This is a genomic window from Hyalangium versicolor, assembly GCF_020103695.1.
GTDB classification, from domain to species: Bacteria; Myxococcota; Myxococcia; order Myxococcales; family Myxococcaceae; genus Hyalangium; species Hyalangium versicolor.
This window is the reverse complement of sequence record NZ_JAHXBF010000030.1, coordinates 1-115,343: the sequence shown is the minus strand read 5'-3', so window position 1 is coordinate 115,343 and position 115,343 is coordinate 1. Positions and strand designations below refer to the sequence as shown.

The following is a 115,343-nucleotide window of genomic DNA, read 5'->3' as shown; positions in this document are numbered from 1 at the left end:
ATGACGGCCACCGGCAGCCCCAACTACTGGCGCGCGCAGTCCATGACGGAGGACCAGGGCTACGCGTGGAACCGCTTCGACATCTGGCCGGACGCTGTCGGCGAATCGGGCATGTCCCGGCCCGAGCAGCGGACGACGGACAACATCTCGTCCATCTCGGTGGCGGCCAACGGCAGCGTCTGGGTGGGCAGCTTCACTCGCGGGCTGGCGGAGCTGACGCCGGAGGGCACGGTGGTGCGCCGGCTCAGCACCGAGTTGGTGGACCGCAAGGGGTATGTGGCGGGAGTGGCCGTGGATCCGCTCGACAACAGCGTCTGGGCGGGCGCCAACTGGGGCGGCGGCCTGAGCCGGGTGAAGGGCAACACCGTGGCTCACTACAACGCGACGGTGTTCGGCATCGACCTGGCGATGTGCCGCGTCTCCGACATCCAGGTGGACAAGAGTGACAGCCGGCGCCGCGTCCTCGTGGGCTTCCTCGGCTACGAGCGCAGCGACAAGCGGTGGGTGGCCGGATCCATCGGCATCTACACCGGCGATTGATACGTCAGGGTCCCCCACGGCCTGACGTGCACCGCGGCCGCTCTCCTTCCGGGAGGGCGGCCTCGGCCTTTCTGCAGAACGGCCCATCGAAGGGCCGTCACTTGGGAATCACGCGGTACTTCTCGAAGAGGGCCTGCTGGCGGCTGACGAGCGGAACCTGCTTGCCGGCCAGCCACATCCCCAAGACGCGGCTGGAGGACTCCAGCGGATCTCCGTTCCACAGGACCAGGTCCGCCACGGCACCCGGGGCGATGCGCCCGCCTTCGACTCCGAAGGTGTCGGCGACGCTCGAGGTGATGGCCTGGAGCGCCTCGGTGTGCGGCAGCCCCCAGGACACGGCGTTGCCCACCTCTTGAGGCAGCGTGCGCACCTGGTGGGGCTCGCCCAGGGTGGAGAAGAGGACGCGCACGCCGGCGGCGCGCAGGAGCACCGCGCAGTCCGGCCGGCTGCTCAGGGCGTCGAAGTCCTTGGGCAGGTTCTGCGTGGGCTGAAGGATGACGGGCACCTTCGCCGCCGCGAGCTCCTGTGCCACGCGCCAGGCCTCGTCTCCCCCGGCGATGATGAGCTTGAGCCCGTACTCGCGGGCCAGCGCCAGCGCCGCGAGCATGTCCGAGGCTCGGGACGCGTACACCACCACCGGCAGCTTGCCGGACAGCACGTCCTGGAGCGACTCGAGATCCAACCGGCTGGCGGTGACTGGCCGCATGCGGTTCTGCTCGAAGTCCGCCTTGCGCCGGCCGTACTCGCGGGCATCGAAGAGCAGCTCGCGGAGCCGCTCGAGCACCTCGGAGCGAGAGCTGGACAACGCGTTGCGGCCGGCGAGGCCCAGGTTGATGTGGAGCGCGAGGAGCGAACGGCGCACGGTGCCATCCGTCGCCACCCAGGCGCTCTGTCCCGATACGAGTCCACCCGCGGGTACCGCCGCCGACGCGGTGACTCCTCCCTGGCGCGCCACCGGGTAGAGAACCGAGGCCGGGTTGATGCTATCCACCGCCCGCTGTGCCGCACGGATGGGCTCCCGGGCGTCCGCGTCACCGCGAGGTCCGTAGTCGGTGGTGGAGTCCTCCATCAGCACCTCCGTGAGGCCCAACCCCGAGAAGGGCTCCATGAAGCCGGGCGTCAACAGCCGCCCCCTGCCCTCCACCGTGCGGCACCCCGCCGGGAGTGCCCCCTGCGCTCCGGACTGCACGCGCGTCACCTTGCCGCCCTCGACGACGACCGAGGCGTCCTTCATCCAGTCAGTGCCGGTAAAGACCGTCACGCCCTGGAAGGCCGTGCAGGCCTCAGCACCCACGGGGAGGAGCTCGGCGCAGGAGCGATCCTTCAGAGCGTCGCACCGCGCGGTGAGCCCCAGGTCCTGCAGCGAAGGGGCAGCAGCAGGAGGAGCCACCAGCCGTGCCGAGGTCGCCGCGCGCTCGCCCACCTCGAAGTCACTGGCATCCACGGGGCCGGTGGCGGCGTCATAGGTGACGACGCCGTCCGCCCACACGCGCCAGGCGCGCGCGTAGACGCTGAGAGGGTGGCCCTTCCACAGGACGACATCCGCCATCTTCCCCGGCTCGAGCGAGCCCGTCTTGTCATCCACGCCCATGACCCAGGCGGCGTTGACCGTCACCCAGCGCAGGGCCTCCTCTTCGGGGATGGGGATGCCGGACTCGCGAGCCCGCCACATCGCCTTGCCGGCCTCCTGGTTGAGCCGCTGGATGCCGTATGCCGAGTCCGAGTGGATGACGGAGCGTCCACCGGCTTGAGAGATGAGACCGGCATTCTCAGGGATGCCATCCCACGCTTCGAGTTTGAAGCCCCACCAGTCGGCCCAGGTGGCCACGGCGACGTGCTTCTCGGCGAGCAGATCCCTCAGCTTGTAGGCCTCGAGAGCGTGGTGGAAGGCGCGAACGGTGAAGCCGTTCTCCTCGGCCACCTGGAGCATGACGGCCATCTCGTCGGCGCGGTAGCAGTGGTTCTGGACGAGGATGTTGCCGCGCAGCACCTCCGCGAGCGTCTCCAACTTCAGGTCGCGCGCGGGAGGAGGACCGGCTTCATCCGCCTTCTTGGAGTGCTTCCGCTGCCAGTCCTCGAGCTTGTTGAGGTAGTCGCGAGCCTGGGCGAAGGCCTGGCGGTAGCCTGCCACGTTGCCCATGCGCGTGAGGGGGGCGGTCTTGCGCTCGACCCCGTAGGTGCGGCGAGGGTTCTCACCACAAGCCATCTTCAGGGCGTCCTTGGCGCCCGGGAAGCGCATCTCCACTGCCGTGCGGCCAAAGTGCAGCTTCACCGGGAAGCCCCGGCCGCCGATGAGGTTGGAGCTGCCCGGCAGCACGAGCAGGGAGGTGATGCCTCCCGAGGCGGCGCGCCGCAGCCCGGGATCCTGCGGCCAGAAGCCGTGTTCGGCATCCACCTCGGCCGTCACGGGCGAGGTGTACTCGTTGCCATCATCATTGGAGAAGCTGGCCGGGGTCGAATACACGCCCAGGTGGCTGTGCGCATCGATGATGCCTGGGGTGACGAAGAGGCCGGTGCCGTCGATCTCCTCGGCGCCGGGAGGAGTCGCGACCTCAGCGTTCTTGCCCACGGCCAGCAGCTTGCCGTCCACGAACGCCACGGCGCCGTCCTCGATGGAGGGCCCGGAGGCAGGCATCACCGTCGCATGGCGGATGACGACGGCCCGGGCCTGGCTCCAGGTACGAGAGGCCTCGGTCGAAGTGGGGGGCGGCAACGCCACATCAGACTGGGACGTTGGGGTAGAAACGGTGGCGCAGGAGAAGATCAGCGGCAGGAGCCAGAGGTAGCGCATACAGCGCCCCCTCTACCACGTGCGGCCTCACACCACGTCAACCTGAGGGTGAACCCTGGAGGGTACACCGCTCGCCTGCCCTGGGGACGACCCCTCCGTCAAGAGGGCCGGGACATTCTCAGCTTCCGGGAAGTCACCACTCGTCGTAAAGCCCACTACAATCCCCAGCGTTCATGTCTTCCGTCCCTCCAGGTCCCATTCCTCTGCACACCGTCGTCGGCGCACGGGCGCAGGCGGACCGGCTCGCCGCGCAACAATTCCACCTCGTGCTGCTGGATACCGAGCGCGCGGGCACTGTCTACCCGCTCTCCGGTGAGGTGCTCCGCATCGGCAAGGCCCCCGAGAACGACGTCGTCATCGACCACCCCACCGTCAGCCGCAACCACCTGGTCGTCCGCCGCCAGGGAGACCGGTTCCTCGTCCAGGATCTCGACTCCACCAACGGCACCTTCCTCGACGGTGCCCAGGTGCGCGAGGCCTACCTGCGTCCCGGTGCCCTGCTCGAAGTGGGCGATGTGCGCCTGCGCTTCAGCCCCCAGGTCGCCCCCGTCCAGATCGATCCGTCCGCCGAGGACCGCCTGGGAGACCTCGTGGGCCGCAGCGTGCCCATGCGGCAGATCTTCGCCCTGCTGCAGCGCATCTCGTCCACGGACTCCACCATCCTCCTGGTGGGCGAGACAGGCGTGGGCAAGGGTGCCGCCGCCAAGGCCATCCACAAGCTGTCTCCCCGGGCCACGGGCCCCCTCGTCGTCTTCGACTGCGCCTCCGTCTCGGACTCCCTCATCGAGAGCGAGCTGTTCGGCCACGAGAAGGGCGCCTTCACCGGCGCGGTGAGCCAGCGCATCGGCTGCCTGGAGCGCGCCCACGGCGGCACCCTCTTCCTGGACGAGATCGACGACCTGGCGCTGGACCTGCAACCCAAGCTGCTGCGCGCCATCGAGGATCGCGAGTTCCGCCGGCTGGGCGCCTCGAGCCCCGTGTCCTTCGACGCCCGCATCGTCGTGGCCAGCAAGAAGGACCTGTGGGCCGAGACGCAGGCCGGCCGCTTCCGCGAGGACCTGTACTTCCGCCTCTCCGTCTTCACCGTGAGCCTGCCCCCGCTGAGAGACCGCAAGGAGGACATCCCCCTGCTGGTGGACGCCTTCGCGGGCGAGGGGCTCTGGACCCGGCTGCCGGAGAAGCTGCGCGAGCAGTTCCTGGGGCACACCTGGCCGGGCAACGTGCGCGAACTGCGCAACGCCCTGGAGCGCGCCCGGCACATGGCGGACATCCCCGAGCTGGCCGGGGAAGGGCTGCTGCGCGAGTTCACCCGCGAGACCCCCGCCACCGAGGGAGACTCGCTGCCGGTGGAGTTCACCGGCCCATTCAAGGCCTGCAAGGACGAGCTCATCCGCGCCTTCGAGCGCGAGTACCTCACGCGCCTGCTGGGACGCACGAAAGGCAACATTGCGCGCGCCGCGCGCGAGGCCGAGCTGGACCGCAAGCACCTGTATTCCCTTCTGCACAAGTACGGGCTGGTGCAGAGTGAGGGGGACTGACCCGCTGTCCCTTGGAGGGGTATCCCCCATATGAAGCGTGCTTCCCGTCTGCTGGTGGTGCTGTGCCTGGCCTTTTTCTCGGTGCATGCCTCCGGGTGTTTCGGCAAGTTCACCCTCACCCGGGCAATCTGGGACTTCAACAAGAACGTCTCGCCCAACAAGTTCATCCAGTGGTTGGTGTTCCTCGTGCTGGTCATCGTCCCCGTGTACGAGATCGGCTCGCTGGTGGACGCGCTCGTCATCAACAGCATCGAGTTCTGGACCGGCCAGAACCCCGTCTCCAGCACGGATTCGCCGGACGGCAACACGCGCGTGGTGCGGCTGAACTCCGAGGACACGCTGCGCCTGTCGCGCGACCCCGAGTCCGGCGTCATGAAGATGGAGCTGGAGCGCGCGGGCAAGCCGCCAGTGGTGCGCTACTTCGAGCCGCTCGATGACGGCATGGCGGTGCGTGACGACGCCGGCGCGATGCTCATCCAGGCGCGCGAGCAGGCGGACGGCGCGGTGGCGGTGACGGACGCCGCAGGCAACACCATGGCCCTGCACTCGGCCGAGGCGGTGGCCCAGGCGCGGCAGCTGTTCCTCAGCGAGGGCGCCGAGGGACTCGCGCAGTTCGCCCACAACCAGGTCTCGCCGCTCTCGCAGGGGCTGGCCCAGGTCTGCACCGCTGAGCAGTAGCCCCGCCGCGAGCCGATGGACGCACGGCCGCACATCGTCTGCGATCCCAATCCGTTCTGCTATGGGTCCATCTCGGCGCTGCGGGCCGTGGCGCGCGAACTGCCGGAGGCCAGGTTCACAGTCCTGGCCACGGGTCCCACGCGTGAGCAGTGCGATCCGGCCACCTTCTCCCAGGTGCTCGCCTGTGATGTGAAGGCACCAGAGTCGGTGGCCCGGCATGCTCCGGTGCTGGCGAGCGCCGACCTCTACCTCGCCATCTCCAACAACACGAACATCCCCCTGGCGCTCGAGCTGGGCCTGCCCGTGGTCTTCATCGACATCCTCTTCTGGATGAAGCGGCGGCTCACCCCGGCCATGCGCCATGCGCGGAGCTACATCATCGAGAACTTCCCCGGCGTCTCCGAGACCGTGAGGAGGTACGAGCCGGAGATGGTTCGCCCTCGGGTGGTGGGGCCCCTCATCGCGCCCCCGTCCCTGCGCGAGCGAGCGGTGCGCTCCCCTCGGCTCCTGGTGAACTATGGCGGCGCCCAGTCTCCCGACATCCTCCCGGGAAGGAACACCTGCTATCCCTCCTCGATGACCCGGCTGATCCGGGAGCTGCTCCCCAAGGCAGGCTGGGCTCCAGCGGCCGTCATCATCGCCGCGGGCGCACAGGCTGTCTCGAGCATCCACGAGCACGGGGCGGAGGGAGGGCTCCGCGTCGAGACCTTTCCCCAGGAGCAGTACCTGGACCTGCTGGCGGGCGCGAGCCAGTTCCTCACGGCTCCGGGCCTGAATGCTCCCTTCGAGGGCTTCTCCCAGGGCGTGCCCACCAGCTTCCTGCCGCCACAGAACCTGACCCAGGTCTTCCAACTGGAGGTGTACCAGGAGCATGGCCTGGCGCCGCGAGGCCTGAACCTCACGGAGCTCTATCCCGACGTGCCCATCTCCTCGCAGGCCCCCGAGTCAGAGGGGACAGCACGAGTGTTGGAACTCGTCTCCCGCTTCGACGCGGACCCTTCGGCCAGGAGCCTCGTCAGTGAACGGGTGATCGCTCAGCTTCGCCGTGAGCCCTCGGAGCTGAAGCGGCACGTGGAGGCACAGCGGTCCTTCCTGGAGCTGCTCGGTCCGCCCGGTGGCGCCGAGGCTGCCGCGGAGATCCGGCGCGTGATGGCCGACCTTCCTTCCAGGAAGGAGCGACGGGCATGAAGGGCTCGGAGCTCTCGGTCGTCATCCCGACGCGACACCGCCCGGAGCTGCTTCAGCGAGCTCTGGCCAGCGTGGAGGCGCAGACGCGCCACCCGGACGAGGTGCTCGTCATCGACGATGGAGACGAGCCTCTGGAACTCTCTCTGAGAGAAGGAATCTCCCGGGTGCGGAACGAGGCGCCTCATGGTGCCGCGCGTGCCCGGAATCGAGGCGCATCCGTAGCACGCGGGCAGTACCTCGCCTTTCTCGACGACGATGACACGTGGCACCCGGACTATCTGGCCGAGGCAGAGCAGTTGGCGCTCACGGGCGGCCTGGAGCTGGTGCTGACCGCCTTCCTGAAAGTGAAGGAGGGTCCGCACGCAGGCCAGCAGGAGATCATCCCCGAGAAGATCCCACCCGAGCGCCTTCAGCCCGAGGACTTCCTGGTCCGCAATCCAGGCATCCGCGGCTCCAACCTGTTCATCTCCCGAATCACTTTCATGCGCGTGGGCGGCTTCGATCCGGCACTGCCCTCCTTCCATGACATGGATCTCGGCTACCGGCTGGCCTGCCTCGCGGACTTGAAGTACGGGCGCAACGTGCAGCCTCGGGTGCACTTCCACGTCCATCCGGGACTGCGACTGTCCACGGCCGGTTCGCCCACCAACCTGGAGGGACTGCGCGCCTTCCTCGCCAAACACGCGACGGCCATGGGGCCCGCGCGAGTGGATGCCTTCAAGACCCGCGCACGTCAGCTCTTCGGAGTGGACCCTTGAAGCGCCTCCTCTGGTTGATCGGCCCCCCTGCCGCGGGCAAGAGCACCTGGGCGGCGAAACGGCTGGAGCAGCCCGATCCCCCTCGAGTGTTGGAACTCTCGCACCTGCTCCAGCCCTTGATGGATCCCTCACGGCAGCGCAAGGGAATGATGCAGGCGCGAAGTCTGCTCATGAACGCCATCCGGCGGGTGGAGTTGGACCCAGCCAATGATGACCTTCCCCCGCTGCTGGTCATCTCCGCCATCCTTCGAGAGGAGGATCTGTTCCCTCTCCACACGGGTGAGGAGGTGCTCCTCCTGCTCCCTTCATTGGAGCAATGGGAGCGCCAGTTCATCCAGCGTCCGAAAGGACATGCTCCGGGCAGCCGCTCCATGAGCATGGAAGAGGCTCGTGGGTGGTATGATCGGTATAGTGATTGGAAGAACCGGGGGTTGCCCATGACGTGGCTGCCCGGGGGGTAAAGCTTGCCATGGACTCGGGAGAGAGGGCACTCGCGCAGCGCTACCACCCGCTCGTGACAGCGCCCATGCGTTCGCGCCACACGGCATCGCCCCTGCCGATGACGCGAGAGACCCTGGCGGAACTGCTCGCTTTCGACACGAGTCCCGGGAGCCCCGCCCACCCCGCTTGCATCCAATGGCTGTGCGAACGCCTCGAAGCGATTGGCTTTACCTGCAAGGTCCATCAACCGCTTCCTCACGCGCCAGCCGTCATCGAAGCCCATCGGTCCTCGCGAGGACTGGCGGGACATGTCGTGCTCTACAACCACTACGATGTGACGCTCCTGCGCCACGGGGAACTCGGCTGGACCAGTCCGCCGCATGTGCTGACGGAGGAGCAAGGACGCTGGTCCGGGCATGGCGTGGGTGACAACAAGGGCCCTCTGGCCGCGCGCCTCGTGGCGCTGGCATCCTTCGAGCGCACTCCCGCCCTTACCTGGTTCATCCAGGGCGAGGAAGAGACGGGCTCCGTGGCGTCGTCCCTGGTGCTGAGGGAGCGGCTTGCCGGACTCCAGCCGGAACTCTGGTTGGAGGAGACCGGCTACCACGATGCCGAGGATGGCACGCTGCGGCTCATCGCGCGCACCCTCGGGCCAGAGGCCGGCATGAGCAAGCCACCGGACGCGTCCATGCATGAGCTGCTCCAGGCGCTGCGCCTGCTCGCGGGGCGGTGGGGCGTGGGAACCCGGCTGGAGGTGCGTGGGCTGAACAAGGCGGCCGTCGACGGCGGATGCCCCTTCAACAGGAACCTGCCCGTGGGGGCGCGATACCTCGCGCTGGGTGTGAATGATTCCCGCTCGCGCATCCACGGGACGAACGAGTCCGTGCCTCTGTGGACCTTTCCCCTGCATGCCGAGGAGTTGCAGGTGGTGTTCCACTGGGTGGATCGGGTGGCTCGCGGCCAGACATGAACCTGCCCCGGCTCGATAACGCGACGGTGGATGCATACCTCGCGCGCCTGCACCTGTCGGCCATCTCCGTCGACCTGAATGGGCTGGCCTGCCTGCAACGGGCTCACCTCCGCGCGCTGCCGTTCCACAACCTCTCGCTCCTGGCCAGCGAAGGGAACGCTCCCGAACTCCCGCCTATCGAGGCCTCGGTGGAGGGCAACATCGCAGGCGTGGGAGGCGGTCCTCTCCAACTCACGCCTCCCTTTGTGTCACTGCTGCAAGCACTGGGCTTTGAGTCGTGGCTCGCCGCAGCCCGCATGGGTGAGCCGGGGGACCATTGCGTCGGCATCGTCCAGTTGCCTGAAGGACGGTTCCTGGTGGACGTCGGCAGTGGCCTGCCACTCCTGGAACCTCTTCCCCTCCAGGGAGGCCCGCTGACCTTCACCCATCAGGGGCAATCCTTCCGCTTCGAACAGGATGAGCCCGAAAGGTACCGGCTGCTCCGCCTACTCCCTGGAGGACGCGTGGCGACCGTATACCGCGTCGATCCAGCGCCTCGCGCATACGCCACCTTCGAGCGCCTCCTCCGCACGCAGCTTGACCGAAGCGGCGAGAGGCTGACTCGGGTCCACGCCGTCCGGATGACAGAATGGGCCCTGGCTGTGCTCCAAGACGGTCAGTACCGGCGATTCGGAGGCGGGCTCACGAGCACTCGCCCCGTGACGGATTGGCAGCCGATGGCGGAGCTGCTGCGCATCACCTTCGGGCTGCCCGAGAACCTGATCGAGAAGGCCAGGGGGGCGCTCCTGAGAGGCGGCCTGAACGCTCGACAGGAAGCCCGTCCACTCCAGCAGAGGCTCCGCTTCCTCCTGTCCCTGGCAGTCACCGGCCGGGCCGAGAGTGCCAGCGCGCTGCTCCACTCCCTGGACACGTTGCTTGAACGAAGCTCTCGCCCGCGCGACTCGATGGGGCTCCTGCTTCTCGACAACAGCGGCCCTCAGCCAGACGGCAGTTCTCTGGACGCCGTCCTCGCGCAGGCACGGCGGATGGGAATTCGAGCCGTTCGAGTGAGCTCACATGACACACTCGATCGCCTCACCCCCTTCCAACGCCTGAGCCTGCTCCCCTCTGAGCTCTCGATTCCCGTTCCCATCGGGGCGTCCCGCACACTGCAGACTGCGCTCCTGCATGAGCACCTCCGGACGGGCTGCCTCGACCTGCCTCACCCGGGCGACGGAGGAGCCCCTGTCGTCATCTGGATGCTGGACGACGATCTGACGTTCCAGCGGCTCTGCGAGATGCCCGAGGGACTGCGGACGACGCACGGAGAAGATCTCTTCGCCAGGGCTGAGCAGCTCTGGAGCGAGCATCCGGAGGTCTCCGTCGCGCTCGGGACCTTCACGGGAGAGCCGCCCATCCCCGGCTATGCCACCCTCCAGGTCCAGCTCCATGATCTGGCCGGAAATCTCTCGGCCATGGTGGAACTCCCTCCTGACGCGCCCTGGCGCCCAGGCACAGCTCCGCGAGAGCTGAGGGACTACTACTACGACCATGCCCAGGGCTCGGCAGAGCACCTTCACGCGGTGTTCCCCTGGTGGCCTCCCTCCCCTGTTCCCTGGAAAGGCCGCGAGGCATTCCGCTCCCTCTGCGCGGCCTTCTCGCAGGTGCCACATGGGCATCAAGTCACCCGGCCGCTGACCTACCGTCCCCTCGAGACACTGGCACCCAGCCGCGCTCGCGGAGGCAATGCCTTGTTCCTCGATCTGGATGCACTCGTGGCGGCTCCCTACCCGGTGATGCGCGGAGCGGACGGCATCATGACCCGTCGCGCCGATACACTCTGGGCGCACCTCTTCGCACGAGATCCGCTGCTCCACCTCGTTCAGGCAGATCTCGATCTGCTCCACGGCCGCCAGCCCGGAGACGGCAGTTCGCCTCTCGCGGAGAGCAAGGTGGATCTCCCCTCGCTGCGCCGCTTCGTGGAAGGACAGGAGCGAGGAGTGGTGCTCGCGAGACTCCTGGAGCGAGGCGGCTCCCTGGAACCTCTCGACGCCGAGCAACAGATCGCCGTGCGGCGTGGACTGCTCGCCCGAAGCCAGAGCGGCGTGCGCCTCGAACTGGCGGCGGCACGGAGCCTGCTGTCGCGCCCCGAAGCCTGGTGGTGGCACGAGCCGGAGGACGCTGCGAGCGCGCGAAACTGCCTTGCCTCGCTGGAACAGGTGGAGGAACTGGTCGGTGCCCTCTCCGCATTGGAGGCACCTGCTCTCCCCGAGCAACTCTCCCGCTTCGGACGGCACGTGGCGGAGACACTGCCCGCCTGGAGGGCCGCATGGGCCTGAGCTTTCTCGTGACAGGCGGTTACTTCGACGATTCTGGCGAGGGCGTCATCTGGCACGTCGACCTGGAGCGAGAGCGCGCGGAGCCCTTCATCCGTTGGTTCCCGCCTGCGCATCTCCGAGTGCCACGCAAGGGGTTCGCGGGTGGATGCAGGGCGAATGACGGCACCGTGTACGTCGCCGCTCACTGCGCGATCGTCCGTATCGACGCCGTCAGCGCCACGGTGACGGGAGCGCTGCATCAGCCGAGCTTCAATGATCTCCACCACGTCGCGGTCTCGGAGGACCGCCTGTACATCGCGAACACGGGCCTCGGCTCCGTGGACATTCACGAGCTGACAGGGCGCTTCATCGGTTCGCAGACCGTGCTGCCCGCCTGGGCCAACCGCCAGCGGATGAACGGCGAGGACCCTCCCCAGTGGGATGCCGTGCTCGCCCCCGGTTGGGATGGCGCGGAGCCCACTCCCTGGCAGAGCGGACCGGAGGAGGACGGCTACCACGACCTCGGCCAGCGTCGGGGAGACAGCCCCTTTGCCCGGCTGAAGGTACCGGATCACCTCCACCTCGACCATGTCTGCATCACCCCGCTCCAGACGCTGGTGACGTGCCTCTACGACGGCACGGTGCGAGACCTCCGAACGTTCGAGACCCTGCTCAGGCTGGAGGGCAGCCATCCCCATGACGGCTTCATCGCAGCCGGTTCCTTCTGGACCACGAGCATCGATGGCCTCGTTCGCGCGACCCCCCTGAACGATGGCCGTGTCACAGACAAGGCCGAGGTGCGGCGGAGTGTCTTCGACACAGGCCACGCGGGCTGGTGCCGAGGGCTGTGGACGGATGGGAAGCGGCTGGTGGTGGGATTGACGGAGGTCCGTCGGGGCCGCATGCCTCGCCATCGCTGGGCCGATCGGGAGCCGGAAGGAACCGAGACCTCTCTCCTGCTGCTGGATCTCTCGGATGGGAGGCTGCTCGCGCGGGTGGATCTCTCCGATCACGAGCGGCACTCCAAACTCTACAGCCTCCTCCTGCTGGAGGAGGCCTCACGACCACGGAGCCACAGGTGATGCGTCGCAGGCAAATCGCTGTCGTGGGGGGTGCATCCGAAAGCGAGCAGACGCTGAAGCTCGCCGAGGAAGTCGGCCAGTTGCTCGTCGATCACGGTCACCGCGTCGTCACGGGAGGACTCGACGGCGTCATGGCCGCCGCGGCCCGCGGAGCCAAGAGCTCGAAGCGGGCCGGTGATGGAGACACCATCGGCGTGCTCCCCATGTTGGACGCCAGCGCCGCGAACCCGTGGGTGGACATCGTCGTGCCCACGGGGATGAACTTCGCGCGGAACGTCGTACTCGTCGCCATGGCGGACGCCCTGATCGCGATCGGCGGCGGAGCAGGCACCCTGTCCGAGATCGCCCTCGCCTGGCAGCACCGGGTCCCCGTCGTGGCGCTCGATGTCGGCAGTGGTTGGAGCACCCAGCTGGGAGGACAGTTCCTCGATCACCGAGGTGAGCACCCCATCGCCAGGGCCTCGTCCGCTGCGGAGGCCATGGAACAACTCGAGGTGATCCTCGCCTCGGCTCCCGCCCGGAACCCAGGCTTCCTGGCGAGGGCTGCCCGGTGACTCGCGTGTGCATGCTGCACCGGGTGCTCCCCAACCAGCCCACGGCCTTTGGCCGGCCCTCGTGCTACCGGCTGCGCGGAACGTCCCTGACGCCCGCCGAGTTCGAGCGGCTCCTGGACTCCGAGCCGGTGCGCTCACTCGAGGACGTGGTCGAGGCCGTCATGGAGGGAGCACCGCCCCCACCGGGGCAGGTGCTGACCTTCGACGATGGCTACTGCGAGTGGATCCACCATGTGGTGCCAGCGCTCGAGGCCCGGCGTGTCTTCGCGACCTTCCTGGTGTGTCCGGCATTCGTCCAGGAACGGGCGGCACAGCCCCATCCGGTCGACCTGTTCTACTGGCTGCTCGACCACGCGAGGCGCCCACGCTTCGAGCTCCGGCTTTCGGATGGCACCCTGACGCACGGTTCGCTCGAGACCGATGCGGGAAAGCTCGCGCTCATCACGGGAGACCTCAAGCGCCGGATTGCCCACGGTCCTCCCGGAGAGCAGAGAGAGTTCCTCCGATTGCTGGCCCATGCACTGGATGTAGAGCCTCCCGCGGATCTGGTGCGGACGCTCTACCCGACGGAGGCAGAGCTCCGAGCATTGGCTTCGGTCGGACACCGGCTCGGCGCTCATGGGACGAGCCACCGGCACCTCACGAAGATGGAAGCACGGGAAGCCGCCTCCGAGATCTCCGCCTCGCTGAGCTGGATTGCCCGGCTGTCCGACGCGCGCCCAGCACCCTTTGCCTATCCGGACGGAGACTTCGACTCAGCCACCGAACAGCAGGTCCAGGCAGCGGGAGCCACCTGCGCGCTCACCTGCATCCCAGGAACCGTCACGCGCGAGGCTCCCCTCTTCCGGCTGCCCCGAGAGTTCATCACGCCTTCCCATCCCGGAGTCCTGTGACATGCACGTATGGGTGACAGGCGGCGCGGGATTCATCGGCTCCCATGTCGTGGAGGCCCTGCTGGGGGACGGCCACTCGGTGATCGTCCTCGACGACTTGTCGATGGGCCGGACCGCCAATCTCCCCTCCCGTGAACCCCGGCTGGAAGTGCTCATCGGCTCGGTGCTGACTCCCGAGCTGTGCGCCCATGCCGCTCGCCACGCCGATGCGATCGTGCACCTGGCGGCGCGCAACTCGGTCCCGCGCTCACTGGCCGAGCCTCGGGCGGTCATCGACGTCAACGTGGTGGGGATGCTCAACGTGCTGGAGGCTGCACGCGGCGCGGGAGTGTCCCGCGTCATCTACGCGAGCAGCAGCTCCGTCTACGGAGCCAACCCGAGGCTCCCCATGCGCGAGGAGCATCCGGTCGCGGCATGCAGCCCCTATGCGGCGACGAAGGTCGCCATGGAGCAGCTCGCACAAGCCTGGACCCGGAGCTATGGCCTGCAGACGATCGGGCTGCGCTTCTTCAACGTGTTCGGCCCCCGGCAGCGGCCCCAGTCGCCCTACGCGGCGGTCATCCCCCGGTTCGTCGAGGCATGCCTCCGAGGAGGCGACGCCATCATCTATGGAGATGGCGGGCAGACACGAGACTTCACCTACGTGGACAATGTCGTCACCGCGAGCCTGCGCGCGCTCGGGGCGAGCGAGTCCTGCTCGGGCAATGTCTACAACATCGCCATGGGCGGACGGATCAGCGTGCGCGAGGTCTACGCGGCCATCGCCCGAGCCACCCGGTGCGATCGCCTCCCGAAGCACGAGCCACGACGTGCCGGAGAGATCCCTCACAGTCAGGCCGATGCATCGGCCGCCGCGAGGGACCTGAGCTGGCAGGGCCACTGTCCCTTCGAACAAGGGCTCACACGCACCGTGCACTGGTACACGGAGCGTGACGAAGCCTGGTGGACCACGGGTTGAGCCAGACGCTCAGTCCTTCGCGCGGAGGTACTGGACGGGCCACTGCACATCCACGCCCAGTTTGCGCGCGGCGCGCAGCGGCCAGTACGGATCTCTCAGCAACTCCCGGGCGAGCACCACCAGGTCCGCCTGCCCGGTCCGCAGGATGTGCTCGGCCTGGTAGGCGGATCGGATGAACCCCACCGTCGCCGTGGGCACGCCCGCCTCGCGCCGGACCCGCTCCGCCAGGGGCGTCTGATAGCCCGGGCCCGCGGCGATCTTGATCCCCGGAGCGATGCCGCCCGAGGAGCAATCGATGACATCCGCGCCGTCCTGCACCAGCAGCCGAGCCAGGGCCACCGAGTCCTCCGGCGTCCAGCCGCCCTCGGCCCAGTCGGTGGCGGAGATGCGCACGAAGAGAGGCAGTTCCTGAGACCAGCGGCCGCGCACCGCGCGCACCACCTCGCGCACCAGGCGCACCCGTCCCTCGAACGAGCCCCCATACCCATCGTTGCGACGGTTCGTCAGCGGAGACAGGAACTCGTGCAGCAGGTAGCCGTGCGCGGCGTGGATCTCCAACACCCGGAACCCCGCCGCCAGCGCGCGAGCCGTGGAGTCGACAAAGGCCTTCACCACCCGAGCGATACCGGCCTCATCGAGCGCCTCGGGCTCCGGATCTCCCGGATTGAACGGCTGGGGGCTCGGGGCCACGGTCTTCCACCCCACCTGGCCTGGAGGAATCGCCCGCCCTCCCTCCCAGGGGCGCGCGGTCGAGGCCTTGCGCCCGGCATGCGCCAGCTGGATTCCCGGCACGGCCCCGTGCTCCGTGATGAAGCGCGTGATGCGGGCCAGGGGCGCAACGTGCTCGTCCTTCCACAGGCCCAGATCCTGCGGAGAGATGCGGCCTTCGGGCACCACCGCGGTGGCCTCGAAGAGGATGAGCCCCGCCCCACCCACCGCTCGGCTGCCCAGGTGGACGAAGTGCCAGTCCCCCGCGAAGCCGTCCTCGCTGGAGTACTGACACATGGGAGAAACGACGATCCGATTGCGCAGTGTCACGCCCCGCAGGGCATGCGGGGTGAATAGCAGAGAGCTCATAGGCTCCCTCGGCTATCACAGAGGCCCCCCGAAGGGTGCTCGGCTCACGTGGGCTGGTTGGCGGGAAACAGCTCGATGGGCAGCACCGCGGGTCCTCGCATCGCGAGTGCCTTGCTCCAAACCACCTGCTCCGACTCTCCGCCGAGCCCTGCACATTGGGGCAGCAGCACCTCGAGCGCCACCCGCGCCTCGAGCCGCGCCAGGGGCGCCCCCAGGCAGAAGTGAATGCCGTGCCCGAACGCCAACAGACTGTATCCGTCCCGCTCCGGGTCGAACCGCTCCCCGTCCGTCACGTGCTGCTCGTCCCTCAGCGCCGAGGCCACCACGGGCATCACCAGCGCGCCCGCCGGGATGCGCACGCCCGCCAGCTCCACCTCCTGGGTCGCCACCCTCAGCGGCCCCTGCACCGGAGGCTCGTAGCGCAGCACCTCCTCGACGAAGCGAGGCACCCGCCCGGTGTCGGCCCGCAGCCAGGAGAACACCTCGGGGCGCTCGCGCAACAGCCGCATGGCGCTGCCCAGGAGAACCACCGTCGTCTCCATCCCCGCCACCAGCAGCAGGAAGAGGAAGCTGAGCAATTCCTCCTGCGTGAGCGCCTCGCCCTCCACCCGCGCCTGGACCAGCGCGCTCACCGTGTCCTCCCGCGGCTGGTGGCGCCGGGCGTCGATGACCTCCTCCAGGTAGGCCCTCAGCTCCTCCACGGAGGTGCGCACCTGCTCCTGGCGCGCGGTGTCCTGCGGCGACACGGAGCTCATGGCCGCCACCACCTCCGCCCAGCGCTTCACCCGCTTGAAGAGGAAGGTGTCCAGCCCCAGCAGCTGGCCGATGACGCTGGAGGCCAGCGGCATGCAGAACTCCTGGATGAAGTCCACCTGCCGCCGCTCGAGAAGGTTCGTCACCAGCGGCTCCACCACCGAGCGGACAAAGGGCTCCAGCCCCGCCAGCGCCGCCGGGGTGAACGCCTGCTGCACCAACCCGCGCAGCCGCCCGTGCCGGGGAGGATCCGCGAAGGACATGCCGGAGGCGAGAGGATGGGCTCGCCCCAGCCAGCCCACCTCCAGCGCTCGGGACAGGGCCGAGGATGAGAAGAGCTCGGGGTGCTTGAGCGCGAAGGTAACCTCTTCGTGACGGGTGAGCAGCCACATCCCTCGCGGGTCCACCTGGCACACGGGGGCTTCCTGCCGCAGCCGCGCGTAGAGCGGATACGGGTTGGCCCGCACCTCGGGATCCAGCAGATTTGGCCGCTCACCCATGTGACGCCTCCCTGCTCTGAGCTCTGTGCGCCTACGGCAGTGGCTCGGGGCCGAAGCCCGCATCCACCGCGGTGGACGAGAACTTCCCCTCCAGGCTGCGGCCGGCGCCGTATTCCTCGCCCCGCTGGAAGGAGAGCGAGAAGTTGCCTCGCGTGGGCTGGTCGACACCGCCGCCCTCGTCCAGCTGCAAGTCGCCCTTGTCCACGGGAGCGAAGACGCGGGCGGGCTCGCCGGCCGCCAGGTGCACCACCGTGGCACGCGCCACCCCGGAAGGCGTGGTGCCCCCCAGGTTCACCTTCGCCCCGGGCTTCAGATCGACGCCCTCGGTGGCCACCGAGAGGCGCGCCACCAGGTCCACGTCGAGGCCGTTGTTGCGGTAGTAGCTCACCTGGAGCGCCTCCGCGTTGCGCAGCACCTCCACGCGCGACACCTCCAACGAGAAGAGCTCCTCCACGCTGCCCGACAGGGAGTTGGCGCCGCCGCACCCCAGCAGCACCCACCCCACCAGCAGCGCGGAGAACCTCCACACGCTCGACATGCTCAACATCTGGCCCTCCCGCCTCATTTCTCCACCGCGAGCATCAGCACGCCGTTGGAGGGCAGACGGTAGGCGATGACGCGCTGGCTCGAGGACAGGTACCCCATCTTCGGGTACACGCCGCCGTTGGCGTCCACCAACTGCTCGCGCCAGTTACCCTCGATGCGGGTGGTGACGCGCAGCTCGTCATCATTCGCGGGGCAGCTGCTCTCGTTGGCGCCCGGCGAGTTCGAGCAGATGTAGAAGGCGATGGACGGATCATGCGTCTTCGGATCGATGGCCAGCGACGGGTACCAGCCGCCCGAGCCCGACTGGTAGACAGGGTCCGGCGTGGTCCAGTCCCCCTTCCCGGTGCACTGGGTCCCTGTGTTGCCCTTGCAGGAGATGAACATGAGCTTGCTTTCCAAGCGATCCAGCACGGCGATGCCGTAGCCCAGCGTCGCATCCCACGCCAGCGATGCGCCCTTCTGCGTGTTGGGCACCGTCTGCACCGGGAACGGAGGGGATGTCCACGTGCCGTCCGCCTTGCGGCGCTGGAAGAGCACGTTGGAGCCGGTGCCGTCCGGGCTGTTGAAGATCTGATCGTGCACCAGCGCGGGCTGCCCACCGGCCCCCACCACCATGGAGATATGGCCTCCGTAGGCCTGCTTGTCGTCGCCTCCCGCGACCAGCACGCGGTGTGTCCAGCTTCCGATGTTGCCCTCGGCGACTTCGAGATCGCTCGCGTTCCAGTCCTGCTGGGGGAACTGGCCGTTGTGGCAGTCGCGGTAGGTCACCACGGCCTTCGAGCCATCGAAGACGATGGCGGGGTTGATGCCCACCAGGTAGCCCTGGTTGCTCGGCCCACTGGTCGAGACGGCCTCGTTGCTGCTCCTGACGGCGATCTCCTCCGTCCACTGGTTGGCGCCCGAGCGGAAGGACACGGCCATGTCGCTCTGGTGCCAGAAGACGGTGTCGTCATTGTCTCCACCGAGGTACGCCACCGCGGGCTTCCCGGCCGAGTCGAACGCGAGCGACAGCCCGTAGACGAGCTGCACCGTGGCGACCGTCTCGGGCTGAGAAACCTGGCCGTCGACCACCTGGAGGTAGCGGATCTCGTAGTTCTTGTCGCTGACGCGGAAGAAGTAGGCCACGCCGACCACGTCGTTGGGCCCCACGGCGAGCGCCAGCGGCAACTGGTCGTTGGGCGTGGACTCGAGCGTGAGGCGCGTGAAGTTGGAATTGTCGTTCGGATCCGGGATGTCGGTGCCCCCATCGGGTTTCGGGTCACCACCGTCATCTCCCTTGCAAGCTGCAAGGGCGAGCATCAGGCACAGTGCCAGGCCATGGCGTCTCATAACGTCTCCTTCGGTGTTCGGCCCTGAGGCGCCCATCCTATGCCAGCCTCGGGCCGTGGGGGCGGTCGAGCAGGCATCGACTCCGTTTTGCAAGGAGCGGCGCTCGCTCTAGGCTGGGGCCCTATGGCTCGTAAGCGTTCCTCCGGGCGGCTCACCCGGCGATCCTTCATCCAGCGGTTGACCTTCTTCGGCGGTGGGGTGGTGCTGCTCGGCTCCACGGCCTGCAAGCGCCCCGCGGAGGAGACTCCCAAGGCAGAGAAGACGGCGGAGGCGCCCTCGGTGGGAGATTCCCCACATGGCACCTTCACCGGACTGGAATTCTCCACCATGGCCGCCGCGAGTGAGCGCATCGTCCCTCGAGATGAGGATCCCGGCGCCAAGGACGCGAATGTGCCGGCCTACATCGACCGGATCCTGCAGACGCCGGAGATGAAGCAGATGAAGACGGACTTCCTCCAGGGGCTGGCGGCGCTGGAGCGACGTGCGCGGAGCATGTTCAAGAAGGGGTTCGCGGAGGCCACGCCCGAACAGCAGGACGAGCTGCTGACCATCTTCAAGGACAGCGGAGAGGGCTCGGGCGAGGCGCACTTCTACGAGCTGCTGGTGGTGCTGACGCTGGAGGGCTTCCTCGGGGATCCGTCCTATGGAGGCAACAAGGGTCGGGTGGGCTGGCACCTGGTGGGCTTCGACACGGTGGGCACGGTGGCCATGGCACCGCCCGAGGGCTACGACGGGCCCAAGTGCCTGCGTGAGTGCGGAGACCACCGATGACGAAGGCTCCGGTGGATGTGTGCATCATCGGCAGCGGCGCGGGCGGAGCGCCGATGGCGCTGGAGCTGGGCCGTGCGGGTTTCAAGGTGGTGGTGCTGGAAAAAGGAGCGCACTACCACCCGAAGGACTTCGTCCACGACGAGATCCTCAACAGCCGCCGCAACTTCTTCATGCCGTTGCCGTGGGAGGAGCCACACCTGTGGCGCAAGGGTCCCACCGCGCGCTACGAGCGCTCCAACTCCGCGTGGACGGCCAACTGCGTGGGTGGCGGCACGGTGCACATGAGCGGGTACTTCTACCGGCTCAAGCCGGTGGACTTCCGGCTGCGCTCCACCTTGGGAGACGTGAAGGGCGCCAACCTGGCGGACTGGCCCATCTCCTATGAGGAGTTCGCACCGTTCTATGACAAGGCCGAGGCGGAGCTGGGCGTGTCCGGTGAGGCGCGGCCCCATCCGTTCGCCGAGCCTCGCAGCGGTCCCTATCCGCTGCCTCCTCTGGACGTGCACCCGATTGCGAATGAGATCGATCGGGTGTGCGGAGAGATGAAGTGGCACTCGCTGAGCACCGCGCGGGGCATCATCAGCAAGCCGTACAAGGGGCGCTCGGCGTGCGTGTACTGCGCGTTGTGTGGCAGCTACGGCTGCGAGATGGGCGCCAAGAGCGGCACCAACGCCAACGTCATCCCGGCGGCGCTGGCCACGGGCAACGTGGAGCTGCGCCCCAAGTGCATGGCGCGCTCGGTGGAGGTGGACAAGGAGGGGCGGGCCAAGAGCGTCATCTACCTGGACGCGGAGGGCGTGGAGCAGGAGCAGCCGGCGAAGATCATCGTCGTGTCATGCACCTCGGTGGAGAGCGCGCGGCTGTTGCTGAACTCCACCTCCTCGCGCTTCCCGAAGGGGCTTGCGAACGGCAGCGGGCTGGTGGGGAAGAACCTCATGTTCAGCTCGTTCGGCGAGGCACGAGCCACCTTCCGGCTCTCGAAGCAGAAGGCGGCGCGGCCCTGGCTGGCGGAGCCGGCTCCGTTCGTGAACCGGAGCCTTCAAGACTTCTACGTGATGCCGGACGACCGCTTCGGCTTCCGCAAGGGCGGGACGCTGGGCTTCATGTGGACGCACCCGAATCCGATCTTCGCGGCTGTGGGGATGGCGGGCTCGGGCAAGGACGGCGTGTTCGGCAAGGCGCTGAAGGACAAGATGCGGGCGTACCGGGACTCGCGCATCCTGCAGTTCGAGGTGTACGGCGAGTTCCTCGCGACGCCGGGCACATACGTGACGGTGGAGCCGAACGTGAAGGACAAGTACGGCATCCCGGTGGCGGCCATCACGGTGGATCGGCATCCCATGGACTTCGCGGCCACGCGATTCCTGGTGGAGCGCGGCGAAGAGGTGCTGGCGCGGCTGGATCCGGATGAGATGCAGCGAGTGGGCATCGCCGGCGAGACGACGATCCTCCAGCACGGCACGTGCCGTTTCGGGAGCGATCCGGCCACTTCGGTGCTGGACAAGGACTGCCGTGCGCACGAGGTGCCCAACCTCTACGTGGTGGACGGCAGCTTCATGCCGAGCGCGGGCAGCGTGCCCTCCACGCTGACCATCGCCGCGAATAGTTTCCGAGTGGCATCCAACCTCGTGCGCAAGCTGAAGAAGGGCTGAGCGCGCGCCTCATGAATGAGCTGAGTGAACAAGAGCTCGTCCAGCTTGTCCGCCATTACTATCCCACCGGTTCCTTCAAGTCCTCTGACGGGTTCACTCAGGAAGCGCCTCCCTACGCAAGGACGCCCGAGCACCAGCGCTGGATGGCTGCGTGGGAGCGCGCCATGGCGTGGCCGAAGTGGGACTCGCTGCTCGAGGAACTGGACCCTGCGCTCGATGGAGTGGGAGACATCACCCAGCCCTACATGGCTGCCTGCCGTCGCTGCTCCAAGTCCCTAAGGCACGTCCTGCCGAACGGCACACCCCATGTCACTCGCGTGGTGGCGGCCGTGAGCGTCCTGGCTCCGCTCTACGTCACGTACACCGTCACCGAGACCGTGGAGCCTCAGACGGGTTCCATCTCGCAGCGGATCTCCTTCACGCCCGCTCCCGAGGTGGAACTCCACGCCAGGACACTGGCTCGGGGCATCGAGCGCACTCTGGAGTACCGGCCCTTCCCTCTTCGTCTGAGCAACGTCGTTGTCCCTGACGTCTTCGTTCCTCACGCCGAAGGAGCACAGGCCACACTGCTGTCTGCCCTCTTCGATTCGCAGTTACTCAACCTGCCATGAAATCCGGAGGCTCGATGCTTCGCCCACAGGTACTGCTGGGCCTCACTCTGGCGCTCCTCTGGGCGGGATGCAGCCACGGGCCTCCTCCCATCAACCCCGTGACAGGGCGCATCACGCCTAAGCACTTTCGGTTCACGACAACAGTCAAGCCCCCCCGCAAGCAAGAGGAGCCCGGGGGATGGCGCGCTGTCTGCATCCATGCCCAGGTCTCCCAAGGGGATTCTGGCGCTACGACCGTATGCAAGTTCGAGGTCGGCGTGCCGATCAGGACCAGCATTCAGGGAGAAGTGTCCCTCGAGGATGCGCGGGAAGCCTCGGCCGATATGGCCAATCGCGCGGCCTTTCAGGTGCTGTCCACGGCACACCCAGGGTCGATGCTCTCGGAGCTATGCAGCCGCTTCAAAGAAACCTACGAACTCATGCTGAAGGAGAAACTCAAGGGCTCCCGTGTCGGTGAGTGCCGCAGCCTGGGCATCGAAACCGTGCCCTTTGGCGTCGTGCTCAACCCCGCGCCTGCGCACTGATCCTCATGAGAACACCGTGATGGCGCGGCGCCAACCAAGGTCAATGCCCGGAGAACGCCCCTCCATGCGCCCGCAGTGCCATACGCGCTCTCATGCATCAACGGGCGGAGAGGAAACGGCAATGCCAGAAGTTTACGAGCGCTGCACCGATGCGGGGAATGAACCCGGTTTCCGCTACGGGGCGACTCACTGCCAATCCTGCTACGACGAGTGCTGGAAGACGGGCCTCTGGCCCACCGACATTGACGGGCAGCAGTGCCCGGGTGGCCCGCAGTGACTCGCTCCCGGAAAGCGTGGTGGGACGGTATCGCGCAGGAAAGGGATGCTCTCGTTCTCCTGCTGAACTACGCGGAAGCGCCCTTTGATGTGGTCGCGCGCGCTCACAAGGACTTTGAGCGCAAGTGCCTACGGGGTGCGCGAACTCCTGCCGAGCAGCTACACATCCAGCGGCTCTCGACCAAGGACATACTGGTTGAAGCCTACGCCGACGCCCGGCCCTGGAAGGACTTTGGCCCGCACTTGCTGCGCATGAAGCGGCTCGGATTCCCGGACACCCGCACCCATGTCTTGATTGCTTGTCTCTATGTCCAGGCTCTCGCCCTGTTTCCGGAGCATGCGCGGGATGCTTTCGCGCTCCTGGCCGGCGCAGAGCGCCGAGTGCGGCGGATACCAACAACGAGCCGTGGCCGTGAGCAGTTGCTAGACGGAATCACCGACGCGCGACGCGCGGCGGAGATGCAAGGGATCCGCCCGCCGCAAGCTGGGCGCGGCTAGTCCGCGGCCTTTCAGCGATTGCTGGCAGATGCCCGAAGGGATCTGGCCCAGCCTCGACCCGCACCACCCCCCACTTCGATAAAGGACGTGGAATGAACTTCCGAACTTGCAGCGCATTCCGCCAAGCCGTTGCTATTGCCGTCGTCGTAGCTGGGTGCGCCACCTCTCAAGAGGCGCCTGAGACCTACGCTTGGGCCCCTGTGCGCCCACCCGCCGTGCCCGGCACGGGCCTCCCAACCTCCGGGCAGCCAGGGCAGGTTCACCCCGAGCCCCTGCCGCGCAGCCCGCACAAGCGCGTGTTGCCGCCCACCCGGGAGCCGGGCCTTTGGGCCGGAGACGCTCCTCGGGCCTCGCAGGAACCGGAGGCGAACCCCACACCGGACAGGCCCAGAGCGAACAGGAGGGACCCGCCTGCCCCAGTGACGACGGAGCACCGCCGTTCCGAGTGCGAACCCATCCCAGTGCCTCACGCTGGCGAGGATGATCCGCATGACGAGTGCGCTGACAAGTTTCCGCCGAACCGCTATCCCGGAATGGACGTGCGCGTGGGCGGTGTGCGCTTTGATGCGCTGCAAGTCGGCGTGCGCGTGCTGTGGGAGATCAAGACCCATCGATTTGACACATACAATGCCTTCATCCGGCGGATGACGATCCGGGAGCAGGTGCCGTTGCTGAAGGAAGAGCGGGACATCGCGGAGGCATGTGGCTATGGATTCGTCGTTGGGGTGAGCACCCAAGAGCACATGGACGCGTTGCTCGAACAGGAGCCCACCCTCAATATCGTCGTTACGGGGTGCAAGCGATGACCCAGCATAGAACCCTCATCCATATCGTCTTCGCGCCTACGCTTGTGAGCGACGACGGTCGCACGCTCGCAGTCGTCCACGGAATCGAACAGGCGCTCTCAGGTGTGCACTTGGAATGGAAGCTGTCAGCGGCGGGGCGGCTCATCGCGTTGCCGCAACGCGATGGGTGGCTCGCTGAGGCGGCGGGGCGCGGGGAGTTCCCACTGCTGTGCAACGGCGACGAGAGTTACCCGGTGACGGTTTATGGGTTGCGGACATCTGGGCGCCAAGCGCCGGGCGGCCAGCCGTTGCTCGATGTCCATGCAGAGCTACCGCTAGATGCGGCCAGCATCGCGGCGGCGGCGGATATGCTGGAAGGCGTGGCGGAAGGCGCACGCGCGTTCTGGGGGCGCGTGTTGCCGAACGGAGTGGCGCCGGAGGTGGCGAAACAGTTTCGCCACTCGATGGATCAGCCGCATGTTCCGCCCCGGGGGCTCCCAGCGCTCAACCTTCCCAAGCACCTCCGCTCGCCTGAGATCCCCCATTATCTCGGGTGGCTGAACTATTGGTCGGCAGCCACCGCACAGACCCTCGGATTCCCGGACCCTGTTCGCGATGCAGAGATCCTCTCTCGGGCGCGACGCACTGCGACGGGTGGGTGGGTCGTTCGGCTCACGGAGACGCCGCTCGATCTCGACACCCCCTCCCACCTGGAGGCGCTCTTGCGCGCCTATGAGCGCTTCCCGGAGATTGGCGGGCGCGTGCCCCCGCGCTGAGGCACCGTGCCGGATAGGAAAGCGTGGGCCTTATCTCACGCCCCACAGCCCTACGGTGCCGTCCCCTTGTCCCCAGCAATCAGCCGCCCATCCGGCGAGAGCACCGCGTGGCTGGACTGTTCGTCGTTGTCGTCCGTGTGCTCACGGAGAACCCGACCCTCGTGAAAGTCCACCACGGAGAAACCCGTGCCGCCCCCCACCAGCAACCTACCGTCCGGACTGAAGCTCAAGCTTTCCGTTCCCAGGAACTCCAGACGCCGCACCTGCTGCCAGTGGGTCGTGTCCAACACGAGGAGTTCGTAGAGCGGCCCTCCTGCGACCAGCAGCGGCTACGTCGGGTGGAAGGCCACACTCCACACGCAAGGAAGCTGAAGGGTGATTTGCCTCTCGAGGGCTCCTGTGCGCGCGTCCCAGATGTACAAGGCGACGATCTCGTCCGCGTACCACCTGCCCACTCCCGCCACGGCCCACCGCCCATCCGGAGAGAGCGCTCCACAGGTGAAAGACTGGTCACTCGGAGCCAGCTCACGCACCACCTGCCAGCGCTCCACACCCCACAGCCAAGCCCTCCCTCTTCCTCCCAGGAGGAGCAGTGTCTTGCCGTCGGATGCCATCCTCAGCCCGGGCTGCCCGAGGGCAACCTGACGATGCTGCCCCCCCTCCTCGTGGAGCCCCTGCCCTTCAAGAGAGCAGCGGTAGAAAGGGGTGCCCGGTGTCGGCGGACCAGAACCGCGATGGTATGGCTGGCATACCAGTTGGCGCAGACCGCGCCCGACAGGGCTCCTCCTCCATGACCGCAGGCGGGAACCCGGTCTGTAACCTACTGGACCGGATGCCCGGCGCAGGACTTCTCTGGTAGGGTCTGTCGAGGGAGCCGAACCTCCTCCCCAACCAAGAGGACTGCCATGGAGCACCTGGAACCCAGGGAGAACCTCGCGGCTCTACCGCCAGGAACACTTGTAGGACCGTGGAAAGTGCTCAGGTGGCATGCCCGTGGCACCTACGGCACGATCTACGCCGCTCGGAACGCCGGACACCCCGAGTCCGAAATCGTCGCCCTGAAGATGGCCAACTACCCCGAAGATCCCCGCTACCCGCGAGAGGTGGAGCTCCTCTCACGCCTGCGCCACCCGAACATCCCCAAGCTTCATGACCGAGGATGGTGGAAGCACACGGACACCCTCAACTACCCGTACATCGTGATGGATTGGGTGGAGGGAACTCCGCTGTACGAATGGGCCCGCGGCTGCAAGCCCACCTCGCGCGAGGTCATGCGACTGCTGGCGCAGATTGCCCGAGCGTTGGAGGCCCTCGAGGCGGCAGGAGGTGTGCACCGCGACGTCAAAGGGGACAACGTGCTGGTGCGCGCGGTCGACGGCGGGGCATCGCTGATCGACCTCGGGGCCGGGAGCTTTCAAGGTGCGAAACCGGTGACGAACACGGTGTTGCCCCCAGGCACGAGGCCCTACCGCAGCCCCCAGGCGCTGCGCTTCCAATCGAAGCACTGGCGCCAACGTGGAGCACACTACGAGGCGACTGCGGCCGACGACCTGTACGCCCTGGGCGTGACGGCTTACTACCTCGTGACAGGCGTCTACCCGCCACCCGCGACAGACCCCGAGGCAGCCGAGGACGATGTGCTGCCCACATGTCCCGTGCGGGTGCCTCCAGAGGAACTCGTGAAGATGAGCCCGGAGCTTGCGGCGTTCATCGGCCAGCTCCTCTCGGATGATGCTTCGGCACGGGGGCGCCCCGGTGAAGTGGCCGAAGCGCTGGAACGAGCGGTGAAGGAGGCTGGGCCGGATGCGGATGAGCCCATCACGCCGCATCCCTGGCATGCGCCCACGGAGAGCGCCGCGCACCTGGGCCCTGCTTGTGGCGCTCGAGCGTCCCACGAACAAGCCCCCGGAGGGGACTCGCAGCCCAGGGCTCGGGAGCCCAGTGCCGAGCAGGCTCCGCCGAGCCCCTCGGGACAGGTTTCCGCGCATCTACAGAGTTCTGAATCCCCGGAGGCGCCACTTCACGAGGTAGCGTCGTCACAGAGCTGCGCCGTGGCGCTCGAGCAACCCAGCAAGGACCGTCCCATGCCAACGAACGAGAGCACGCAGGCCCGTGATGCATCGCAGCCCCTGCGAGGAGATGAGCGAGGGGAATCGGGAGGTCCGCGCGACAACCGGGCCTCGCACACCAACCGGGTGGGCCCGTATCACCTCGGCAGGTGCATCGAGAGAGGGACCGAGTTGGGAGACCTGTATCTCGCACGCGACACCCGCACGGGGGTTCCTGCGCTCGTGGCGCGGCCCGTCATCGACGAGCAGCAGATCCGCCCCTCCACGCCTCTCGAGGTCATGAACCAGTTCCCCAGTGCCTCGGTGAACGTCACCTGGGCTTCCTCGGGCTCTCCTGCGTACCGTGCCGTGGCCATCCAGGTTCCTCCCTCGGTTTCGCAGGCCAGGCTGAACGAAGAGTTGCTCGCAGTGGCCGCGAACATACCGAAGATGGTGCAGCGCGCACTGGAGCGTCCCGAAGTGCGTGAACACCTCGTGTCTCCACCGGTGACACGCGCCCAGCAACTTCATGGTCGCCTCCGTCAACACGCGAGCCGCGCGCGTCGGGCGGCAGTCCGGTCCTGGAAGGACGTCACGCTTGCCGCTGCGATCTGCGGGCTCGTGGGGAGCCAGGTAGCGCAGCGAGTCCACGAGACAAAGAGCCAGGGGGCAAGCCCCATGGCCGTGGCTTCACACCGTCAGCAACCTGATCCCGCGCTTGCACCAGAAGAAGATGCGGATTTGGAGATGGAGATTGGCCAGCCGGAGCAGGGCTCCATCACAATTGGAGTGGCCAAAAGCGCAGCCACGGATGCCGATCTCGTGCCTCCCGTACCCATGGTGGAGCTAACGGGCACGATGGCGATCGCTCGTGACATGCCTCGCAAGGTGTACAAGGGGCAGAAGCTCCCCCCGTGCAGACAGAGCCAGGAGGAGATCAACGGTGGATGCTGGGTGAGGGTGGCTAAGCTTCCACCCTGTGGCGATGACTTCTACGAACACGAAGGCACCTGCTACACGCCTGTCTTCGTTGTCAGCGATGGAAACGCGACGCCGAAGTCGATCTCGAAGTAGCCGCTCGCCTTACACCGCCCGCTGATCCTCGCACCGGGTGGGATTTTCCCTCGATTTTCCCTCGTCTGCCGGGAATTTCGGGCCCTTTTTTCTCAGCTCTCGCGAGCCAAGTGCCTGAAATCACGGTCTCTTCCATAAAAAAGAAGGAAAATGTAGGCATCAAGCAACCAACCTACCCCCCCTGTACGAGAACAAGGGCGGTGGTTGCATCTTTGCCCCCCTTCAACCACCCCATAACTTTTCGTCCTGGAGAAAAACCATGTCCGTCAACGGCATCAAGTCCTCTGGTGGTTTCTCGGTTGGCTCCTTCCGTCCTGTCGAGGGCACCCAGACCCCCGCGGTCGGCCAGAGCCAGGGCCAGGGCGGCGGACTCAAGGAGCTCCAGGGCGCGCTGAAGGAGCTGAGCCAGAACCCCATCGTTCGCTCGCTCCTCGGTGAGAGCGGCTTCGACGGCGTGAAGGGCAAGCACGGCGGCCACCGCGCCGAGAAGGGCGGCAAGGCGGAGAAGGGCGGCAAGGCGGACGGGGCGGACAAGGCGGGCAAGGCCGAGGACGCCAAGGCCTCCACTCCTGAGGAGGCCATCAAGCAGCTCGTCGACGGCCTGAAGAAGTTCGTGGAGCAGCTCGAGCAACTGCTCGGCAAGAAGAACGAGACCCAGGCCGGCGCCGAGGGCGCGAAGGCCGGTGGTTCCAAGGGCGCCGGTGGTGCCGAGGGCGCCAAGCAGACCGGCGGCTCCGAGGGTGCCAGTGGTGCCGAGGGCGCCGGTGGCTCCGAGGGCGCGCAGCAGGCCGGTGGTGCCGAGGGCGCCGAGGGCGCTGAGGGCGCGCAGCAGGCCGGTGGTGCCGAGGGCGCCGAGGGTGCCGAGGGCGCTCAGCAGGCCGGTGGCGCTGAGGGTGCCGAGGAGTCCAAGGACCCCATCTCCCAGCTGATGGACACCCTCAAGAAGATCGTCGAGCAGCTCCAGCAGCTGCTGACCTCGCTGCAGGGCCAGAAGGGCCAGAACGGCAACACGGGCGTGGTCCCTGAGGCGGCCACCACCGGTGGCGCCGAGGCCCCGGCCACTATCTGAGCCAGACTCGACTGCGCTGTCACCCGGCCCGCCAACCTCCCGGTTGGTGGGCCGTCGTGCATTGGGAGTCCTGCGAAGCCCTCAGCTGCGGATGAAGCTCCGCTTGAGCATCTCCAGCTCCGCGGCGAGCTTCTTCATCTCCGGGCTCTGGTCCACGATCAGCCCCGAGCTCTCGAGCAGCGTCCCCAACTGGTTCTTGAAGAGATCGACGAGCACGGCGGACGCCCCGGCGGCCTCGGGCGGCAGCTGGCTGGCCAGATCCGCGAGCGCCGTCTTCACGGCGGCCGTCAACCGCAGCACCTCCGCCTCGACCTGCTGGCGCGTGAGCTTGCCCGGCGTCTGCGCCGAGCGGTTGAGCTCCTCGAGCGCCTTGAGCAACTTGTTGAGATCCTGCTGTGCCATGGGGATGCCCGGGTAGAGGGGGAGCCAGCGGCTCCAGCCTACCGCGTTCCGGCGGCTCAGCGGTTGCGCAGCGACGCGACTTCCACCTTCAACACGTAGCGCGCCTGCATGTCCGACTCGAACTCCACCAGGTGGTCCCCCACTCCGGTGAGGTCCGCCTCGCGGTTGAACTCGCCCAGCTTCTCGGCCGAGTCCAGCGCCGCGCGCCCGGACACCGTCTCTCGGGTGCGCGAGCGGCAGCCCTCCTCGTGGAACGTCACCACCGTCTCCTCCCCCGCCGCCACCACATCCTCCAGGTAGAAGCGCACCTTCACCGTGGAGGCCTCCTTGAGCTGGACGATGAACTGCCCCTTCCCCGGCAGCCGCCCCTCCATGTAGCTCTCCTGCCCGAGGATGCAGCCTGCCACCTGGCTGCACACCGGCCACTCGGCATCGCACGTGTCCTTGGCACGTCCGCCGATGAAGTCCGCGCGCCCACCTCCACAGCCCACGCCGAGCACCAGCGCCAGCACAGTTCCCATGATCACTTGGGTGCTTCTCGTGAACACTGTTACAAACCCAACCATCTTCTAAACCCTCACCCTGAGGAGAGAACGACGATGAGACTGCGTCACTTGTGGTTCCCCATCATCCTCCTGGCCATGGCCGGATGTGGAGACGATGGTGATGAAGTGCAGCTGGAGAAGGGCCCCTTCCTCTTCGTGGATCGCGAATCCATGGGCTTCGACCAGGAGTTTGGCAGCGGCACCTATGTGGGGGCCTCCACCTTCAACGCCCTCTACATCGAGAACCGGGGCGACGAGCCCCTGGACATCACCGAGGTCGTCAAGGCGGCACCGGCCGAGTTCACCATCCTGCTGCCCGACGAGCTCGCCAAAGGCCAGACGCTGCGGCTCGAGAGCCGCGCGCATGCCTCCATCCAGGTCCAGTTCAAGCCCACCAAGGTGCAGACCTATGACGGCAAGTTCACCATCAAGTCCACCGCCAAGAACGCGCCCGAGAAGGTCGTCCAACTGTCCGGCAAGGGCGTGACGCCTCCGCCCCCGTAGGCCTCGCCAGCCGGAAGAGAGGGCGGGCTCCTTCCGACCCGCCCTCTCGCAGCTCACGGCTGAAGGGTGAACCTGCAGCCCGAAGACCAGCCCGCCCCGCCGTCCGGCAGCGCTCCTCCATCCTGCTGCGGCGCGGGGCACATCTTGGTGCCTCCATCCGACGAGTAGCTCTGCGGGTAGTCCGTGTGGGCGCTGCGGACGGTGTAGTTCACGCGATCATAGGAGTCGCGCTCGACGGCGCTGACGTCCATGCGCAGGGAGCCGCCCTTGATGAAGCGTGGCTCCAGACAGCCGCAGGCGTAGGGCAGCACGGTGAAGGTGGTGGCGCCTCCCGATACCTGCTTCGAGTAGAGCGGCTGCAGTCCTGTGAGCGCGCCGCTGGGCGAGTGCCAGGCCCGCAGCGGGTCCGGCCGGTACGCCAGCGTCAGCGCCCCGCCGCGGCTGCCCGTGTTCACCGGCGTGCAGCCACCATCCGAGCGGCTCCCATCGCAGAAGGTGAGATCCAGCGCCAACCCGTGCGGCAGGCCACCGTCCGCCAGGTTCTGCACCGTCCACTGCAGCTCCCAGGTGCGGTCCAGGGGCTCCGCGCCCGGGGGAGGCAGCTCCAGGGTGACGCTGTCCACGTCCGAGGGGACGGCGTCATAGTCCGTGGGCCCGCGCACGCCACGGCCCTTGGTCCTGTCATCCGCCTGGAGGCGGCCGAAGCCATAGTTGAGCTGGCCGCTCAGCACCACGGCCCCGGAGGGCGGCGCCGGGAAGGTGGTGCTCGAGGAGTCATCCGCGAGCTGCACGGGGCCGCTCGACTCGGTGTCCGAGTCCGCCTGCCAGGACACCTGCAGCGAGTAGTTCCTGTCGTCCGCCCAGTCGGTGCTCTCGTCCTGGACGAGGAAGTAGTAGGTCACCGCGGACGTGTGCGCCGGCACGGGGATGGTGCCCTCGAAGTTGCGCAGGTTGGGGAAGTTCTCCGGCGCCTCCTCGCGCGAGGCTTGGAGGCACAGCGGCTCAGGCTGCGAGTTGTTGCAGTAGGCCTCCACCAGCCCCTTGGCGGAGGGCACCTCCGAGTAGCCCTTGGGGCAGGCCGTCACGTCCGCCTTGCAGTTCTGCCGGCGATCGGCCACCGCCGCGCCCTTCGTCACCTGGGTGAAGACACGCACCTCGCGATCCACCAGGCCGGGCAGCGGAGGGAAGCGGCCCCCTCCCGAGCCCTGCGTCAGCCGGTAGTACAGCACCGTGCCCTGAGTGCTGACGGGCACCGTCACCCCGTACCAGTCCGAGTCCGGCACGTAGCCCAGGCGTCCCGAGAACGACACGGAGCTGGGGGGCGCGGTGCCGAGCGACTGCACCACCGCCTTGGTGAGCGCGTCGTTGTCCCCGTTGCTGTCGTAGGAGTCCTCCTCGTCCATCACCCGCACCTCGACGGTGTATTGCGCCTCCTGCCGCAGATCTCCCTCGATGGGGTTGTTGTCTCCCGCGGGCCGGTACGCCTGGATGACCATCGTCCAGGTGCCGGCGCTGCGAATCTTGCGCGCCGAGGCCAGGTCCGTGGCGATGGTGGCGTTGCTCACGTGCCCCTCCACCTCCGCCGTGCCGTCCGGACGTACCAGCGTGTAGCCGAGCCGGTAGGGGGGAGCCGGCCGCAGCTCCGCCGCGGTCAGCCGCACGTACGCCACCTTGCCGGAGGGCACGGTGAAGGTGAAGCGGTCCACGTCATTCGTGGTGGCCAGGAAGCCGGTGCTGGTGGCCACCTCCACGCCGTTCTGCGGCTGGAGCGTGAGGGCCGTGGCCTGCGCCTGCGTGTCATTGGGCTCGTGGGTGTCCGGGTTGTCCTGCACGGACACCGTCAGCGAGTACGGCGAGCGCGCATCGAACTGGGGCCGGTTGGCGATGGCGGGCTTGTCCTCCACCAGCAGCAGCAGCTTCGCGTTGGGCTCGGTGAAGGGCAGGATGATGTCCACCGGCTTGGGCGCGCCCTGACCGTGGTTGTCCACCTTGAGCGCCAGCGAGCTCTGGCTGCCATCCGCGCGCAGCAGGTTCACCGACAGGTTCACCGCCGTGCTCTGCGCCTTGTAGCCCGCGTTGATGTGCAGCAGCGTGCGCGCGTTGGCGGTGGCGGGGATCTGCACGCTGTACCAATCCTGATCGCCCGCGGAGGAGATGTAGCGCTGCACCTCCTGCCCCAGCGTCAATTGGCAATCGGGTTGAGAGAGCGCCTCGTCCCGGTTGTTGCACAGGTCCGGAGGCAGCTCCTGGCCCGCATCCGGATCAGGGTCTCCTCCATCCCCGGAACAGGCAGCGAGGAGCAGCAGGGACGCGAGCGGGAGCAGGCGAGGAAGTCTGGACATGGTGAGGGTCTCGTGTGCCCCGGACGAAGCCGGGGCCGTGAGGTGCTCCATTCCCGGCAGGCCTCAGGGTGTCTGAAGCAAGTCGGGTCGGCCTGGGCACGTGGTGAGGAAGTCTTCCGGGTTCACGCGGATGAGGCCATCCACCGGCGACTTGATGCCGCCGATGGGGTAGCGCGCCCCCTGGTACCGGTAGAAGCGGGTGATGGTGCGCGCCGTGGGATCGTCCGCGGGGATCATCGACACGGAGAGCCAGAGATCGTTGTAGCCCGCGCCGCGCGTCACCGGCAGGCCGCCGTCCTCCAGCATGGGCACTCCGCCGTCCACGCCCGCATCGGCGTACTCGAGGATCGACGGCGCCAGCAGCACGTTGTCCACGCGGAAGTCGTAGCACTGGCTGCCCTTCTCGTCCGGCGGCCCGATGGCCTCCATGGAGTAGCGGTAGCCGTCCACGGACAGGTGGGAGATGTCCACGTCCACCGGGTTGGTGTGCAGGCGCAGCTCGGCGCGGCTGGAGAGCCCGTCGTTGTCCGGATCCTGCTCCAGATCGTTGCTGGAGCCCTGGGTGCCGCCGCGCCACTCCACCCCGTCCGGCACGCCGTCGCGGTCGCTGTCCACGAGGTTCGCGTTGGTGCCGATGAACTGCTCGTCGCAGTCCAGCAGCCCGTCACAGTCGCTGTCCACGCCGCGCAGCGCCGGAGGGCAGCCTGGATCCAGGCCTCCGCCGTCCGGATCCGCATACCCGATGGGGTTGAAGTCCACGCCCTGGGTCCTGAAGCGCACCTCCACGCCATCGCTGAAGCCGTCGCCGTCCGTGTCCACCATGTTGGGGTTGGTGGGGATCACCTCATTGATGTTGGGGTAGACGCCGCTCAACTCCTGCGCGTCCGTGAGCCCGTCTCCGTCCGTGTCCGCGGCGTCCTCCGGGCTACCCGGCGGCGCGGTGAAGTTGGAGGCGATCATCTCCTTGACGACGAAGGCCCGGCGCACCTGGCCGAAGCTGAAGTCCAGGAAGTTGATGGGCTCGTTGTTGCGGAAGTCCCGGAAGTTGCCGCCGCCCAGCTGGGACATCTTCTCCAGGCGGTCCGCGTCCTGGTTGATGAGGAGCAGCGGGCAGCCACCATCTCCCGACAAATCACACACCGAGCTGACCGGCTGCGCGGGATTGAAGACGTGCACGGTGTTGACGCGCACGTCCTCCACCAGATCCCTGAGCTGGCGGATGCGCACCACCGCGTCTCCCTGGAGCAGCTCGTCGTCCTGGTTGTTGGTGGGGTGGCCGTCCGACAGGAAGATGAGGTTGTAGCGCGCCTGGGCCACCGCCTCGGCACCGCCCGGGGCCGCGCGGCTCTTGGCGATGTCCCCGTTGATGAGCGAGTAGATGTCCGCCAGCGGCTTGACGAAGTCCGTCGAGTCGCGGTTCGGTGAGTTGTCCGGGTTGCGGAAGTTGAGGAGCTGGCGCGTCAGCGTCTGCTTCTGGACCTCCGTGAGCGTGGCCACCTGCGCGAAGCCGTCCATCCCGTTGGCGTCCTTGGTGAGGAACGCCGTGGTGCTGCCCGCGAAGAGCACCACCGCGATGAAGACCTCGGGGTCGGTGGGCAGGTTCTCGATGAGCTCGATGAGCGCGGTGGCCCGGGTGCCGTCCGGATCCGTCACCACCATGGACTGGCTGGCGTCCATGGCCACGACGATCTTGATGGGGCGGATCACCTCATTGGTGCCCACCGTGCAGAAGCTGCCCTGGAAGGCGACGGCGCGATCCACGGGCACCTGCTCGTCCCGCCGCTCGTCGTAGAGGTACGCATCCGAGCAGGCGGCGACGATGGCCACCGTCATCACCACCAGCGCAGCCGCGAGGCCGGCCTTGCGATTCACGGCGTGGCCCCCGGCGCGTCACCGACGCAGTGTTGCATGTACTCACTCATCTCGTTGAGGTCCGGAGGCCGGCGGAAGTCGCCATTCTCCAGGGTCAGGTCAGGCCCCAGCGGCACGCGGAGGCTGGGTGGAGCGTACTGCGCCCACGCGCAGGCCGCGCGCCACACGCCGTAGTCGGTGGACACGCCGCTCTCGGGGGCCTCGGCGAACCACACCTTGAAGAGGTTGTAGCCCTGCTGCATGCCCGAACGGTTGGGCGGCGTCACCATCTGCAGGTTGGACACGCTGAAATCATAGCAGGTGCTGCCATTGCCCAGCTTCTCGGCCACCGTCACCGAGTACTGGTAGCCGTAGCGCTCGAAGAAGTCCTTGTCCCGCCGTGTCGGATCGCTGCCCGCGCGCAGCTCTTGATCATCCGGCAGCCCGTCTCCGTCCGTGTCGATGCCCGACACGTTCGGCTCGCGCGCATCCAGCCCGTAGCGGGCCTCCATCGCGTCCGGTACGCCGTCACCGTCGCTGTCGATGATGCCGGCGCGCGTCTGCAGGTAGTTCTCCGCGTACTGGGACAGGCCATCGCCGTCCGTGTCGCGGCACACGCAGTCCTTCGACAGCGGCGAGTCCGGGTCGCACCCGCGCGCGTCCTTGTCATTGGCCGGCTTGAAGCCCTGGTCCTTGCGGCGCTCCTCGAAGCCGTCGTCCAGGCAGTCCCCATCGCTGTCCTCGATGAAGGAGTTGGTCTGCAGCTTGAAGGTGTTGTCCACCGTGTCCGGCAGCCCGTCTCCGTCCGAGTCCACCTCACGGCCATTCACCCCGGGCACAGAGCTGAGCGACTGCACCATGAGCGTCTTGATGACGTTGCGCGAGGCGAAGGACGAGTAGTCCAGCGCGCCCAGACCCATGTTGTTGATCTCGGCCGTGTCGTTGAACTCCTGGTACACGCCGTTGCCTATCTCCGCGAAGCGCTGCAGCAGCCACGAGGCGATCTTCTTGGCCGCCTGCGGGTACTCGCCCGGCGGCACGCCCGGGTAGGTGCCGTAGAGATCCTGGCAGATGGGGCCGCACAGCCTCACCGCCTGCTGGTTGAAGAGCAGCACGGTGTGCATGCGGATGTCGCCCACGTTGTACTGGTCCTTCAACTCCATCAGCCGGCGCACGTAGCTGAAGAGCTGGTAGTTCTGGTTGCGGTCCGTGCCGACCTCGAAGCCCTCGATGTTGTCGGGCGAGTCCGGATCCAGCAGGTTGCAGAACTCCACCGCGCTGGAGGAGTCCGACCACGTCAAGTCCGGGTTGTTCGGGTCCGCGTAGACGGTGAGGTTGTCGTTGGCCGAGCAGCGCGGGTACGGGGTGCCGTCCGTGAGGAAGACGACCACGTAGCGGGTGCGCGGAAGCACCTCGGGGTTGCTCTGCGACAGCGCGGTGATGTCGCTGGCGATGAGGCTGTAGGCGTAGGAGATGGCGCCTTGGTAGTCGGTGCCCTTGCCCAACTGGGCCTGCAGGCCACCGATGTACGTATCCAGCGTGGTGTCAGGCCGGGCGAAGCGGCTGCCGGTGGCTGCCGGAGGCCACACGTTCTTCACGTTGGTCTCGAAGGGCACCACGGACATCTGCACGTTGGGCTGCTCGCGGAACTGCGCCACCAGCTTGCGCAGCGCTCTCACGCGCGCCGGCTCGGTGACGCCGGGGGGCACGACGACGGCCACCTGCTCGCAGAAGCCGGTGCCCTCCTGCGAGCCGGGCGGATCCGACACGCACATGCTGCCGGACTGGTCGATGACGAGCACCACCTTCACCGGGAAGCCCGAGGGGTTCGCCGGGGCGGTGCAGACACGGCCCTTCAAGGTGAGCCGATCATCCAGCAGCTTCTGCTCCTGGACGAGCGGTTCCACCAGTGTATCGGTACAGGCTGCCAGAGACGCGGCCAGGAGGCCCGCTGCCATCAGCATCCGAGGGTTGGGGTGCATGGAAACGGACCTCCTGTGACGCATCGACGAGATGAGACTCTACTCCGTCCGGCGGCGGCGCAGCAGCATGCTGAGGAGCGCGGCGCCCAGCGCCACGCCACCCGCGGTGCCCGGCATCGCGGAGCAGTTGCTGGCGTTGCCGTCGCCCACCGCCAGCTTCAGGCTGGAGACGGACTCACGCTGCTCCGGGTACGCGCGGTCCGCGAAGGCCAGCTTCGCCTGGACCTGGAGATCATACGCGCCGTCCGCGTCCGCGGTGAACGTCGGCACGTTGCCATCCACGTAGGCGTACTCCCAGTGACGGCTGTTGGTCACCGCGCCCTTGGGGTTCTCCACCACGGCCTTGGAGCCGGAGGGACGACCCTTCACCGTCCAGGTGTACTCGATGGCCGCGCCGTTGCGGTTGGCGAACAGCGGCAGGCGCACCTGATCGCCCTTCTTCAGGCTCAGCTGGCCACCACCGGACACGGTGAAGGGGCCCTTCGGATCCAGGCAGTCGCTCGGGTTCTCCTTGTTCACCACGACGCAGTACTTGGAGTCGCACGCGTCACCCACGCCGTCACCGTCGTCGTCCAGCTGGTCGCGGTTGGCCTTGTCCACGCAGTTGTCCAGCGGCTGGCCATCCGGGCCCTTGTTCAGCACGCCGTCATCGTCGATGTCCGCGTCGCACACGTCGCCGAGCAGATCGTTGTCCGTGTTCTTCTGATCCGGGTTGGCGATGTCCGGGCAGTTGTCGCTGCTGTCGGCGACGTTGTCCCCGTCCTTGTCCACGCGGCACAGCGCGGAATTCTGGGGCATGACCTGATCCGGGTTGGGGATGCGCGGGCAGTTGTCCGAGCCGTCCGGAACGCCGTCGTTGTCATCGTCCAGGTCGCACACGTCACCCTGGGCGTCGCCGTCCACGTTGCTCTGGTCCTTGTTGGGCACCAGGGCGCAGTTGTCCGAGGCGTTGGGGATGGAGTCGTTGTCCGCGTCTCCGTCGCAGTCATCGCCCTGGCCGTCGCCGTCCGCGTCGCGCTGCTGGAAGTTGGAGAGCGCCGAGCAGTTGTCGCAGACATCGCCCACGCCATCGCCGTCGGTGTCCGCCTGGTCGCGGTTGGAGGCGAACGGGCAGTTGTCCTTGTCATCCGCCTTGCCGTCACCGTCCGCGTCATCGGTGTAGGCCAGCGTCACGCCGTCATCGGTGTAGGCCACCCACACGGAGCAGCCGCAGCCGCAGCCGCAGCCACCGCCCTCCTCCTTGGGTCTGCCGCAGCTGCTGCCGAGGCACTCCGGGTTATCGGTTGAGTTGGTCTGCGCCTGGGCAGGCACAGCAGTGAGAAGGAAGAGAGCCCCGAGGGCCGCAACTTGGGCAAAGCGGATACGCGTCATGACAACTCCTTTCGCGCTAGGCCTCATAGCAAGAGCCGATCCGTTCACCGGGCAACGGTCGCTGTCAGGAAATTCAGGGATTTGCACGGAAGCTTCATCGTGGGGGCCGAGGGGTGTGGGGGGCAGACCCCAGCGACAGCGTGGAGTCTACCCCTCACTCGAGGGTGGGATCAGACAGATCAGGTTCCGAGGATGAAGGCGTTCGGATCCAAAGAGCGGGCGCCCGCGGGCTGCTTTCCCTTGTCCTCGGAGTAGCGCAGCTGATCATCGACGTAGAGCGAGCCGACGCCCGCGCCGCGCGGATCATTGTCCCGGCCCACCTGCATGTAGAAGTAGATGTCGTTCTGCCCGGCGGGGATCGTCACGCCTGGGAAGAGCGGATGGGGGTGCTCCAGGGTGGGAACGACGGTGATGTTCTCCGCGCGCACCTTGTAGCAGGCGCGCCCATCCGGAGTGGGCTCGGTGAGCTCGAGCGAATAGCCGTAGCCGCGCTCGGCCTGGAAGGCGATGTCGGCGCTGAGTGGATCCGAGTGGACGATGGCCTCGTCGATGTTGGAGACGCCATCGCGGTCGGTGTCGAGCAGGTCCTCGGGGACGAGTGGGTTGGTGTGGCCGAGCGCCTCCACGAGGTCTGGCAGGCCGTCCGCGTCGGTGTCTCCCATGCACGGGTTGGTGCCGAGCACGCGCTCCTCGCAGGTGTTGAGACGGTCTCCATCGTCATCCAGCGAGACGTTGCAGCCGTTGATGATGTTGACGGTGAGCGGATCCAGGCCCATGCGCAGCTCGATGCCATCCATGAGGCCGTCGCCGTCGGTATCCGCCTGGCGGGGATCCAGGCCCAGCCCCTCCTCGTCCTTGTCGGGCAGGCCGTCGCCGTCGCTGTCGGTGAGAATCTCCCCGTTGCGCACCTGGACGTTGCGGTTGAAGGCCACGAAGCGCTTGAGGATGAGCTGCGTCTGGAGCGAGGAGTAGTTGATGTTAGCGAGCACGTCGCGCAGGCCCTCGGGGTCCGTCTCGATGGGCTTGGTGCCTCCGGCGTTGGCGATGGCGGCCACATGGTTGCGCGTGGCCTCATCCGGCACGGAGCGCACATAGACGGGCTGCACCACCACCTCGCCGGCGTTGAACTGCTGGACGAGGTTCTTCACTTCGCCGGTGACGACCGTCAGCTCGCACTGGCTGCACGACTCGGAGCTGGCGAGCTTGGCGCAGTTCGCGTCGATGCCCACGTTGATGTCGTCCCGGGCACAGCTGAGGTCCGCGTTGGTGATGACGAGGACGACCATGTAGCGGGTGCGACCGACGGCGCCTCGGCAGGACGTCTGCATGTCACCGGCGAGGATGCTCTTGGAGAGCCGGAGCGCGGAGCGGATGCTCATGGGCCCCGTCTCCTGGTAGCTGGCGTATCGGGCCAGGGCGGACTGGAAGGTAGCCGCGTCCACGAAGCTGCCCTGGATGCCGGTGGCCACGGTGTGGAAGGCAATGAGGGAGAAGGTGATGAAGGGGCCGGAGAAGCGGCTGCTGAGCGTGCCGAGCGCGTCCGTGGCGTAGCCCACGACCTCCGAGGGGACACCCTCCCCTCCCGCGAGCGCGAAGACGACCTTCACCGGGAAGGCATCGCCGCCGGCCAGGGGGATGCAGACCTCGCCCGAGTAATCCGCGCGATCCTTTCCACTGGGGCCTCGGCCATCGAGCGCGTAGAGGCCCGCGTCGGAGCACGAGAGAAGCTGGAGGGGAACGAGGAGCCAGATCAACCGGAAGAGGGAGCGCATCAACCGCTCATTGTAGAGCGCAGGCACTGGGAGAGTTTCAAGCTTCTCCAGGGTAGGTGAAGGCGGATCCGCCCCACGGTCTCGCCGGGGAGGAATCTTCCACCTGGGCCTTCGCACCAGCAGAGCGCCGTAACGTGAGGAAGTTGCTCACCGGGAGCGCTTGGGTGGCCCATGCTCGAGTTCCTGGACGATGGCCGCCAGATCATCCTGCTCCTCCTGGATGACGAAGACGCCATCCTCCGCCTGGGACGAGGCAGGGGCCTCGGTGTGAGGAGCATGCCTGGGCTTGGGAGCGGGAACGGGAGCGGGAGTGGCTCGCTCGACGGGCCTGGGCCGCGCTGGCCGCGCACCCTGGAGCTCTGGGGGTGGCGCGGGAGGAGGTGCGGCGATGTCCTCCTCGGCGGCGGTGGGAAGGACCCAATCCGTCTTCCGGTTCAGCCACTCGGCGTAGCGAGAGAAGGTCCAGCAGCCGTCAGCGGCACCGGTCTCGATGGCCGAGGGGAGCTTGAAGAACTGTCCCTGGCGGACGAGGCTCTTCACCGGAGTGCTGCCGGTGAGGATCTCGCACTCGGGCACGCGGATGCCGAGCTCGGAGCGGAAACGGAGGCGCTGACACACCACGCCGACCAGGCAGTCCGCGAGCTGCATGCAGACGGAGTTCTGCTGCTCGGGAGGAAAGGCGGCCACCACGCGCTGGAGGGCCTCGGTGGTGCTGGCGGAGTGAACCGTGGCGAGCACGAGGTGCCCCGTCTCCGCGGCGCTCAGCGTCAGGCGCATCACCTCCGGCTCTCGCATCTCGCCCACCATGAGGACGTCCGGGTCCTCACGGAGCGCGTCGAGGAGTGCCTGGGTGAAAGAGGGTGTGTCGCGGCCCACCTCGCGCTGGCGGATGAAGGACTTGCGCGGCGCGAGCGAGTACTCGATGGGGCTCTCCACGGTGATGATGTGGCGGGCCTCGCTGAGGTTGATCTCCTGCAGCAGCGCCGCGAGCGTGGACGTCTTACCGGAGCCAGTGGGGCCGCTGAGGAGGATGAGCCCATGGGAGGACTCGACGAGGCGGCGCAGATCCGGATGGAGGTTCAGCTTCTTCAGCGTGGCCTGGGAGGACGACAGGAGTCGGATGGCGAAACCCACGCCTCGCGCGCTGCGCAGCACGTTGATGCGGCAGCGCTGGCCCTCCACGGTGCGGGAGAAATCGTGCGAGCAGCGCTCCAGGAACTCGTCCCAGCCAGAGTCCCCGAGCAGCTCACGAGCCAGGGCGGTGAGCGAGGAGGCGGGCACGGGCTCGCCCACGAGCCGCAACTCGCCCCGAACCCGGAGTGCCATGGGCATTCCGCCCTCGAGATGGACGTCGCTCGCCCCCTGCTCACGGGCGACGCGGATGATGGATTCGATTCCCAAGCGTGTCTCCTCGCATCCCAGCGGCGGCAATCAGCATGCCACGAGCGCCCCGAGCGGAGACGCGCTGCCGGTGGGCTCGAGAGCGTCGAGATGACACAAGGGTGCACGGGAGCTGGGACACTTTGTCCGATGGGAGCCAGTCCCTATCTCCCGGGCACGAACGACGAGCCTGCGGAGATGGCCACCCTCATGACGATCCGTCGAGAGGACACGGGTTTGAGCTGCTCGAAGAGCCTTGGACGATGTCGTCGGATGTTGAATCTCCTGCGTCCAACGAGCCTTGAGCATCCAGAAAGAAGGGCTCTGCCAGAGCGAGCCCCAGCGTTGGAGGAATGGCTCCTCGACCAGAGAACACTCTGCTGACGGAACGGGCCCTGGATTTGGTTGAGCACCTGGGCTCGCTGGAACGAGCGTGGGGTTCACTCGGCCCGGCTGCCATTTGCGGCCCCACAGGCAAGCAAGAACCCGGTGTGGAACCCGCATCGGGCGCCTGCTCTTGGGACGAGAGCATCCCTGTCGGCCGCACCTCTTGCGAACTGGTATGACAGGCATACCAGTCGGCGGCGGTCTCGCCCGACAGGGGCACCTCCTCGGGAGCGGCGGCGGGCACGGGCGCCGGGGCCTCATCGCGAACAGGAGCCAGGTGGTCGAGCAGCGGCCCATCCACCGCCTTCAGCAGTGCCGGCAGCTCCCGACGCACCAACTGGGCGTCGCGGTCGACCAACGCGTCGAACACGAACATGGCCCATTCACGGACAGCCTCCGCTTGCAGGGCGGGTAGCACGCTCTCGGCCACGCCCCAGAAGGCCTTCTCCAACGTGACGATGAGCAGCATGTGGCCGGGGCGGTCTGCGGCTCGGGCCGCCAGCCTCAGCAGTTCGAACTCTCGCTGCGCCCACCTTCGGGGCTCCTCCTGCCAGCGCGCGTCGTCTCTGAGCGCAAAGCTGGCATCCTTGAGAAGCTCCAGGTCTTGCGGGCTGGCATGTTCGCAGCAGGCCGCCAGCAACTCCACCGTCTCCTCTCGTTTTAGAGAGAAGAAGCCCTCGAGCAGATAGCGGCGGTCCAGGTCCGTGCGCCCCTCTGGGAGCAAGAGTTTCAGGCTCTCCAGGGACAGGGCCTCACCGAGGCCCACCGTGCGACTCTGGCGCCCAGGGTGCTGGACGATGAGTCCTCGGGCAGCAAGCCCCCGGAGTGCACCTCGAATGGTGGTGCGCGAAACTCCGTAGCGTTTGGCCATCACGCGCTCTGAAGGGAGCGTGTCCTTGGGCATATGGCCCAGCGCAATCACCCGCTCCAACTGCTCCGATACCCGTGCCACGAGCCCCTTGTGTTCCATCCCCGCCACCCTCCTCATCGAAAGCCTCTGCCATCCAAGCAGATGGGTCTGACATCGAATGCGGGACGCGAAGACAGGTTCAACGTGCCCGGAGAAAGAAGGCCAGTGTCATCCCCGCGGTGAGGAGGATGACTCCTCGGCGGAGCCACTGTGGCTCGAGCCACCGAGCAAGGTGTGCGCCGGCATACCCTCCCAGTGCCGCGGCGATCAGCATGGCGAGCGTCTCCTTCCACCACACCTGACGCGCGGCGATGAAACACAGCACCGCGATCGCATTGGTCGCGGCAACCAGCAGGGTCTTGGGCGGATTCATCGCTTTGATATCGACGGCGCTCAGCAGACTCCAGGTGGCCATCATCATGATGCCGACCGCCCCACCGAAGTAGCCGCCATAGACCGCAAGCAGGAACTGCGCGAGGAGCAGTGCCCTCGGTCCGATATGGAAGAGGCGGCGCAGTGCCAACCCCGCCTGCTGCCCGAATGCGAAAGAGAGCGTCGCCAGGAGCAGCAGCCAGGGAAGGATCGCATCGAACAGCGTCGACGGCGTGGCGAGCAACAGGGCAGCTCCCACGGCACCGCCCACCAGACTCACCGGCAGCAGACTTTGGAGCGCCACGAACCTGGTGTCGGCCAGCTCCCGGCGATAGGCCCATGTGCTGGCGAGACTCGCGGGAAAGAGCGCGACGGCGCTGGATGCATTCGCGCCAACCGAAGGCAGTCCGGCGAGGATGAGCGCGGGGAGCGTCACGAAAGAACCGCCACCCGCGACAGCGTTCATCGCCCCCGCGAGAAATCCTGCTCCTGCCAGCAGCCACACCGCCTGGTTCATCCCGTGACCTTGACCCCACATTCTCGCAGCGACAATGTGGAAGGCGCGAAGGCAGCCTTCGGGCAGTCCGAAGGCTGACCCCATGCCACGGGTACGAAGGATGAGCTTCGATCTCACGGATCTCTCGCTATTCCTCCACGTCACCGAGACCGGCAGCATCACGCGTGGCGCGGCGCGCGCGCACCTTGCGCTTCCCTCGGCCAGCGAACGCATCCGCGGCATGGAGGAGACCCTGGGCGTGCAACTCCTGGAGCGTGGCCGCCGCGGCGTGCACCAGACACCCGCGGGCCGCGCGCTGGCGCATCACGCGCGCGTCGTGCTGCAACAGATCGATCGGCTACGTGCCGAGCTTGGAGACTATGCGCACGGGCTCAAGGGCCATGTGCGGCTCCTGGCCAACACCTCGGCTGTCAGCGAGTTCCTTCCAGAGGTGCTCGGCACCTTTCTCACCGCGCATCCCAGCATTGATGTCGATCTCGAAGAGAAGCTCAGCTTTGAGATCGTCCAGGCGATCGCCGAGGGCCGTGCGGAGCTCGGCATCGTCGCGAACACGGTCGATCTCGGAGTGCTTCAGACCTTTCCCTTCCGCCACGACACCCTGGTGGCTGTGACAGCGCGCGAACACAGGCTGGCCGGCCAGCGCCAGGTTGGCTTCGCCGAGCTACTCGCCGAGCCCTTCATCGGCCTGGGAGAGGGCAGCGCCTTGCAGGAACACCTCGCCGGGCACGCCGCGCGGCTCGGACGGAGGCTCAACTACCGTGTACGGCTCAGGAGCTTCGATGCCGTCTGCCGCCTGGTCGAGCGCGGCGTCGGCATCAGCGTCATGCCAGAGGCCGCTGCTCGACGCTGCCAACGCTCGATGGCCATCCGTCGGCTCTCCCTCAACGAACCCTGGGCGCAGCGAGACCTGCTGATCTGCGTGCGCGACCCGCAGGCGCTCTCCATACCTGCTCGCCTGCTGATGGATGCGCTTCGCCCAGCATCACCGAAGACGCCCTCAGGCTGATGGGCCATGACTTACGGCAGGACGCCCTCTGCCGCGCACCTCCGGCTGGGGCGCTGCCTACAGTGTGAGTAGGAAGGCGAGCAGGTCGTCTTTCTCCTGGGGCGTGAGGACCTGGGCGTTCCCATGCTGGGGCCCGGCACTCTCGATCACCGCGCGCAGTGGGAAGCGCGTCCCCACGATCAGCCGATCCTCCTTCACCTCGTACCCTGCCGTCGCGCTCGTGAGCATGGGCCAGACATCCCAGGCTCCGATGAGCGCGGGCGGCGCGGCTCCCGGCACGCGGTCCTGCTGATCCGTGCGCAGCGGCAGCGAGATGGGCGTGCCCACCTCCAGGTACTGGCCTCGCGTCTGTGGATCCTGGTCCATCGTGTAGAGCGGGGCTGGATGGCAGGCCACGCACCCTCCCTTGCCCTCGAAGAGCCCCCTGCCCTCCCCCGGCCTCCCCGTGTGCCCATCCGGCAGCGCGAGCGTCTCCGGCGGTGCTCCATCCTCGCCTCGGAAAGGGTTGGGCAGCGTCGGCACCAGCGAGGAGTAGAGCGTCAACACCTCGACCTCGGTGTCCGTGAGCGGTGGGTTCTGGTAGCGGTTCCGCGCTCCCACCGTCTTGATCGTCTCCGCGATGCTGTGCGTACTCGCGGGCGTGAAGTACGGCGGCGTATCCCGGCTCCCTCTCACCGTGGTGGAACGGTAGATGCGCATCGGCCTCGTCTTCTCGAAGAAGACGCCTTCCGTGTGCCCCTCCAGGTGGCACGCATCACAGCTCATCGCCGTGCGTCCCATGTCCGCGAAGTAGAGAACCTGCCCGAGCCGCCGCTTGGCCTGCGCGCGCATCTCCGTCACCGGCCACTGGCGCACCACCCGCGCCTGGCCCGACCGCGCTTGCGCCACGTCCACCACCGCCACCGTTCCCGTGTGCCGGTTGAGCACGTACAGGGTGTGCCCATCCGGTGCCAGCGCCAACGATCGCGGCCCCGAGTGCAGCTCCACCCCAGCCCGCCCCTCCTTGCCATAGTCCTCGTCCGGACGCGCCCTCGGCGTCTTCTCCGGCAGCGGGATGGGCAGGTCCTGGAGCAGCGCCTTGCGCGCCCCCACATCGCTCTCCACCAGCTTCCGTGCGTCCACCACCCGCACCAAGCCCAGCCCGATGTCCGCCACGTAGAGCAACCCCGCCGCCTCATCCACCACCAGCCCCTCCGTCACTCCCGCTCCGAAACCCCGGTGGCGCACCACCTGGCCTCGCTCCGGATCCAGCACGCCCACACCGCCGTTGGCGCTCACCTCCATGCGCTCGGCGTTCGGCCCCACGTTCGGCCCCGTGCTGGAGAAGAAGAGGCGTCCCAGCCGCTCGCTCCCCACCAGCGCACGGGGCGCCTTGCCGCCCATCACCTGCTTCGAGAAGCGCTCCGTCCCGCCTCCCACGATGGAGACTCCTGGCCCCGGTACCAGTGTCGATACCAGCCCCCCATCCGACTGGCGCAGCAGCTCCACCTGGCCCGTCTGCAGACTGCCCACCGCGAGCAGCCCCTTCCACGACGCGAGCGCACGCGGGTTCGGATCCACCGCCGTCACCCACCGCTCCTTCCCATCCGCCAGCGACAGCGCCCGCACCGTGTCCCTCACCTGCTCCGCCACGAACGCCACCTCGCCTCGCGCATCCACCACCAACCCCATGGCTCCAGCGGGCGCCGGCAGCACCCGAGGCGCACTCCCAGGAGCGTCCAGCGCGTACAGGCGCAGCTCCGCGCTGAACCGGTGAGCCACCGCGAGCCACGGCCGGCCCTCCCCGTCCTTATATGTAGCGATCGCGCTCGGCCCGTCCGCCGTGGCCAGCGCCGTCACCCGTCCCGTCTCCACCTCCAGCGAAAACACCGTGTCCGTCGGCGGCGAGGCGATGAACGCCGTCCGTCCATCCGGAGAGAGCGCCAGCGCGAACAGATCCGGGAACGCCGTGTCGTTCACCACGTCCAGCCGGGCCTCACCCTCCGGGACAGGTCTCCCTGCCACCCCGACCAGCCGCACCGTCACGCTCGCGACCGGAAGCTCCGGAGAGAGCTCCACGCCCGCCGGCAGCCGCGCGTACGCATGCGTCGCATCCACCACCTTCAGCGCCAGCTCGCGCGACACAGGGGGTCCCAGCGCCAGGCGCATCCCCTCCTCGAGCCCCTCGCCGTACACCGCCAGCGGCTCCGAGGTCTGGTTGCTCGTCAGTTTCGGTCCCACCGCCCGCAGCTTCGCGACAGGTCCCACCGGCGCCTCGGGAGGCGCCACCGACGGCTCATGCGAGCGCGTACGCGCGATGAAGAGCGCCACCACGCCCAGGCACAACGCCAATGCCACCACCACCGTGAGGGTGTGTTTCATGGATGTTGCTACCCGTCAAAAGAGGAGTTGCACTCTAGCTTTCCAGCACGCCCATACCCCCATGTTCCAAAGGTCAGTGCAGGTGTGGTCCACATCCCCCAACTGGGGTGGACTGATCCCCACACTGCTTGCTCGCTCGCATGGGAACCTCTGAAGCGCGTGCGTTGACAGAGCGGTACAATCATCGCTTAACCTGGAACTCCGATGCGACGCTTCCTCCTTGGTTCTCTCGTCGCCAGCCTCCTTGGCATCGCGCCTCTCCCTCTCGTCGGCTCGGAGGCATGGGCGCAGCGCGGACGCGCGGCTCGTGCCGCGCCGAAGGGCAAAGCCAAGAAAGCTGCGCCATCGAAATCTGTCTCCAAACCCGAGCCCAAGACGGATCCGGCTCCCGCCCCCGCGGATCCCGTCACAGGCGAGGCCTCGTCCGGTGCCTCCGCCTCGGCGCCACCGCCCAGCCGCGGGCCCTCGCGCATCGACTTCGATGACCGCCTCATCCAGGGCCAGACCAACAAGTCCGGCGCTGTCTACCTCTACGACCGCAAGGAACTGAAGACGCGGTCGATGATCAAGGAGCGGGAAAGCTTCCGCTCCGAAACCCTCTCCACCGTCTACGACCAGTAGGGCTCCGCCCACTGCCCTCGAACGGGAGTATCCCCGTGAGCGCTCAGCCCTCTGTCCTCCAGGTCGTCATCCTCCGCGACGGGCTCCTCGTCGGTACGGAGGTCTTCGTCCCCGGCACCTATGCCGTCGGCTCCGATCCGTCCTCGGATCTGCGGCTGGATGATCCCTCCATCGATCCACGCCACGCGCTGCTGTACTTCCAGAACGGCCGCTCGGCCATTCAGGACGCGGGCTCCAACGGCGGCGTCTACGTCAACGGCCACCGCGTCACCGCGTGCGAGATCCGCTCCGTGGACGAGGTGCTGTGTGGCCCCTTCGTCCTGAAGACGCGCGTGCTCTCGCAGAAGCCCGCCGAGAAGCCGCCTCCGTCTCCCGAGATGGCCGCCCTGCTCGGCGGCGCGTCCGCACCCATCGCGCAGCATCCGCCGGCCGCCGTCCACCCGCTGCGCCCCGGCCAGCAGGCGACGATGCCCGCGCGCGCCTCGCTGTCGTCGCTGCCGGCCGTCCAGGAGCCGGCACCGGGTGAAGTGCCCATCGCCACCGTCGCCACCGGGTACGCGCCCCAGAGCGCCCCCCGAGGCCCGGCGCCCCAGGCCGCCGTCGTCCCCATCGCTCAGCCCGTGCCCCAGCGTGGCCCGCCTGTCGCGGCTTCTCGCGGAGGCCCCGCCGTCGCCCACGCCCAGCCGCCCATGCCCGCGGTAGTGCCCGTGCAGCCCGCACCGGCCGTGCCCGTGCCCGCGAACACGGTGCCCTCCGCCCGCCGCCGCGCCACCCAGGATGTGATCCCCGCGGCGGAGCCCAGCCCCGGCATCCACCTGGCGGATGATCTCTTCAACGATCTGCTGCCCACGCCGGAGCCGTCTCCCGAGGACGAGGCTCCCCTCGAGCTGGACCTTCCCAAGCAGCCGCAGGCCCCTGCCGCCCGAGCCGCTCCCGCCCCCCGCGTGGCCCAGGCCCCCGTGGCCCGGCCCGCCCCCCAGCTCGCGCACAGCGCCGCCGGGGAGGTGCCGGATCCGCCTCGCCCCACGAATGCCCCGAAGCTGGGGCCCGGCAAGGGCGCTGCCCAGCTCTACCTGGAGCTCTATTGGGGCGGCATCCGCCGCGACGCGCGCCGCTACAGCGGTGGCAAGGAGCCCTTCAAGGCATCCACCGATGAGAAGACCGGCATGCCGCTGTGGGGCTTCTCGGTGCCCGAGGAGGGCTTCACGCTCGCCGAGTCCCTCAACGGCGCCTACCGCCTCTACGTCCCGCCGGGCTCCACGGTGGAGAAGGCCAACTCGGGTGCCCGTTACCAGGCCGTCCAGGCCAACGCGCTCGAGGCGGACGGCACCCGCCGCTTCATCACCCTGCGAGACGGCACCGCCGCCCGCGTGAGCCAGGGGCATATGTCCCTGGTGGCCTACGCCGCGCCCAAGCCGGACAAGGTGTGGGTCAACCCGCTCTCGGGCCTGCCCTGGCTGGCGCTGGTCTGCCTCTTCCTTTTCGGTGGAGCCTTCGGCGCCTTCGTGGTGCTCAAGCCCCAGATGCCCGAGTCCCCGGACTTCCAGCAGAAGAACCTCCCGCCCGTCGCCCTGCGCCTGCTGGCGCCGGAGCCGAAGAAGAAGGAGGAGGCGAAGAAGAAGCTCGAGGCCATCAAGGAGAAGGCCCCCAAGCCCGAGAAGAAGGTGGAGAAGGTCGCCGAGAAGCCCACGCCCAAGCCCGTGGAGAAGACGCCTCCGCCCAAGGAGAAGGAAGTCGCCCCTCCTCCGCCCGAGTCCAAGGCCCTCAAGGCCCTGGCGAAGCTGTCGGCCGCCGGCCCCGCCACCAATGACGTGCTGGCCGCGGTGGACAAGCTGGGCAGTGGCCCCGGCTCCAAGAACGTGAAGACGTCCAACTACAAGCTGTCCGGCCTCATCGGAAAGGCGCCCATCGCCAACGCGGGCCTGGGCACCTTCGGCCTGGGCGGCGGTGGTAAGGGCGGCGGCGCCACGCTCGGCGCGGAGCTGCTGCGCGGCAAGGGCGGCGGAGGCATTGGCGCCCTGGGTGCAGGCGGCGTGGGCAAGGGCCAGGTCGGCGGCACGGTGACGCGCGCCACCTCGCGCAGCGTCGCCACGACGCAGGGCACCATCGACCGCGAGGCCGTGGCCAAGGTCATCAATAGCCACCTCCAGGAAGTCTACGCGTGCTACGAGCGCGCCCTGCTCAAGGACACAGGACTCGCTGGCAAGGTGGTGCTCGAATGGACGATCGGCGGCAGCGGGAGCGTGGTGGCAGCCAAGACCAAGTCCTCCACCCTGCGCAACGGCACCGTCGAGGCCTGTATCCTCAGCAACCTGAAGAAATGGAACTTCCCCGCCCCCAAGGGCGGCGTCGTCATCATCAGCTACCCGTTCATCTTCAACTCGGTCGGCTACTGATGCGGATCCCCTCCGCCTCGAGCCGTCCTCACGACCGGACAGTCCCCATCGTGCGATACGCCCTGCTCCTGCTCCTCTCCCTGGCTCCTGGCCTCGCGCTCGCGCAGGCCGAGGTGCTCGAGAATCCTGGTACCACCTCGGCCGTGCAAGACCGGCTGTACCAGATGAACCACGAGCTGACGCTCGGCATCGGCGCGCTGCCCGCGGACGCCTTCTACAAGGGCTACATCGCCGCGCTCAGCTACACGTACCACTTCAGCGACAACTTCGCGTGGCAGGTGGGCCGAGGCGCCTACAGCTACAACGTGGAGACGAGCCTGCGCCGCCAGCTCGAGCGCGACTTCGGCGTGGCGCCCACCAGCAGCGCCCACGAGGACGAAGTGCAGTGGATGGTGGGCTCGGACATCGTGTGGAGCCCCATCTACGGGAAGACTTCCATCCTCAACAGCAAGGTGCTGCACTTCGAGGCCTTCCTGCTGGGCGGCGCCACCGTCTTCAAGCTCAACCGCGAGGGAGGCGGCTTCCGACCCGCCGCCAACGTGGGCGTGGGCATGCGCGTCTTCAAGAGCAACCACATCTCCTTCCGGCTGGATGTGACGAACAACGTCCTGTTCGCCGCGCCCTCCCGCATCATCAACGTCCCCACCGTCCAGCTCGCGACCGCGTTCAACTTCGGCGCCACGGAATGATGCCCCGCCAACTGCTCGCCGCGCTCTCGAGCGCCGCGCTCCTCGTCCTCCCTGTCACGTCCCGGGCTGGCGCCAATCCCCCCACGCCCGCACGTGCCCCCGCGCCCAGCACTGGCGCTCCGGCTCCCGCCGCGCCCGCTCCGGCCCCCGCCGCGAGCACCGCCGCGCCTGCTCCGGCTCCCGCCGCCAACACCGGCACGCCTCCGGCCCCCGGGGATGCCAGCAAGGCCCCGCCCGCCGAGGGCGAGGCCGCCGCGAAGAAGCCCGAAGAGGCGGCCCCTCCCCCGGCTCCGGAGAAGGTGGATCCGAAGGTCTTCGATGAGGCCCTCTCGGACTACTTCAACGGGAATCCGCGCGCCGCCGCCGGGCCGCTGTACGCCTGGCTGTCCGCCGCGCCCAAGACGGACGACAACTACGCCTGGGCGCAGTACTTCCTGGCGCGCAGCCTGATCGATCTCGGCCTCACGCATGCCGGCGCCGTGTACCTGGCCCGCATCGCCCGTGAGCGCACCAACCCCAACGTGCTGCCCCGCGCCCTCGAGTCCCTCAAGGACCTGACGGACAAGCCGCACGACGAGGTGATGATCGACGAGCAGGTGTTCGCCGCGTTGGACCTGGGCTTCCTCGAGCAGGAGGCCGGCGCCTACGCCCACTACCAGCAGGGCCTGGTGGACCTGCGCGTGGGCAACGAGCGCTGGGCCAACACCCACTTCGCCAAGCTGGACGATGGCAGCGCCGAGGCCAGCCGCGCCAAGTTCGCCCTGCTCGTCACCCGCCTGAAGACGGTGAAGGAGCCCTCCGAGGAGCTCATCACCGACTTCCTCACACTCTCCAAGGACGAGAAGCTCACCCGCGAGGCGCGCAACGAGGCGGCGCTCGCGGTGGCCCGCCTGCGCTATGAGCGCAAGGACTTCCAGGGCGCCCTGCAGGCCTACTCGCTGGTGAAGCTGCCCGAGCTGGATCCGGGCCGCGCCACCCTCTACCTGGAGGAGGCGTGGACCCGCTACAAGATGGGCGAGCTGCGCGCTTCCCTGGGCATCCTCACCACGCTGGACGCGCCCTCCTTCCGGGACGAGTTCCTCCCGGACAAGTACCTGCTGCGCGCCCTCATCTTCCGGGATTTGTGCCACTACCTTCCGGCCAAGCGCTCCGCCAAGGAGCTGACGCGCCGGTTCGCCGACTCGCTGGACGCCATCGCCGAGCGCGAGGACCTGACGCAGGACCTGCGCCTGCGCCGAGCCGCCGAGGCCCATGGCGCCACCAAGCGGGCCTCGCGCTTCAAGGAGATGCTGGAGCTGGAGTCCGAGCGCCTGGGCCGCTACGCCGGCAGCTTCGGAGACCGGCTGCAGGCCCACCTGACCAAGCTCTACGCCCTCTCCCTGGGCGAGGCCGAGCGCGTCTACCAGTCGCGGCTGAACGACGCCGTGCGCCAGGAGGCCGATACATTGCTGCGCGCCGCCGAGCAGGTCCGCCTCATGGAGTACGAGGTGGGCCTCAAGCTGTACGAGCGCGTGAAGAGGGGCTCCAAGGTCGTCATCCCGCCAGAGGAGGCGCTGCTGCAGCCCCACCAGGTCGCCTTCAGGTTCGACGGCGAGTACTGGAATGACGAGCTGAAGTCCTACCGGGTCCGCATCGAGAGCCGTTGCATCGAGGAAAACCAATGACCGGGCAGTTGACGGGGATCATCACCGCGGCCCTGCTGGCCGCGAGCTCCGCCGGGCCCCAGCGCCTGGATCGCAACCTCAACCCCATCGTCTCCAAGGCGAAGGAGCGCGACGAGCTCATCACCAAGCTCAAGCGCGACATCTTCAAGGTGGACCGCGCCATCGGCGAGACGGAGAAGCTCATCTCCAAGAGCCGCAACGCGCCCTACCTGCCGGACCTGCAGTTCCGGCTGGCCGAGCTCTACGTGGAGAAGAGCCGCTACGTGTACTACCTGCAGGCCGAGCAGCGGCCCGAGGGAGCCACGGGCGCGCTCGTCTCTCCGGAGACGCGGCTGATGAAGAACAAGGCCGTCCAGCTCTACCTGCGCCTGCTGCGCGAGTACCCGGACTTCCACGACGGCGACAAGGTGACGTTCTACCTGGCGCACGAGCAGCGCGAGCTGGGCACCTTCGACGAGATGCTCAAGACGCTGGGGGACTTGATCCGCAAGTACCCCACCAGCCCGCTGCGCCTGGAGTCCGAGCAGATCATCGGCGACTACTACTTCGACAAGGCGGACCTGGTGGAGGCGGAGAAGCACTACACCGCCATCCTGGCCCAGCCGCCCTCGCCGGTGCACGACCTGGCCCGCTACAAGATGGGCTGGATCCGGGTGAACCAGGCCAAGCACGCCGAGGCCGTGGTCTTCTTCGAGGCCGCCGCCGCCAGCGACACGCTGCCCGGGGTGGACGCGAAGAAGGCGCTCAACGTGAAGCGCGAGGCGCTGCTGGACCTGGTCTACAGCTACACCGAGGCCAAGCCGGCCAAGGGCGCGCTCAACTACTTCGAGAAGCTGAGCGACAGCCGCGCCACGTTCGCCCTGGCGCTGGACAAGCTGGGCAACCGCTACTTCATCAAGCAGCAGTACGAGTGGGCCATCCCCGCGCTGCGCAAGCTGATGGAGATCCAGTTCGATCCCGAGCTGGACCTCGAGCGCGGGCAGAAGCTGTATGACGCGCTCAAGGCGTCCAAGGGCAAGGTGATGCCCGAGCCCCAGGACATCCGCTTCCTCGTCCGCGCCGCCGTCCAGACGAAGACGGATCCGGAGCTGGACGGAGGAGAGCGCAAGAAGCAGCTCGCCGAGCTGGAGGAGATGGGGAGAGATCTCTCCACCCAGTTGCACGTGGCCGCCCAGAAGAAGGACGACAAGGCCATGTACATCACGGCGGCGCAGGCCTACCGCGAGTACCTGAGCCTGTTCCGGCCCGAGCAGTACGTGCGGCCCATCATGAAGAACCGCGCGGACGCGCTCTTCGAGGCGGGCTCCTTCCCCGAGGCCGCGCGCCAGTTCGAGGAGCTGGCCCGCTACGAGGAGAAGGCCAAGCAGCGGGACGAGAAGGCCATCGACGCCGCCATGTACGGCGCCCTGCTGTGCCACTTCTCCACCGTGAAGCCGGAGGAGGCGGCCAAGCGCACCACCTTCGAGGTGGCCGACGCACGCCAGGCTCTCAAAGTCCTGGGCGCCAACTACGTCACCCGCTTCCCACAGAGCCCCAACGTGCTCGAGGTGACGTTCAACATCGCCCGCGCCTACTACGAGGACGGCGACTACCCGAAGGCCGCCGAGCTCTTCACCAAGTTCGCCCTGGCCCACCCCCAGCACAAGGACGCCAGCGTCGCCGGCAACCTCGCGCTGGACAGCCTGCGGCAGCTCAACGACTTCAAGGGCCTGGAGGCTACCGGCAAGCAGTTCCTCGGCACCGCCCTGCCCGCCAAGTTCCAGGACGACGTGAGGAAGATCCTCGCGCAGAGCAAGGCCGAGGCCCTGGACGAGCTGGCCCTCAAGAGCGCCGAGGAGACGGGTGACGTCATCACCGGCCTCCTCAAGGTCGCCGACGAGAACAAGAACTCGGAGATCGGCGAGAAGGCCCTGTACGGCGCATTCACCGCGGCGCGCGAGAAGAGGGATTTGACCAACGCGAGAGACCTCGGCAACCGGCTGATGAACGAGTACCCCAAGAGCCAATACCTCTCGGACGTGCTGCTGACGCTGGGCCGGTACTCGGCGGAGGCGGGCTCGTTCGGCGAGGCGGCCGAGTGGTTCGACAAGGTGGGCCAGAAGCTCGGCGGAGACGTGGCCGGCCTGGATGGCTTCCTGTCCGCCGCCAAGCTGCGCATGGCCATGGGCGACTACAAGGAGGCGGCCAAGAGCCTGGAGACGGCCTCCGCCAGCGCGGGCGCTCGCAAGGGCGAGGTGCTCGTGCTGCTCGCCGAGGCCCAGTTGAAGCAGAAGGACTACGCCGCCGCCCGCCGCGCCGCCGAGAGCGCGCTGGCCCTGGACAAGACGAGCACCGGCGCCGCCGCCGTCATCGCCGAGGTGCAGGCCACCACCGCGCCGAACGACCCGCCCGACAAGCTCATCACCACCCTCACCACCGCCGTGCAGGGCCCCAACGGGCAGACGGAGGAGGCCGCCAAGGGCCTGTGGTTCCTGGGTGAGATCCTCTACCGCGGCTACAAGGGCCTGCCGGCCGACAAGGTCGAGGAGAAGGTCGCCGCGCTCCAGGGCATGGAGGGCATCTACACGCAGGCCGCCTCGCTGGGCTACCCGGAGTGGGCCGTGGCCTCGCTGTGGAAGCTGGCCATGTCCTACTCGCACCTGGCGGACGTGGTGGATGCGACGCCGGCTCCGGCGGGTGCCTCCGCGGCCGAGGTGAAGGCCTTCCAGCAGGCGGTGAAGGAGCAGGTGGCGCCGCTGCGCCAGCGCGCGGATGAGGCCTTCAAGGCCTGTCTGGCTCGCGCCGAGCAGCTCGACGTGTTCAGCGCCGCGGTGGTGGGTTGCCGCACGCGCAGCGACACGGCGTCGCTCCCGGTGCCCAACCCGGGCGCTCCCACCCGGAGCGCCTCGCTGGAGGAGGTGCGCAAGAAGGCCGAGGCCACGCTGTCCGCCGAGGCGCTCGAGGCGCTGGGCATGGCCTACCTGGAGAACCGGCAGTTCGGCCTGGCACAGCTCACCTTCGGCCGCGTGACGGAGTTGCAGGACACGCGCGCCTCGGCGCACAGCGCGCTGGGCTGGGCGCTGCTGAACCAGGGTGACGCCATGAATGCCCGCGCCGCGTATGCCAAGGCGCTCGAGGCGGATCCGACGTATGGCAAGGCCCGCCTCAACCTGGCCGCCCTGCGCTGCCGCTTCGGCGACAACGAGGGCGCCAAGCGCGAGCTGTCCGTCCTCAAGGACATGGGCTCGCTGACGGGTCCGGACGTCGACACGGGGTGGAAGGCGTGCAAGTGAGCCGACGCATACTCCCGGGCCTCGCTCTGGCGGGCCTGCTCACCGCGTGCGGCGACGGGCCGTACCTGGAGGGCAGCATCTCGCCGCTGCTGGATCTGCACTACGAGCTGGCGAAGGCCACGGCCACCACGGGCGAGGTCTCCGTCAACTTCGTCACCACGCAGAAGTGCGGCGAGAACACCGTCTCCGAGAACACCCTGCTCAGCGTGAGCGCGCAGTTGGAAAAGCTCCAGGTGGCTCCCAGCGTGGAGATCAACCTCGCCGAGCTGCTGGGCGAGGGCGAGGACGCGCCGCAACGCGGCCGGGTGCGCCGCAGGGTCCTCAACGAGCCCGAGCGCGACTTCCCGCGCATCCTCATCGGGGGCCTCACCCTCGACAAGTCCCTCGAGGCCCTCACTCCTGGCACGAAGGTGACGGGCGATTTCCACGTCACCTTCGTCAACGGCACCGACGTCTATTCCGGTCGCACCGTCTTCGGACACTTCAACGCGACCGTTCCAGAGCCGCAGCCCGATCCCCTTCCGACGACCGAAGAATGCCCATGAAGCGCATCCTCCTGCTCTCCCTTCCCCTGCTCGCCGCGTGTGGCCCGCGCTATGGCATGCGCGTGCCGGACGAGATGGTGAAGAAGCTCCCCTACGAGACGCGAATCGAGCTGCTCGAGGCGGAGAATGATCTCGCGCTGGCCATCGACAAGGTGGACCAGGCCGGCAGCGAAATCGTCCGCGCCCGCGACAACATCCGCCGTGCCCGCTCTCGCGCGAAGGCCGCCGAGGACGAGCTGGATCGCGCTGAGGACAACGTGTCCAAGGAAGTGGCCCAGCTCACCATCGACGAGGCGGAAGCCCGCGTGGACTACCTGCGCGCCCGGCAACACCTCAACGTGGCCCTGCTCGACGTGGAGCAACTGGCGCTGCGCTGCGCCTTCGCCCGCTTCGAGCTGGCCCGCGTCACCGCCGCCCGCAAGTCCAAAGTCGAGGGCAGCGAGGAGCTGGAGCCCAAGGAGTTCGAGGCGCAGATCGCCGAGTGCGACGCGGAGGTGAAGGAGGAGCGGGCGGATCTCGGCTCGGACACCGCTGATGAGAAGGCCGCGCGCGAGGCGTGGGAAGGCAAGAAGTCGGCGCTGGCCAAGAAGACATTCGACGCGAGAACCAGTCCCTACGTGGAGAACCTGTGATGACTCGAGCCGGTGTCCTCGTCCTCCAGCTCCTCACGGCGCAAGCTCCGGCGCCGGCCACTCCTGCTGGCGCGCCCGCGGAGGCACCCGCCGCCGCGACAGCCGATGCCGCGCTGCCTCCGGATGTGGACGCCCTGTACAAGCTGGGCGTGGCCTTCCTGAACCAGGGCCAGCCGAAGAAGGCCGCTCCGCCGCTGAAGAAGCTGCTGGAGAAGGCCCCCGAGGTCATCGCCGCGCGCGTGGCGCTGGCCCGGGCGCTGCGCCTGTCCGGAGACACCGAGGAGGCACGAGCCCTGCTGGACGGCTCCATCGCCATGTACCCGGAGGAGTCCACGCTGCGCTCCGAGCGCGGCCTGCTGGCCCGGGTGATGGACGAGAACGACGTGGCCATCAGCCAGTACTCGGTGGCGGTGGAGCTCTCGCCGAAGGACGCGGAGCTGCAGTTCAACCTGGGCGAGGCGCTCCAGCGCGCCGGCCGCACGGACGACGCCATCAGCGCCTACGAGGACGCGCTGAAGCTGGACGCCAAGCTCACGGTGGCCCGGGTGAACATGGCCAAGGCCCAGGCCGAGAAGGGGCTGATGGGCGAGGCCAAGGAGACGCTCAAGGAGGCCATCCAGGTGGCCCCCAACGACGCCGAGGCCCACTACAACATGGGCGTGCTGCTCATGCGGGGCAACGATCTGGTCGGCGCGATGGGCGAGTACCAGAAGGCCCTGGAGCTCAACCCGAAGCACGCCATGGCGCACAACAACGTGGGCGTGGTGTACGACGGGCTGGGGCAGCACCAGAAGGCGACGGAGGCCTTCAAGAAGGCCATCGCCGCGGACCCCAAGTACGCCGAGGCGCACTTCAACCTGGGCCTGGCGTACTTCTGGCTTGGCCAGCAGGTGCTGGCGACGAAAGCGTTCGAGAAGGCGCTGGAATTGGAGCCGCGGCGCTCCAGTGGTCCGTACACGCAGCTGGGCCACCTGTACCTGCAGCAGGGCAAGAAGGACCGCGCGGTGGAGGCCTTCAAGAAGGCCCTCGAGGCCAGTGCGGAGGACGGCCGGAAGACGACTGAGGCCTATCAGGGCCTGGCGCGCGCCTACCTGGCCCTGGGCAAGGTGGACGATGCGGTGGCCACACTGAAGAAGGTGGTCGACGACTTCCCCAAGGACGCCGCCGCGCGCGATGCGTACGGTGACGCGCTGAAGGCCAAGGGAGATCTCGACGGCGCCATTGCCCAGTACGAGGAGGGCGTGGCACTTGCGCCGACGACGGAGGCGCGGCTGGCGCTAGCGGACGCATATGCGCGCAAGCACGTGGGAGCCAAGGCACAACCCATCTTCGAGGCCATCCTGAAGGAGGAGCCGGGCAACCGCGAGGCGAAGCTGAAGCTGGCGGATCTGTACCTGTCCATGGGCCGCTACGCGGAGGTGGAGCAGCTGCTCCAAGCCAAGGAAGGCGAGTCGATGGACGCCGGGGCGATGGCTCGGCTGGGCATCATGCACTCGCGCCTGCAGCGGCCGGACAAGGCGCTGACGCTGCTGGAGCAGGTGGCGAAGAAGGATCCGTCGCAGCTCGATGCGCGCGCGGAGCTGGGGCAGATCTACCTGCGAGGCGGAGACGCCGAGAAGGCGGTACGCGTGCTAGGAGACGTGCTGGCCATCGAGCCGCGGCACGCGCTGGCGCTGCTGTACACGGGGCAGGCGCTGTACCGGCTGGGCAAGACGAAGGAGGCCGAGCAGTCCGTGAGGGCATCGGCCCAGGTGGATCCGAACTTCGCTGAGCCGCACAACGTGCTTGGACAATTGCTGGAGGCGGCCAAGCGCATCGACGAGGCGAAGGCCGAGTACGCCAAGGCCGTGGAGCTCCAGCCCAATCACGATGACGCGAAGGCGTCGCTCAAGCGGCTGGGCGGCGTAGCGGCCTCGACCAAGTAGTCGCCCTGACCGGCGCATGCCTTGAATGGCGAGGCCCGCCTGAAGGGCCCCCTCGGGCGGCGACCGTGAACCGAGCTGGTATGACAGGCATACCAGCCGGCTCGAATCGCGCCCGGAGGGACACCCCGCTGGCGGCGACCATGAACCGAGCTGGTATGACAGGCATACCAGGTGGTTCGAATCGCGCCCGGAGGGTCCCCCCTCCGCGCTCGCTTGTGCGCACTCGGGTGGAGGACGCAGCAGCCAGCCTCCCGGGTACAGCATTCTCCTTCAGGGACTGTGAAGGAGATGAGTCAGGACGGCCAGCCCAGCAGCACGGCGCCGGCAATCACCAACACCGCCCCGGAGATCTGCTTGCGCCCGGGCCGCTCTCCTTGCAGCACCGCGAGCCCCAGGGCGAAGGCAATGGACGTGTTGCGCAACGTCAGTACCGCCCCCGCGCCTGCATGTGCCAGCGCCGTGAGCAGCATCCCGAAGGACAGCGTGCAGAACGCTCCAGTGGCCAGCAGCAGCACTGGCCGCTGACGCACCGGACGAAGCACCGCGTCCACTCCCCCGCCTCGCACCCGGGTGAGCAACAGGATGGGCAGCGCCACGATCATGGGGACAACGAAGAGCGGAGCCGGCTGCGCGCCCACGCCCAGCGCCTGCTTGTAGGCCACGTGGTAGCAGGCGATGCACACCGCGCTCACCGCCGCCCAGCCAATCCCCCGCGTCGCCGAGCCTTCGATCCGCACCAGGCCCGTCACCACCAACCCGGCCCCCAACACCACCGCCCCCATCACTGTCAGCGGAGTGACGGCCTCGCCCAACGTCAGAACAGACACGGGCCACACCAGCAACAGCGCTCCCCCTCGCGCCACCGTGTACGCAAGTCCCAGAGGCGCGTAACGCAGGGAGCGTGCGAGCGAGAACAGATAGATGCCCTCGAAGAACCCCGCCGTGAGGGCCCACAGCCACCCTGTCCGAGAGGGAAAGGCTTCACCCTCGAGCCCCAGCGTCCACAGTCCACCCAACACGACTGCCACGGAGACGACGCTCACCATGGCGGACTCGGGATCCTCCTGCCGCTTGAGCAGCGCATTCCACAACGCGTGCAGGAATGCGGACAACAGCACCAGCGTGAGGGCGACAGGTTCCAACACAGCTCCCGAAGAGAGGCTCCGGTTCTACCCTCCTTCACGCATCGCGGCATGAACGCGCACGCTTTGTCTCCGCCAGAGGGCTTGCATGCTCCGCGAGCGAGACACACCGTGACCCGCGGGGTCGGGTCGCGGGGAGGGGGTCTCGAAAAGCGATCGCTCGCCAATCCTTCCGAGAAGTCGGCGGCTGGTTCGTGTACACTAGATCCAGAATTCTCGGAGCAATCGGAAAATTATGTCCCAGGCCGATTCTCGCACCGCCCCTGCGCTGGATGTCTCGAACCTCGCGGTCCACGCGCTCTGGGGCGCCTGGTTTGCGACGGTGCTGGTCTGCTGGAGCCGCTGGTCCCTGCCCTGGCGCACCGCGGCAATGACTGTCGGGTGGGCGGTGATGTTCTGGAACTACGCGGTGCTGCACAATCACATGCACGTGCCCATCGCGAAGCCTCGAGCGCTCAAGTGGCTCGTGTCTCGGACACTGGGGTTGGCGTGTGGCTTTGCGTATCGCGGCTACTACATCCACCACTTCAATCATCACAAGTACAACGACGGCCCCGGAGACTGGGGCCGTCCGAGACCCGGAGAGGGCGCGCTCCACTACTGCTTACGCTGGGCGCTCACACCGTGGTTCTGGCCCTGGGAGGCCGTAGGGCTGGTGTGGAAGTCCTGCAAGACACGGAGCCAGAAGCTGGAGCTGCTGCTGGACTTCGTGGTGGTGGACGGCACACTCCTGGCGCTGCTCGCGTGGCAACCGTCATTGGGGATGTCACTGCTGGCCATGCTCCTGGTGGGCCAGACCTGCATCCACTATCTGAACCTCGCGGCGCACGCAGGCTCGGACTCCACGGACCGGACGGCGCTCGCGGTGACGTCCACCTCGCGCTTCTACAACCGCTACTTCTTCAACGCGGGCTACCACCAGGCGCACCACCTCAAGCCCCAGGCGCCGTGGCGCGAGCTGCCCGCGATCACCGAGGAGCTCATCCGCCAGGGGCAGCACAACCTCGCGCTCTACGTCGAGCCCTCACCCATCCACCCCGGATGGATCGCCATCGTGGCTGCCTTCCGCAGGTACCAGAGCGGCCGCGAACGGCCCGTTCCCGTGCCGCGTCCCGCCGTGGGGACCTCGGGCACATCCTCCTGACTCAGAGACCCACGCTCACGCCCGTGCGCGAGCTGAGCGCCCGCACCACCTCCAGCACCTCCGAGAGCCGCACCGGCTTGCTGAGATAGGCATCCGCGCCAGCCTCCAGGCACCGCTCGCGGTCCCCAGGCATGGCCAGGGCGGTGAGCGCCACCATGGACACATGGGCCGTCTCCGACTCCGAACGGAGCTGGCGGATGGCATCCAGCCCGTTGAGGCGCGGCATCTGGATGTCCATCAGCACCACCGAAGGCTTCGACTCACGGCACATGCGCACCGCTTCCTCGCCATTGCGCGCGATGATGATGCGGAAGCCGTAGGCCGTCAGGTAGTCCTCGAGGTGCCGGGTGTTCACCTCGCTGTCATCCGCGATCAGCACCGTGCACGCGTTGACCTCCGAGGGAATGGGAGCTGGAGTCCGGCTGGTCGGCAAGGTGATCGGCGCCTCGGCCACGCTCGGCTCCTCCACGGACAGCACCACCGTGAAGCGGCTGCCCTTGCCTACCTCGCTCTGCAACTCCACCCGTCCCTGGTGCAATTCCACCATGCGGCGCACCAGGGCCAGTCCCAGCCCGGAACCCTCGTGGCGGCGATCCAGACCCGCATCGAGCTGGACGAAGGGCTCGAAGATGCGCTGCCAGTCCGCCCTGGCGATGCCGGGGCCCGTGTCCCAAACGGTGAAGGCCACCTCGCCGCCGGGCCGCGCCGTCACCTCCAGGCCGATGCGCCCGCCATCCGGCGTGAACTTCTGCGCGTTGGCCAGCAGGTTGAGCAACACCTGCCGCAGCCGCCGCCGGTCCGCCCACACGTACGACACCTGGCCATCGCTGGCATAGGTGACGGTGATGCCCTTGCGGCGGGCCTGCTCGCGCACCAGACGCAGGCTCTCCTGGCACACCTCCTCCACCGGCACCGCGCCGAGGTTCAGCTCCAGGCGCCCCACCGTGCTCTTGGTGATGTCGAGCACGTCGTTGATGAGCGACAGCAGGTGCCGGCCGCTCTCCTCGATGGTCTTCAGCGAGACGCGCTGCTCCTCGGTGACGGGGCCGAAGATGCTCTCGCTCATCGCCTCCGCCTGCCCCAGCACCGCGTTGAGCGGCGTGCGCAGCTCGTGGCTCATGTTGGCGAGGAACTCGTCCTTCATCCGCGCCAGGCGCTGCAGGTCCTCGTTCGTCCGGCGCAGGTTCTCGCGCAGCAGCTCCTGCTCCGCCTCGCGCGCCTTCCGGGCGGTGATGTCCACGTGGTAGCCGGTGACGCGCACGCCCTGGCCCTGCTCGTCACGCCCCACCAGGCCGTAGCTGGCGATCCACCGCCACGAGCCATCCTTGGCCCGCATGCGGATCTCGTTCACGTAGCGGTCGCCGTTGGACGGATCGCTCACGTACTGCCGGGAGACCTCGAGGGCGCGCGGGCGATCCTCGGGATGCATGAGGCTCTCCCACGTCTGAAGGCTGTTCTCCAGCTCCGAGTCCTGGTAGCCGACCTGCGCCTTCCACACGGGCGACAGGTAGATGGTGCCCGCCTGCACATCCCAGTCCCACAGGCCGAGCTGGCCCGCGCTCACCGCCAGCTCCAGGCGCCGGTTGGCCTCGTGGAGCAGCTCCGCCATGCGCTTGCGCTCGGTGATGTCCACCGAGATGCCCAGCACGAAATCCGCTCCGTCCGGGGCGCGCAGCGGCCGCTTGCGCGTGTCGAACCACCCCACCGCTCCGTCCGCGCGGGTGAAGCTCTCCTCGACGCGCACCTCGGACTGGGTGACGAGCACCTCCCGGTCGACCTTGTCGAAGATCTCGAGCTCGTCCTCATCCGCGTGGATCGCCGCGTTGTGCTTGAGCACCACCTCGTCCGGCGGCGCGGAGAACAGATCCGCGCACGCCTGGTTCACGAAGATGAAGCGGCCCCGGCGATCCTTGACGAAGATGAGGTTGGGATCGGCGTCGAAGATGGCCAGCATGAAGGCCCGCTGCTGCTCGGCCAGGTCTCCCTGGTGCGAGAGGTGCTTGCGGCTGAGCCGGCGCTCCCAGGCGGCGGGCACGTCCGCCACCGACATCTTCAGCTCCCCACCACAGATGAGCAGTCCCCCGTCCGAGAACCGGTGCCGCTCCAGGCGCCACGGCCCGGGCTCGGAGTCCCCGAAGGAGACGGGACACGCCCACTCGATGAAGCCCTCCTGGGCGGCGAGCAGCTTGCGGCCCATGGGCTCGCCAAAGAGGTCCGTCAGCACGTGGCCCCGAGGGTTCTTGCCCAGCAGCCGCGCGCTGCCGGGAGAGCAGGCCTGGACAACCCCCGCGGCATCCACGAGCAGCCAGAGGGGATGTTCAGCCACGGAGGGCACGGAGGGACGCATGCAAGCAACCTCGAGGAACTGACCTACGTAGCGGAACCAGCGGCGGTGGGCGTGGCGGCGGGGATGTCCAGCACCATCCGCGTGCCGCTCCCCGGCTGGCTCTGGACCCGGATGCTGCCGCCCCAGGACTCGACGAGCTGCCTCACGACGGGCAGGCCCAGCCCCGTGCCGGCCCCCGTGGGCTTGGTGGTGAAGAAGGGCTCGAAGATGCGCGTGAGCACCTCCTCGGGCATGCCGGCGCCGTTGTCCTGCACCCACGCCTCGATGCGGCCCTCGGGCGCGGCGCGCACGCCGATCTCGATGCGAGGCTCACGCCGGTCCGCCACCGCATCGGCCGCGTTGCTCAGCAGGTTGAGGAACACCTGCTGGGCATGCACCTTGTTGGCGCGGATCAAACAGGCCTGCTCGGGCATCACCAGGTCCACGATGGCGTGGCGGGTGCGCCCGGTGAGCCGCAGCATGCTGCGCACCTCGTCCAGCGTCCGGCAGAGATCCAGCTCCAGCACCCCGCTGTCCTTGGGACGGGAGATGTTGAGGATGGTGCGCGCCAGCTCGGTGATGTGGCCGCCCACGTGCATGAGGATGTCCCGGATGTTGAGGATCTCCTCGGTGGTGGTGGCCGGCGCCTCGAGCGCGCCGCGCATCACCTGGGCGATGTTGTTCAGCTCGTGGCTCACGCCCGCGGCGAAGGTGCCCAGGGTGGCCAGCCGGTCCGCGCGCAGCAACTGCTGGCGCAGCTCGTCCACCATGGCCAGCGCCCTGTCCCGCTCGGAGGCCACGAGCTGGTGGTAGTCACGCACCTTGAGCAGGTTGGTGACGCGCGCCCTCAGCTCCGCGCCGTGCACCGGCTTGTGGAGGAAGTCGTCGGCCCCCGCCTCGAGCCCCCGGACGATGTCGCTGCGCCCGTCCAGCGCGGTGATGAGGATGATGGGGATGTAGTCCGCACCCAGCCGGGAACGCAGGCGGCGGCACACCTCGAAGCCGTCCAGGCCCGGCATCATCACGTCCAGCAGCACCAGATCCGGCGGCTCGCGCTCCACGGAAGCCAGGGCTTCTTCCCCATTGGCCGCGAACCGGATGGAGTGCCCCGTGGGAGATAGCAGCGCCGCAACCGTGTTGCGGCTCGCGGTGTCATCATCGGTGATGAGCAACCGCCGAGGTGAGCTCGAGGACCCCTGCACTGCCGTCGACGGGGAGGAAGGCTTATCTGGCATTTTACAATGTTTTTAACACGACTTCCGGGGATCAAGCCACCTGCACCACGGATCCAGAACAGCTCCCGAAACCTTCTATTCACGATGGGTGAGGATGAGACGCATCAAGACGGATTCCCCCGGACCACCCGTGACGTTTGAAACGGGTGGTTCACGGCCTGAAGGGCAGGCGCGCGGGCCTCGGCGCGAGAGCTTACGCACTGCGGCGAGACGCTCGCGCGGCCCCTCAGGGCTCACCCACGAGCCGCCGGGTTCGAGCTCCACTGCTGCACGACCCTGAGGACATCGGCGAGCCGCACGGGCTTGCTGAGGTAGTCATTGGCGCCCGCGGACAGGCACCGCTCGCGGTCCCCGGGCATGGCCAGGGCGGTGAGCGCCACCACGGGCAGGTGGGCGATGGCAGGCTCGGCTCGCAGGCGCTGAATGGCCTCCAGCCCGCTCATCCTCGGCATCTGGATGTCCATCAGCACCACGGTGGGGTTGACCTCCCGGCAGAGGCGCAGGGCCTCCTCGCCGTCCCTCGCGATGACGACGCGGCAGCCGTAGGCCTCGAGGTAGTCCTCCAGGTGCTGGGTGTTGGCCTCGTTGTCGTCGGCGATGAGCACCGTGCAGTCGAGGCTGGTCGCCGGCCGCCGCGGAGCCGGAGCTCGGGGCGCGGCCACCGGGGGCAGAAGGGCCTCGGCAGCCTCCGGCTCCCTCACGGGCAGCACCACGGTGAAGCGACTGCCCTTGCCCAGCTCGCTCTCCAGCTCCAGCCGCCCGTGGTGCAGTTCCACCAGGCGGTGCACCAGGGCGAGCCCCAGTCCCGTGCCCTCGTGGCGGCGGTTCAACCCCACGTCGAGCTGGACGAAGGGCTCGAAGATGCGCTGCCGATCCGCCTCGGCGATCCCCGGCCCGGTGTCCCAGACGGTGAAGGCCACTTCACCGCCAGACCGGGCCGTCACCTCCAGGCCAATGCGCCCGCCCTCCGGCGTGAACTTCTGCGCGTTGCTGAGCAGGTTGAGCAGCACCTGGCGCCACCGCCGGCGGTCCGCCCACACGCACGTGCCGGCGGCATCGCTGCTGTAGGCCACCGTGATGCCCTTGCGCCGAGCCTGCTCGCGCACCAGGCGCAGGCTCTCCTGGCACACCTCGTCCACCGTCACCACCTCGAGCGCCACCTCCAGATGCCCCACGGAGCTCTTCGAGATGTCGAGCACGTCATTGATGAGCGACAGCAGGTGCTCCCCGCTCTCCTCGATGGTCTTCAGCGCGGCGCGCTGCTCCTCGGTGACGGGGCCGAAGATGCCATCGGCCATCGCCTCCGACTGGCCCAGCACCGCGTTGAGCGGCGTGCGCAGCTCATGGCTCATATTGGCGAGGAACTCGTCCTTCAGCCGGGCCAGCCGCTCCAGGCGCTGGTTCTCGCGAAGGACCTCCTGGGCCGCCTCGCGATCCTTGCGCTCGGTGATGTCCGCATGGAAGCCGGTGACGCGCACGCCCTGGCCCCGCGCATCGCGCCCCACCACGCCGTAGCTGGCGATCCACCGCCACGAGTCATCCCTCGCGCGCATGCGGAACTCGTGCGTGAAGCGATCCCCGCTGGCCGGATCCCTCACATGCCGGTTCATCCCCTCGAGCACGCGCTCGCTGTCCTCGGGGTGCAGGCGGCTCACCAGCGTCTCGAATTGGTTGGGCAACTCCGAGTCCTCGTAGCCCAGGTGCGCCTTCCAACCGGGCGAGAAGTACACGGAGTTCGCGGTGACATCCCAGTCCCACAGGCCGAGCTGGCCCGCGCTCACCGCCAGCTCCAGCCGCCGGTTGGTCTCCTGGAGGAGCTCCTCCACGCGCCGCCGCTCGGTGATGTCCACCGAGATGCCCAGCACGAAGGTCTCCCCGTTGGGTGCATCCAGCGGGCGCTTGTGCGTGTCGCACCAGAACACCTTCCCATCCGGCCGGGTGACGCTCTCCTCCAGGCGCACCACCGAGCGGGTGTTGAGCACGCGCTGGTCCACCTCGTCGTAGACCTTCAGCTCCTCCTGGATGTCATGCACATCGGCGTTGCGGGCCAGCACGACTTCATCCGGCGTCGTGCCGAACAGCTCCCCCACCGCCTTGTTGACGAAGATGAAGCGGCCGCGCCGATCCTTCACGAAGATGAGGTTGGGGTCCGCGTCGAAGATGGAGAGCATGAACCTGCGCTGCTGCTCGATGACGTCCCCGTACGGGTGGATCAGCCGGCGGGTGATGCGCCGCTCCCAGGCGCTGGGCACCTCTTCCTGCTGCGCCCTGGACGCGCCGCGCACCAGCAGCTCCCCACCCTCGAGCCGGCGGCGCTCCAGGCGCCAGGCGGAGGACTCGGTCCCCTCGTCCGCCGGGCGACACCACTCGAGGCTGTCCTCCGAGCCCGACAGCAGCCGGCGCGCCACCTCCGCGCTGAAGAGCTCCGTCAGCGTGCGCCCCTGGGGCTCGGTGTTGAGGATGCGCTCACTGCCAGGGCTATAGGAGGTGACGGCCCCCTGCGAGTCGGCGAGCAGCCAGAGCGGAAACCGCGCCGCGACAGGCTGGACCGCGTTCATGGCTTACCCCCCGCCGGGATCGCCACCACCATGCGGGTGCCACTCCCCAGCTGACTCTGGGCATGGATGCGTCCCCCCCACCCCTCGACGATCTGCTGGACCACGGGCAACCCCAGCCCCGTCCCGACTCCCACCGGCTTGGTGGTGAAGAAGGGCTCGAAGATGCGAGCCATCACCTCCTCGGACATGCCCGGGCCGTTGTCCTGCACCCACGCCTCGATGGCTCCATCCGCGGTGACGCGAACCCCCGCCTCGATGACGGGATCGCGCCGGTCCGCCACCGCATCGGCCGCATTGGCGAGCAGGTTGAGGAACACCTGCTGGGCGTGCACCGGGTTGGCGCGGATGAGGCAGGGCTCCGAGGGCACCACCACGGACACCCGCGCATGCCGCGTCCGCCCGGTGAGCCGCAGCATGTTGCGCACCTCCTCCAGCGTCCGGCAGAGATCCGTCTCCGGCAGGTGTCCATCCGTGGGGCGGGCAATCCGCAGGATGGTGCGCGACAGCTCCGAGATATGGCCGGCCACATGCGTGAGCACGTCCCGAGTAGACGGCTCCTCCACCGAGCCCTCGCCCTCCTCTCCGGGCTCGGGGGGCTCCACGGCGGCGCGCAGCACCTGGGCGATGTTGTTCAGCTCATGGCTCACGCCGGCGGCGAAGGTGCCCAGCGTGGCGAGCCGGTCCGCCTGCAGAACCTGCTGGCGAAGCGAGTCGACCGTCGCCAGCGCCTGATCCCGCTCGGCGGCCACGAACCGGTGGTAGTCGCGCACCTGGAGCAGGTTGCCAACACGGGCCCTCAGCTCGGGGCCATGGAGGGGCTTGCGCAGGAAGTCGTCGGCGCCCGCCTGCAGTCCTTCGATCATGTCGCTGCGCCCGCTCAGCGCGGTGATCAGGATGATCGGGATGTAGTCCTCACGAAGGCGCTCGCGCAGGCGCCGACACACGTCCAGCCCATTCATGCCCGGCATCATCACATCCAGCAGGACGAGATCGGGCTGCTCCTCGCTCACCAGGGCCAGGGCCTCCGCCCCACTGGAAGCAAACCGGATGCGGTAGCCCACGGGCGCCAACTGGGCCGCGACCGTGTTCCGACTCGCCGGATCGTCATCCACGATGAGCACTCGCTGCAGGACAGGTGCTCTGCCCTCAGGAGCCGAAATGGATGACGCAGTGTTTCCAGGCATGTTGGATTTTTATATCAAACATTGCTCGACCTACCCAAACCGGGAGCGTCGCAACCTGAAGCTGTGAAACATTCAACTCCAGCAAATAAGGTTCATCCAGCAAACACAGACATTCCTAGTCGGCTCCGAAAAATTTGTATCGTCAAATTATTACGCTTACATTGCATTTCAAATGCGCTCGCCCTCTCGCTCCCCTGATGTCATCTGGGATGTCACGTATGCGTGCCCTCTGCGCTGCACGTATTGTTACTCAGAGTCAGGGCGGAGAGCGTCCCGCCAGTTGGGGTTGGCGGACATGCTTCGCGTGGCGGATGCGCTCATCTCGCTGCGGCCGCCCTCGGTGCAGCTGAGTGGGGGCGAGCCGCTGCTCGTGAAGGGGCTCTTCCAGGTCGCCGAGCGCTTTCACGCGGCGGGCATCCCGGTGGCGCTCTACACAAGCGGCTGGCTGCTGGAGCCGGAGATGATCCCGGAGATGCTCCGGCTCTTCGCGCAGATCCACGTCAGCGTGGACGGAGCGACGGCCCGGATCCACGAGTCCATCCGGGGCCGGCCGGGCAGCTTCGACCGGGCCATGAGAGCGCTCACCTTGCTGAACGACGCGGCCCGCGAGGAGCGGGAGCGCACCGGCAGATCCATCATGCTCGGAGTCGACTGCGTGGTGGTGCAGAGCAACTTCCAGCAGCTCGAGGCGTTCTGCCGCGAGCTGGTCCCCCGCTTCCCGGAAGTGAAGTTCGTCTTCTTCGGGGCGGCAATCCCCGCGGGGCTGGGCAACCGGCAGGGCTTCGCGGACCGCGAGCTGCTGACGGATGAGCAGCTGCATCACCTCACGAGCCCCAACACGCTCAAGCACCTGCGCTCGCTGCTGCCCGCCTCGGTGCGGCTGAGGATGACGGACGGGCGTTGGCTGCAGATGCATCCCGAGGATGTCGCCAGGGACAGAGCCGCCCGCTACCTGATGCAGATCGAGCCGGATGGAGACGTGCGCGGCATGGCCGTCTACGAGGGCACCGTGGGCAATCTCCTCGAGGAACCCGCCCAGGTGCTGTGGGAGCGCGTGTTCGAGCGGCCCGAGGATCCCTTCGTGGTGGAGCTCCTGAGGCCCGTGCGCACGCGGAAGGAGTGGGCCCAGGCCGCGCGCCGCATTGACTACCACTTCGGCTCCGAGGAGGTCCGTGCCCGGATCGACCAGCGGCCGGACTACCCCGCCCCGCGTCCGCCCATCACCCGCATCGATCCCCCCGCGAGCTGGGAGAAGAAACCGGATCACCCGCAGCTGCCTTGATGCGGCGCCCTTGCCTCCGAGGCGCTACTCGGGAGGCAGGGTGATGGTGATGAGAGTGCCCAGGCCGAACTGGCTCTCCGCCTGCAGAGTGCCCCCCAGGCTGGTGATGATGGCGTGGCTCACGGACAGCCCCATGCCGAGGCTGTTGGGGCGCGTGGTGAAGAAGGGCTCGAAGAGGCGGGCCAGCACCTCGGGCTTCATCCCCTCGCCGGTGTCCTCCACCTCCACGACGATGTGGCCGGCCGGGCTGGTGCGCGTCCTCACACGCAGTACGTTGCGCGCGGCGTCGCGGTCGGACATGGCCTGCACCGCGTTGAGCAGCACGTTGAGGAACACCAGCCCCAGCCGCGCCTCGTCCGCCTCCACCAGCGGCACGGGCTGGAAGTCCCTCTCCAGGCGGGCGCGGTGGCGCAAGTCATTGCTGACCAGCTTCAGGCTGCCCTCCAGCACCTGGTGCACGTCCACCCACGCGCGGTTGGCGGGGGATTCGCGCACCAGCAGGTCCAGGCTCTGGATGATCACCCGCAGCCGGTCCGCGCCGTCCCAGGACTCGCCCAGCGCGGCGAGCACCTCGTCGAACTCATCGAGCGTCTCCTCGCGTGGATCGGCGCGCAGCGCCTGGCGCAGCCGTTGGATCTCCTCACGCGCGAAGGAGAGGTTGGCCATCAGGTAGGCCAGGGGATTGTTCATCTCATGGCCCACGCGCCCGGCCAGGGTGCCCAGGGCGGCCATGCGATCGGAGTGGAACAGGCGCGCCTCCATCTGCTTGCGCTCCGTCACGTCCTTGGCGAACACCCGGATGACGCCGGCCTCCTCCATGGAGAAGACCACCAGCTCCCAGTGACGCAGGGCGATCTCCACCACCGGAGGCGCATTCCGCGCCGCGCCGGCCTCGAGCCAGGCCTTCGCCGCCACCACCAGCGGGTGGTGCGAGCTGAGCACCATCAAGTCCGGGAACGCCTTGTTCGCGGCCGGGTTGGCGTAGTGCAGCACGCCGTTCTGCCCCAACTCCAGCATCGGCTCGGGGTGGAGCAGCGGGAAGGAGGCCAGCCGGTACAGCTCCGTCTCCAGCGCGCTCTGCTCGGTGATGTCACGCACCAGCAGGGCGGTGCCGGGGGGAGGCTCGCCCGCGGCCGAAGGCTGGGGCGTGGCCTCGGCGGCATACAGGCGCATCTGCCTGTCCACCTCCAGGCGATACTCGGCCCGGCCGCCGATCCCATGGTGCCGCGCCGCGCGCGCCAGCGCCTCCAGCGGAGCAGCCGCCTCCGCGGGCAGCACATCACTCAGCGTGCGGCCCTTCTTGCGATGGAGATCCTGGCCGAAGACCGAGCCCGCGGAGGAGCTCAGGCTCTGGAAGCGCTCCTCGTGATCGAGCTCCGCCGCCAGGTACTCCGCGCGCTGGGTCCGCAACGGCGGAGCCCCCTGCCCCTGGGAGGCGAGCGCGAAGCCGTCGATCATGAAGAGCCCGAGCAGCGGCTCCAGGCCCATGCCCTCCTGGGTGAGCCCGGTGAGCGCGGCCATGATGGAGACGGCATCCGCCTCGGACAGCCGGCGGGTGAGGATGATGCCGTCCGAGAGGGTGGGCTCGGTATAGGCGAAGGGGGTCAGCAGGTGCTCGGAGGCGCCCACGCGCTGGGACAGGGCCGCGCGCACGGTGACTTCATCCGGATGGGTGATGAACAGCGAGGTGACGTCCGCCGCGCCATTGAGCACGGCGAGCAGGGCGTTGCGGTAGCTGCCCACGAAGCGCTGCTCGGCGAAGACGTCCTCGGGCGACAGGGCTCGGTTCTCCAGGTAGCGCCGGGCCAGCAGATAGCCTCCGGTGGAGAGCGGCGCGACCCAGGCAGCGCGCTTGCCCTTCAGCGTCTCCAGGGTGAGGGGCTGAGCCGCCCGGCCAATGAGGGCGGCGTGGTAGTACAGGCGCCCGGCGCGCACGGCGCGGAGCACGGCATGGGCCTGGGACTCGAAGGCGTTGCACTGCTCGGCGGTGGCCCAGGCCATGTCCACGCGGCCCGCGGCGAGCTCCTCCTCCACCATCTCGTAGGTGCGCGCCACCTCCACCACGATGGGACGCCCGGCTCGCTGGGACAGCAGTCTCCCGAAGAACTCGATCCGGACGTGCTCCTTGACCTCACCCAGCGAGGGGTAGATCAGGAATCGGATGGGAGGACTCAGCGATGACAAACCATTCTCCTGCCCTCGGGTCTCCCGAAGACCCGCGGCTGCCGCTATCCGAGCATGCCGAACGTCTCGCCGCGAATACACGATGATCGATGATCTCGGCGCTCCGGCCCACACCCTTCACCCGCACCGTAATACCGCGATCTGAGAAGAAGTCACTGGCGACCCGGCCCTCTCCCAGAAGAGTACGGGAAGGAGGGCGGCAGGAGCGTCAGTGCAACTTGGGCGGACGAGCCCCCGCCTCACGCGTGACGCGAGGCTTGGGGGTTACCATGCGGGCGACGCCGTAGAAGAGCTGCTCCTCGGTGTACACCTTGCGCACGCGCGAGTGCCCCGGCACGTAGGAAGGGCCTGGGCGCTCCAGCCACTGCAGCACCCGCACCTCGCCGCGGTAGGCGAAGGCGGCCTTCAGCTCCGCGGGACACTCCTTGAAGTAGCGGCGCACCAGCGGCCGCAGGCGCCGGGAGAAGTACTTGCCCAGCACGTCGTGCCGCCGTCCGGCGTGCAGCGTCCCGTCGAAGCGGCGCGAGCAGTGGAAGAGCTCGTGGATGACGGTCTCGATGCGCGCCCGGGCGGTGGAGCCGCGGAAGAAGAGCGGGCGCAGGGTGATGCAGTACAGCATGCGCCGGCCGCGGATGCGGATGATGGGCTTGCGGCGGCCGGTCCGGTCCATGCTCTTGCCGCCGCGGAAGCACAGGGGCTTCACCGTGCCGCGCGAGGCCCGGCGCGCCTCACCGGCGACCACGAGGATGCGGCTGGCCTTCACGTGGCTGAACTCCGGCATCCGGACGGCGATGTCTCGGATGAGGGCGCGGAGTGCCTTGTTGAGGTTGGGGCGACGTGGGGCCACGAGTGGTGGACAGTCTAGCGGAAATCCTCTTGGGAGCAGCCCGGGAGGCCCGCACAATGTTCCCTGTGAAGCCCTTCGCCCTCGCTGCGTCCCTGGTCCCTGCCCTCCTGGTCACCCTCTGGCTCGGCTGCGCCTCGGCGCCGGCCCGACCGGACAACCCTCCCGTCCTCACCCTGCAGGAAACCACGGTCCCCCACCAGGCGCTGACGGACGCCACCGTCCGCTACGCCGGTCAGGTGGAGAGCCCCGTGCCCGGCGTCATCGAGAAGGCGGACTACGAGCTCGTCTCCGACGGGCAGGTGGTGAAGACGGGAACGGCCTCGCTCAACGTCCCGGTGGCAGCGAACCAGCCCACCTCCTTCTCCTTCGAGGAGCGCGCCCCCTACGTGCGCGGCCCGGAGGACCTGAAGACGCTGAGCGAGCGCGGCGGCTCGATGCTGCTGGCGCTGCGAGGCACCCTGACGGTGCGCTCGGGGCAGAACGTGGAGACGCTCCCGTTCGCCGCCTCGCGCTCGGTGCGGGTGCCCCGGCTGCCCGAGGTGGTGATGGACAGCATGGATGCGGCGCGCTACTCGGCCACGGAGGTGAACCTCACCTTCCGGGTGGGCGTGAAGAACCCCAACCCCTTCCCGCTGCGCGTGGACCAGCTCAACTACGAGCTGGTGGTGAACGGCAAGTCGCTGGGCACGGGGCAGTTGGCCAAGGCGGACACCGTGGACGCGTCCGCGGCGGGCGTGTACCCATTGGAGGCCTCGGTGTCTCCGGCCACGTGGGGGCCGGAGGTGAAGCAGCTCATCGCCAAGAACGTGCTCACCTACACGCTCAAGGGCGAGCTGGCGGGCCCCCTGCTGAAGGTGCCCTATTCGCTCGAGGGCACCGTGCGGCTCAACGTCTCCAAGTAGCGGCTGGCTCCGGTAGCATTCGGCCGTGCCCATCTACCTGCTCGACCCCGACGATCCGGAGCTCTTCCCCCCGCCCGAGAAGGCGGACCGCAGCGGCGTGCTGGCAGTGGGTGGGGACCTGAGCCCGGAGCGGCTGTTGTCCGCGTACTCGCGCGGCATCTTCCCCTGGCCCGTGGAGGGCCAGCCGCTGCTGTGGCACTCGCCGGATCCGCGCTTCGTGCTGGAGCCGGCGAAGCTGCACGTGGGCCGCAGCCTCCGCAAGACGATGAAGGCCGGTGTCTACGAGGTGCGCTGGGACACGGCCTTCGCGGACGTCATCTCCGCGTGCTCGGAGACGCCGCGTCCGGGGCAGAACGGCACGTGGATCACCGATGACATGCGCGAGGCGTACATCACGCTGCACCAACTGGGCTTCGCGCACTCCATCGAGGCCTGGGAGGGAGACCGGCTGAAGGGAGGCCTTTACGGCGTCTCGCTGGGAGCGGCCTTCTTCGGCGAGAGCATGTTCGCGCATGGGCCGGATGCCTCGAAGGTGGCCTTCGCCACGGCCGTGGAGCGCTTCCGGGAGTGGGGCTTCCACTTCGTGGATTGCCAGGTGGAGACGGAGCACCTGGCCCGCTTCGGCGCCGAGCACTGGCCGCGCCGCCGCTTCCTCACCGCGCTGGTGAAGGCGTTGAAGGAGCCCACCCGCCGCGGCCCGTGGACCTGAGCCGGGCGTCCGGCTCCGCCCTTCACGCACGCGAGCTCACTCCGAGGCCTGGGGCCGATTGCGGCCCTTTCCTCCCTGGGATCGCGCCTCGCGCAGGAGTTGCCTCGCCACGGCCTCGGCGGTTCGAGGCTTCACACACTCTCCCGGCCCCAGGTGTGTTTTGTACAGAACAGGATCCGGAGCGCAGATCAGCGCCTTCTTATAGGAGGCGCCGAGCACCTCGGTACCGAGCCGCCGCACGTCCTCCCAGTTGCCAGCCTCCTTCGCCAGGAGGGCGAGCCGGACCTGGGCCTCGGGCAGCAGCGACTCGGTGTCCTGAAGGGGCTCGAAGGGTGACGCTTCCAGCCCCTCGATTCCGAGGCCATACAGACGCGAGGCCCGCTGCGCATCCCGCTTCTTCTCGGCGATGGCGCCCAGAAGGACCAAGGCCTCGGGACAACCGGTCTTCAGGCTGGACTCGGCGCCGTCGCTCATATCGGGCAGGAGCGCCGCCACCTTGCGTGAGTCCTCGAGGATGGACACCAGACTGCGCGCGGCCCCGGCGCGGACCCACTCGCTCGTGTCCGTACAGAAGGGCAGCACCTGCCAGAACGCCAGGAGCACCTCGAGCTCGGCCACCCGGAGGAGCACCGTGTCCCGATCGCGCAGGGTCTTGTCCTTCTGGAGGAACATCTGGCCGAGCTGCTCCGCCGTCCCACCCCTCGTGAAGAGATGGTGGAGCGCGGCGGCACGGACATGCTCCAGCGGGTGCTGTTGCTCGAGGATGCGCACCGCGTAGGTGCCCGCTTCCTCCTGCCTCCGCTCCCCGAGCGCCCGGAGGATGCTGGCGTCCCGTTCCGGAGCTTTCGGTGGGAGCTGGCTCAGGCTCCGGAGCTCCGCGTCCGTGCCACTCGCGCCCAGGCCCGCCGCGGCGATGGGGAGCACGGAGCGGGGAGTCTTGGGATCCCTCAAGACCTCCAGCCAGAAGAGAGGCAGATCGGCGGGCATCTTCGAACGGTCGCCTCGAGACACCGTCCACAGCTCATCGGCGATGCGCACGCGCTCGAGCAGGGACTCCTCCTGGCGGTACATCCGGATGAGTTCCGGCGGAGTCTGAAGGATGAGCGAGGGGTAGCGGTGCATGCCCGCCATCAAGGAGACCTCGAAGGTGACGTACCGGGAAAGGCGGGCTCCGCCGACGGGAGCCTCCACGGGGGACACGAAGATGAACGTGTCGCCCTCCACCCTCGCATCCCTTACCCACTCCCGGGTGGGACACGGGCTGGGGAGACGCTGGATCTCGGAGCGAGTCAGCACGTTCTCGAAGGACCAGAAGCCAGAGATGTTTCCAAAGGTCCCTCCATAGAGGGTGAACTTCGCGAGGCGCCGCCGGATGACGAGAACCGCGGATCCATCCCGAGTGAGGAGCACATCCTCGGCGGGGACGAACTCTTCGATCGGAGTCGTCCAGAGGACCTTGCCCTTCCTTCGATACTGGAGGCTGAGGGGAGAGCTGGACCCCAGCTCCGGCTGCAGGCGCTTCATGCTCAGCTCGACGCGTTGATCCTCCGTCCGCTTCGTCCAGGGAATCGAAGGAACAGGTTTGCACGCCAGCGCCACACCTGGCCCGAGCAGGGCCAGCAGCAGCACCACCAGGACCGCTGGCATCGCGCGTGGGAGCATGGCCCGAAAGGCTATCGCCCTGTTCACTCCCCTGTCATGCCGGTGCCCGGTTGCCTTGACGGAAGCAGTAGCGGGTTTGACACTGCCTCGGTTCTTCCCAGGAGCCTCATGCCCTCTGACGCCAATCCGCCTCCCGTGCAGGTGCGTCCCCTCGTGGCCCGACGGGAGCTGGCGGACCTTCCCTTCCGTCCAGGGGCGAAGGCGACGGCGGTGCTCTCCCCGAACTCCAAGGCCGTGAAGGAGCCCAGCGGCATCGTCTTCCACCCCACGAGAGGGACGCTCTTCGTCGTGGGAGATCATGGGGACGTGGCGGAACTCACGCGGGATGGACAGGTGCTGCACCAAACCCGCATCAAGGACCACGGCTTCGAGGGCGTCACCGTGGGGCCCGACGGCCGCGTCTTCGTCATCGAGGAGAAGAAGTCTCCGAAGCTGTACGCGCTGGACCCCGACTCGCTGGAGATCCAGGCCGAGTACGAGGTGGAGACGAAGCTCGAGGGCAAGCGGGTGATCGGAAAGCACGGGAACAAGAGCACGGAGGGGCTGTGCTACGTGCCCGAGCAGCGGGCGTTCTACTGCATCAACCAGCACCCTGCCCGGCTGGTGAAGCTGGACGTTCCGCTCACCGAGAAGGAGGGTAAGGCCCGAGCCGTGGAGGTGATCGATCTCTCGGACATCGTCGAGCACCAGGCCTCGGACGTCACCTATGACACGGCATCAGGCCACTTCCTGATCACCGAGTCCGGCAGCGGCAAGGAGGAGGGCCGGGTGTACGAGCTGACCCGAGAGGGGAAGCGGGTGCGGGAGGCGACCGTCCCTGGTGCCCGGGCCGAGGGGCTGGCGCTCGATGGCTCCGGCCGCGCGTTCATCGCGGATGACGCGGGAGGCGTGCTCCGCGTCGATCCGTGACCTCAGGCGTCCGGCGAGGGCACGGCGTAGAGGTAGATGGGAGTGCGGTACAGGTCATCGACCATGAGCGTGCGCAGGGGCTTCCATCCTCGGAGCGCGAAGGTGTGGCTGAGGACTCGCGTGCCCGGCGGCAGCTCCGCAAGGAGCTTGGGGGCCAACCGGGTCATGGCTCCCGGGAAGAGGTAGCAGACGACAAGGGCGGCGTCGGAGAAGGAGGCGCGAAAGAAGTCCTGGCGCTGGAGCTCGAGGTTGGAGCGAGGGGCGAGGCGCTGGCGGAGCCAGCAGAACGCGAACGGGAGCGGGGACAGTTCGAAGGCCACCACCCGGGCCCGGGGACAGCGGTCCGCCAGGGCGAAGGCCAGCGTTCCCCAGCCACAACCGAGTTCGAGGATCGTTCCCGAGAGGTCCGACTCGATCAGGGGCAGCAGTTGGCGGCGGACCTTGCCCAGGGTGGGCATGGGGGAGATGCCGGTCCGCAGCGTCGAGAAGACGATGGACAGCATGGCTCCCAGGAGGAGTGCTCCCAGGAGCAGAACGAGAGCCTCCGTCACTTCGCCGGAGCCCCACGTTTGCGCTTCACCGGCTTCTCCGCGGCCTCGACCGGTACCAGCCCCGCGTCCACCGGCTCGGTGCCCGCGTCAGGTGTGGCCTCGGGGGCATCAATCGTCACGCGGTCCTCCAGGGGCACACGGCCCACGGACTGGCGGAACAGCTCCCAGAGCGCGCGCCGATGGGCATCGGGCGAGGCCTTTCCCTGAAGGATGATGCCCGCGCCGCTGTAGCGAGCCTCCAGCCCCAGCTCCTTCAAGCGCGGAGAGAGCGCCGAGAGCTGCTCCTGGAGCACGGGGAGTTCGAAGGTGACCTCGAGCTCCCGCGCGAGCCAGGCATCCGTCCGGAAGAGGTCCAGGAGCGCCTTGCGACAGGCCGAGTCCTTCACGGAGACGACGAGTGAGCGCTCGGCCCCCTCGTTCACCTGGAGCCCTGGGCAGACCTTGCGGGCAGCGGCGAGCAACTCGGGAGCAGCCTCGGGCGTGGGCCGGACCCCGGGCGCGGTGACGACCAGGCGCCACACCCCCATCTTCCCCTCCGCATAGAGGAGCATGAGCGTCCGCCCCGGACGCTTGCCGGTGATGAGGAGCTCATTGCTGCCGGAGAGCAGCTCCACGGAGGCCACGGAGGGGTCCTCCACGTCCACCCACTCCACGGCGGTGAGCTTGTGGAAGCGGTCCGCACCGCTCTCCAGGGGGAAGACCAGGTCCACCGGCCACGCAAGGGCCCGGAGGGGTAGCAGCAGGAAGGTGGCGAGCAGGATGCCCCCCAGCCCCGTCCTGAATGGCACAGGTGCGGACATCGGGCCTCCGGCGAAGTGGTATGACCCCTTAGCACAGGTTAAGAAGGGGGCTCCATGCCTACCTGGGCCCTCTGGGTCGCCTGTCTGGCCCTCTGCTTCCTGCGCGCGCTGGTCGCCGCCGCCGAGTCCGCTCTCTACGGCACGTCCGACCTGCGTGCCCAGGAGCTGGCGGAGACGAACGGCAGCGCCGGCAAGCGCGTGCTGCGCCACAAGACCGAGCGCGAAGCCACCGCCACCGCGCTGCGTCTGGGCAGTGTGCTCTGTGGATTCCTGGCGGCGGCCATTGGCGCACTGGCGCCCCCGCGGATGCTGGACTTCAACCGCCTGGGGGACGACGCGTGGCTGCCGGTGGCCACGGTGACGGCCGGAGCCCTCTTCGTGGGCGTGCTGGCCAGCCTCATGGAAGTGACGATGCGCGGCCTGGCCAACGCCGGGTCGGACCGGTGGGCGCTGCGCCTGTCCTGGCTCGTCTCGGTGCTGGTGTTCCTCTTCTACGCGCCCATGCGGGTGCTGCTGGGCATGCTGAACCTCGTGGCGCGCACCTTCGGCCGCACGCTGCGCTTCGAGCCCCCGCCCCCGCCCCTGGACGAGTTGGAGAAGCTGCTGGCGGCGCAGGCAGCCAACAACGAGGTGGACAAGAGCGCTCCGCAGCTCATCCGCTCCATCTTCGAGCTGTCCGACAAGCGCTGCCGGGATGTGATGGTGCCTCGCACCGAAGTGATTACGGTGGAGATCTCCACCCCGCCCATGGAGGTGCTGCGGCTGCTGGCGGAGGAGAACCACTCGCGCATCCCGGTGTACCGGGATGACGAGGACCACATCGTGGGCATCCTGCACGCCCGGGACTTGATTCCGCTGCTCCAGCATCCGGAGCTGATCGTCCTGCAGGATGTCATCCGCCCGGCGAACTTCGTGCCGTGGATGAAGCCCATTGGCGACCTGCTGCGAGACATGCAGAAGAAGCGCATCCACATGGCGATGGTGGTGGATGAGTACGGCGGCTTCATGGGCATCGTCACACTGGAGGACATCCTCCGGGAGATCGTCGGCGACATCGGCGACGAGTTCGAGGTGGACGAGAAGCTGGTGGAGAAGCAGGCCGACGGCAGCTTCATGGTGGACGCGGCGCTGGAGGTGGAGCAGTTCACCCAGACGTTCGGCTTCGAGCTGCCCGAGGGAGACTTCGACACGCTGGGAGGCTTCCTCTCATCGCTGGCGGGCCACCTGCCGGACGTGGGCGAGCGCTTCACCTATGGCGGGCTGCAGTTCACCGTCGCGGCGAAGGAGGGCGCGCGCATCGATCGGGTGCGGGTGGTCCGGCCCAAGGGGGCGACCGCCAAGGACAAGGATGGCCGCGGAGAGGCTCGAGCCGAACCGGCGACGGGAGACGGGCGCTCCGAGCCAGCCTCCGGGGGAGATGGGCGCTCCGAGCCCCCACCTCCAGCGAAGTTCTGAGCCCACCTGCCCCTCACTCCAACAGGGGCTCGGGAGGAGGCAGCCAGGGCACCTCCATCACCCGCTCCACGCGGAACGCGGCCCGGCGCTCCGTCCGCGGGCCGTACCGCAGCAACCCCCCTCCCATCAGCTGGACCTGATGGGAGAGACGGGACGCCGTCCCCGGTGCACCCTGGGCCGTGAGCGGGAAGGACACCTCCACCGACTGCGCCCGTCCGTCCTCGCCCACCGGCACCTCCACCTGCTGGAGCCCCTCCGCCAGCCGGCGCCCGTCCACCGCCAGGTCGAAGTCCACGCCGATGAGCAGCGCCGGATCCGAGGACGGGTTGCGCACCTCCAGCTTCAGCGCCAACAGGCCCGTGCCATCCGGCGCGAAGCGCAGATCCAGCGCCTCCACGCGCACGGCCGCGTCATAGGCGTCGTACCGCCAGGGCACCCCGCGGCACCCGGTGAGCAACAGCAGCCCCAGCACCACCCCGAGCGCGCGCATCACCCGCCCAGCAGCGGCCGCAGCGCCTCCACCGAGAGAGGCCAGCCTGCACGCTGGGCCATCACCTCGAGCGCCTTGATGAACTCCGCGGCCGTCTGGAACCGCCGCGTCCTGTCCGCGAACAGGGCCTTGCGCACCACCTGCACCGCGTAGTCCGGCAGGCCCAGGTTGAGCGAGGACAGCAGCGGAGCCTTCGCGTCCCGCACCCGGAGCATCAGCTCCGACTCGCCGCCCTGCTCCGTGCCGTACAGCCGCCGGTTGGCGAACAACTCCCAGAGGATGACGCCCACCGCGTACAAGTCACTGCGCGAGTCCACCGACTGGCCCAGCACCTGCTCCGGGCTCATGTACGCCACCGTGCCGCGCAGCGCCCCCGAGTCGCCCTGCATCACGCCCTCCACCTCGGCCACGCCGAAGTCGGTGAGCTTCACATCGCCCTGCACGCCCAGGAGGATGTTGGTCGGGTTGACGTCCCGGTGGACGATGTTGGCCCCGTTCTCCCCCACCTTGGCCCGGTGGATGTAATCCAGCGCCTTGAGCACGCACCAGGCGATGTAGCAGGAGGCCTCCGGGGGCATGGAGGTGCCCACCTTCATGAGCAGCCCCTGCATGAACGCCAGGGTCCGCCCGCTCACCAACTCCTGCACCATCAGGTAGTCCGGCCCCGCCTTGAAGAGGCGGAACGTGCGGACGATGTTCGGGTGACGCAGGCGGACGGTGAGCTTGGCCTCGTCCACGAAGGACTTCACGTACGCCGCATCCGCCCGGAAGGACGGGTGGAGCCGCTTGAGCACCACCTCCTCGGGCTCGCCCGGAGAGCGCTGCGACGCCACGCGGGCACGGGCCTGGTACACCTCGGCCATGCCGCCCACTGCCAGGCGGCCGATGACTTCGTACCCTCCCAACTCCAATGCTTCCGCCACGATCGTGAGCCTACCGCGCCTGTCCCCGACCTACTATTCCTTACGCAGGGAGAAGAAGAGACTCTCATACCTACGGGCTGACACGGCCCAGGAGAAGTCCCTTTCCATCCCCCGGCGTCGAAAAGCCTCCAGGCGCTGGGGGTCCGCATACAGCGCCAGCCCCCGGCGGACGGCCGCCAGCAGGGCCGCGGGGTGGAAGGCCTCGAAGAGGATGCCGTTGCCGTCCAGGCCCCCCTCCACCGTGTCCACCAGCCCCCCCGTCGCCCGGACGATGGGCACCGTCCCATAGCGCAGGGAGTACATCTGGTTGAGCCCACAGGGCTCGTACCGGCTGGGCATCACGAAGAAATCCGCCCCCGCCTCCACCAGGTGGGACAGGGCCCGGTCGAAGCCAATCTGCACCCCCACCTGCTTGGGGAAACGGGCCTGTAGCTCCCTCAGGCCGTGCTCGTAGTGCCCCTCGCCGCTGCCCACCGCCACGAAGCGCAGGTCCGCCTGCAACGCCGTGGGTAGGACATCCAGCAGCAGGTCCACCCCCTTCTGCCACGCCAGCCGGCTGACGATGCCCAGCACCGGCGCATCCCCCTCCGGCAGCCCCATGCGCTTCAACAGTTCGCGCTTGCACGCCGCCTTGCCCGCCATGTCCCCCACGCTGTAGCGCGCCGGCAGCAGGCCGTCCGTGGCTGGGTCCCACTCGTGCACGTCGATGCCGTTGAGGATGCCCACCACCCGCCCCTGCTGCCGCTTCAGCAGCCCGTCCAGGTTGCAGCCCAGCTCCGGCGTCTGGATCTCCTTGGCGTAGGTGGGCGACACCGTGGTGATGGAGTCCGAGAACACCAGCCCCGCCTTGAGGAAGTTCACCGTGTCGTAGAACTCGATGCCGTCATGGGAGGTGAACAGGTCCCACGGCAGCCCCAGCTCCCCCATCACGTCCTTGCTGTACTGCCCCTGGTACGCCAGGTTGTGGATGGTCATGACGCACCGCGCCCTGGACAGCGGCGTGTGCTGGAAACCGCGCTGGAGCGCCACCCCCGCCAGCCCCGTCTGCCAGTCGTTCAGGTGGACGATGTCCGGGATGAACTGGAGCCGCTGGGCCGCCTGGAGCGCGCCGATGCTCAGATAGGCGAAGCGCCGGTGGTTGTCCCCGAACTCGCCGAACGCATCCCCATAGATGCCGGTGCGGTTGAAGAACCGCTCGTTCTCCAGGAAGAGCACCTCGAGGCGCTCCGCGATGCGCACCGAGAGGATGGGGCCACCCTCCTCTCCGAAGGGGAAGCGCAGCTGCAGGGAGTGACCGGTAGGTACCAACCGAGGATCCTTCACCTCCGCATAGCGCGGAGTGACCACCTTCACGTCATGGCCGAGCGCCGCCAGCGCCGCGGGCAGGGCACCGGCCACGTCCCCGAGTCCACCCGTCTTGGAGAAGGGGGCGACCTCCGAGGCGATGAAAAGGATTCTCATTCCCGAAACATGCCGTGTGGAGCCTGTGAGTCAACCTTAAGAAGAAGCGCGAGTGCGGTCTTCCCTGGCCGGGTGGGATTGTTAGGGTGGGTGATATGGAACTGCCCCAGGATCCCATCGAGCGCTTCGCCGCCATCTATGAGCAGGCCCGGAAGGCCATCCCCGTGGACCCGAACGCGATGATCGTCGCCTCGGTGGGGGATGACGGCCGGCCCTCGGCGCGGGTGGTGTTGCTCAAGGACTTCGATGCCCGCGGCTTCGTCTTCTTCACCAACTTCGAGAGCCGCAAGGGGCGCGAGCTGCAGGGCCACCCGGCCGCGGCGCTCGTCTTCTACTGGGCCCCCCTGGAGCGGCAGATCCGCATCGAGGGACGCGTGGAGCGCGTCACGGATGCCGAGGCGGATGGCTACTTCCACAGCCGGGCTCGGGGCAGTCAGATTGGCGCCTGGGCCAGCCAGCAGAGCCAGCCGCTGCCCTCGCGCCAGGTGCTCGAGGAGCGGGTGGACGCGCTCACCCGCCAGCACGAGGGCCAGCCCATTCCCCGTCCGCCGCACTGGTCGGGCTTCCGGGTCATCCCGGATCGCATCGAGTTCTGGCACTCGCGCCCCAACCGCTTGCACGAGCGCCTCGTCTACACGCGCACCGGCTCCGGCTGGAGCACCGAGATGCTCTACCCGTGAGCGCGAGCCCCGGGCCCACCGCCCTACCAGGGCACCTCATTGCCCTGGTAGTCGATGAAGATGCCGCTCCGGGCCGCGGAGAGATCGTCGATCACCCTCAGCATGCCCTGAACGGAGTCCTCCACCTTCATGAAGGCGTTCTTGGTGCCGAGCTCCGTCTGCACCCAACCCGGGTTGATGACGGCGGTGATGAGGCCCTGTTCCTTGAAGTCCACGGCCATGGTCCGCATGCCCGCGTTGAGCGCGGCCTTGGACATCCGGTAGGCATACGCGCCGCCCACGAAGCCGTAGACGCCGGCCGGCGTGTTGTCCGTCATCGAGGACATGCGCGTGGTCAGATAGACGATCTTCCGCGTGCTCCCCTTGAGGATGTTGGGGAGCAGCGCCGAGGACAGGCGCATGGCTCCAATGGTGTTGACCTCCATCGTCCGTGCCATGTCGGCGCAGTCGATGCTGAGGAGCGGGTTCCACGAACCACCCACTCCCGCGTTGTTGATCAACACGTCGACGGGCGACGTCTGCAGCGCGGCGGCGAAGGCTCGCACGCTGTTGTCGTCCGTGACATCGAGTGGATGGATACGCAGGCGATGACCGGCGTCTCGCGCCAGGGAAGCCAACTGCCGGGCCTCCGAAGGAACGCGAGCTCCCGCTTCAACGGTGTCGCCACGAGCAACGAGTTGTCGAACGAATTCGAGGCCAAGCCCGCGGCTGGCCCCTGAGATGGCGTAGCGCATACATGTATTAAGACGCTTCACTGGCTGTAGGCACAACCGATGGGACCCTTGACCCGAGTGACCTACACGAGCAAAGGCAGATCGGATCCAGGAGCAACGGAAACATGAGCTTTATCGCTGTCATTGGAGGGGGAATTTCCGGTCTCGCATTGGCTTACCGTTTGCGGGCCCGTGGGAAGGATGTGGTCTTACTGGAAGGTGAAACTCGACTCGGTGGGAACATCCAGACCCGGAGACGTGATGGGTTGGTAACAGAAGCAGGACCCAACAGCTTCCTCGACAAAGAGCCCGCGACGCGCGAGCTGGCTGCGGGCGTGGGCGTGGAGGGATTGATCCGCGCGGCGGATCCCGCGGCGAAGGCGCGCTACCTGTACACGCGTGGGAGGCTGCGCTCGGTGCCTGCGTCGCCTCCGGCGTTCTTGAAGTCGGACATCCTTCCGTTGGGCGCGCGCCTGCGCGTGATGGGCGAGCTGTTCACGGGCCGGGCGGCCTCGGAGATGGATGAGTCGCTGGGCGCCTTCGGGCGGCGTCACCTGGGAAAGGTGGCGACCTCGGTGCTGCTGGATGCGGTGCAGACGGGCATCTACGCGGGAGACATGGATGCACTGAGCGTGGGCGCCACGTTCCCGCAGCTGTCGAAGTTGGAGCGAGAGCACCGCAGCCTCATCCTCGGAGCGATTCGCACCCAGAAGGCCCAGCGCAAGGCGTTGCCGGAGGGAGGCTCGGAGAAGTTACGCGGTGCGTTGAGCACCTTCGAGGGAGGCTTGGAGACGTTGGTGGAAGGCATTGCTCGCACGCTGGGGCCGGCGGTGCACACGGGAGCGAAGGTGGAGGGGCTCGTGCCTGGCAACGGTGGCTGGCGTGTCTCGGTGCGCGAGCATGGGCGGCAGGCGGAGTTGATGGCCTCGCAGGTGGTGCTGGCGACTCCGGCCTATGTGGCGGCGGGCCTGCTGCGGCCGTTGGATGAGAAGCTCTCGGCGCTGGTGGAGAGCATTGCCTACGCACCCATCGCGGTGGTGCACCTGGTCTACGCGGCGGGCAGCACTCCGCCACCGGATGGCTTCGGCTTCCTGGTGCCGAGCCTGGAAAAGCGGCGGCTGCTGGGCGCCATCCACGCCTCCACGGTGTTCCCCTTCCGCGCCGAGGGCGGGCGCGTGCTCTACACCTGCATGGTAGGTGGAGCGCGGCGGCCGGACCTGGTGACGTTGAACGAGGAGGCGCTGGTGACGCTCGCGCGAGAGGAATTGAAGGAGCTGGCGGGAGTCACGGCGGCTCCTGTCTTCACGGAGGTCTTCCGTTGGACGCGAGGCATTCCCCAGTACAACGTGGGGCATCTCGGGCGGATTGCCACCATCGATGCGGCGCTGGCGCGGCTGCCGGGGCTGCACCTGACGGGTAATGCATACAAGGGTGTGGGCATCAACGACTGCATCCGGAATGCCTTCGCGCTGGGTGACACGCTGGCGGGCTGACGTGGACAACCGGAGCGGTCAGCCCTGTCGGGACCGACCGCTCACCCGCTTCCGGCGACCGTTCGGCGTCATCCGGGCCACGTCGGGGCTGGGAGGCATCATCCTCACTCCCATCAGCCTTCCCGGAGTGAGCCATGACGTCGATCTCGATGCCGCTGCTGGTTCTGTGCGCTGTCCTCCTGTTCCCACTGGTGCTCGTGGGCTCCATCCTCATGGACCTGACCGAGGCGGAGGTGGCGCCGTGAAGAGCAAGCGCCTGTTGGATCTCGCCCTGATGCTGCCGCTGGTGCCCTTCTTCGGGCTGGCCGTGGGAGTGCTCGCCCTGGTGGTGCTCATCGTGGATGGCCGCCCCGTGTTCTTCACCCAACCCCGCTTGGGCCAGGGACGCCGGGTGTTCCGCATCCTCAAGCTGCGCACCATGACGTGCGAGGAGGACATGCGGGCCCGGCGCCCCACCCGGCTGGGGAACCTGCTGCGCCACCACGGGCTGGATGAGCTGCCGCAGCTCTTCAATGTCCTCATCGGAGACATGAGCCTGGTCGGTCCCCGTCCCCTGACGCCCGAGGACGCCGAGCGGCTGATCGCCGCGCACCCTCCCCTGGCTGCTCGCTTCGATGTGCCGCCGGGTATCACCGGACTGGCGCAGGTGTGCCAGGCGCGGGGGGCGGCGCTCACGGCGCAGCTGGATGCCGAGTATGCTCGGACCCGGAGCGCCACCGTGGACATCCGCATTCTCTTCCGCACCACCTGGATCAACGTTGTCGGCAAGCGCCGGGGGGCGCGCCCGCTGCCGGCTCACCTCGTGCCGAGATGATCGCGTCCCAGGAAGGCTCCATCGTCCGCGCCACCCTGCTGGGGCTGATGAATCCCAAGCGGTTGGCACCGCTGCTGTTGATTTCGGGAACGCTCGTGTTCGCCCAGGGACGGTTCAGCCGGGATCCGCTGGCCGTTCCCCTGGGCATCCTGCTGTGCGTGGTGTTCGTGGCGGTGGCGCCCGTCTCCTACCGCGTCCTCTTCCCCGAGGGCCTCGACCTGAGCCACGGCGGCGTGCGGCTGCTGCTGTATGGAGCCGTGGGCTCCGGGGTGGTGCTGTCCTCGGGCTACGTGTTGCCGAAGATGTTGCGCATGGCGCCCACCTTCCTCACCCAGCCGGTGAACCTGGCCGTCTGCGGCGCCCTGTACCTGGTAGGAGGGTGGGGATTGGGGCGGGACATCGGCTTCGAGGAGTCGCTGGCTCGGGAGCGCGCTCGTGCTGCCCGGCTCCAACTGGAGGCCGAGCAGGCCCAGCTCCTAGCGCTGCGCAGCCACTTGGATCCGCACTTCCTGTTCAACACGTTGAACGCCATCGCCGAGTGGTGCCGCACGGATGGTGCCGTGGCCGAGGCCGCTGTGCTCCGACTGTCGGCCATGCTGCGCATCGTGCTGGCGGGGGTGCGCAGCGCGACGTGGCCACTGGAGCGCGAGTTGGAGCTGCTGCGCACGCTGTTCGAGCTGCATCTGCTGCGGGATCCCGACCTGTTCCAGCTCTCGTTCGAGGTGGCTCCGGGACTGGGTGAGGTGCCGGTACCGCCGCTCATGCTGCTGCCGCTGGCGGAGAACGCCGTGAAGCATGGGCCGGCGGCGGGGCACCGTGGGCACATCTCGCTCCAGCTGACTTCACGGGACGATGCGCTGGTGTTCATCCTGGAAAACCCGGGAGCTTCCAAGGGTCCACGGCCGGGCAGCACGGGCCTGCCCACGGTGGAGCGACGGCTCGCGCTGGCCTACGGTGGGAAAGCCCGGTTGTCGTTGGAGAGCGTTGAGGATCGTACCCGCGTCACCGTCACCCTGCCCCGCTCGGGCCCCTTGCTGGGAGTCATCACGTGAGCCAGTCCCTGCGTGTCCTCATCGCCGATGACGAGATGCTCGCTCGCAAGCGCCTGACGCGCCTGCTGAGCGCTTTTCCGGACGTGGAGGTGTGCGGCGAGGCGGCGGATGGAGAGGCCGTGCTGGCGGCGGCTCGAGCGGGGGGCCTGGACGTCATCCTGCTGGACATCCACATGCCAGGGCTGAGCGGACTGGATGCGCTGGCGCTGCTGCCCGAGGACGGGCCGCGCGTCATCCTGTGCACGGCCCATGCGGAGCACGCGGTGGATGCCTTCGAGCACGGCGCGGTGGACTATGTGCTCAAGCCCGTGGAGGCCGCGCGGCTGCAGAAGGCGCTGGACCGGGCGCGGGCGCGGCTCGGGCCGAAGGTGGAGGAGCCGGCAAAGGGACAGGCTCCGAGTACGAAGGGGCTCACGCGGCTGCCCATTCCGACACGGCAGGGCATCGTCCTGGTGGATCCGGAGACCATCTCCCATGCGACGCTGGAGGGAGAGCTGGTCACGGTGTTCACCACGCAGGGCGAGTTCCTCACGGACTTCACGCTGAACGAGCTGGCCGACAAGCTGCCGGTGGAGGGCTTCCAGCGGGTGCACCGTCGCGCGCTGCTGAATCTGGCCCATGTGACGCGGCTGGAGCCGCTGGAGACGGGGGGCTACATCGCGCGCACCACGCGGGGGCACTCGGTGGAGATCAGCCGCCAGTCTGCTCGAGAGCTGCGGCGAATGCTGGGCCTACGCCGAGGGCCCGAGGAAGAGGGCTGAGCGCGGGTCCTCCCCCGGCGGACCTGGGCCTCAATCCATGGGCCACTGGTGTACGGGCGCGCCGGACTCCGCATGCTCGCTGTAGCGCTCCAGCAGCGCGGTCAGCGCATCCGGCTTCGGCAGCTGCTCCTCCAGCTTCGCCAGCGTCCGCCGCTGCCAGGTGGCCCCTGTACGCCGTGCCGCCACGCGGGCCTCGATGATGCCCAGCAGCTCATCCGCCTCGGAGGCATCCACCCCCGCCTCCACCAGGCCACGCCGCGCGACGGGCAGGAGCTTCGGCACCAACTCCGTCACCGGTATGGGCCGAGGGGAAGGCGCCTTGTCCGAGGGCCAGAGCAGCTCCGCATCCATTCCCTGCCGCGCGGCCCGGATGAAGTTTCCCCGAGCACAATGGAACGGCATCGCCGGCAAGAGCGCGTGCATCTCCCCCGCCATCCCCAGCGTCAGCCCGAGCAGCAACGCCCCGTTGGCCACCATGTCCACCACCGAGGGCCCCGCCGGCAGGGCGCGGAACTCGATGCGCAGGTGGCCTCCGCACTTCGGATCATAGATGGCGCGGTTCCAGTTCCAGATGGTGCTCTGGTGAAGCCGCAGCTCGTCCAGGCCGGGCAGCTCTCCCCGCGCCACGCACTCCAGCGGAGACTGAGGCCCCACCACGGGCAACAGCGGCGCGTGCAGCGCCACCGCCTCCGAGAACAGCTCCAGCGCACCCTCCCGCGCCCAGCCGTGACCGAACGTCACCCGCGCATGGCTCGTGGAGTTGTCGTGAGCGTCCCCCCGGTCGTCCACGGCCTGCCGGAAGAGCGCCACCCGCGTCTCGTCCCACAGTCTGCGCCCGAGAAAGAGCGGCGAGTTCGTCGACACCGCCAGCACCGGCGCCGTCACGAGCTGCGCCGCGTTGTACATCCGCGCGAACTCCGCCGGATCCACGCGCAGGTGGAACTGGAGCGACGTGTTGGCGCCCTCCAGCGTCACGTCATCCCAGGTGAGTGACAGCGTGTCCTCGCCCGAGATGGACACCTGGAAGGGGGCATCCCTGCGGCTCCGGATCGCCGCCGACAGCGCCCGGTAGCGAGGCATCCCCGTCAGCGCGCTGCTGCCCAGGTCCTTCTCGCGAAGCGTGGGGAGGATCCCCGTCACCACCACCCGCGCTCCCTGCGTGGCCGCCGCGCGACGGACCTCGCGCAGTGTGTCCTCGAATTCCGCACGCAGCGCCGTGAAGGGCCGCCCGGCCAGCGGAGAGGGGCGCAGGTTCGTCTCCAGATTGAAGCGGTTGATCTCCAGCGTCACCCGCGGATCCACCGTCTGCCCCAGCACCTGCCGATTCACCGGCAGCGGGAACCCCGATGAGTCCACCAGGAACATCTCCAACTCGGCGCCCACCGTGCGTGGCCCCAGGCCGAAGCCGGGACGCTGGAGCAGGGCGCGCAGCGCCTCCACGTTCTCCAAGAGACGCTGTGAGAAACGCCGGTAGTCCTCGGGAGAGAATTCCTCGCGTTCGATCGCCAGACCCATACCTGGAGACTGGGCATGCCTCTCATTCCCGGCAGGCGGCCCCTTTCAGGCCGCGCCTGCTCGGCCGCTCCCTAGAATGACCTGGCTTGACGCACCGCGCCCGCTGGCCCGCTTCCTGGGCAGCCGTCCCCGACGACTCCCTGGCGCAGGTGTGTTATCGCTCGATAGCGCCATGCAGCCTGCTTCCTCGCCCCCCCTGCTCAACCTGTACGACCTGCCACGCACCGCCCTTGGCGAGATGCTCGCGGGCTGGGGTTTCAGCGCCTTCCATCGGGATGCGCTCTGGGAGGCCCTCTACCGGCAGCAGGTGCAGTCTCTCGACGCGCTGGACGGAGTGCTGCGGCCGGACCTGGTGAAGCTCCTGCGTGAGCGCGCCTGCCTGCGCCGCCCTTCCGTGCACCACGAGACATTCAGCAGCGACGGCTACACGCACAAGCTGCTGCTGCGCATGGACGACGGGCAGACCATCGAGACGGTGCTGATGCGTTTCAAGGGCCGCGCCACGGTGTGCATCAGCACGCAGGCCGGCTGTGCCATGGGCTGCGTCTTCTGTGCCACCGGGCAGATGGGGCTCGTGCGCCACCTGAGCCCCGGGGAGATCGTCGCCCAGGTGCTCCACGTCACCGGCATCCTGCGCCAGTCCGGCGAGTCCCTGCGCAACATCGTCCTCATGGGCATGGGCGAACCCCTCCACAACTACGACGGCACGATGGAGGCGGTGGACATCCTCGTGGACCAGTTGGGCCTGGCCATCGGCCCGCGCTTCATCACCCTGAGCACCGTGGGCGTGGTGCCCGGCATCCGCCGGCTGGCCGACGAGGACCGTCCGGTGCAGCTCGCCGTCAGCCTCCACGGCGCCACGGATGCGGAGCGCGCCGCGCTGGTGCCCGTGGGCAAGCGCTGGCTTCTCGACGAGTTGATGGAGGCGTGCCGCTACTACAGCGAGAAGCGCAAGCGCCGCATCTTCTTCGAGTGGACCCTCATCGCCGGCAAGAACGACACGCCGCAGCAGGCCCACGCGCTCGGGCAGCTCTTGCAGGGCATGGACGCCCACGTCAACGTCATCCCGCTCAACCCCACGGTGGGCTTTGGCGGAACGCCCAGCGATCCGGCGGCTGTGCGCGCATTCCAGGACGTGCTGGCCTCCTACGGGCTGCCCAGCACCGTGCGTCAGCGTCGAGGCATCGACATCGACGCCGGCTGTGGCCAGCTCAAGGCCGCGGTGGAGCGTCCGCGCCGTTCACTTCCGGCAACTCGCTGAGCGCCGCGGCCTGATTTCCACCCGCAGCCGCGCAAGGCAAAGATCTCTAGGAGGGAAGGAGATCGGCTAGGGTGAATTCATGAGTCCACTGGACTGGAACCGTCTCGCGCCCCACCGCCCACTTGCGGCGGGAGATGCCTTGCGCGTCGAGCGTCCGAGCAACAACGCCGACCGGCTGGCCTCCCTGGTCAAAGCTCGGATGGGTCCCATCGCAGTGGTAGGCCCGGTCGGGAGCGGGAAGAGCACCGAGCTAGCGGCTGCGTCCAGCGCCCTCACAAGCCACTTCCTCACCGCGCTGATCCCTTTTGATCGCCTGATGGACATGCGCCAGTTGGATGACGGCTCGATGTTCCTCCACATCGGTCACCAGCTCGCTCAATCCGCGACGCACTTGAACCAGCACTTGGGCTGGAATAGCAGTGCCTTCAACTTCCGTACTCCCCCAGACAGTATGGCCAACCCGCATGCTCGCCCGAGCCGGAACGACCTGCTCTCTTGGCTCAGAGAAATCCGCCGGGCAAGCACGCAACAATCCGTCGCCCTGCTCCTGGACGGTCTGGAGAAGTGCCCGGGAGATGTTGCGCGGCAAGCGATTCGAACCCTGCTGACTCTCAGGGAAGAAGCGGAACTCGTCATCGTGACCCCGCTGGAGCTCGTCACGGGGCCTGAGGGCTATGAGTTCCTCACAGAGCTACGGCCCTTCCACATACGGCCCGTGCCCGTCTTCCGAAAGATCGGAACCGGCTGGGACAAAGGCCGATCCTTCTTGAAGGAGATCTTCTGTCTGCGGATGGGGCTCCAAACGTTGGAGCCATCACAGGAGCAGCTTCTCGAGTTCGCGGCCGTCGCGAGCAGCGGATTGCCCAGGACGTTTCTTCAGCTCCTCCGAAGCGCAGGAGGATACGCCACCATCGCTGGCCGTGAGTTCTTCGTCGCGGAGGATCTCCAAGCTGCGATCCTCGACCAGAAAGAGAGCCTTCTTCGCATCCTGAGGGATGGCGACATGCACGTTCTCGATAGCGTGAATGGGGAGGAAGGGCTGGAGATTCCGCTCGAGAGACGCATCCGTCTGCTCACACACGGCCTGCTCCTCGAATACGAAGAGTCAGGAAGGGTCCTCGTCCGTATGAACAACCTGCCGCAGTACTCGGGGACCCTCACGTCATGAGGGATGCATCCGCCACTCTGTGGAGAGCCCTGCGGAGCGGCAATCCCATCATCGCGGTCCTGTATGAAGATGCGGGCCTGCTGGAGGAACTCGTCTCCGAGATGGAGTCCCTGCTCCCCATCGGCAGCAAGGTTCAGCGCTCATCGGACGTGTCCGCGTCCTTCCAGACACCTGACGCATTTCTCTTCCTGGCGCCGCCGGACGAGCGTCAAGCCCTCCTGACCCTGGATGGCCGCAGAGACGCCCTGCTCGACCGTCGCAGCCCCGTCGTCCTCCTCCTGCTCCGCGGCGGAGAAGGAGTCCAGAGCCTCAGCGACGTACCAGGGCTCTCCAGTTGGCTTCAGGGGAACGAGATCGATCCATACCGGCTCCAGCAGATCGATCCGAAGCACGAACGGGAGTCCTTCGAACAGCAGACCGGGCGCTCTCCCGAGGAATGGCTGGTGGACTACCGTGCTGGCCGGATTCCCGGCACCCTGGAGAACAGCCTCCTGGCAACTCGAGCCGGACTCTTGGAGAACCCGCCTTGAGCCGCAAGAAGCCATGGGTGGACAGAGATGCGTCCACCCAGAAAGCCATCAAGGACCTCGCGATCCATGGGGTGGACCACAAGGCCGAACTCAACAGCCGGCTGCGCCTCCTCATCTCCCATGGGGGAAGCTCTCGACTGGCTCCTGGCAACCGCTGATCCTGCCTTGGAACCAACAGATTCAGAGAAGTAACACCTCTTTCATCCGAAGCCTCGTTAGCTTGCACGACTCCCACCCTGGAGATCCGCCATGGCCGCCTCTGCCCCGCTCCCCGCCGCTGCCGCCGGCACGTTCCGTCTCGGTGACATGACCGTCAACCGCATGGGCTTCGGAGCCATGCGCATCACCGGCCAGGGCATCTGGGGAGAGCCCCGGGACATCGAGGAGTGCAAGCGCGTGCTCCGCCGAGCCCTCGAACTGGGCATCAACCTCATCGACACCGCCGCCTCCTACGGGCCCGACGTCTCCGAGCGCATCATCGGCGAGACGCTCCACCCGTACCCCCAAGGGCTCCTCATCGCCACCAAGGGAGGCCTTACCCGCAGCGGCCCCAGTGGGTGGCACGCCGCCTGTTCTCCCGAGCAACTCACGAAGGACCTGGAGGGCAGCCTGCGCAAGCTGCGCGTCGAGCGCATCGATCTGTACCAACTGCACACCGTGGACCCGAAGGTCCCCTTCGAGGACTCGGTGGGCACGATCGCTCGGCTGCGCGAGCAGGGGAAGATCCGGCACGTAGGCCTGTCCAACGTCTCCGTGGAACAGCTGCGCGTGGCGCGGAAGATCGTCCCCATCGTCTCGGTCCAGAACCGCTACAACCTCGCGGACCGGAACAGCGAGGCCGTGCTCACGGAGTGCGAGAAGGAGGGTCTCGGCTTCCTGCCGTGGTACCCGCTCGCGGCCAGTGAGCTGGCCCGAGGCGACAGCCCGCTCGCCCAGGCCGCGAAGCGCCACAACGTCACTCCGGGACAGCTCGCGCTGGCGTGGCTGTTGAACCGCTCGCCCGTGATGCTCCCCATCCCGGGCACCTCCTCCGTCAAGCACCTGGAGGAGAACACCGCCGCCGCCGCCGTGAAGCTGACTCCCGACGAAGTGCGCGAGCTGGCCCGGTGAGCGCCGAGCCTACCGCTCACTCACCCTCACCTCGGGACTGACGCGGGCCGCACGAGCCCCGTGCTCGGGAAACACGGGCAGGTGGCTCGCGGCCTCGCGCACCAGTCCCACGAAGGCCCGCACCGTCTCCGAGACGGGAATGCCCATCGTCCGCAGCGTGCGGCGGTGATCCACCAGCACCACGCCCATCGCCGCCAGCGCGAGGCTCCACCACACCGCCTGCCACACCGCGCGCATCGGCACGCCCCAGCCCTGCCGCGCGAAGAACTCGCCGTGGAAATCCAGGTGGTGCTGCTCGTCCTCGCAGATCTGCTCCAGCGCGCGCCGCATCCCGCCCTCCGGCAGCCGAGAGGCCAGCAGTCCATAGAAAGCGCCGCCAATCACCTCCGCCACCAGCAGCACCATCAGCTTCAGCCGCAACCCCAACAGCCGGCGCCCGAAGACGAAGAGGCGCTCGGTCCAGTTGCGCGCCAGCAGCTTCCCACCCAGGCCTCGCACCATCAGCCCAAGGATGCGTGCATGTCGCCCCTCCTCCGCCACGAAGAGCTTCAACGCCGTGCGGTAGTCCGCGTCGATCCCAGGCAACTGCGCACGGTCGATCTCATGCGCGATGCGTCCCTCGCCCGCCTCACCCAGTTGGAAGGTCGCCAGAGACCCCAACAACGCAGAGCGCCACGCCTCGGGCACCTCCTCCACTCGCTCCAGTCCCTCGGGCAAAGGACGCTGCCGGTTCATCTCGAAGTGTCGTCGCCAATCGCTCCACCGCATGGACTTCTCCTTCACAGGACGCGCGCCGCGTCCGTCTCGTGAAGAAGAAATGCCTCAGTCCCGAGCGCTCGGAGCAACAGGCCGCCCGAGCGGTCGCGCCGGACCTGCGAGCGGTCGCATCGGCCACTCAGCCGCTTCGCCTGCTCGCGCGCGGGGCGCCGTCCAGTGTCAACGGATGCGGGTTTCCACTACGACGACACGCGATGCGCGGTGGCTGGTGGACACTCCTCGCAAAGAACACCGAGGCCTCTTGCATGGACTCGGCACGTGGGCACATTCTTCGTGGTGGCAACACCGACGGAGGTGGGGCGATGCAGCTGGCCATCCATGAGCATGCGACGGTGGAGGAAGCGAGCACGGATCTGCTCGACTTCATCCTGTTGCCCTCCAACTGGCTCTCCATCGAGCAACAGTCGGAGGATCCCTCCGCGCGCCCCGCTCAAAACGCGCTCTACCAACGGCGCGTCGGTCCGCTGCGCATCTGCGCCAGTGTGGAGGTGTCCTCGACGCTCGAGGTCTTCCTCCGCGTGGCCTTCCGCGCGCCCGGGCTCACGCCGGTGAAGGCCGCGGATCATCTGGAGACGTTCCTGCGCACGCGCATGCCGCTGACGCCCAACACCGAGTGGCAGGTGGAGGTGGACGAGCGCCGGTGGATCCACTTCGTGCGGCGCTACGCCGGCACGCGGCTCCAGGCCTGAGGGCTCACGTCACCTTGTAGTAGCGCAGCGGCTGGCCCACGTTCTTCACGGGCGTCTCCACGAGCGGACCGAACTTCAGCTCCCGGACCCAGGGCTCCTGGGACTGGCTGAGCGCCTGCTGCGCGCTCTCCATCACGAGCGTCTCGCGGAAGCCGCCGAGCGACTGCAACCGCGCCGTCTGGTTCATGCCCGTGGAGAAGGCGGTGTACTGCCGGTTGGGCCCGAACAGTCCACAGTTGGCGTGGGCCAGGTTCACGCCGACGGCCACGCCCAACCCGGGCAGCTCCACTCGTTTGCAGAGCTCCATCACCTCATCCCGAGCGCTCAGCGCGGCGGTGTACTGCTGGATCTCCAGCGCGGCGCGCAGCGCGGCCTCCGCGCGCTGGGTGAGCGAGGTCTCGAAGAAGGGCGGACCGAACAGACCGATGACGCAGTCGCCCACCATCTTGTCGAACACGCCACCGCACTCCCAGATGGAACCCACGACGTGCGCGCTCCACTCATCCACGAAGCGACCGATGCTCTTGGGGCTGTCGAAGCCCTGCTCGCAGATACGGGTGAAGCCGTTGATGTCCGCGAAGAGGATGCCGAGTTCCTGATCCTGCGCCCGGAGGTGATTGGCGTAGGCCGGATCCCTCAGCAACTCATCAATGGTGCTGCTGCGGAAGAACTGCGAGAGGTGGATGCGCTCGCGGTTGTAGTCCAGCAGCCGCTGGCTCAGGCCCGAGGCCAGCAGCCGGACGATCTCCATCGTGTACGCGGAGAAGCCCTCATCGCTCCAGAGGACGATCTTCCCCAGGTGCTCACTGGAAGAAGCCCCCGAGATGAGCACCACCTCCGAGGTGCGGCCGCGCGCCTGACCGAACAACTGACGCAGCGAGCCATCCACGCGGTTGAGCAACTCCGGTCCGTGCTTCTGGATGAGGCGCTCCAGGTGCGGACCAGGCCGCTCGGTGCTCTCGTACTCCAGGTGACCGTGGCGCCAGGTGCGGTAGTGCAGCACCTGCGGGCGCACCGCGTCCCGGTACAGGAGCAGGAAGCCCGGCAGCCGCACCCGCTGGGCCAGCGCGAGCACGGCCTGATCCATGCCCACCTCGAAGACGGGGTTGGACAGGAGCTGGTTGCACTGAAGGAGGAGCTGCTGCTTCTCGGCGGCTGTGTGGACCAGGCACAGCACGGTGTCGAGCAGCTCGGCCACGGTCTCCAGGATGCGGAGGATCCGCGCGGACTCCTTCACGCCGGTGTGGTCCCCGGCGAAGAACAACCCGATGGAGCCCACCTGTGTCCCCACGACATCCAGCGGCTGGGTGACGACCGTGCCGTCCTCCAGAGGCCGCACGCCGTTGGCTTCTTCCAGGAGGATGCTGGAGTGGCGCTCTCCCCAGGGGCCCTCGGTCCAGGTCTGCTCGGCCAGCTCCTCGTTGCGCGTGGTGACGGCGATGGCACGCGCGCCGGTCAGCTCCAGGATTCGCGGCAGGCACCGGTCGAACGTCTGGTGGAGACTCTCGCGCTCCTTGAGGCTCTCCTCCAGCAGCTCATCCAGCGTGCGATGGAGGTGACGAAGCGATCGGAGTTCCTCCAGCGAAGGCTCCGCGGGCAGCGCATACGACGCTTTCATGGCCTGAGGTTCTACAGCCCTCTGGGCCCGCTGTCACAGGTCACCCCGAGAGGTGGGGAACGTGCATCTCACCGCCGGTGATCCGACCCTCGGAGGCTTCGATGACCCAGTACCCCTCACGTCCCTCCTGGGTGGAGGAGCCCGCTCCGAAGATGTGGGGGCGCGCGTCAGTGGCGACGTGGTGGTAGCGGTGGTGGATGTGGCCATGCAGCACGGCGTGGCGAGGCCCCGGCAGGAGCCTGCAGAGCGCCTCCGCATCCTTGAGCCCGTGGAACCACCCGTCCGCCTTTCCGTGATGCGTCAAAGGCGCATGGTGAACCACCGCTAGCACGGCCCGTCCGGCCACTCGCGGATCCTTCACGATGGCCGCGAGCCCCTCGAGCTGTGCTGGGCCGATGAAGCCCTGCGCAATCCCCGGGACGGGAGGAACCCGGGCGGACTTGAGGCCTACGACGGCAGCCTCCTTGCCCACCAGCCGGACGACGGGAAAGGCGTCCTCCCGGCAGTGCTCGGGAAGGTCGCTCTCCAGCAGGTGCCCGAAGTAGCGCTCGAAGCGCCTGCTGCGGTGGCTGCCCGGCGTGTAGACATCGTGGTTGCCGGGGATGACGGTGCAGCGGCTTCGATCCTCGACCAGCTCGCCGAGCGCGGCCCGAGCACCCTCGAACTCACTGTCCAGAGCGTAGGCAGTGAGATCTCCCGAGAGGATGAAGTGATCAGCGTTCTTCTCCCGGGCCTCACGAGCGATGGTGGCGAGCGTCTCCGGAGCACGGCGGTAGGCTCGGGCCCGGCCACCGACCGTCAGCTCCGCGAAGGCCAACCAGCGACGCCAGCCGAGCCGGAAGAAGGGCTGCGCGAAATAGTCAGCGGTGATGTGGACGTCAGAGCAATGGACGAAGCGCATGGAGGATCCCGGGCAGCAACGGCCCGCAGCGGGGAGAACATTCTCGCCGAGCCGCCCCCCGAGGGAAGCGCGTTCAGCAGTGCTCGAGCAAAATCGACCATGCCTCTCCCTCGACTGACAGCCCTCGGCGGGGTACGAGAGCTACCCTTGATTCCGATGGCTCACATCTCCAGCTTCCCGATGCGAACCGTGCTCCTCCTCGGCCTGCTCCTGGGCACCTCCAGCGGTGCCCAGCAGGCGCCCCGGCGTGTGGCCGTGCTCCCCTTCCAGGCGATCTCCGGGGATGTGCCCGGCCGAGCAGGCCCCCGGGTGACGCAGCGGCTCGCCACCGAGGTGCGAGGCGTCGAAGGCCTGGAGCTGGCTGAACCATCCGCAACGGAACCTCCTCCAGATCCGCTCACCCAGGCTCGCGCCGCGGTGAAGGAGGCCGAGGCGCGGCGGCAGAAGCGAGACTTCGCTGGCGCGGATGCTTCGATCGGGCAGGCGCTCGATGCCTATGCCACCGTGGCGATGTCTCTGCCGAACGGGAACGAGTTGGCGGATGCCTACTCCCTGCGCGCTGCGATCCGCTACTCCCAGGGCCGGGATGAGGAAGCCGCGCGCGCTCTCACTTTTGCCCTGACGCTCGTTCCGGGACGTGTCCCCCCACTGGCTTCCACTTCCGCCCTCTTCGCGCGCACGGTGGAGCGCACGCACACGGCCCTCCGGGAACAGCCTCGCGGCACCGTGCGCTTCGTCTCCGTGCCTCCGGGGGTCCCCGTGACTCTCGAGGGACAACCCGTGGAGAACACTCCGGTCCGAGTGGTGGACGTCCCTCCCGGAGGCCACCTGTGGCGCGCGGTGCTGCCCTCGGGGGAGAGCGTCGGCGGCATCGTCGAGACGGTGAGTGGCAAGGAGGTCGAGGTGAAGGTGCAACCTACAGGTGAGGGCTCGGAGGCGACACTCGCCGCAGCGCTTGCCGGGAATCGACTGGATTCGGCAGCGGTGGATGCGGCGAAGGCGGCCGGCCAGACCCTGCGCGCGGAGTTCGTCGTCTTCGGCACGGTATCGCGGACCAGCACAGGCCTCGCCCTTGATGTCTTCGTGCTCGCTCCGGACGCCAAGGCGCCGCGCCGGCTGCCTCGCATCGCGCTGGACACGGATCTCCTCGACGCCGGTCCCCCGCTGCGAGAGCTGGCCTCCACCCTTGCCGCCCGTGGCTCCCAGGCGGGCGATCCCGTCACTCTCCCCGCCACCCCGTCCCCCGGAGCGGGCCCGGCGGCCCGTCCCTCCCAGGTGAAGTACCCGGTGGAGGACAAGCCCCTGAACGTGCCCAAGCCCGTGGTGGCCCCTACGCCAGACAGAGCCCCCCTCGCTCCCAGGAAGCCCCTGATCCGCCCATGAGCTTTCGTGGCCGCTTCGCTCCCAGCCCCACCGGGCGCATGCACCTCGGCAACGCTCGCAGCGCGCTGCTCGGATGGCTCCAGGCCCGCGCCGCGGGAGGCCAGTTCCTCCTGCGCGTGGAGGACCTCGACCGTGCGCGCTGCCGCCCCCAGTATGTCGATGACCTGATGCGGGACATGGAGTGGCTGGGGCTCACCTGGGACGAGACTCCTCTCTTCCAGAGCGCGCGCGATGAGCTGTACCGGGAGGCCCAAGCCCAATTGGAGCGAGCGGGGCTCGTCTATCCCTGCTTCTGCACCCGGGCGGAGATTGCCCGCGCGGCGAGCGCTCCCCATGGCCTGAGCGATGAGGGGCCCCGCTACCCGGGCACCTGCGCCCGGCTCTCCTCGTCCGAGATCTCCGAGCGTGCCCGCACGCGCGCCCCCGCATACCGCTTCCGCGCCCAACCCGGCGAGGTGCACTTCGTGGACGGGCTGCAAGGCTCCTACTCCCAGGACGTGGAGACGGTGGTGGGAGACTTCGTGGTTCGACGCAACGACGGCGTGGCCAGCTACCAACTCGCGGTGGTGGTGGACGATGCCGCCACGGCCATCACCCACGTGCTGCGCGGAGACGACCTGCTCAGCTCCACGCCGCGCCAGCTCCAGCTCTACGCCTCGCTCCAGCTGCGCCCGCCCGAGTTCTTCCACGTGCCCCTGGTGCTGGGAGAGGACGGCAAACGGCTCGCCAAGCGCGAGGGAGCGTTCGCCCTGGCCGAGCTGAGAGAGCGCGATCTGCCACCGGAGCGGGTCCTCGGCCTGCTCGCGGCGTGGAGCGGCCTGGGAGATGGGAGCCCCGTCACGCTCGAGGAGCTGGTCCGCCGCTTCCGCTCCGAGTCGCTGCCTCGCGTCCCCGTGATCGCCCAGGAACAGACGCTCGTCACCGCGCTCGGACTGAGCTGAGTCCTCCCGGCAAGGGCTCGCCTCCGCGAGTTGCCTCTCTATGGGGTGCTAGCCGTCTCGCCGGTCACCGGGATGATCCAGCTCCTCACGAGCTTCCGCAGCTCGCTCGGCGCGAACGGCTTCTCCATGCAGCGGTTCTTCACCCGGCCCAGGAAGGCCCGCGCCATGGGCGTGAAGGCGCCTCCCGTGAGGAACACCATCCGCTCGGCCTGCTCCGGTACCAGGCGGGAGATCTCCTCGTACAGCTCCATGCCGCTCATCTCCGGCATCATGATGTCGCAGAGGATGAGATCGTAGCGCTCGCCTCGGATGAGCTGCGCCAGTGCCTCCCGCCCACTCGTCAGCGCCGTGACGTCGTGCTCCTGCTTCAGGGCCCGGGCGATGGCCACACCGATCAACGGCTCGTCGTCCACGCTCAGGACACGGCCCCGGCGCAAGGCCACCGGAGCAGGAGCCGCGACAGACGACGCGGAGACGGGCTGGGTGTCAACGGCGGGGAGGATGACGCGGAAGACGCTCCCCTGTCCCAGCTTGCTCTCCACTTCCATCCGGCCGTTGAACCCCGTGACGATCCCCAGGCAAATGGAGAGGCCCAGCCCCGTCGTCCCTCCCGGCCGGAGCGACAGGAAGGGCTCGAAGATGCGCTCGTGGAGTTCCTGGGGGATGCCCTGGCCCGTGTCACGGATTTCAATGATGGCCAGCCCTTCCCTCCGCCGCGTGACGACGCGGATCTCGTGGCGTTCCACGGCTCCCTCGGGGATGGCGTGGGCCGCGTTGACGAGCAGGTTGAGGAACACCTGTCCCAGCCGGGCCTCCTGCGCCTCCACCACCAGCGGGTCCGTGTACTCCCGAACCAGCCGCGCGCGGTGACGAATCTCATTCGAAGCCAGGCGCACCGAGTTCTCGAGCACCTGGTGCACATCCACCCGCGTGCTGCGCGTCTCCCGCTCCACCTGGGAGAAGAGCTTGAGCTGCTGGGTGATCTCGTGAATGCGCTGGACGCCCTGCTGCGTCTCGGAGACCAGCGCGCGCAACTCCTCCCGCTGAGCCACGTCCACTCCGAGTCCCGGGAGCAGGTCCTTCTCCAGATGGGAGAGGTTGGCCATCACATAGGCGAGCGGGTTGTTGAGCTCGTGGCCAATCCCCACGGCCAGCGTCCCCAGGGAGACCATGCGGTCCGAGAGCATGAGCCGGGCATGCATCTGCCGGCGCTCGGTCAAGTCGCGCGCGATCCACATCGAGCAGGGCTTGCCGTCGAAGGTCACGGGGAAGTGGGCGACCTCCACGGGCACGGCCCCACCGGAGAGGCGCACGAAGCGCAGCTCCCTCATCGAGCGCGCTCCCGACAGCCTCTCCTTCATCACGGGCAGGAGGATCTCCCGGTCCTCCGGGTGGATGACGGTCTCCAGCTCCAGCCCCGACCTGCCCGTGAACTCGTCCGCGGAGCTGCCGCCCAGCATCGCGACGAGCGCGGCGTTGGCGTAGATGAGCGTCTTCTGGTGCCACACGGTGATGGCGTCCGGGAGCTGCTCGATGAGCTCCCGGAAGCTCGACTGGGAGCGGCGCACCGCCTCCATCATGCGCCCGTGCTGGAGGGTGTATCGGATGGCCCGCTCCAGCAGCTCGGCGGAGAGCTGTGACTTCACCAGGAAGTCGGAGGCGCCAGCTTCCTGGGCGTCGTGATCGATCGCGCTGTTGCCGGCACCCGTCAGCAAGATGACGGGCACGAGGCAGCCGCGGCTCCTCGCTTCTCGCAGCAGCTGGATCCCTGTCCACGAGCCCAGGTGATAGTCGAGCAACGCCACGTCATGGCGCGCTTCGCCCAGGAGTTCGAGGGCCCGCTCGGGCTCGTCGCACCAGTCGAGCACCACCCTCTCGAGGCCAGCGCCGTTCAGCGCTTCTCTCACCAATACATAATCGTCCTCATCATCCTCGATGAGGAGAACGCGAATGGGCGACTGGCTCATAGGGTGGAGGAAAGCCCCCCCTGCGAGTGTACGAGGGGCAGGGTGATGGTGAAGGTCGAGCCGTTTCCGGGCGCGCTCCGAGCGACGATGGTGCCACCGTGGCGCTCGACGATCTTGCGGCAGATGGCCAACCCCAACCCCGTGCCCTCGTACTTGCCTCGCCCGTGCAACCGGTGGAAGAGGTTGAAGATCTTGTCGGCGTGCTTCTCCTCGAAGCCGATCCCGTTGTCCTGCACCTGAAGCGAGCAGCGCCCGGTCTCCTTGTTCAGCGAGGCCTCGATGGAGATGCGCGGTGGCTCTCCCTCCCGCCGGAACTTGAGGGCGTTGCTCAGCAGATTCTGCAGGAGCTGCCGCATCTGGGTGTGATCGGCCTCCAGCGCTGGCAGCTCGCCCACGGTAACGACGGCCTTCGACTGCTCGATGGCCACCTCGAGATCGCTCAGGACCTCGCGCGTGATGGAGGCCAGCTCCACCCGGGTGAAGGGCTGGGCCTTCGAGGTGACACGAGCGAAGGCGAGCAGATCGTCGATCAGCCTGCGCATGCGCGTCGCGGCGTTCTGCATGCGCTCCAGGTAGTCGAGCCCCTCGGGGCTCAGCGCGCCCGTGGCCGAGGACCTCAGCCGCTCGCCGAATGACTGAATCTTCCGCAGGGGCTCCTGGAGGTCATGCGAGGCCACGGAGGCGAAGCTCTCCAGCTCGCGGTTGGACTGCTGCAGCTCGCGGTTGGACTGCTCCAACTGGAGCTGGGCCGTCTTGAGACCGGTGACGTCGGTGGTGATCATCGTGAAGCCCACGATGCGGCCCGCGTCGCGAATGGGCCCCACGCGCACCACGTACCACTGAGGCCCGGCGTCGGTGTAGGAACGGATATCGTACGAGTCGGGTACTCCCGTCTCGAGCACCTTGCGGTAGATGGCCCGGCACCGCTCGTGGTCGGCGGGGAGGATGAAGTCGTAGACGCTCCGGCCGATCACCTGCTCGTACGTCAGACCCGGGGTGGTGAAGTTGATGAAGCGGATGCGCTCGGAGGTGTCGGCGGTCATCATCATGTTCTGCGACTGCTCGACGAGCGCCTCGATACCAAACTTCTCCACCGAAGAGAGGCGGCGCGTCTCGAGCAGACCCGCCAGCTCATTGAGCGCCTGGGCCACGCCTCCGAGCGAGCCCTCTCCCACGCGGCACCGGATATGGGGCTCGTTCGTCGCCAGCCGGGTGATGAACTGGATGAGTTCCTCAGGGGTCGTCTCGGCCCCACCCCCTGTTGAATCCTTCATCGCCTCCTGAGTCATCTGACTGGCTCCCCTCGAAGACGTAACACCGTGCGGTTTGAACACGTGCGGACGCGAAGTGAAGCGCGGCCGCCGGTTGGCTCGGTCCCCCCGAAGCCATGTACACTGCGCATCAACATATCCTGCATGCGAGGGGGCAGGCACATGCCGCAATGGGACCATCGGGCGGATGTCGTTGTGGTGGGAACCGGGGCTGCGGCGTGCGCGGCCGCGGCGGCTGCGGCGGACCGAGGGGCCTCGGTCGTCATGCTCGAGGCAGCGGACGCGGCGGGAGGCACCACACGCCGCTCTGGTGGCGCCTACTGGATCCCCAACAACTCGCTCATGCGCGCGCATGGCTTCACCGACCCACGCGCGGATGCCATCAAGCTGATGGCGCGGTTGTCCTATCCCATGCTCTATGACCCGGCTCAGCCCCGGCTCGGGCTCCCCAAGCTCCAGTACGAACTGCTCGCGGCGTTCTACGACAATGCTTCGCCCGCGATCGATCGGCTGAGGCAGCTGGGCGCGCTGGATCCCATCATCCTGCCCAACTACGGCTACTCGCCCAATCCGGTGACGGATCCGGACTACTTCGCGGAGCTGCCCGAGAACCATGCGCCCTATGGGCGCGTGCTGACGGCGAAGTCCCCCCCGGGCTCCACCGAGTTCCCGGGCCTCTATCTCTCCGAAGGCCTGCTGGCGCACCTGCGCAACCGAGGCGTGCCCATCCTCCTGAAGCACCGGGTAACGGATGTGGTGCGGAACGGGCGAGGCGAGGTGATCGGCGTGGAGGTGGAGAACAACGGCTCCACGCGGTTCATCCGCGGCAAGCGAGGGGTGATCTTCGCCACGGGAGGCTTCGCGCATGATCGGGACAAGCTGCGATCCTACTCGCGCGGCCCCCTCTTTGGCAGCTGCAGCGTCACCACGAGCAACGGGGCTTTCGTGGACATCGGCGCGCACGTGGGCGCCGAGCTGGGCAACCTGGCCAACGGCTTCTACTACCAGGCCGCCCTCGAGGACGCGGCGGCGCACGAGGGGTTCGTCGTCCGGCCGGACGCGCACGTGTTCTTTCCGTATGGGGACAGCACTCTCCTGGTGAACAAGTACGGCCGCCGGGTGGTGAACGAGAAGTCGCCGTACCACGTGCGCACGCAGAGCCACTTCGACTGGCGCCAGACGGAGTTCCCGAACCTGGTGCAGTTCATGATCTGGGACCAATGGACGGCCAACGAGCCCACCCCGTGGCCCTGGCGGGGCATCGTCCCGTTCCCAGGGCAGACGTCTCCGCTCGTGTTCCAGGCCGGGACGCTCGAGCAGCTCGCGCAGCGCATCCGCGAGCACCTGGACGCCATGCGTGGAGCGAGCTTCTTGAGCAGCGCCATCGTCCCGTTCGTGCACCTGTCGCCGGACTTCGTCCCCACGCTGCGCGCCACCATCGAGCGATTCAACACATTCGCTTCCACTGGAGTGGATCTCGACTTCCACCGTGGGGAGACTCCGATGGAGCAGGCCTGGCAGGGGCCGTCGCGCAGCACCACCGGCAACCGGACGATGTACCCGCTGACACTGAGCGGGCCGTATTACTGCGCGATCCTCGGCGCCGCGACGCTGGACACATCGGGTGGGCCAGTCATTGGCACGGATGCGAGGGTGCTCCGCCCCGATGGCACGTCCATCCCCGGGCTGTTCGGCGCCGGCAACTGCATCGCGTCTCCCACGGGCCAGGGTTACTGGGGTGCCGGAGGCACGATCGGGCCGGCGCTCACGTTCGGCTTCATTGCCGGGCGCAACGCGGCCACCAGTCCCACGCTGTCAGACTAGGGCACACTGGAGGACGTCCTCCGAGCGGAACCCGTGACTCATGGAGCCCGGGTTGGCCACGTGGAGCAGCGTCGCCGAGAGCGCATCGATCAGCACCAGCCGGCGCTGGTCCCCTCCCGGACGGCCCGTGCGATAGTCGATCGCCAGGCCTCGGAGCTCTCTATCAGTCTCTCCCACGGTGGCCCCTCCCCGAATCCCCTTCCCGGCGAGCACCCAGCTGCTCTCGGGCCAGTGATCCTTCCCACTCGAGCCGTCATACGTGGGCGCCCGTCCAAACTCACTGCCAATGACCATCGTGGTCTGCTCGAACAACGAGCCCCGCGCGGTGTGCACCGACTTCAGGGCATCCATGAACCGTGCGATGTCATCGAGCGCGGGAACGAGCCGCCGCCGCTGAATCTCCAGGTGTTCCTGGTGTGCATCCAGATACAGCGTGGGAGTCGAAACGGTGACAGCCTTGGCAAAGTTGCCCTGGAGCGCATGGAGCGCGAGCTGAAGCTGAGGCCCCAGCACCGGATCCTGGAACCTCGGCGAGTGCTCCGCCGTGGACACCAGCCGCCCGAGCGCATCGTCTTGCAGATGCCGACGCGATCGGAGCCAGGACCCGAGCCGCTCCGCGCGCACTCTCGGATCGAGCAGCACCTGGGCTAGCTCGGTGGACACAATGGCGGACTCAGGCGTGTCCTCGGATCCAAAGTCCTCGGGAGACGCCCCGAGCGCCAGGTGAGCCATGGGCGCATCTCCGGGAAGCGAGGCCCCCAGCAGCTCCCCCAGCCAGGGAGCACGGGCGGAGGCCTTCACCCGGCCCCGCCGGACGAAGCGCTCCCCCAGGGGATGGGCCAGCGTTTCGGTCCGCACGCCGTGCACGAGACACAGCTCGGCATCGTGCCGGCTCAGCGCTCCCATGAGCGGACCGAACAGGCGATGCGAGCCCTGCCTGCGCTCGTCGGGGCGGTAGCCAGGCTGGATGCGATGCCCCGACGCCGTGGCGTCCTTGGGATCGACCGTCAGCACGCCATCGAGCCCACCCCAGAGGAAGATGTTCACGACATACTGGCGCGGTGAGGACCCCAGGAGCCCCTCTGAGACCGAGCCTTGCCCAGACAGCAACGTCCCGGCAGTCCCAGCCACCGCGGCCCCCAGCAGGGAGCGTCGCGTGAATCGGCTCATGTTCCCCTCCCGCTTCGGTCCCGCACTCGAAGGATACCGGGTTTCGCTCCCGAGGCGGTAACCCGCCAGGGGCATGGTGAATGGCATGTCGGGCCGCTCTGTCCTCCTCTGGGTGCTCGTTCCTTTCCTGGCACTGTGTGCGTGGGTGCTCTGGAGCTCACGCCCGGAGAAGCCCGCTGAGTCCCCTTCGCCTCAGGCGACACCTCCCACCCAGGCGCCTCGCCCCCCCCCAGTTCCCCCCTCCCGGACCTTTGGCGAGGGCTCGACGCTCCCTTCCCGCGCCCCTCCGCCCCCACCCATCACCATCCCCGAGGCCGAACCCCGGCAGGAGGCCTCCACCGGCACGGTCGACAAGGAGGACGTGCGCCGAGCCATCCAGACCGTCGTGCCGTTGATCCGCCAATGCTTCCAGGACGTCGCCGAGCGCTACTCCGGCCCCCAATCGGTGACCCTGCGCTTCACCATCGAGGGCCAGGGGCTCACAGGCCACTTCAAGGACGGCGAGGTGGTGGACACCTCCATCCAGGACCCATTTGCCCTGGCCTGCTTCCTGGATTCCCTGCTGGATGTCCGCTTTCCAGCCCCGCGAGAAGGGGGCAGCGTCACCATCACCTACCCTTTCCGCTTCGAGCCCGGCTCGGATGCTGGCCGTTGAGCCCCCCTTTGCGTAAGGTGCGCTTCGTCCTTCTCTGCATGCTCGACCTCCTCAGGCACGCCTGATTCGCCCCGCATGCCCGCCACGATTGAACAGCTCGGACCCCAGCACACGGACGCCCTGCGGTCGTTCCTGGCGAAGGACTCGAAGCACAACATCTACCTGCTCGGGCTCTTCGAGGAGTTCGGCATCGTCCCGCGCGCGGGCCGGGCCCGCTTCGCCTTCCACGGCCGCTTCGACGGCGCCACCCTGACCGCCGCCCTCTTCGTGGGCGGTGACGGAGGCCTGGTGGTGCCCTCGGCGAACGATCCCTCCGCCATCACCGACATCGCCGAGACCCTGGGCAGCACCGTCAAGCTCCAGGCCTCGCTGGGCGAGAAGCCCGCCGTGGACGCACTGGTGCGCCTCCTGGGCCAGAACGCCAAGCCCCGGCTGTCCCGGGTGCAGCGCCTGTTCGCCGTGTCCGCCGACGATCTGGGCCCCTTCACCAACCCCACGCTGCGGCTGGCCAAGGAGGAGGATCTGCCTCGGCTCATGACCCTGGCACTGGGGGCCGTGCGCGAAGGGCTCGAGCGGGATCCGCTCTCGGAGGATCCAGACGGGTACGAGGCGCGCGTCATGCAACGCGTGCGAGGCCGCCGCACCTACGTGCTGGAGGAGAACGGGACGCTGGTGTTCAAGGTGGACATCGGCAGCCGCTCGCAGCACGGCGCGGAGTTGGAGGGCCTGTACACCCTGCCCGAGGAGCGCAAGAAGGGCCACGCCACGCTGTGCCTGGGGCAGATCTGCCGGCACCTGCTGTCCTCGCTGCCGAGGCTGGTACTCCGCGTGGATGAGAAGGACGAGAGCCTGGCCCGCATCGCGCGCAAGGTGGGCTTCCTGGCAGGCCGCGTGCAGCGGCTCGTGCTGCTGGAATAGGCTCCGCGCCGTCATGTCTCGCCCCACCCCCAACCGCCGCCCCCTCTCCGGAGAGGGCCCCGTCATCCTTCATTCCGCCACGGATCCCCGCTGGCTGCCGCTGGCGCTCGAGCGCTTCGACGAGGTGCTCATCGATCATGCGCACTGCGAGAAGAAGGCAGCGGCCAATGCGCTGTCCATGCTGCAGGTGTACCCGGATCTCCCCGGCCTGCCGGCGCAGATGGCTCGGCTGGCCCGCGAGGAGAGCGCCCACCTGGCCCGCGTGCTGGACCTGATGGCCGCGCGCGGACTGGTGCTCGGCAAGGACTCGGGGGATCCGTACGCCCAGGGGCTGCAGAAGCTCATCCGCACACCCTCCGCGGAGCGCAAGGTGGACCGGCTGCTGGTGGCCGGCATCATCGAGGCGCGCTCGTGTGAGCGGCTGTCCCTGCTCGCAGAGGGCCTGGAAGATCCGGCCCTGCGCCGCTTCTACGGCGAACTGGCTCAGTCCGAAGATGGACACCAGTCCCTGTTCTACCGGCTGGCCGTGACGGCAGGCGGAGACGAGGCGGCGGTGAAGGACCGGCTGGAGACGCTGCTGGCTCGCGAGGCGGAGATCATCGCCTCCATCGGCCTGCGCGCGGCGATCCACTGATTGATCAGGGAGAGTTCTAGCGTGCCCCACGGCACGTCGGTATCGTTCGAGCCCTCACTCACCCCTCAGCGAGAGAGTCCATGGCCCCCAACGTACCGACCGAAGAAGATCTCCACCGCGCGTGGCAGCGCGGCAGCACCCAGGACAAGTTCCTTCAGACGCTCTCCAACATGCTCGAGCAGATGTACCCCGCTTCCCAGCTGGGAGTGCACGTCATCCTGAGCACGGGCGGCATCCTGGTCGCCGGACAGCTCATCAGCGCGCAGTGGTACTTCGACCAGCTCGGGCAGCAGATGGCCAAGGCCCCGGCCCCGGCTCCTGCCCTGGGGAAGATCACCGACCGCTTCCGCGACGCCATCAAGACGGCGCTCGAGGCCAGCAACAAGGGCGAGAACGCTCAGTATGATCCGAACTTCGTCCACCTGAAGGACGCCAAGTTCTACGTCCCGGGCCAGCAGCCCATCCCCTCCAACCAGGAGGGCGTCCTGTGGCGCGGCCGCATCAGCGCCGTCGATGGCGTGACCATCGGTGGCCTGTCGGCCCAGCCCTAGGATTCCCGTCCGGCGCGGCCGGGAGCCCCAGAGCCCAGGCTCGAGGCCTGGGGCTCACCGCAGCGCCGGGTAGTCGATGTACCCCTTCTCTTCTCCCGCGAAGAAGGTCGCGCGGTCCGCCGTGTTGAGTGGACTGCCGCTCTGGTACCGCTGGGGCAGATCAGGGTTGGCGAGGAACGGCACGCCGTACGCCACGAGATCCGCTTCGCCCCGCGCAATCGCCTCGTTGCCCGTCTCGGCGCCGTAGCCCCCATTCACGATCAGGGCGCCGCGGAACTTCTCGCGCAGCAGCGGCGTGATGCGCGCCCCCTGACCGCCCACCTGCTCCGTCACGTGCAGGTAGCCCAGCCGGAGCTGGCTGAGCTGCTCCGAGATGTACGAGAAGGTCTCGACCGGGTTGCTGTCCGACATCGAGTACATGTTGAAGGTCGGGGAGAGCCTGTACCCCACCCGCTCCGCACCCCAGACCTGGATGACCGCCTCGGCCACCTCGAGCGGCAGGCGCGCGCGGTTCTGGATGCTGCCACCGTACGCGTCCGTGCGCTGGTTGGAGCCGTCCCGCAGGAACTGATCGAGCAGGTAGCCGTTGGCGCCGTGCAGTTCGACGCCATCGAAGCCCGCCGCCTTCGCGCTCGCGGCGCCATGCCGGAACTGCTCGACGATGCCCGGCAACTCGTAGAGCTCGAGCGCACGCGGCGTCACCAGCCGGGTCCTCCCGCGCGTGGTGAACACCTCGCCGTCCGGCTGGAGCGCCGAAGGAGCCACGGGCAGCACACCATCATGGAAGTCGGGATGTGACATGCGCCCCACGTGCCACAATTGGGCGAAGATCTTCCCACCCGCCTCGTGGACCGCGTCGACGATCTTCTTCCAACCGGCGACCTGCTCGGGCGAGTGGATCCCCGGAGTGCGGATGTAGCCGACACCCTGGGAGCTCACCTGGGTTGCCTCGGTGATGAGCAGCCCGGCCGAGGCCCGCTGGACGTAATAGGTGACGGCGAGCGGATTGGGGACATTGCCCTCCAGCGCGCGGCTGCGCGTCATGGGCGCCATCACCATCCGGTTCTGCAGTTCGAGGCTTCCGAGACGCAAGGGCTTGAAGAGGCTCGGGTATGCTTTCATGGCTTTCTCCTGGGCGGACAGGCAGTCCGCGTCACCGCGAGTGGCCAAGAAATGTCCGGCACGATATGGACGTGCCATGGCGATTCCTCCAAAAGAATTGACCGACCGTCCAAAGCAGGGGGACGAGCAGGCAACGGACGTCCTCGGGGACGTGCTGGACACGATGCGCCTGGCGACCCTCATGTATGGCCGCTTCGAGCTGAACGCGCCATGGGGACTCCAGCTGCCAGACAGCGGTGATGCGCACGTCATCGTCGCCGCGCGGGGCGGAGCCCAGTTGGTGATGAAGCCAGGAGGAGCCCCCGTCATCCTCTCCGCGGGCGACCTCGTCCTCCTGCCACACGGGGGAGCTCACGCGCTGAGGGATGCCGAGGACAGTCCGCTCCACGCCATCCACGGGACGAAGTGTCCGCGAGCCCGCACCATCGAGCCCGTCCGGCTCGGAGGGAACGGCGCCCGGACCACCCTCGTCATGGGGGCCTTCCAGTTCGGTGGCGCCCACCGCATCCTGCTCTTCGAGAGCCTGCCCCCCGTCATCCACGTCGCCGCGGATGAGGCCTCGGCCACGCCATTGTTGGCGTCGACGGTGCAGTTGTTCATCTCGGAGAGCGCCGCTCGCGCGCCGGGAACCACGGTCGTGGTGAACCGACTCGCGGAGGTGCTGCTCGTGCAGGCACTCCGCTCGCACATCGCGGGGCGTGACTGCCAGGAGCACGGCTTGCGCGCGCTGGCCGATCCCCCGATTGGCAGGGCGCTCTCGCTCATCCACGAGCGGCTCGCGGAGCCGTGGACGGTGGAGAGCCTCGCGGCATCCGTGGCGCTGTCACGGTCCGGGTTCGCGGCCCGCTTCAGCGCGCTCGTCGGGGAGCCACCGCTGGAGTACCTGGCGCGATGGCGGATGACGAAGGCTGCCCAGTTCCTGCGCGAGACGGATCTGTCACTGACCGAGATCGCGGAGCACGTGGGCTATCAGAACGAGGCCTCATTCAACCGGGCCTTCAAGCGCTGGGAGGGAATCGCTCCGGGAGCGTACCGGCGAACCCGCCGCGCCCAGGGGACGGACGGACCGGTCCCCGAGCAGCTCGCTCCCGCCCTCGCCGCGCGCTGAGCCCGACGAATTCAGGCTCACCGGAGCCCGGGAGCCCGGAGCCTGCCGCCCCTGCATCTGGAAGGGCCATACCACCGGCACCGCGAACACCAGGAAGGCCAGCAGCACCGCCGTCAGCGGCGTGCCCAGCCGGAAGAAGTCGGTGAAGCGGTAGTGCCCCGGGCCGTAGACGAGCACACAGCTGGGCTCCAGCGGGGTGATGAACGAGCAGCTCGCCGCCAGCGTGACGCCGATGGCGAACGGCCGCGCATCCACGCCCAGCTTCGCCGCCGCGCTCACGGCCACCGGCAGCACCACCAACGCCGCCGCCTGGTTGCTCATGGGTGCCGACAGCACGATGGTCAGCACCATCAACAGCGCCAGCACCGTCCGTGGCCCGCCATAGGCCCCCAGCTGCGCCGCCAGGTCGCCCAGCAACTTGCCCGCGCCGCTCACCTCCATGGCCACGCCCAGCGCCATCATCGAGCCGATCAGCAGCACCACCCGCCAATCCACCCGGAAGGCGATCCGCGCATCCACGCAGCCGGTGACGATCATCGCCAGCATCCCCGCCAGCCCCGCCACCGCCATCGGCATCACGTTGAGCGTCCCGGCCGCCAGCGCGCCCAGGAACAGGCACACCGCGAGCAGCGCCTTGCCGTACCTCGGCGGCTGGTACTCCACATCGCTGAGCACGAGCAGCGTGGCGCCGTCCGCCAGCTCGGCCACGCGCGCCCGCGGCCCACGCAGCAGCAGCACATCGCCCACCGACAACGGCATGGCCGACAGCGACTGCTCACCGAAGGTGCGCCCCAGCATCTGCAGCTTGGTGAGTCGCTGGATGGCCGGCTTGCGGTGCAGCGCCAGCGCCACCAATCCGTAGCGCTCCCCGAAGAGGACCTCCTTCAAGCTGCGCCCCAGCAACGGGCTGCCCGGTGGCACGCTCGCCTCGACCAACAGCGCATCCTTCGAGCCCAGCTCTCCGTCCCCCAGCTTCACGTCCGGGCGCAGATCGATGCCCTTCAGATCCTTCACCCGGAGGATGTCCTCGCGCTTGCCCTCGATGATGATGCGCTCGTCCCCCACCAGCCGGTACGTGGGCACCGCCGGAAGGGACTGCCCGTCCCGGATGAGGCCAATGACGCGCAGCCCCAAACCCTCGGTGATCTCCCCCAGCTCCTTGCCCAGGTACTGCGAGCCCGGGGGCAATACCGCCTCCGTGAGGTAGTCGCGCAGCGTCCACTCGCTCACCCCGCCCTGACCTACCCTTGCGGGTAGTAGGAGTGGACCCAACAGCACCACCACCAGCATACCCAGCACCACCACCGGCAGGCCCACCGGCGCCAATTCCGTCACGCCGATGCCCTTCATCCCCATCTTCTCCATGGCCGCCGAGGCCACGAGGTTGGTGGAGGTGCCGTACAGGAACACCATGCCGCCCAGCATGGATGCGTACGCCAGGGGCAACAGCACCTTGCTCTTGGGCACCTTGGCGCGGTGCGCCGCACCGATGGCCACCGGCAGGAAGGCCGCCGTCGTCACCGTGTTGGAGATGACGGAGGAGAACGCCGCCACCGCGCCCATCATCGCCAGCACGAACACCTGGTGCCCGTAGCGCGCGAAGAAGGCGAGCCGCTGGCCAATCAGCTGCACCACGCCCGTGGAGGCGAGCCCCTGCGTCATCGCCAGCAGGGTGAAGATGAAGATGACGGTGTCATTGCTGAACCCCTCGAAGGCCTGCTGCGGCGTGAGCACCCGGGTGATGGCCAGAAGACACACCACGGTCAGCGAGCTCACCTCGATGGGGATCGTATCCAGCGAGAACAGCACCAACGCGATGACGACGATGCCGAGGACAATGGCGATAGACATAGGTCCGCCAGCAACGTGGGCTCGGGTGTGTCTCCCGGCGAGCCCTCGACGCGGTGCATCGTCAACTAATGAAAGCGCCCTCGCTGATAAGTGAAATTAGAGGGCCCTGTTCACTCGGCAGGTTCTCTGCCGGACGGGTGTTGCTTTTAGGGGGTGGCTCCCTGAAGTTTTGTCCCTTGCCTCGTTGCTGCCGTCCGATGACTCGGCAACGGACCCTTATTGGGGGGGAATTCACTTGAGACAACGAGAGGAAACTTCCATGGCTTCGACGCAAATGGCGTCCGTGGGCAACGCGCCGACGAAGAATCAGACCCTGCTGCAGTGGGTGAACCGGTGCGCGCGGATGACGCAGCCGGACCGCATCGTCTGGTGTGATGGCTCCGAGGAGGAGAAGAAGCGCCTGACGGAGCAGGCGGTGAAGGAGGGCATCCTCATTCCCCTCAACCAGGAGAAGCGACCTGGGTGCTACCTGCACCGCTCCAACCCGAATGACGTGGCGCGCGTGGAGCACCTCACCTTCATCTGCACGCCCAACAAGACGGACGCCGGGCCCACCAACAACTGGATGGATCCCGAGGAGGCGTACACCAAGCTGGGCCAGCTCTTCGACGGCTGCATGAAGGGCCGCACGATGTACGTGGTGCCCTACGTCATGGGCCCGCTGGGCAGCCCCTACGCGAAGATTGGCGTGGAGCTCACCGACAGCATCTACGTGGCGCTGAACATGCGGATCATGACGCGCATGGGCAAGCCGGCCCTGGACATGCTGGGCGAGTCGGAGGACTTCAACCGCGGCCTGCACAGCACGGGCGACGTGAACCCGGACCGCCGCTACATCTGCCACTTCCCGCACGACAACACCATCTGGAGCTTCGGCTCGGGCTACGGCGGCAACGTGCTGCTGGGCAAGAAGTGCCTGGCGCTGCGCATCGGCAGCTACCTGGGCCGTGAGGAAGGCTGGATGGCCGAGCACATGCTCATCCTCGGCGTCACCAACCCCGAGGGCGTCACCACGTACGTGGCCGCGGCCTTCCCGTCCGCCTGTGGCAAGACGAACTTCGCGATGATGATCCCGCCCGGCGAGTACAAGGGCTGGAAGGTGGAGACCGTCGGCGACGACATCGCCTGGATGCGTCCCGGTCCGGACGGGCGGCTGTACGCGATCAACCCCGAGGCGGGCTACTTCGGCGTGGTGCCCGGCACCAACAACAAGACCAACCCCAACGCGATGGCCACCATCGCCAAGGACACCCTGTTCACCAACGTGGGGCTGACGCCGGACGGAGACGTGTGGTGGGAGGGCAAGGACGGCGAGGTGCCCTCCGAGCTCATCGACTGGCAGGGCAAGCCGTGGAAGCCGGGCAACGGCGAGAAGGCGGCGCACCCCAACAGCCGTTTCACGGCGCCGATGACGAACAACCCGGCGATCAGCTCCAAGGCGAACGATCCGCAGGGCGTGCCGATCAGCGCCATCATCTTCGGCGGGCGCCGCTCCAACACGGTGCCTTTGGTGCTCCAGGCCTTCAACTGGACGCACGGCGTGTTCCTGGGCGCCACGATGGGCAGCGAGACGACGGCGGCGGCCACCGGCAAGGTGGGCGTGGTGCGCCGCGACCCGATGGCGATGCTGCCCTTCTGCGGCTACCACATGGGGGACTACCTCCAGCACTGGCTGGACATGCAGAAGTCCATCACGCACCTGCCGAAGATCTTCCAGGTGAACTGGTTCCGGCAGGACAAGAACGGCAAGTTCGTGTGGCCGGGCTTCGGCGACAACATGCGCGTGCTCGAGTGGATCGTGAACCGCGTCCAGGGCCGCGTGCCCACCCAGGAGACGCTGCTGGGCTGGGTGCCGCGCAACGGGGACATCAACACCAAGGGCCTGGACATCTCGCCGGACACCATGGCCGAGGCCACCTCCATCAAGGAGGACGAGTGGAAGGCCGAGCTCAAGAGCCAGGAGGTGTTCTTCGAGCAGCTCGGCACCAAGGCGCCCGAGGCGCTGATGCTCCAGCGCAAGCTCCTCATCTCGCGGCTGGGGAGCTGATAGGCCCCATCTATCGAAAACCCGGACGGGCCGCGGTACACCCGTCCGACTGTCGGACGAAATGAGCCAGACGCTCGTCGTCCGACAGAGCGGCCTGTGCAGTCGGACGGCCGTCCGACTGGGCGGTCTGTGCAGTCGGACGACGTTTCTCAGAGCGTCGGACGATGGGGCGAGGACTACGTCCGTCCGACTGTCGGACGATTTCGGCGTAGCCACTTTCGTCCGACTGTCGGACGAATCCGCCAGATTGAATCCGTCCGACTGTCGGACGATTTCGGCGTAGCTGGCTACTTTCGTCCGACTGTCGGACGAATCCGTCGCCCCTCCAGTCCGGCTGACGTGAGGCTCTGGCCGCGAGCCCGACGGCGAGCACTGTAAGGAGCGCCCTCTTTCCCTGCCACAGGAGGCGCTGGTGCGCCAAAGCGCCGTCAGGGCGCTCTCTCCCTCAGAGAAAGGGGAGCGAGATCAGATGCATGGCAGGGGCCTGGACCTCTCGGCTGTCTTGAGTCTCAGAGGGTGTTGACCTTGGGTGAGCAGGCTCAACCTGTAGTGTTTCCCCAGCAGCCAACCTAGTACAAGGCAGGCACAGGCAGCCTGCCAGCCCCTTCTCTGGCTTGCTGCTGTGTCAGGTG

At 68.0% G+C, this 115,343-nt stretch carries 97 protein-coding genes and 1 pseudogene (1 of these 98 running past the window's edge); 57 read left to right on the top strand and 41 right to left on the bottom strand.

The window, feature by feature from the left end:
• Positions 1-540: the final stretch of a ligand-binding sensor domain-containing protein gene (locus tag KY501_RS43645; protein WP_224370325.1), read on the top strand. The gene continues 1,101 nt to the left of window position 1, outside the view; 540 of the gene's 1,641 nt are visible here — the last part of the coding sequence; the start codon falls outside the window, past its left edge; its stop codon occupies positions 538-540.
• Positions 541-637: 97 nt separating this feature from the next.
• Here KY501_RS43645 and KY501_RS43640 read toward each other — a convergent pair whose 3' ends face one another.
• Complete coding sequence (locus tag KY501_RS43640; protein WP_224370323.1) at positions 638-3,331, bottom strand: amidohydrolase family protein; 2,694 nt, start codon at positions 3,329-3,331, stop codon at positions 638-640.
• 173 nt (positions 3,332-3,504) lie between these two features.
• Here KY501_RS43640 and KY501_RS43635 point away from each other — a divergent pair, with 173 nt between their 5' ends.
• Genes KY501_RS43635 through KY501_RS43585 form a run of 11 tightly spaced genes read left to right on the top strand, consistent with a single transcriptional unit; the run spans position 3,505 to position 14,688 of the window.
• Positions 3,505-4,869, top strand: coding sequence for a sigma 54-interacting transcriptional regulator (locus tag KY501_RS43635; RefSeq protein WP_224370320.1), 1,365 nt, complete (start codon positions 3,505-3,507; stop codon positions 4,867-4,869).
• Between the two features lie 30 nt (positions 4,870-4,899).
• Positions 4,900-5,547 (top strand): DUF3332 domain-containing protein, encoded by a 648-nt coding sequence (locus KY501_RS43630; protein ID WP_224370318.1) that lies wholly within the window; start codon positions 4,900-4,902, stop codon positions 5,545-5,547.
• Positions 5,548-5,562: 15 nt separating this feature from the next.
• A complete protein-coding gene (locus tag KY501_RS43625; protein WP_224370316.1) occupies positions 5,563-6,735 on the top strand; it encodes a hypothetical protein in 1,173 nt (390 codons plus the stop codon).
• A complete protein-coding gene (locus KY501_RS43620) occupies positions 6,732-7,493 on the top strand; it encodes a glycosyltransferase family 2 protein (protein ID WP_224370314.1) in 762 nt (253 codons plus the stop codon). Before KY501_RS43625 ends, KY501_RS43620 begins: the two co-directional genes overlap by 4 nt.
• The gene (locus KY501_RS43615; protein WP_224370312.1) at positions 7,490-7,954 is read left to right on the top strand and encodes an ATP-binding protein; all 465 of its coding nucleotides are present in this window, start codon (positions 7,490-7,492) and stop codon (positions 7,952-7,954) included. Before KY501_RS43620 ends, KY501_RS43615 begins: the two co-directional genes overlap by 4 nt.
• 8 nt (positions 7,955-7,962) lie before the next feature.
• Complete coding sequence (locus KY501_RS43610) at positions 7,963-8,904, top strand: M20/M25/M40 family metallo-hydrolase (RefSeq protein ID WP_224370310.1); 942 nt, start codon at positions 7,963-7,965, stop codon at positions 8,902-8,904.
• Positions 8,901-11,222 (top strand): arylamine N-acetyltransferase, encoded by a 2,322-nt coding sequence (locus KY501_RS43605; protein ID WP_224370308.1) that lies wholly within the window; start codon positions 8,901-8,903, stop codon positions 11,220-11,222. Before KY501_RS43610 ends, KY501_RS43605 begins: the two co-directional genes overlap by 4 nt.
• Positions 11,213-12,283: a YncE family protein gene (locus KY501_RS43600; RefSeq protein WP_224370306.1), complete on the top strand. Its 1,071-nt coding sequence runs from the start codon at positions 11,213-11,215 to the stop codon at positions 12,281-12,283. Before KY501_RS43605 ends, KY501_RS43600 begins: the two co-directional genes overlap by 10 nt.
• Positions 12,283-12,837, top strand: a complete 555-nt coding sequence (locus KY501_RS43595) for a TIGR00725 family protein (RefSeq protein ID WP_224370304.1) — start codon at positions 12,283-12,285, stop codon at positions 12,835-12,837. Before KY501_RS43600 ends, KY501_RS43595 begins: the two co-directional genes overlap by 1 nt.
• Positions 12,834-13,730, top strand: a complete 897-nt coding sequence (locus KY501_RS43590) for a polysaccharide deacetylase family protein (RefSeq protein ID WP_224370302.1) — start codon at positions 12,834-12,836, stop codon at positions 13,728-13,730. The genes KY501_RS43595 and KY501_RS43590 overlap by 4 nt, the downstream gene beginning before the upstream one ends.
• 1 nt (position 13,731) lies before the next feature.
• On the top strand, positions 13,732-14,688 hold the full coding sequence (locus KY501_RS43585) for an NAD-dependent epimerase/dehydratase family protein (protein ID WP_224370300.1): 957 nt from the start codon (positions 13,732-13,734) through the stop codon (positions 14,686-14,688).
• A gap of 9 nt (positions 14,689-14,697) precedes the next feature.
• Here the strand turns inward: KY501_RS43585 and KY501_RS43580 are convergent, their stop codons facing one another.
• Genes KY501_RS43580 through KY501_RS43565 form a run of 4 tightly spaced genes read right to left on the bottom strand, consistent with a single transcriptional unit; the run spans position 14,698 to position 18,893 of the window.
• Entirely contained in the window at positions 14,698-15,765 is a 1,068-nt protein-coding gene (locus KY501_RS43580; protein WP_224370298.1) for an NADH:flavin oxidoreductase/NADH oxidase, read from the bottom strand.
• 44 nt (positions 15,766-15,809) lie between these two features.
• The gene (locus tag KY501_RS43575; protein ID WP_224370296.1) at positions 15,810-17,018 is read right to left on the bottom strand and encodes a cytochrome P450; all 1,209 of its coding nucleotides are present in this window, start codon (positions 17,016-17,018) and stop codon (positions 15,810-15,812) included.
• A 31-nt stretch (positions 17,019-17,049) separates the two neighbouring features.
• Positions 17,050-17,565, bottom strand: coding sequence for a hypothetical protein (locus KY501_RS43570; protein ID WP_224370294.1), 516 nt, complete (start codon positions 17,563-17,565; stop codon positions 17,050-17,052).
• 14 nt (positions 17,566-17,579) lie between these two features.
• Positions 17,580-18,893 (bottom strand): hypothetical protein, encoded by a 1,314-nt coding sequence (locus KY501_RS43565; RefSeq protein ID WP_224370292.1) that lies wholly within the window; start codon positions 18,891-18,893, stop codon positions 17,580-17,582.
• A gap of 123 nt (positions 18,894-19,016) precedes the next feature.
• On the opposite strand from KY501_RS43565, the gene KY501_RS43560 reads away from it, so the two are divergent.
• The 7 genes from KY501_RS43560 (at position 19,017) to KY501_RS43530 (ending at position 24,786) form a co-directional block, all read left to right on the top strand.
• Positions 19,017-19,664 (top strand): gluconate 2-dehydrogenase subunit 3 family protein, encoded by a 648-nt coding sequence (locus KY501_RS43560; RefSeq protein ID WP_224370290.1) that lies wholly within the window; start codon positions 19,017-19,019, stop codon positions 19,662-19,664.
• Positions 19,661-21,316 carry a GMC family oxidoreductase gene (locus KY501_RS43555; protein WP_224370288.1) on the top strand — a complete coding sequence of 552 codons (1,656 nt, stop codon included), beginning with the start codon at positions 19,661-19,663 and terminating at the stop codon, positions 21,314-21,316. The genes KY501_RS43560 and KY501_RS43555 overlap by 4 nt, the downstream gene beginning before the upstream one ends.
• A 164-nt stretch (positions 21,317-21,480) precedes the next feature.
• Positions 21,481-21,927: a hypothetical protein gene (locus KY501_RS43550; protein ID WP_224370286.1), complete on the top strand. Its 447-nt coding sequence runs from the start codon at positions 21,481-21,483 to the stop codon at positions 21,925-21,927.
• A 257-nt stretch (positions 21,928-22,184) separates the two neighbouring features.
• Positions 22,185-22,451, top strand: a complete 267-nt coding sequence (locus KY501_RS43545; protein ID WP_224370284.1) for a hypothetical protein — start codon at positions 22,185-22,187, stop codon at positions 22,449-22,451.
• 273 nt (positions 22,452-22,724) lie between these two features.
• The gene (locus tag KY501_RS43540) at positions 22,725-23,225 is read left to right on the top strand and encodes a hypothetical protein (RefSeq protein WP_224370282.1); all 501 of its coding nucleotides are present in this window, start codon (positions 22,725-22,727) and stop codon (positions 23,223-23,225) included.
• 461 nt (positions 23,226-23,686) lie between these two features.
• Positions 23,687-24,031 carry a DUF6310 domain-containing protein gene (locus KY501_RS54450; RefSeq protein ID WP_373691714.1) on the top strand — a complete coding sequence of 115 codons (345 nt, stop codon included), beginning with the start codon at positions 23,687-23,689 and terminating at the stop codon, positions 24,029-24,031.
• Positions 24,028-24,786, top strand: coding sequence for a DUF5953 family protein (locus tag KY501_RS43530; RefSeq protein WP_224370278.1), 759 nt, complete (start codon positions 24,028-24,030; stop codon positions 24,784-24,786). Before KY501_RS54450 ends, KY501_RS43530 begins: the two co-directional genes overlap by 4 nt.
• Positions 24,787-24,836: 50 nt before the next feature.
• On the opposite strand, the gene KY501_RS43525 is transcribed toward KY501_RS43530, so the two are convergent.
• Complete coding sequence (locus tag KY501_RS43525; protein ID WP_224370276.1) at positions 24,837-25,076, bottom strand: hypothetical protein; 240 nt, start codon at positions 25,074-25,076, stop codon at positions 24,837-24,839.
• Between the two features lie 39 nt (positions 25,077-25,115).
• Complete coding sequence (locus tag KY501_RS43520) at positions 25,116-25,337, bottom strand: WD40 repeat domain-containing protein (RefSeq protein ID WP_224370274.1); 222 nt, start codon at positions 25,335-25,337, stop codon at positions 25,116-25,118.
• A 423-nt stretch (positions 25,338-25,760) separates the two neighbouring features.
• Here KY501_RS43520 and KY501_RS43515 point away from each other — a divergent pair, with 423 nt between their 5' ends.
• Positions 25,761-27,908, top strand: coding sequence for a serine/threonine protein kinase (locus KY501_RS43515; RefSeq protein ID WP_224370272.1), 2,148 nt, complete (start codon positions 25,761-25,763; stop codon positions 27,906-27,908).
• Between the two features lie 259 nt (positions 27,909-28,167).
• The gene (locus tag KY501_RS43510; protein ID WP_224370269.1) at positions 28,168-28,977 is read left to right on the top strand and encodes a hypothetical protein; all 810 of its coding nucleotides are present in this window, start codon (positions 28,168-28,170) and stop codon (positions 28,975-28,977) included.
• A gap of 81 nt (positions 28,978-29,058) precedes the next feature.
• Here KY501_RS43510 and KY501_RS43505 read toward each other — a convergent pair whose 3' ends face one another.
• A complete protein-coding gene (locus KY501_RS43505; RefSeq protein WP_224370267.1) occupies positions 29,059-29,379 on the bottom strand; it encodes a hypothetical protein in 321 nt (106 codons plus the stop codon).
• 56 nt (positions 29,380-29,435) lie between these two features.
• On the bottom strand, positions 29,436-29,900 hold the full coding sequence (locus tag KY501_RS43500; protein ID WP_224370352.1) for a hypothetical protein: 465 nt from the start codon (positions 29,898-29,900) through the stop codon (positions 29,436-29,438).
• Positions 29,901-29,978: 78 nt separating this feature from the next.
• Between KY501_RS43500 and KY501_RS43495 the strand changes: the two genes are divergently transcribed.
• Complete coding sequence (locus KY501_RS43495) at positions 29,979-30,428, top strand: Ig-like domain-containing protein (protein WP_224370265.1); 450 nt, start codon at positions 29,979-29,981, stop codon at positions 30,426-30,428.
• 53 nt (positions 30,429-30,481) lie between these two features.
• Here KY501_RS43495 and KY501_RS43490 read toward each other — a convergent pair whose 3' ends face one another.
• The 8 genes from KY501_RS43490 to KY501_RS43455 form a co-directional block, all read right to left on the bottom strand.
• Positions 30,482-32,770, bottom strand: a complete 2,289-nt coding sequence (locus KY501_RS43490) for a cell-cell cohesion protein MtsF (RefSeq protein WP_224370263.1) — start codon at positions 32,768-32,770, stop codon at positions 30,482-30,484.
• A 63-nt stretch (positions 32,771-32,833) separates the two neighbouring features.
• Complete coding sequence (locus KY501_RS43485) at positions 32,834-34,603, bottom strand: vWA domain-containing protein (protein WP_224370350.1); 1,770 nt, start codon at positions 34,601-34,603, stop codon at positions 32,834-32,836.
• Between the two features lie 35 nt (positions 34,604-34,638).
• A complete protein-coding gene (gene mtsD, locus KY501_RS43480) occupies positions 34,639-36,603 on the bottom strand; it encodes a cell-cell cohesion protein MtsD (RefSeq protein ID WP_224370261.1) in 1,965 nt (654 codons plus the stop codon).
• Between the two features lie 39 nt (positions 36,604-36,642).
• Positions 36,643-37,974, bottom strand: a complete 1,332-nt coding sequence (gene mtsC / locus KY501_RS43475) for a cell-cell cohesion MYXO-CTERM protein MtsC (protein WP_224370259.1) — start codon at positions 37,972-37,974, stop codon at positions 36,643-36,645.
• 179 nt (positions 37,975-38,153) lie between these two features.
• Positions 38,154-39,746, bottom strand: a complete 1,593-nt coding sequence (locus tag KY501_RS43470; RefSeq protein WP_224370257.1) for a thrombospondin type 3 repeat-containing protein — start codon at positions 39,744-39,746, stop codon at positions 38,154-38,156.
• Positions 39,747-39,893: 147 nt separating this feature from the next.
• Entirely contained in the window at positions 39,894-41,147 is a 1,254-nt protein-coding gene (locus tag KY501_RS43465) for a type IV pilus twitching motility protein PilT (RefSeq protein ID WP_224370255.1), read from the bottom strand.
• A gap of 187 nt (positions 41,148-41,334) precedes the next feature.
• Positions 41,335-42,483, bottom strand: a complete 1,149-nt coding sequence (locus tag KY501_RS43460) for a FadR/GntR family transcriptional regulator (RefSeq protein WP_224370253.1) — start codon at positions 42,481-42,483, stop codon at positions 41,335-41,337.
• A gap of 79 nt (positions 42,484-42,562) precedes the next feature.
• The gene (locus KY501_RS43455; RefSeq protein WP_224370251.1) at positions 42,563-43,312 is read right to left on the bottom strand and encodes a sulfite exporter TauE/SafE family protein; all 750 of its coding nucleotides are present in this window, start codon (positions 43,310-43,312) and stop codon (positions 42,563-42,565) included.
• A gap of 100 nt (positions 43,313-43,412) precedes the next feature.
• Here KY501_RS43455 and KY501_RS43450 point away from each other — a divergent pair, with 100 nt between their 5' ends.
• Positions 43,413-44,318 carry a LysR family transcriptional regulator gene (locus tag KY501_RS43450; protein WP_224370249.1) on the top strand — a complete coding sequence of 302 codons (906 nt, stop codon included), beginning with the start codon at positions 43,413-43,415 and terminating at the stop codon, positions 44,316-44,318.
• Between the two features lie 57 nt (positions 44,319-44,375).
• Here the strand turns inward: KY501_RS43450 and KY501_RS43445 are convergent, their stop codons facing one another.
• Entirely contained in the window at positions 44,376-46,679 is a 2,304-nt protein-coding gene (locus KY501_RS43445; protein ID WP_224370247.1) for an MtsA protein, read from the bottom strand.
• A 204-nt stretch (positions 46,680-46,883) separates the two neighbouring features.
• Here KY501_RS43445 and KY501_RS43440 point away from each other — a divergent pair, with 204 nt between their 5' ends.
• Genes KY501_RS43440 through KY501_RS43405 form a run of 8 tightly spaced genes read left to right on the top strand, consistent with a single transcriptional unit; the run spans position 46,884 to position 58,423 of the window.
• Positions 46,884-47,300, top strand: a complete 417-nt coding sequence (locus KY501_RS43440) for a hypothetical protein (protein WP_224370245.1) — start codon at positions 46,884-46,886, stop codon at positions 47,298-47,300.
• A 35-nt stretch (positions 47,301-47,335) separates the two neighbouring features.
• Complete coding sequence (locus KY501_RS43435) at positions 47,336-49,696, top strand: AgmX/PglI C-terminal domain-containing protein (RefSeq protein ID WP_224370243.1); 2,361 nt, start codon at positions 47,336-47,338, stop codon at positions 49,694-49,696.
• 50 nt (positions 49,697-49,746) lie between these two features.
• Positions 49,747-50,385 carry an outer membrane beta-barrel domain-containing protein gene (locus KY501_RS43430; RefSeq protein WP_224370241.1) on the top strand — a complete coding sequence of 213 codons (639 nt, stop codon included), beginning with the start codon at positions 49,747-49,749 and terminating at the stop codon, positions 50,383-50,385.
• Positions 50,382-52,049 carry a hypothetical protein gene (locus KY501_RS43425; protein WP_224370239.1) on the top strand — a complete coding sequence of 556 codons (1,668 nt, stop codon included), beginning with the start codon at positions 50,382-50,384 and terminating at the stop codon, positions 52,047-52,049. Before KY501_RS43430 ends, KY501_RS43425 begins: the two co-directional genes overlap by 4 nt.
• Entirely contained in the window at positions 52,046-55,321 is a 3,276-nt protein-coding gene (locus KY501_RS43420; RefSeq protein ID WP_224370237.1) for a tetratricopeptide repeat protein, read from the top strand. Before KY501_RS43425 ends, KY501_RS43420 begins: the two co-directional genes overlap by 4 nt.
• Positions 55,318-55,866 (top strand): hypothetical protein, encoded by a 549-nt coding sequence (locus KY501_RS43415; protein ID WP_224370235.1) that lies wholly within the window; start codon positions 55,318-55,320, stop codon positions 55,864-55,866. The genes KY501_RS43420 and KY501_RS43415 overlap by 4 nt, the downstream gene beginning before the upstream one ends.
• On the top strand, positions 55,863-56,498 hold the full coding sequence (locus KY501_RS43410; protein WP_224370233.1) for a hypothetical protein: 636 nt from the start codon (positions 55,863-55,865) through the stop codon (positions 56,496-56,498). The genes KY501_RS43415 and KY501_RS43410 overlap by 4 nt, the downstream gene beginning before the upstream one ends.
• Complete coding sequence (locus tag KY501_RS43405; protein WP_224370231.1) at positions 56,498-58,423, top strand: tetratricopeptide repeat protein; 1,926 nt, start codon at positions 56,498-56,500, stop codon at positions 58,421-58,423. The genes KY501_RS43410 and KY501_RS43405 overlap by 1 nt, the downstream gene beginning before the upstream one ends.
• Positions 58,424-58,716: 293 nt before the next feature.
• On the opposite strand, the gene KY501_RS53785 is transcribed toward KY501_RS43405, so the two are convergent.
• Positions 58,717-59,568: an EamA family transporter gene (locus KY501_RS53785; RefSeq protein ID WP_309243044.1), complete on the bottom strand. Its 852-nt coding sequence runs from the start codon at positions 59,566-59,568 to the stop codon at positions 58,717-58,719.
• 232 nt (positions 59,569-59,800) lie between these two features.
• Here KY501_RS53785 and KY501_RS43390 point away from each other — a divergent pair, with 232 nt between their 5' ends.
• Positions 59,801-60,709 (top strand): fatty acid desaturase family protein, encoded by a 909-nt coding sequence (locus KY501_RS43390; protein ID WP_224370229.1) that lies wholly within the window; start codon positions 59,801-59,803, stop codon positions 60,707-60,709.
• Between the two features lies 1 nt (position 60,710).
• Here the strand turns inward: KY501_RS43390 and KY501_RS43385 are convergent, their stop codons facing one another.
• The 4 genes from KY501_RS43385 to KY501_RS43370 form a co-directional block, all read right to left on the bottom strand.
• Complete coding sequence (locus KY501_RS43385) at positions 60,711-63,056, bottom strand: hybrid sensor histidine kinase/response regulator (protein WP_224370227.1); 2,346 nt, start codon at positions 63,054-63,056, stop codon at positions 60,711-60,713.
• A 23-nt stretch (positions 63,057-63,079) separates the two neighbouring features.
• Entirely contained in the window at positions 63,080-64,207 is a 1,128-nt protein-coding gene (locus tag KY501_RS43380; RefSeq protein WP_224370225.1) for a sensor histidine kinase, read from the bottom strand.
• 296 nt (positions 64,208-64,503) lie between these two features.
• Positions 64,504-66,828 (bottom strand): hybrid sensor histidine kinase/response regulator, encoded by a 2,325-nt coding sequence (locus tag KY501_RS43375; protein WP_224370223.1) that lies wholly within the window; start codon positions 66,826-66,828, stop codon positions 64,504-64,506.
• Positions 66,825-67,940: a sensor histidine kinase gene (locus KY501_RS43370; RefSeq protein ID WP_309243043.1), complete on the bottom strand. Its 1,116-nt coding sequence runs from the start codon at positions 67,938-67,940 to the stop codon at positions 66,825-66,827. The genes KY501_RS43375 and KY501_RS43370 overlap by 4 nt, the downstream gene beginning before the upstream one ends.
• 244 nt (positions 67,941-68,184) lie before the next feature.
• Between KY501_RS43370 and KY501_RS43365 the strand changes: the two genes are divergently transcribed.
• The gene (locus KY501_RS43365; RefSeq protein ID WP_224370219.1) at positions 68,185-69,294 is read left to right on the top strand and encodes a radical SAM protein; all 1,110 of its coding nucleotides are present in this window, start codon (positions 68,185-68,187) and stop codon (positions 69,292-69,294) included.
• A gap of 24 nt (positions 69,295-69,318) precedes the next feature.
• Here the strand turns inward: KY501_RS43365 and KY501_RS43360 are convergent, their stop codons facing one another.
• Both KY501_RS43360 and KY501_RS43355 read right to left on the bottom strand, forming a co-directional pair.
• The gene (locus KY501_RS43360) at positions 69,319-71,478 is read right to left on the bottom strand and encodes a PhnD/SsuA/transferrin family substrate-binding protein (RefSeq protein ID WP_224370217.1); all 2,160 of its coding nucleotides are present in this window, start codon (positions 71,476-71,478) and stop codon (positions 69,319-69,321) included.
• Positions 71,479-71,686: 208 nt separating this feature from the next.
• Positions 71,687-72,325: a putative metallopeptidase gene (locus KY501_RS43355; protein ID WP_224370215.1), complete on the bottom strand. Its 639-nt coding sequence runs from the start codon at positions 72,323-72,325 to the stop codon at positions 71,687-71,689.
• Between the two features lie 56 nt (positions 72,326-72,381).
• Between KY501_RS43355 and KY501_RS43350 the strand changes: the two genes are divergently transcribed.
• On the top strand, positions 72,382-73,227 hold the full coding sequence (locus tag KY501_RS43350; protein WP_224370213.1) for an LEA/WHy family protein: 846 nt from the start codon (positions 72,382-72,384) through the stop codon (positions 73,225-73,227).
• Positions 73,228-73,252: 25 nt separating this feature from the next.
• Positions 73,253-73,936, top strand: coding sequence for a leucyl/phenylalanyl-tRNA--protein transferase (aat, locus tag KY501_RS43345; RefSeq protein ID WP_224370211.1), 684 nt, complete (start codon positions 73,253-73,255; stop codon positions 73,934-73,936).
• A 36-nt stretch (positions 73,937-73,972) separates the two neighbouring features.
• On the opposite strand, the gene KY501_RS43340 is transcribed toward aat, so the two are convergent.
• Positions 73,973-75,598 (bottom strand): hypothetical protein, encoded by a 1,626-nt coding sequence (locus KY501_RS43340; RefSeq protein ID WP_224370209.1) that lies wholly within the window; start codon positions 75,596-75,598, stop codon positions 73,973-73,975.
• Positions 75,599-75,706: 108 nt separating this feature from the next.
• Between KY501_RS43340 and KY501_RS43335 the strand changes: the two genes are divergently transcribed.
• The gene (locus KY501_RS43335) at positions 75,707-76,507 is read left to right on the top strand and encodes an SdiA-regulated domain-containing protein (RefSeq protein WP_224370207.1); all 801 of its coding nucleotides are present in this window, start codon (positions 75,707-75,709) and stop codon (positions 76,505-76,507) included.
• 2 nt (positions 76,508-76,509) lie between these two features.
• Here KY501_RS43335 and KY501_RS43330 read toward each other — a convergent pair whose 3' ends face one another.
• Together KY501_RS43330 and KY501_RS43325 are read right to left on the bottom strand one after the other, a co-directional pair.
• Entirely contained in the window at positions 76,510-77,058 is a 549-nt protein-coding gene (locus tag KY501_RS43330; protein WP_224370205.1) for a class I SAM-dependent methyltransferase, read from the bottom strand.
• Positions 77,055-77,858, bottom strand: a complete 804-nt coding sequence (locus KY501_RS43325; RefSeq protein ID WP_224370203.1) for a pilus assembly protein N-terminal domain-containing protein — start codon at positions 77,856-77,858, stop codon at positions 77,055-77,057. The genes KY501_RS43330 and KY501_RS43325 overlap by 4 nt, the downstream gene beginning before the upstream one ends.
• Before the next feature lie 54 nt (positions 77,859-77,912).
• Here KY501_RS43325 and KY501_RS43320 point away from each other — a divergent pair, with 54 nt between their 5' ends.
• Positions 77,913-79,313 carry a hemolysin family protein gene (locus KY501_RS43320; protein WP_224370201.1) on the top strand — a complete coding sequence of 467 codons (1,401 nt, stop codon included), beginning with the start codon at positions 77,913-77,915 and terminating at the stop codon, positions 79,311-79,313.
• A gap of 13 nt (positions 79,314-79,326) precedes the next feature.
• Here the strand turns inward: KY501_RS43320 and KY501_RS43315 are convergent, their stop codons facing one another.
• Genes KY501_RS43315 through glgA form a run of 3 tightly spaced genes read right to left on the bottom strand, consistent with a single transcriptional unit; the run spans position 79,327 to position 82,187 of the window.
• Positions 79,327-79,803, bottom strand: coding sequence for an LEA/WHy family protein (locus KY501_RS43315; protein ID WP_224370199.1), 477 nt, complete (start codon positions 79,801-79,803; stop codon positions 79,327-79,329).
• A complete protein-coding gene (locus KY501_RS43310; protein WP_224370197.1) occupies positions 79,803-80,726 on the bottom strand; it encodes a serine/threonine protein kinase in 924 nt (307 codons plus the stop codon). The genes KY501_RS43315 and KY501_RS43310 overlap by 1 nt, the downstream gene beginning before the upstream one ends.
• 33 nt (positions 80,727-80,759) lie before the next feature.
• Complete coding sequence (gene glgA / locus KY501_RS43305; RefSeq protein ID WP_224370195.1) at positions 80,760-82,187, bottom strand: glycogen synthase GlgA; 1,428 nt, start codon at positions 82,185-82,187, stop codon at positions 80,760-80,762.
• A gap of 95 nt (positions 82,188-82,282) precedes the next feature.
• Between glgA and pdxH the strand changes: the two genes are divergently transcribed.
• Positions 82,283-82,867 (top strand): pyridoxamine 5'-phosphate oxidase, encoded by a 585-nt coding sequence (gene pdxH, locus KY501_RS43300; RefSeq protein WP_224370192.1) that lies wholly within the window; start codon positions 82,283-82,285, stop codon positions 82,865-82,867.
• A gap of 23 nt (positions 82,868-82,890) precedes the next feature.
• On the opposite strand, the gene KY501_RS43295 is transcribed toward pdxH, so the two are convergent.
• The gene (locus KY501_RS43295) at positions 82,891-83,601 is read right to left on the bottom strand and encodes an SDR family oxidoreductase (protein WP_224370190.1); all 711 of its coding nucleotides are present in this window, start codon (positions 83,599-83,601) and stop codon (positions 82,891-82,893) included.
• Positions 83,602-83,705: 104 nt separating this feature from the next.
• On the opposite strand from KY501_RS43295, the gene hemG reads away from it, so the two are divergent.
• From hemG to KY501_RS43275, 4 genes are all read left to right on the top strand, one after another.
• Positions 83,706-85,073 carry a protoporphyrinogen oxidase gene (gene hemG, locus KY501_RS43290; protein ID WP_224370188.1) on the top strand — a complete coding sequence of 456 codons (1,368 nt, stop codon included), beginning with the start codon at positions 83,706-83,708 and terminating at the stop codon, positions 85,071-85,073.
• Between the two features lie 241 nt (positions 85,074-85,314).
• Positions 85,315-85,887, top strand: a complete 573-nt coding sequence (locus tag KY501_RS43285; protein WP_224370187.1) for a sugar transferase — start codon at positions 85,315-85,317, stop codon at positions 85,885-85,887.
• Entirely contained in the window at positions 85,884-86,939 is a 1,056-nt protein-coding gene (locus KY501_RS43280) for a sensor histidine kinase (RefSeq protein WP_224370185.1), read from the top strand. Before KY501_RS43285 ends, KY501_RS43280 begins: the two co-directional genes overlap by 4 nt.
• Positions 86,936-87,700: a LytR/AlgR family response regulator transcription factor gene (locus KY501_RS43275; RefSeq protein ID WP_224370183.1), complete on the top strand. Its 765-nt coding sequence runs from the start codon at positions 86,936-86,938 to the stop codon at positions 87,698-87,700. The genes KY501_RS43280 and KY501_RS43275 overlap by 4 nt, the downstream gene beginning before the upstream one ends.
• Before the next feature lie 30 nt (positions 87,701-87,730).
• On the opposite strand, the gene KY501_RS43270 is transcribed toward KY501_RS43275, so the two are convergent.
• Positions 87,731-89,215, bottom strand: a complete 1,485-nt coding sequence (locus KY501_RS43270; RefSeq protein WP_224370181.1) for a glutamate-cysteine ligase family protein — start codon at positions 89,213-89,215, stop codon at positions 87,731-87,733.
• A gap of 172 nt (positions 89,216-89,387) precedes the next feature.
• Between KY501_RS43270 and rlmN the strand changes: the two genes are divergently transcribed.
• The 5 genes from rlmN to KY501_RS43245 all read left to right on the top strand — a co-directional run bounded on the left by rlmN (position 89,388) and on the right by KY501_RS43245 (position 93,284).
• Entirely contained in the window at positions 89,388-90,476 is a 1,089-nt protein-coding gene (gene rlmN / locus KY501_RS43265) for a dual-specificity RNA methyltransferase RlmN (protein WP_224370179.1), read from the top strand.
• Positions 90,477-90,615: 139 nt separating this feature from the next.
• Positions 90,616-91,644, top strand: a complete 1,029-nt coding sequence (locus KY501_RS43260; protein ID WP_224370177.1) for a type IV pilus twitching motility protein PilT — start codon at positions 90,616-90,618, stop codon at positions 91,642-91,644.
• Positions 91,641-92,174 (top strand): hypothetical protein, encoded by a 534-nt coding sequence (locus tag KY501_RS43255; protein ID WP_224370175.1) that lies wholly within the window; start codon positions 91,641-91,643, stop codon positions 92,172-92,174. The genes KY501_RS43260 and KY501_RS43255 overlap by 4 nt, the downstream gene beginning before the upstream one ends.
• Positions 92,171-92,332 (top strand): hypothetical protein, encoded by a 162-nt coding sequence (locus KY501_RS43250; protein ID WP_224370173.1) that lies wholly within the window; start codon positions 92,171-92,173, stop codon positions 92,330-92,332. The genes KY501_RS43255 and KY501_RS43250 overlap by 4 nt, the downstream gene beginning before the upstream one ends.
• A 91-nt stretch (positions 92,333-92,423) precedes the next feature.
• The gene (locus KY501_RS43245; RefSeq protein WP_224370171.1) at positions 92,424-93,284 is read left to right on the top strand and encodes an aldo/keto reductase; all 861 of its coding nucleotides are present in this window, start codon (positions 92,424-92,426) and stop codon (positions 93,282-93,284) included.
• Between the two features lie 9 nt (positions 93,285-93,293).
• On the opposite strand, the gene KY501_RS43240 is transcribed toward KY501_RS43245, so the two are convergent.
• Positions 93,294-94,052 (bottom strand): ferritin-like domain-containing protein, encoded by a 759-nt coding sequence (locus KY501_RS43240; protein ID WP_224370169.1) that lies wholly within the window; start codon positions 94,050-94,052, stop codon positions 93,294-93,296.
• 254 nt (positions 94,053-94,306) lie between these two features.
• On the opposite strand from KY501_RS43240, the gene KY501_RS43235 reads away from it, so the two are divergent.
• On the top strand, positions 94,307-94,750 hold the full coding sequence (locus KY501_RS43235; RefSeq protein WP_224370167.1) for a hypothetical protein: 444 nt from the start codon (positions 94,307-94,309) through the stop codon (positions 94,748-94,750).
• A 4-nt stretch (positions 94,751-94,754) separates the two neighbouring features.
• Here KY501_RS43235 and KY501_RS43230 read toward each other — a convergent pair whose 3' ends face one another.
• Complete coding sequence (locus KY501_RS43230) at positions 94,755-96,368, bottom strand: adenylate/guanylate cyclase domain-containing protein (protein WP_224370165.1); 1,614 nt, start codon at positions 96,366-96,368, stop codon at positions 94,755-94,757.
• A 40-nt stretch (positions 96,369-96,408) separates the two neighbouring features.
• The gene (locus KY501_RS43225; RefSeq protein ID WP_224370163.1) at positions 96,409-97,269 is read right to left on the bottom strand and encodes a metallophosphoesterase family protein; all 861 of its coding nucleotides are present in this window, start codon (positions 97,267-97,269) and stop codon (positions 96,409-96,411) included.
• 156 nt (positions 97,270-97,425) lie between these two features.
• Between KY501_RS43225 and KY501_RS43220 the strand changes: the two genes are divergently transcribed.
• Positions 97,426-98,652 (top strand): peptidase associated/transthyretin-like domain-containing protein, encoded by a 1,227-nt coding sequence (locus KY501_RS43220; protein ID WP_224370346.1) that lies wholly within the window; start codon positions 97,426-97,428, stop codon positions 98,650-98,652.
• Positions 98,649-99,593 carry a tRNA glutamyl-Q(34) synthetase GluQRS gene (gene gluQRS, locus KY501_RS43215; protein WP_224370161.1) on the top strand — a complete coding sequence of 315 codons (945 nt, stop codon included), beginning with the start codon at positions 98,649-98,651 and terminating at the stop codon, positions 99,591-99,593. Before KY501_RS43220 ends, gluQRS begins: the two co-directional genes overlap by 4 nt.
• A 38-nt stretch (positions 99,594-99,631) precedes the next feature.
• Here the strand turns inward: gluQRS and KY501_RS43210 are convergent, their stop codons facing one another.
• Positions 99,632-101,560, bottom strand: coding sequence for an ATP-binding response regulator (locus KY501_RS43210; RefSeq protein WP_224370159.1), 1,929 nt, complete (start codon positions 101,558-101,560; stop codon positions 99,632-99,634).
• Positions 101,557-102,834: a sensor histidine kinase gene (locus KY501_RS43205; RefSeq protein WP_224370157.1), complete on the bottom strand. Its 1,278-nt coding sequence runs from the start codon at positions 102,832-102,834 to the stop codon at positions 101,557-101,559. The genes KY501_RS43210 and KY501_RS43205 overlap by 4 nt, the downstream gene beginning before the upstream one ends.
• Before the next feature lie 159 nt (positions 102,835-102,993).
• On the opposite strand from KY501_RS43205, the gene KY501_RS43200 reads away from it, so the two are divergent.
• Positions 102,994-104,655 (top strand): FAD-dependent oxidoreductase, encoded by a 1,662-nt coding sequence (locus KY501_RS43200; protein WP_224370155.1) that lies wholly within the window; start codon positions 102,994-102,996, stop codon positions 104,653-104,655.
• Here KY501_RS43200 and KY501_RS43195 read toward each other — a convergent pair.
• Positions 104,647-105,825, bottom strand: a complete 1,179-nt coding sequence (locus tag KY501_RS43195) for a DUF1501 domain-containing protein (RefSeq protein ID WP_224370153.1) — start codon at positions 105,823-105,825, stop codon at positions 104,647-104,649. The two genes, KY501_RS43200 and KY501_RS43195, sit on opposite strands and share 9 nt — an antisense overlap.
• 85 nt (positions 105,826-105,910) lie before the next feature.
• Here KY501_RS43195 and KY501_RS43190 point away from each other — a divergent pair, with 85 nt between their 5' ends.
• From KY501_RS43190 to KY501_RS43175, 4 genes are all read left to right on the top strand, one after another.
• Positions 105,911-106,480: an AgmX/PglI C-terminal domain-containing protein gene (locus KY501_RS43190; RefSeq protein WP_224370151.1), complete on the top strand. Its 570-nt coding sequence runs from the start codon at positions 105,911-105,913 to the stop codon at positions 106,478-106,480.
• 75 nt (positions 106,481-106,555) lie between these two features.
• A complete protein-coding gene (locus tag KY501_RS43185; RefSeq protein WP_224370149.1) occupies positions 106,556-107,398 on the top strand; it encodes a GNAT family N-acetyltransferase in 843 nt (280 codons plus the stop codon).
• Between the two features lie 13 nt (positions 107,399-107,411).
• Positions 107,412-108,032, top strand: a complete 621-nt coding sequence (locus KY501_RS43180; protein ID WP_224370147.1) for a MiaE family protein — start codon at positions 107,412-107,414, stop codon at positions 108,030-108,032.
• 80 nt (positions 108,033-108,112) lie between these two features.
• Positions 108,113-108,583 carry a GvpU-like protein gene (locus tag KY501_RS43175; RefSeq protein ID WP_224370145.1) on the top strand — a complete coding sequence of 157 codons (471 nt, stop codon included), beginning with the start codon at positions 108,113-108,115 and terminating at the stop codon, positions 108,581-108,583.
• A gap of 54 nt (positions 108,584-108,637) precedes the next feature.
• Here KY501_RS43175 and KY501_RS43170 read toward each other — a convergent pair whose 3' ends face one another.
• Positions 108,638-109,705 carry an alkene reductase gene (locus KY501_RS43170; protein WP_224370143.1) on the bottom strand — a complete coding sequence of 356 codons (1,068 nt, stop codon included), beginning with the start codon at positions 109,703-109,705 and terminating at the stop codon, positions 108,638-108,640.
• Between KY501_RS43170 and KY501_RS43165 the strand changes: the two are divergent.
• Positions 109,626-110,693, top strand: a pseudogene (locus KY501_RS43165) (AraC family transcriptional regulator); the annotation flags it as partial. The gene KY501_RS43170 and the pseudogene KY501_RS43165 overlap by 80 nt on opposite strands.
• On the opposite strand, the gene KY501_RS43160 reads toward KY501_RS43165, so the two are convergent.
• Entirely contained in the window at positions 110,688-112,664 is a 1,977-nt protein-coding gene (locus KY501_RS43160; RefSeq protein ID WP_224370141.1) for an SLC13 family permease, read from the bottom strand. The pseudogene KY501_RS43165 and the gene KY501_RS43160 overlap by 6 nt on opposite strands.
• 259 nt (positions 112,665-112,923) lie before the next feature.
• On the opposite strand from KY501_RS43160, the gene KY501_RS43155 reads away from it, so the two are divergent.
• Positions 112,924-114,711 (top strand): phosphoenolpyruvate carboxykinase (GTP), encoded by a 1,788-nt coding sequence (locus tag KY501_RS43155; RefSeq protein ID WP_224370139.1) that lies wholly within the window; start codon positions 112,924-112,926, stop codon positions 114,709-114,711.
• Positions 114,712-115,343 lie beyond the last annotated feature (632 nt).

Bases quoted from the DNA above. Each gene is read 5' to 3' on its own strand.
- KY501_RS43565 (WP_224370292.1), bottom strand. From the start codon at position 18,893: ATGAGACGCCATGGCCTGGCACTGTGCCTGATGCTCGCCCTTGCAGCT.
- KY501_RS43470 (WP_224370257.1), bottom strand. From the start codon at position 39,746: ATGCGCTCCCTCTTCCGGTTGATCTGGCTCCTCGTTCCCCTCCAGCTT.
- KY501_RS43295 (WP_224370190.1), bottom strand. From the start codon at position 83,601: ATGCGCTACGCCATCTCAGGGGCCAGCCGCGGGCTTGGCCTCGAATTC.
- KY501_RS43610 (WP_224370310.1), top strand. From the start codon at position 7,963: ATGGACTCGGGAGAGAGGGCACTCGCGCAGCGCTACCACCCGCTCGTG.
- KY501_RS43580 (WP_224370298.1), bottom strand. From the start codon at position 15,765: ATGAGCTCTCTGCTATTCACCCCGCATGCCCTGCGGGGCGTGACACTG.
- KY501_RS43595 (WP_224370304.1), top strand. From the start codon at position 12,283: ATGCGTCGCAGGCAAATCGCTGTCGTGGGGGGTGCATCCGAAAGCGAG.
- KY501_RS43440 (WP_224370245.1), top strand. From the start codon at position 46,884: ATGCGACGCTTCCTCCTTGGTTCTCTCGTCGCCAGCCTCCTTGGCATC.
- KY501_RS43180 (WP_224370147.1), top strand. From the start codon at position 107,412: ATGTCTCGCCCCACCCCCAACCGCCGCCCCCTCTCCGGAGAGGGCCCC.
- KY501_RS43190 (WP_224370151.1), top strand. From the start codon at position 105,911: ATGTCGGGCCGCTCTGTCCTCCTCTGGGTGCTCGTTCCTTTCCTGGCA.
- KY501_RS43320 (WP_224370201.1), top strand. From the start codon at position 77,913: ATGCCTACCTGGGCCCTCTGGGTCGCCTGTCTGGCCCTCTGCTTCCTG.
- KY501_RS43570 (WP_224370294.1), bottom strand. From the start codon at position 17,565: ATGTTGAGCATGTCGAGCGTGTGGAGGTTCTCCGCGCTGCTGGTGGGG.
- KY501_RS43575 (WP_224370296.1), bottom strand. From the start codon at position 17,018: ATGGGTGAGCGGCCAAATCTGCTGGATCCCGAGGTGCGGGCCAACCCG.
- KY501_RS43600 (WP_224370306.1), top strand. From the start codon at position 11,213: ATGGGCCTGAGCTTTCTCGTGACAGGCGGTTACTTCGACGATTCTGGC.
- KY501_RS43390 (WP_224370229.1), top strand. From the start codon at position 59,801: ATGTCCCAGGCCGATTCTCGCACCGCCCCTGCGCTGGATGTCTCGAAC.
- KY501_RS43490 (WP_224370263.1), bottom strand. From the start codon at position 32,770: ATGTCCAGACTTCCTCGCCTGCTCCCGCTCGCGTCCCTGCTGCTCCTC.
- KY501_RS43420 (WP_224370237.1), top strand. From the start codon at position 52,046: ATGACCGGGCAGTTGACGGGGATCATCACCGCGGCCCTGCTGGCCGCG.
- KY501_RS43410 (WP_224370233.1), top strand. From the start codon at position 55,863: ATGAAGCGCATCCTCCTGCTCTCCCTTCCCCTGCTCGCCGCGTGTGGC.
- KY501_RS43235 (WP_224370167.1), top strand. From the start codon at position 94,307: ATGGACTCGGCACGTGGGCACATTCTTCGTGGTGGCAACACCGACGGA.
- KY501_RS43185 (WP_224370149.1), top strand. From the start codon at position 106,556: ATGCCCGCCACGATTGAACAGCTCGGACCCCAGCACACGGACGCCCTG.
- KY501_RS43160 (WP_224370141.1), bottom strand. From the start codon at position 112,664: ATGTCTATCGCCATTGTCCTCGGCATCGTCGTCATCGCGTTGGTGCTG.
- KY501_RS43350 (WP_224370213.1), top strand. From the start codon at position 72,382: ATGTTCCCTGTGAAGCCCTTCGCCCTCGCTGCGTCCCTGGTCCCTGCC.
- KY501_RS43385 (WP_224370227.1), bottom strand. From the start codon at position 63,056: ATGCGTCCCTCCGTGCCCTCCGTGGCTGAACATCCCCTCTGGCTGCTC.
- KY501_RS43585 (WP_224370300.1), top strand. From the start codon at position 13,732: ATGCACGTATGGGTGACAGGCGGCGCGGGATTCATCGGCTCCCATGTC.
- KY501_RS43560 (WP_224370290.1), top strand. From the start codon at position 19,017: ATGGCTCGTAAGCGTTCCTCCGGGCGGCTCACCCGGCGATCCTTCATC.
- KY501_RS43425 (WP_224370239.1), top strand. From the start codon at position 50,382: ATGATGCCCCGCCAACTGCTCGCCGCGCTCTCGAGCGCCGCGCTCCTC.
- KY501_RS43405 (WP_224370231.1), top strand. From the start codon at position 56,498: ATGACTCGAGCCGGTGTCCTCGTCCTCCAGCTCCTCACGGCGCAAGCT.
- rlmN (WP_224370179.1), top strand. From the start codon at position 89,388: ATGCAGCCTGCTTCCTCGCCCCCCCTGCTCAACCTGTACGACCTGCCA.
- KY501_RS43635 (WP_224370320.1), top strand. From the start codon at position 3,505: ATGTCTTCCGTCCCTCCAGGTCCCATTCCTCTGCACACCGTCGTCGGC.
- KY501_RS43530 (WP_224370278.1), top strand. From the start codon at position 24,028: ATGACCCAGCATAGAACCCTCATCCATATCGTCTTCGCGCCTACGCTT.
- KY501_RS43225 (WP_224370163.1), bottom strand. From the start codon at position 97,269: ATGCGCTTCGTCCATTGCTCTGACGTCCACATCACCGCTGACTATTTC.
- KY501_RS43170 (WP_224370143.1), bottom strand. From the start codon at position 109,705: ATGAAAGCATACCCGAGCCTCTTCAAGCCCTTGCGTCTCGGAAGCCTC.
- mtsC (WP_224370259.1), bottom strand. From the start codon at position 37,974: ATGACGCGTATCCGCTTTGCCCAAGTTGCGGCCCTCGGGGCTCTCTTC.
- KY501_RS43605 (WP_224370308.1), top strand. From the start codon at position 8,901: ATGAACCTGCCCCGGCTCGATAACGCGACGGTGGATGCATACCTCGCG.
- KY501_RS43625 (WP_224370316.1), top strand. From the start codon at position 5,563: ATGGACGCACGGCCGCACATCGTCTGCGATCCCAATCCGTTCTGCTAT.
- KY501_RS43505 (WP_224370267.1), bottom strand. From the start codon at position 29,379: ATGGCACAGCAGGATCTCAACAAGTTGCTCAAGGCGCTCGAGGAGCTC.
- KY501_RS43375 (WP_224370223.1), bottom strand. From the start codon at position 66,828: ATGAACGCGGTCCAGCCTGTCGCGGCGCGGTTTCCGCTCTGGCTGCTC.
- KY501_RS43200 (WP_224370155.1), top strand. From the start codon at position 102,994: ATGCCGCAATGGGACCATCGGGCGGATGTCGTTGTGGTGGGAACCGGG.
- KY501_RS43230 (WP_224370165.1), bottom strand. From the start codon at position 96,368: ATGAAAGCGTCGTATGCGCTGCCCGCGGAGCCTTCGCTGGAGGAACTC.
- KY501_RS43220 (WP_224370346.1), top strand. From the start codon at position 97,426: ATGGCTCACATCTCCAGCTTCCCGATGCGAACCGTGCTCCTCCTCGGC.
- glgA (WP_224370195.1), bottom strand. From the start codon at position 82,187: ATGAGAATCCTTTTCATCGCCTCGGAGGTCGCCCCCTTCTCCAAGACG.
- gluQRS (WP_224370161.1), top strand. From the start codon at position 98,649: ATGAGCTTTCGTGGCCGCTTCGCTCCCAGCCCCACCGGGCGCATGCAC.
- KY501_RS43510 (WP_224370269.1), top strand. From the start codon at position 28,168: ATGTCCGTCAACGGCATCAAGTCCTCTGGTGGTTTCTCGGTTGGCTCC.
- KY501_RS43485 (WP_224370350.1), bottom strand. From the start codon at position 34,603: ATGACGGTGGCCATCGTCGCCGCCTGCTCGGATGCGTACCTCTACGAC.
- KY501_RS43455 (WP_224370251.1), bottom strand. From the start codon at position 43,312: ATGAACCAGGCGGTGTGGCTGCTGGCAGGAGCAGGATTTCTCGCGGGG.
- KY501_RS43460 (WP_224370253.1), bottom strand. From the start codon at position 42,483: ATGGAACACAAGGGGCTCGTGGCACGGGTATCGGAGCAGTTGGAGCGG.
- mtsD (WP_224370261.1), bottom strand. From the start codon at position 36,603: ATGCACCCCAACCCTCGGATGCTGATGGCAGCGGGCCTCCTGGCCGCG.
- KY501_RS43210 (WP_224370159.1), bottom strand. From the start codon at position 101,560: ATGAGCCAGTCGCCCATTCGCGTTCTCCTCATCGAGGATGATGAGGAC.
- KY501_RS43155 (WP_224370139.1), top strand. From the start codon at position 112,924: ATGGCTTCGACGCAAATGGCGTCCGTGGGCAACGCGCCGACGAAGAAT.
- KY501_RS43280 (WP_224370185.1), top strand. From the start codon at position 85,884: ATGATCGCGTCCCAGGAAGGCTCCATCGTCCGCGCCACCCTGCTGGGG.
- KY501_RS43500 (WP_224370352.1), bottom strand. From the start codon at position 29,900: ATGGGAACTGTGCTGGCGCTGGTGCTCGGCGTGGGCTGTGGAGGTGGG.
- KY501_RS43620 (WP_224370314.1), top strand. From the start codon at position 6,732: ATGAAGGGCTCGGAGCTCTCGGTCGTCATCCCGACGCGACACCGCCCG.
- KY501_RS43335 (WP_224370207.1), top strand. From the start codon at position 75,707: ATGCCCTCTGACGCCAATCCGCCTCCCGTGCAGGTGCGTCCCCTCGTG.
- hemG (WP_224370188.1), top strand. From the start codon at position 83,706: ATGAGCTTTATCGCTGTCATTGGAGGGGGAATTTCCGGTCTCGCATTG.
- KY501_RS43315 (WP_224370199.1), bottom strand. From the start codon at position 79,803: ATGCGCGCGCTCGGGGTGGTGCTGGGGCTGCTGTTGCTCACCGGGTGC.
- KY501_RS43550 (WP_224370286.1), top strand. From the start codon at position 21,481: ATGGCGTGGCCGAAGTGGGACTCGCTGCTCGAGGAACTGGACCCTGCG.
- KY501_RS43340 (WP_224370209.1), bottom strand. From the start codon at position 75,598: ATGCTCCCACGCGCGATGCCAGCGGTCCTGGTGGTGCTGCTGCTGGCC.
- KY501_RS43555 (WP_224370288.1), top strand. From the start codon at position 19,661: ATGACGAAGGCTCCGGTGGATGTGTGCATCATCGGCAGCGGCGCGGGC.
- KY501_RS43325 (WP_224370203.1), bottom strand. From the start codon at position 77,858: ATGTCCGCACCTGTGCCATTCAGGACGGGGCTGGGGGGCATCCTGCTC.
- KY501_RS43270 (WP_224370181.1), bottom strand. From the start codon at position 89,215: ATGGGTCTGGCGATCGAACGCGAGGAATTCTCTCCCGAGGACTACCGG.
- KY501_RS43255 (WP_224370175.1), top strand. From the start codon at position 91,641: ATGAGGGATGCATCCGCCACTCTGTGGAGAGCCCTGCGGAGCGGCAAT.
- KY501_RS43175 (WP_224370145.1), top strand. From the start codon at position 108,113: ATGGCCCCCAACGTACCGACCGAAGAAGATCTCCACCGCGCGTGGCAG.
- KY501_RS43640 (WP_224370323.1), bottom strand. From the start codon at position 3,331: ATGCGCTACCTCTGGCTCCTGCCGCTGATCTTCTCCTGCGCCACCGTT.
- KY501_RS43630 (WP_224370318.1), top strand. From the start codon at position 4,900: ATGAAGCGTGCTTCCCGTCTGCTGGTGGTGCTGTGCCTGGCCTTTTTC.
- KY501_RS43195 (WP_224370153.1), bottom strand. From the start codon at position 105,825: ATGAGCCGATTCACGCGACGCTCCCTGCTGGGGGCCGCGGTGGCTGGG.
- KY501_RS43240 (WP_224370169.1), bottom strand. From the start codon at position 94,052: ATGCGGTGGAGCGATTGGCGACGACACTTCGAGATGAACCGGCAGCGT.
- KY501_RS43365 (WP_224370219.1), top strand. From the start codon at position 68,185: ATGCGCTCGCCCTCTCGCTCCCCTGATGTCATCTGGGATGTCACGTAT.
- KY501_RS43445 (WP_224370247.1), bottom strand. From the start codon at position 46,679: ATGAAACACACCCTCACGGTGGTGGTGGCATTGGCGTTGTGCCTGGGC.
- KY501_RS43205 (WP_224370157.1), bottom strand. From the start codon at position 102,834: ATGAAGGATTCAACAGGGGGTGGGGCCGAGACGACCCCTGAGGAACTC.
- KY501_RS43245 (WP_224370171.1), top strand. From the start codon at position 92,424: ATGGCCGCCTCTGCCCCGCTCCCCGCCGCTGCCGCCGGCACGTTCCGT.
- KY501_RS43495 (WP_224370265.1), top strand. From the start codon at position 29,979: ATGAGACTGCGTCACTTGTGGTTCCCCATCATCCTCCTGGCCATGGCC.
- KY501_RS43450 (WP_224370249.1), top strand. From the start codon at position 43,413: ATGAGCTTCGATCTCACGGATCTCTCGCTATTCCTCCACGTCACCGAG.
- pdxH (WP_224370192.1), top strand. From the start codon at position 82,283: ATGGAACTGCCCCAGGATCCCATCGAGCGCTTCGCCGCCATCTATGAG.